The sequence below is a fragment of the Collinsella sp. AM09-41 genome, from assembly GCF_003473245.1.
Taxonomy (GTDB): Bacteria; Actinomycetota; Coriobacteriia; order Coriobacteriales; family Coriobacteriaceae; genus Collinsella.
The window spans coordinates 193,952-309,294 of the sequence record NZ_QRMJ01000002.1; the positions used below are offsets into that span (position 1 = coordinate 193,952).

Sequence of the window (115,343 nt, forward strand, 5' to 3'; positions counted from 1 at the left end):
GCGCATGGCGGCGCCATCGAAGTTCGCGACAACCACCCCCATGGGGCCGTCTTCCGTTTTACCCTGCCCGCCGAGGAGATCGAGATTCATGAATAATGCCGCTAAGCCACGCATCCTCCTGGTCGAAGATGACCTGACCGTTCAAAACCTCGTTTCGACCGCGCTTGACCTCCACGGCTATGTCGTGAGCAAGGTTTGCAACGGCCAGGCCGCCATCATGGATGCGGTGTCGCACGGCCCTAGCCTCATCATGCTCGACCTCGGCCTTCCCGACATTGACGGTATCGAGGTCATCACGAAGATCCGAAGCTGGTCGGCAGTCCCCATTATCGTCATTTCGGCGCGCTCCGAAGATTCCGACAAGATTGCAGCACTTGACGCAGGGGCAGACGACTACCTCACCAAGCCCTTTTCTGTGGATGAGTTGCTCGCGCGCGTCCGTGCGAATTTGAGGCGCTCATCGATGGCGTCGAGCGAGTCGACAGAAGCGAGCACGTTCGACAACGGTCCGCTGCATATCGACTACGCCGCGGGATACGCGACGAAAGACGGACGCGAGCTCTCGCTCACCCCAACCGAGTACAAATTGCTCGTCCTTCTGGCGAAAAACGTCGACAAGGTGCTCACCCACACCTTCATCACCCGCGAGATATGGGGCACGAGCTGGGACAGCGATCTGGCGAGCCTGCGCGTGTTCATGCGCACCCTGCGCAAGAAGATCGAGGCAGACCCCTCTCACCCCAAGATGATTCAGACGCACATGGGCGTCGGGTACCGCATGCAGCGTCTCTAGCCCACCCCACAAAAAGTTGCGGTGGAATACGGAGTAGATAAGGCCTTTGACAGCCAAAACAGTCCGCATTTCACCGCAACTGATGGGCGGGGTGGAAGAGGAGCAGGTAGTTAGTCATGCCTTCGACGGCGAGCTTGGCGCCTGCCACGGCATGGACCACGGTGAGCGGGCCGTTGACCACATAGTTAGCGATACCCCAAAATCACTCTTTAACTCACCGCGCTCGCCCCCATATGTGCAAAGCGCCCCGCGAACGGATACTCGCGAGGCGCCTGGATGCCTGGATGTCCGGGCCTTATTTGATCCCGCGGCCCAAGTCTTCGGCAATTTTGTCTACGCCCTTAAGTGCGGCGCAGGTCTTTTTGTTGGAGCAATGTCCCGTGCAAACGCCACCTTGAGCGCAGTCGGCGCAGGTGCCCTTGCGATAAATGCGCACGCACACGGCGACAAACGCAATACCGATAACAGCCAGTACAACAATATCGATAGGTGCCATAGCAAGCCTCCTCTAGTTAACCATCACTTACTTTACCCCATTCTCAACCTACCAAAAAGGGACAGGTTTATTTTAGTCGGTTTTATCTGCGGAAACGTCACATCTCCCCCACCAAAAAGCCCGAGTGTCACTGGGACACCCGGGCTCGTAGAAAGGGGCTAATCCTTATTTGGACTTAAGCGGAAACTGCGGCGGAAGCAGTGTTGGTCTCGTCCTCGTCGGTCCATGCATGCTTGGGCATGGGACGGAAGATCTGGAAGAGCATCGCAGCCAGCAGCACGATGGCCACAACCGTCCAGATACCAAACTGCCCAAGAACAAGCAGGTTATAGAACTGGTTGATGAACAGGCCGATGACCCAAGCAAAGGCACACTCGTAGCCGATGGCAATCGCGGTCCACTTACCGGAGTTCATCTGGTTACGGATGGTGCCGATAGCGGCAAAGCACGGAGCGCACAGCAGGTTGAAGGCACCAAAGGCGACGCAAGCGCCCATGGTCGGGAACATAGCCGCAAACGCGGTCCACAGGCTCGGGTCGGTCTCGCCGGCGTCGGCAACGGACAGCAGCGAGCCGGCGGTGGCGACAACGTTCTCCTTGGCGACGAGGCCAGAGACGGTCAGTGCGGTGGCCTGCCAGGTGCTAAAGCCGAGCGGGGCGAAGATCCAAGCGACCAGGTTGCCGAACATGGCAAGCACGGAGTAATCCATGAACTCCTCGGGGATGCCCTCCATGGAAGGCAGGTAGCCAAAGGCGCCGTTGTAGCTACCAAAGTTGGAGAGGAACCAAACGACGACGGTGGACGCAAAGATGACCGTGCCGGCCTTCTTGATAAAGGCGAAGCAGCGCTCCCACACGTGCAGCGCCCAAGAGCGGATCGCCGGGAAGTGGTAGGCAGGAAGCTCCATAACAAACGGCGTCGGGCGGCCGGCGAAGAGCTTGGTCTTCTTGAGCATGAGGCCCGAGGCAATGACGGCAAAGACGCCCAGGAAGTAGAAGAGCGGGCTGATCCACGCAGCGGTGGTAGAAGAGTCGCCAATGATGGAACCCATAAGCAGGGCGATGATCGGCAGCTTGGCGCCGCAAGGGATGAACGTGGTGGTCATAACCGTCATGCGGCGGTCCTTCTCGTTCTCGATGGTCTTGGTAGCCATGACGCCGGGGACGCCGCAGCCCGAGGACACGAGCATGGGGATAAAGGACTTACCGGACAGGCCAAAGCGGCGGAACACGCGGTCCATGATGAAGGCGACGCGGGCCATGTAACCGCAGTCCTCCAAGAAAGACAGCATCACAAAGAGCAGGAACATCTGCGGGACGAAGCCCATGATGGCGCCGATGCCAGCCACGATGCCGTCGCAGACCAGCGAATCGACGAGGCCACCGTCCTCGGTACCGCCCGCCACGAGAGCGTCATGCACCGCGGTGGTGATACCCGGGACATAGGGGCCGTACTGTGCCGGGTCGACCGAGTCGGCGTTGTCGCCCGCAGCCTCAACAGCTGCGTCATAGGCGTCGCGACCCTGACCGAGCACGTACCAGCCGTCGGTGCCGAAGAGCTGGTCGTTGGTGAAGTCGGTCACCGTGCCGCCCAGGGTGGAAACGGCGATGTAGTACACGCAGAACATGATGACCACGAAGATCGGCAGGCCCAGGATACGGTTGGTAACCACGCGGTCGATCTTCTCGGAGGTGCTCATCTTGGCCGGAGCCTTGGTCAGGCACTCGTCGATGATGTGGGCGATCACGCCATAGCGCTCGCCGGTGATGATGGACTCGGCATCGTCGTCGCAATCCTGCTCGCACTGGGCGACCAGCTGCTCCACGCGAGCGGCCTTCTCCTTGGTAAGGTTGATGAGCTTGCAGGCGTCCGCATCGCGCTCAAACAGCTTGACAGCGTAGTAGCGACGCTTGTTGGCGGGAACGCTCGCCGGCAGGTTATTCTCGATGTGGGTCAGAACGTCCTCGATGGAGGAATCGAACTTGTGCTCCGGCACCTGGCCCTTGGAAGCAGCAGACTTCTTGACCTGCTCGAACAGCTCCTTGATACCCTTGTTTTTAAGGGCCGAGATCATCATGACCGGGCAGCCAAGCTTCTTGGAAAGCTTGTCCGTGTCGATCTTGTCGCCGTTCTTCTCCACGAGGTCGGCCATGTTGAGGGCCACGACCACGGGCAGGCCGGTCTCGATGACCTGAAGTGCCAGGTACAGATTGCGCTCAAGGTTGGTCGCGTCGACAACCTGGACGACCAAATCGGGCTCGCCGCTCATGAGGTAATCGCGTGAGCACTGCTCCTCGGGGCTGTAGGGGGAAAGCGAGTAGATGCCGGGGAGGTCCGTAATCGTGACGTTCTTGTCACTCAGGAGCTTGGCTTCCTTTTTCTCAACCGTGACACCGGGCCAATTGCCAACGTAGCCGTTGGCGCCGGTGATCAGGTTGAAAAGCGTGGTCTTGCCGCAGTTGGGGTTACCCGCCAGCGCGACATGGATCTGAGAATCCGCCATTCAATCCTTCTTCCTTGTGTGCCCGCGCTGCTTTCTCCGCGCAGGCTGGATAATGTGCTTCAACGTTGCATTGCAGAGTTAGAAAAACCTAACTTTACCTGCAAGAATACATGCCGCTGGCCCTTACTGGACCTCGACGACGGCAGCCTCCTCCTTGCGGATGGAAAGCTCGTAGCCGCGCACGTTGATCTCGACCGGATCTCCGAGCGGTGCAACCTTAACGACCTTAAACGACGTGCCCTTGATGAGCCCCAGGTCCATAAGGTGACGGCGCAGTGCACCCTCACCGTGAAGCTTGACGATGGTAGAGCTCTCGCCCACCTTGACGTCACCCAACGTCTTCATGTACTTGTCCCCCTTTCAGCTTTTTGCGAAATGCTGCGAACTAACCGACGGTCATGATGTGCATGGCAACCTTGGAATCGATACCAAAGCGTGCACCCAGCACCGTGACGATGATATTGGCGCCACTCGAGCTCACCACGTGGATCTCGTTGCCCTCGACAAAGCCGAGGTCCTTGAGATGGTGCTTCATATCCTCATTGCCCTTTACGCGAGACACGCGCACGGTTTCGCCCGCTTTTACCATCGAAAGCGGCATAGCCGGCATCTGCGGTCCGCAAGACATGAGTGAGCTCCTAACGTCAGTTCGTCCTCAACATCGACGCAGCAAAAGTTAACCACGTCTATGTTCGCTATAGTAAACTAGCACGTGGTTAACTTTTTGGAAAGGGTCCCCATTTAGATTTCGAAAAAGTTTCCTATACGAAACAAAAAGGCGCGGCAAAGAGCTGTCCTTTGCCGCGCCCTGTCATGCTTAGAGCGAGAGGTTTCTGATCGATGTGACGCAGGAAGCCTCGTCTACGCCCGAAACGCGGAAGATGATGTCCTCGCCGCACTCGCCGTAGAGAGCCATGAGCCCCATTACATCGCGGCCGTCGGTATGGCGATCGCCGATACTGACCGATACGTTGCTACGATGCTTGGCAATGATGTCGTAAAGCAGCGCAACCGGGCGGGCATGCAGTCCCAACGGATCTTTAATCGTCTTTGTAAACTCGACCATGTCCCCTCCCGCGGCATCGCACATTCGGCCGGCAAACCCAACCACGTGGTAGTTATTGTAGCGTTAGATGCTTGTCGAGAGCTCCTCTGAACACCTCGTGGGCAAAAAGTGGCAAATATGAGTACTGTCACCGATTTAGTAGCAGCAAAATCGCGAGCAAAGTGCCTGCTTTGAGCGATTCGAAGAGGTTGAAAGCCGTCAAACGCCCTTTAAAGGGGGTTAGATAAATTGATTTTGAGCCCGTTTTTGCTCAGAACAGGCCGAAAAATATGACACCTCTTTTGCAACAGTACTCATATTTGGCATTTTTTGACCACGGGGTCCAAAACCATGCCCCAAAACACAAAAGGAGGGGCCTCGTAAGGCCCCTCCTTAGGAAAGGGAATCGATTTATTCCACAGCCGTAGATTAATCCTAGCCGCTACTCCATCATGTCGAGGACGGAGGGGCGAAGCTCGTTCTCGGCGGCCTCGGGATCGGTCTCGCGCAGGCGGTTGATGTAGCGGTTGTACCACATCACGGCAAGGCCCAGGAAGACAACTACACCGCCAACGTTGTAGACCAGCGTCAGCCACAGAGGCTGATCGAGCGGAATGGTGCCGCAGATAAGCACGAAGCAGAAGACAACGAGCAGGAAGGCGGCAATGACCAGACCGAAGGTGCGCGAACCCATACGGAAGTCGCGGGGCGCAGCGTCGAAGTTCTTGCGCAGCATAAAGTAGGCAAGCAGAATCAGCAGCGGCGGGAGCAGAGCGGTGGCAGCCGTCATGTTGGTGACGATCATGAGCAGGTCGTCTAGGTTGCCGGAGCCCAGGGCCGGGATGATCAGGATGGGGACGACGATGGCGAACTGCAGCCAGGCAGCGCGGGCAGGAATGCCGTGCTCGTTGAGCTCGACGATCTTGCTACCAAAGACGCCCTTGGGGATCTCGGTGAAGAAGACCTTGATGGGAGCAGAGGTCCACATCATGAGGGAGCCCAGCGTGGCGGCAAGAAGGATCAGGCCAATGACGCGCGTGGGCACTTCCATGGGAATGCCAAAGTGGGCAAAGACAGCGCCGAATACGTCGAAGATACCGGTGGAGATGGCAACGCCGCCCTCGGGAATGAACAGGTTGACCAGCAGCGAAGCGCCTGCATACAGAAGGCCGATGGTCAGGCCGGCGATAACGACGGTGCGCACGAAGGCCTTGACGCCACCCTTAAGGTCGTTAAGGAACACGCCGACAGACTCAGCGCCGCCAACGCCCTGGATGATCCAGGCAAGCGTACCGAAGAAGCCCCACATAGTTGCGAAGTTGCTCGTGTCGGGAGCCATGTTAGCGGGGGTAGGAGCCGTAGCGAACTCGACGCCGCCAAAGGCAGCAGCCAGGGACAGCAAGATGAACACGGCAGTCAGGCCGAGAGCCGCGGTCGAGCCGAAGGAGGAAATGGAGCCGATCCACTTAGCACCCTTGGTCGAAACCCACGTGGCGATAGCAAAGACGACGATCTCGATAATGGTGATCCACAGCTGCGAGAGCTCGGCATTGGCACCAAAGAACACGTAGCTCGCGTAGATGATGACGTTAGGCAGGACGGACGCAAAGTAGAACAGGTTAACGAACCAGTAGCTAAATGCCGTCAGGAATGCCCAGCGACCGCCCATCGAGGTCTTGACCCAGGCGTACACGCCCGACTCGGAGTCCTTGTTAAGGCCGACGAATTCGGCGGTAACCAGGGTATAGGGGACAAAGTACAAAAGCGTAGCGAAAAAGAACGACGGCGCAGCTGCCAAGCCGATGGCCGCGTTGTTGTTGATGATGTTCTTGATACCGAACACGGCGGCGACCGTCATGCCCAGCAGAGCGAACGAACCAATCGTTCCTCGTTTTTCAGAGCTCATAAGCCCTCCCAATCATCCGTTATATCTCATCTAAAACCGTCCGGACTGCAAGCGCAATCGTGGACGGCGCACCTGCTAAGGGGAATGGGGAAAAGGGAGTCAACAAAGCCATCCCCCTTAACGGCGCGAAGCAAACGTCCAAACGGACGAATACTACTTGTTGGGGAAGGAATAACCTTCAACCGTCACGTGCAGTACCACGACGCGGGAATCCGCGGCATCGGCCACGACACGGTAGGCCTCGTCAATTTCGACGACGGCAACGCCGCCGGCGGGAATCGTCACGGTCTCCCCCGCACCCTCAAAGCGCTCGCGATCATCGATATCGCTGTAAGCACGGATGCAGGTGAGGTCTGCCTTGGGGGCAACCTCGACGGTCAGGTCGCCGTCGAGCGGAGCGAGCACGGCATGGTAGCGACGGTGACCGACCAGATCGGCGGTAGCGGCCTCGCGGGCATAGACCCACCAGTACACCAACGAGTCGCCGATGGAGTAAGCCACGTCGTGCTGCAGGTCGGCAACGCCATCGAGCGCCTGACCGGTGCGCATCCACTTCTTGACGGACTTCATCTGAGCGTCGAAATCGGCGCGCGAGTTAAAGACATGCATGACTTATGCCTCCTTAATGGGTGCCAGCGCCTGAGCCAGATCGGCAGACGTCAGCGGTCGCAGGGACACCTCAAAGCTGAAGCTCTCAAAACGGGTGCGGTAGGAATCGAGCACCTCGGAACCCCAAGAGTTCGAACCAAGGCCGAGCAGCTGGTCGTTGATATTGACCGTAACCGTGTCGCCCTTGACAAGGTCGTAGACGTGCTTGGCGTTATCTATAGCCTCGCAGCTATAGGGCCATGCCGAGAACGAGAACGGGTTGGAGGCGGCGTCGCTCGGACGCGTCACGACCAGACCGTCACCGTGGCTAGAGCGCAGGGCGACCCAACGGGTGCCCTCGCGGTTAGCACAATCCTGAGGCATAACGTAGGGCGTGAACATGTCGTCGACCGTAGTGCGGTAATGACCGACCGGGTTGGCGCGCAGCGAGTCCGGATAGTTCTCGCCCGGGCCGTGGCCATACCACTCGACGGCACGATCGCAACCGGGGACCTCGAAGGAGATGCCGATGCGCGGGATGATATCCGAGTAATCGCCGTAGGGCTCGCCGGAAACCTTGAGGTCGACTCGACCGCTCGGAAGCACGGTGTAGACGAGCTCGACGCGCATGCCGAACGCGCGGACGGGAGGAGCGATACGCTGGCTCACGGTAACGACGACCGCATTGCCATCCTGCTTCCAAGAAACCTTGCGGGTAGACGTCTGCATCACATCGATGAAGTTGTCCTTCCACAGTGAGTCATACTCCTGGGCATGGTTATCGACGAGCGGATGCCAAAAACCAACCTGGGGACCAGAGGCCATGACGTCGCGGCCGGATGCCTTCCACTCGCTCACGGTACCGTTGACTTTGCTGAAGGTCAGCTCGCCGTTGAGGGAGTGGATGCGTATCTCCTGCTCGGTCTCCTCAACCGTAAGCTCAGGACGAGCGGGGGCCACGATGGTCGGCGCCGGATGGTTTGCGATGGCAAACTGGCTAGCGCCCAGCTGGAACATCGGCTCGCACCAGACGTGAGCGGCCATGGTGTAGGCGCGCACGGTCAGCAGGGTCTCGCCCACTGCGGCCTCGCGAATCACCAGTGGCAGCTGGACGGACTCGCCGGGGGCAACCGCGCCGGGCATGAGCGTCTTGCGGCAGACCACGTCGCCGTCCACCAGGGTCTCGGCCGACAGGCAGACATCCTCGAGGGTGGTGAACCAACGCTTGTTGGTGACGGTCAGCTCGCCTGCCTCGGCGTCATAAGCCATGCGGACCGGGCAGATAACCTGGCCGTACTCGGTAAGGCCCGGACTCGGCTGCTGCCAGGGGAACACCATGCCATCGATGCAGAAGTTGCTGTTGTTGGGGTAATCGCCGTTGTCGCCACCATACATATCGTAGGCAACGCCGTCCTCGGTCACAGCAGCCAAACCGTGGTCGCACCATTCCCAAATGAACTGGCCCTGGATGCAATCCCAACGATCGAAGACCTCCTGGTACTCGGACAGGCCTCCGGGACCATTGCCCATGGAGTGACCGTACTCACAGTTGATGCGCGGCTTGGGGAATGGGTGCTCGCCAAAGTCGTTCATCTGCGAAACACGGGAGTACATCGTGGAGATAACGTCGACGGTATCGGCGTTGCGGTCCTCCTCATAATGGACCGGACGATCATCGAGCTCGTGAGCCTTGGCGTACATCGCGCGGATGTTGCAGCCATAGCCGCTCTCGTTGCCCATCGACCACATAATGATGCAGGCGTGGTTGCGCTCCTGCATCACCAGGCGCTCAATGCGGTCGACGTAGGCCGGCTCCCATGCCGGATCGTCGGTGACCAGGGCGATGTTGCCGATATTCTCGAAGCCGTGGCTCTCCATATCGGTCTCGGCGACCAGCATGATGCCATACTCATCACACAGCTCGTAGAAGCGCGGGTCATTGGCATAGTGAGAGGTGCGCACCGCGTTGATGTTGTGCCGCTTCATGAGCTCCAGGTCGCGGCGCATGCGATCGAGGCCCACGGCGCGGCCCTTGTGATCGTCGTGATCGTGGCGGTTGACGCCATGCATCTTAAAGTAGGTGCCGTTGAGGTAGATATGATTGCCCTCGACCGTCACCTCGGCAAGACCCTGGCGATGCGGAACGTACTCGCTGGCCTCGTCGCCATCGTAGACCTCAAACGTAAGGTCATAGAGGAAGGGGTCCTCGGGATTCCAGAAGTGGGCATCGGCAACGCTGCACTCGGCATGGCCGTCGACGCACTCACCCGTAGCCACCACGTTTCCGCCATCGCTGAGCGTATACACAACGCGGGTAGCGCCCTCGGCCACCGTATCGAGCGTGATCAGAGCGGCATCGCCCTCGCGGTGCGTGCGGAACCTAAAGTCGACCAGGTGCGCGGCGGGACGCTGCATAAGGTACACATCGCGGAAGATGCCCGAGGCCCACCACATGTCCTGATCCTCGATATAGCTGCCATCACTGTACTGCAGAGCCTTGACCGCAAACAGGTTGTCGCCCTCGACGAGCGCGTCGGTCACGTCAAACTCGGCAGACAGGCGCGAACCCTTGGTCATGCCGATAAACTGACCGTTGACGTACAGCTCACCATAGCTCTCGATGCCGTCAAAGCGAATGATCTCGCGAGCGCCGGCAGGCACGGCGGGAAGGTTGACGATGCGCTGGTAGACGCCCGTGGGGTCGTCGGAGGGAACGAACGGCTGATCCACCGGGAACGGGAAACCCTCGTCGGTGTAGGCAAGGTTGCCATAGCCATCCACCTGCCACAGGTGCGGAACCTCCACGTGATCCCACTCGGGCTCGTACGTGGAGAGCTCCTCGTTGGAAACGGCAGCAGGCCCCTCAAAGAGGCGGAACTGCCACGAGCCGGACAGCTGGACAAACCCGCGCGACAGCTCGCGGCTGTACGTAGCGGCGAGATCGGCGGTCTCGTAACCCATAAAGTACGCATGGGGTGCCAGGCGGTTCCTGTGGGTGAGCGCTTGGTTTTCCCAATCGTTAATGGCGTCCATGGTGATGCTCCTTCGTCATCGTAGTGATTCTTGTGCAACCGGTTGTCCTTATCTTACGGGCGATGCAAAAAATTGTGCAACCGGTTGTCCGCTGAACGGTCGATTTGGTCGGATTAACGGTGCAACCGGTTGTACAGCTGCGACACTTATGTCACCCTGAGTATCGAAACTCAGCGCAAAACATCGTTCTTAAGCTCGTAGGCAACCGCCACGCCCGCTGATATCTCACCCACACGAGACGTATTCGATTGCGGCTTGGTTGCAAAACGACACCTGTCACCGGATATCATGAACGCTGTTCAGGTGCACTATAGTAAGCTGTATCCGCACCAGCCCGTATCAGTGACAACATCGACCGCATTTTCCAGGAGACGCCATGACCCAACCAGTTCGCACCGCACCTACGCTTGCCGAGGTTGCCGCAGCTGCCGGCGTGTCGCGCTCCACGGCATCGCGCGCCCTCAACGATTCGCCCCGCATTAGCGAGGAAACCAAAAAGCGCGTCCGTGCGGCGGCCAAGAAAGTCAATTTTGTCCCCAATGCCCGTGGCCGAGCGCTCGCTGTCGGGCGCACGGAAATCATCGCCGTGCTCGTGACCGAGCCCCTGAGTGAACTCTTCAGCGACCCCACCTATAGCGAGTTTTTGAGCGGTATTACCGAGGAACTGTCGGAGTCGTCCTATCTGCCCGTTATCTTGCAGGCGTCTTCTACGCATGAGCGCAACCGCGCACGCGAGCACTTTGAGCGCCGCTCGTTCGACGCCGTGATCGACGTCTCCCCCTACAAGGGCAGCGAGCTGCTCGAGGTGCTGCGCGAGCTGGGCGTACCCACCGTGTTGTGCGGCCAGCTCGAGGGCCACCCCTATCGCGATGTGTTCTCGACGGTCTACTCTGACGACGAAGAGGGCGGACGCTTTGCGGCACACGCCATGAAGGAGCGCGGGCGCAAAGATATCGTCGCCGTGTTGGGACCGCAAGACAACCCCGCTGTTGTCGACCGCCTGCGCGGCTACCGCGCCGTCTTGGGCGAAGACCTCCCAGACGCAAACGTTATCTATACCGGCTGGAACAGCGGAGACGGCTATCAGGCCATGCGCCAGATCCTCGCGCGCAAGATTGCTTTCGATGGCGTGCTCTGCGGATCGGACCGTATCGCGGCTGGCGTCATCACCGCACTCAACGAGGCAGGCCTATCCGTTCCGGCGGAAGTTTCTGTCGTCGGCTTCGACGATCACGAGATTGCGACGCGCTGCGTCCCCGCACTCACGACCGTCCGCCAGCCCCTGCGCGAAGAAGGCCACATGGCCGCCAACATTGCGCTCGACATGATCAAGGGTGCCGAGCCCACCACCACCGTCATGCACATGCAGCTCGTTCAGAGAGACTCGCTGTAGGAAACTGGGCCGGGCTTTCCGCCAGACAGTTGCTGTGGAAAGCCCGGCCCGTTTTGAGCGCTCATTCTGGGGCACAGTTTCCGTTAGACAGCTCAACCGGAAACTGTGTCCCATTATTTTGCCGAATTCTGGGTCGCGCTTTCCCAGAGGACCCCCTTTGGGAAAGCGCGACCCGTTCTGGACGCAGATTCCGGGACGCACTTTCCGCGACGCCCGGTCATCCCATGCCCTCACAATCTCGGCGCATAAAAAACGAGGGAAGGCACGTGTCCTTCCCTCGTTACGGGCAATATGTAGCCGCTTGCCTACATCAAGCGCAGGCTGACGTCCTTGAGCTGGGCGCCGGAAACGGCACTCGGGGCGCCCGACATGAGGTCGGAGCCGCTGGCCGTCTTGGGGAACGCCATGACGTCGCGGATGGAGTCGGAGCCGGTGAGCAGCATGCACACGCGATCCAGGCCCAGAGCGAAACCGCCCATCGGGGGCGCACCAAACTTGAGCGCCTCCATGAGAAAGCCGAACTGAGACTCGGCACGTTCCTCGGTAAAGCCCAGGAGCTTGAGCATAGACATCTGCATCTCGGCGTTGTGGATACGCATACCGCCGCCGCCGGCCTCAAAGCCGTCCATGACAAAGTCGTAGGTGCAGGAACCGGCTGCCAGCGGGTCGGCCTCGATCTTGGCGATGTCGGTCTCGGTCGGCAGGGTAAAGGGCTGGTGCTCGGCAGCATAGGCCTTGCGATCCTCGTCCCAGTGGAACAGCGGGAAGTTGACGACCCACAGGAAGTCGTGGCCCTCGCGCTTGATCTCGAGCGCGTTAGCCATGTGGGAACGCATGCCGCCCAGGATCTCGTCGGAGAGCAGGCGCGGACCGGCGGCGAACATCACAAGGTCGCCGGGCTCGACGTTCATGCGCTCACGCAGAGCCGCCATCTCCTCGTCCGAGAAGAACTTGACGATGGGGCTGTTGATGGAGCCATCCTCGCGGAAAGCGATCCAGGCCAGGCCCTTGGCGCCAAACGTGGAGGCCACGCCAGCGAGCTTATCGATCCTGGCACGTGCCCAGGCACCGGCGCCCTTGGCGTTGATGGCCTTGACGACAGAGCCCTCCTCGTTTGCAGCAGTCGCAAAGACCTTGAACTTGGAGTTGGCAAAGATGTCGGTCAGGTCAACCAGGTGCATGCCATAGCGGGTATCAGGCTTGTCGGAGCCATAGGTGTCCATGGCCTCCCAGTAGTCCATGCGACGCAGCGGCGTGGGCATCTCGACACCCATGCGGCCGAAGGCATCGGCCAGGACCTCCTCGAGCGCGCTCATAACGTCGTTCTGGTCCACGAAGGACATCTCGATATCGACCTGGGTGAACTCGGGCTGACGGTCGGCACGCAGGTCCTCGTCGCGGAAGCACTTGGCAACCTGGTAGTAGCGCTCGACGCCACCGACCATAAGCAGCTGCTTCAGGAGCTGCGGGGACTGCGGCAGGGCGTAGAAGTTGCCCGGCTGGATGCGGCTGGGGACGATGAAGTCGCGGGCGCCCTCGGGCGTGGACTTGAACAGGGAGGGCGTCTCGACCTCCATGAACTCACGGTTGTGCAGCGCCTCGCGAATGGCAAAGGTAAAGTCGGAGCGCAGCTTGAGGTTGGCCATCATCTCGGGACGACGGAGGTCCAGATAGCGATAGCGCAGGCGGGTGTCCTCGCTGGTCTCGATGCCGTCCTCGATCTGGAACGGCGGGGTGACGGAAGTGTTGAGCACCTCGGCGTGGTCAGTCAGGACCTCGATCTCGCCGGTCGCGAGCTTGGTGTTGGTGGTCTCCTCGCCACGGGCGCGCACGACGCCATGGATCTTGATGGGCCACTCGGGACGCATAGTCTCGGCGATCTTAAAGGCGTCGCCGTCGGAGTGCTCGGGGTCGAAGGTGAGCTGCGTGATGCCCTCGCGGTCGCGAAGGTCGCAGAAGATAAGGCCGCCGTGGTCGCGGCGACGGCTCACCCAACCGGTGAGGGTGACCTCTTCGCCCACGTTCTCGCGGCGAAGCTCGCCGCAGGTACGGGTGTGCATGGAATGCTCGTCGATGGGACGGGTCTGGCTCATACCAGTGATCCTCCTTTATGGATCTGTGCCGCCCCGTGTCGTTCCGGGCGGCGTCGTACAGATTTGCCCGGCCTGCGTAAACCGCGCAGCCAGACATGGCGTTCTATCTTATCGCACCTGTGTCGATGTGCCGCGGAAAAGTAGCTCCTGCCCAAAGACTTGACGGAGACGAAACAATTGACGCACCGCGGCACCCGTCCGCGCTCGTCACGTGCGACAATATGCCCAATAAAACTGCACTCGGAAAGGCCCGCCATGACTGTACGCCTCATCGTTATGGATATCGACTCCACGCTCATCAACCAGGAGGTCATCGACCTGTTGGGCGAGGAGGCCGGCGTAGGCGAGCAAGTGACGCAGATCACTGAGCGCGCCATGCGCGGCGAGCTCGACTTTAAGCAGGCGCTCGAGGAGCGTGTGGGGCTGCTTGCCGGCTTGGACGAGAGCGTGTTCGAGCGCACCTTTGCGCGCGTGACGTTTACCCCCGGCGCGCTGGAGCTTGTACGCTCGGCGCACAGCAAGGGCTGGAAGGTCGGCGTGGTAAGCGGCGGCTTTCACGAGGTCGCCGACAAGATCGTGGCCGCCGCGGGCATCGATTTTTGCCTGGCCAACCGCCTGGAAGTCGTGGACGGCAAGCTCACGGGTAAGCTGGCGGCAGACATCGTGACCAAGGAGTCCAAGCTCATCCAGCTGCTGGACTGGGCAGTTGAGTGCGGCGTCGACATGGCCCATACGGTCGCTATTGGCGACGGGGCAAATGACATCCCCATGATCCAGGCCGCAGGCACGGGCATCGCATTTTGCGCCAAGCCCAAGACGCGCGAGGCGGCCCCGTTTGCCATCGACGAGCGCAACCTGATGCTCGCCATGGACATCATCCTGCGTGACTAGCCGATCCGTCTAACAACAGAATCAATTCCTCTATGTCTAGTTTCCGAACAATTTTGTTCTAATGTTCGGAAACTACCTTTCACGTGCTAGACTTTGCACCGTCGAAGGGAACATATATGGATAAGCGAGATCTTGAGCAATTGCTGAGCGATGTTGCCGGCGGAGCAGTCACCCCTGCCGACGCCCTCACGCGCATCCAGACGGCTCCGACCGCCGATTTGGGCTTTGCGCAGCTTGATCTTTCGCGCGGGGTGCGCCAGGGAGCCGGCGAGGTTGTCTACGGGGCCGGTAAAACCGCCGATCAGATTGCCGCCATTATCGAAGCACTGCGCGATGCCGGCCAGGAGCGCATCCTGGTCACGCGCCTGGATGCCGAAAAGGCAGCCTGCACCTCGGAGCTCCTCGGCAACGGCATCGACCTGGGATATGTCCCGGACGCCCAGCTCGCCCTGGTGGGTGGCAAGCCCTCCCCCAACGGCAACGGACGCATCGTCGTCGCCTGCGCCGGCACGAGCGACCTGCCCGTTGCCGAGGAAGCCGCGTTGACGGCCGAGTTCTACGGCAACGAGGTCGATCGCCTCTACGACGTGGGTGTCGCCGGCCTGCACCGCCTGCTCGCTCATGCTGAGGAACTTGCCCAGGCGCAGGTGGTCATCGCCATCGCCGGCATGGAAGGCGCCCTGGCGAGCGTCATCGGAGGCCTTGTGAGCTGTCCGGTCATCGCCGTCCCCACCAGCGTGGGCTATGGCGCGAACTTTGGCGGCGTAGCCGCGCTGCTCGCCATGCTCAACTCCTGCGCCAGCGGCGTTTCGGTCGTCAATATCGATAACGGCTTTGGTGCCGCCTATCAGGCAAGTCTTATCAATCATCTGAGCGCCGGCACGTCCTGCGCCCGTTAAGGAGCATTTCATGTCCAACCATCAGCACACGCTTATCATCGACGGCACCTCGGGCATCAGCGGCGATATGACCGTCGCGGCCCTGCTCGACCTGGGCGCCAGCGAGGAGCACCTGCGCGAACAGCTCGCCACGCTGCCGGTCGACGGCTTTTCGATCGCCGTGACGCGCGTAAACAAGCATGGCATCGACGCCTGCGATTTCGACGTCCAGCTTGCAGAGGAGCTCGAGAATCACGATCACGATATGGCCTGGCTCTACGGCAACGAAGCAGCTGCCGAGCACACGCACGAGCATGAGCACCACCATCATGATCATGGCGAGCACGAACACGAGCACTGCCACGAGCATGACCACGACCACGAGCATGACCACGACCACGACCACGAGGGTCACCATCACGCCCACCACCATCACCACCGTTCTTTGGCTGACGTCACCGCCATCATCGATGGCTCGCAGTTAAGCGATGGCGCCAAGCGTCGCGCCCTCGCCATTTTTTCCGTACTCGCCGCTGCCGAGGCCAAGGCTCACGGCAAAACGCCCGAGACCGTCATGTTCCACGAGGTGGGCGCCGTCGATTCCATCGTCGACGTCTGCTCTGTCGCCATCTGCCTCGATGACCTTGGTATTGAGGACATCGTGGTCGAGTCGCTCTCCGAGGGTCACGGTACCATCCGCTGTGCCCACGGTCTCATGCCCATTCCCGTCCCCGCTGTCGTCAACCTGTGCCAGGCGGGCAATATCGTCCTCACGCCCGCACCGGTCGCCGGCGAGCTTGTGACGCCCACGGGCGCCGCCATCGTCGCCGCACTGCGCACGTCCGAGCACCTGCCGGCCCGCTACCGCATCGAGGCCGTCGGCTACGGCGCCGGTAAGCGCCCCTACGAGGGCTGCTCCGGCACGCTCCGCTGTCTGCTCGTTCACGCGGACGCATAGCCATGGATGCCCGCAAGGCAAAAAGCCGCGCTGCCATCGTTGCGGCGTTCTCCGAGCTGCTGCGCGAAGAGGACTACGGCAAGATCACCGTCGGCGACATTATCGCTCGCGCCCATGTGGGTCGGGCCACGTTCTACGGCCTCTTCAAAAGCAAAGATGATCTGCTCGCTGAGCTCGTGAGCGACATCTGCACCCACGCCCTCGACGATGACGGTACGCCCCTCGATGACCCACTCGTTCAGGTCGAGCATATCCTCAACAACCTCTGGGAGCGCCGTCAGGGTGTACGGGCACTGGTAGCCGGCGCCGGCTCACGCGTCTTCGCCGACTGCTTACGCAAAACCATCATGTCACGAGCAGCCGAAACCGTCCCCACCGACCCAAACGGCCCCGCCGCCACCATGGACCGAAGCTTCCTACTACACCACATAGCCTCAAGCTTCGTAGGAATGGTCCAATGGTGGGCCTGGCACAACTTCCAAGCCCCAAAAGAGGACGTAGCCAAAGACTACCTATCAGCCATTAAGCCCCTCTTCAACTAAGTAAGAAGCTCATCCCAAAGCATCACCCCAACCCAGGGCGCCACGCATCCCAAAGTGTCAACAACAGCCCAGCGCCCCTATCAGCAACAAGCCCCTCCCATCCAAATTCAGATTTATATGTTGGGTTGCTTGTTCCAACGCGACTAAAATCCCGCAGCTGGCCGCATGGGGTAACTTCCCAGCGCATTCCGCAGGACGCAAAAAGGCTCGCCGCACGAAGTGCGCAGCGAGCCTTTTTGCATGTCCGAGGACGCGCTGGGAAGTTACCCCATGCGGCCAGCGGACAACTATGTAGCCTTGGACTAGAACATGCCCAAGAAACCATGCACAAACAACGCAGCCACGATGGCACCGACAAACGGCGCGATGCCAGGAACAAGCAGGCCGTACTTCCAGTTGTTATCGGCCTTGTTCTTGATCGGCAGCACCTGATAGGCCATGCGAGGACCAAGGTCACGAGCCTGGTTCATGGCGAAGCCGGTGATGCCGCCCATGCCCATGCCAACAGCCCAAACGATCAGGCCGACGCAGATTGCGAGCATCAGAACGTTCTCGCCGGCGCGGCTAGCGGCAGCAAGGATGGCGCTGATGAACACGAAGGTGCAGATAGCCTCGCAGAAGAAGTTACGAGCATAGTTCGTGCCCTCGGTGGTGGGGTTGGTCGAGAAGATGTTGCGCTGGGCAATGGGGTCGACGACGCCCTCGGAAGCCTTGAACTCATCGGCATACATAAACCAGGCGATTACGGCACCCACAAAGCCGCCGAGCATATCGGCAATCATGAAGGGGATGCAGCTGCCCCACGGCACCAAGCCGACGATGCACTGGGCAAGCACCATGGCGGGGTTCATGCACACGGCGCCGCCAAAGACAAACAGGCAGACCGAGATGCCAAAAGACCAGGTGGTGATGGCAAACATATGGCCGGAGCCCTGATACTTGGTGCCCTTGAGCACGGTATCGCAGTGCACGCCCACGCCAAAGACGATCATGAGGGCCGTCGCGCCGAATTCGCAGAGGAGTTTGGTAAGCATAAAACCTTATCTTTCTTGTCGGTTATAAACGATTCGTTTAGGCCGCGCACTAGTGCTGCGCAACAACAACGCCCAGGCCATCGGGAATGACGGCAACCTTGGCATCGGCACCCTTCATCTCAAAGGCGAGCTTGAGCGCCTCCTCGATGGTGTTGACCGGCGTCATGTGCATATCCTTGAGCATCTGGTGATCGCACAGATCGGTGACCATGATCACAGGGTGATGCGCCAGGATGCGGGCAAAGATCTGGCTCGTCCACTGGTCGGGCAGGGTCTCGTCCTTAGGACGGTCGATGCAGGCGCGCTCAAACTCCGCCGGATCGTTGTCGGCGATGTTGTGATAGAAGCCCTCGCCACCGTGGCCGTCGGCACAACCGGCGACGTCGATGATCACGCCGCCCTCAGGAAGCGTGGCCTCGGCAGCGCACATGCCCTTCACAGCCTGATAGATGTTCTGATCGAGGGGGTAGCCACCGTTGGTGGTGATGGCAATCTCGCACTCGACGGGCTCAACGCCGGCAAGGCTCTTCACGAACTCGCAGCCGGCCTCGTGCGCCTTGTGGATATCGCCGGCAAAGGAGCCGATGACCTCGTGCTTGCCGTTAAGCACCACGTTAAGCACAAAGGCAAGGTGAGCCATCTCGGCGGCGGCGAACATGTCCTCGCTCACGTGGTTGTGGCACAGGTTGCCGGCACGCGAGTGGGAATCGTTCACAAACTGACCGTTGTGGTTGTACATGATGGTCTTGTAGCTGGCGATGCCAGGCAGGACGGACTTGCGGCTACCAGAGAAACCGGCAAAGAAGTGCGGCTCAATAAAGCCCTCGGCAAGCAGCAGATCGCAATCGGCGGCAATCTTGTTGATGATGCACTCGCCACCAGAAGGCAGGGTGCCGATCTTTTTCATCATGCTGTCGTCAGTCGCGACGTGCATAACGATTTCTTCGTTAGCGACGATCTCCTCGCCGTACTTGTTAACGAGTTCCTCGTGCGTCGAGGGGCGATGCATGCCGGTCGCGACCAGGATGCGCACACGTGCCTCGGGAGCGGCAGCGTGGATGTGATGCAGCAGAATAGGCATCGTCACACGCGAGGGAACGGGACGCGTATGATCGGAGCTAATGATCACGATATCCTTCTTGCCAGCACAAAGCTCCTCGAGCGAAGGCGAGCCATAAGGGTTGGCAAGCGACTCCTCTACCAGCTCTTCCTGAGATTTTGTAGTCTTAAACTCGTTTTGATGACCTTCCATCACACCCGCGAAGTTCTTATCCTCGAGTTCCAGATGCAACGTCTTGTGGTCAAACGGCAGTTCACATTCAAACAATGACGAGCGCCCTCTTCCTTTCAACTGACACACTAGATAAACCGTTGGAAGGATACGCCGCTCACCGAAAAACACCACCGTCCACCGACTCATTAACACAACGTTCATATTTGACCCACAACAAAACGGCCACGATCCCAAACGGAACCGCGGCCGCTACAGTCGTAAGTCGAGAAGCGCGCCATTATTCCCCCAGCCAGTAATCCACCGAAGACCGGACATCGTAGGGCCCGCCATCAGCTTACTTTTAGGCACACTCCGCAGGACGCAAGAAGCCCTCGCCGCACGAAGTGCGCAGCGAGGGCTTCTTGCATGTCCGAGGACGTGCCTAAAAGTAAGCTGATGGCGGGCCCGGACGACTACAGGGCTATCGATTACCCCGTGTTTTGCAATCCTGCCGAGACGCCGGTCACAGTCGAAAGAATCAGGCTCATGTACTCGGCCTTCTTCTCCTCCGCCATCTCATCCTGGCTCATACGCACCTCGCGAAGGGCGCGGACCTGGGCGATGGACAGGGCGTCGACATAGGGGTTACGCACGCGGACGGCGCAGCCGAGCACGCGACGACGCTGCAGCGGCCACTCGTCACCGACGATGGCAAGGACCCACTTACGCGTGAGCTGCATCTCGGTGAAGACCTTCTTGGACAGATCCTGACGATCGCCTAGGTGCAGATACATCTTAGCGATGCGCTGGTCGGTCTTGGCGATCGACATCTCGATGTTGTCGATAAAGGTGCGGAAGAACGGCCACTCCTGGTAGGCAGCCTTGAGCTGGTCAAGGTCGCCAAACTGCTCGCAGGCGGTGCCCAGGCCGTACCAAGCGGCCAGGTTAATGCGCGCCTGGCTCCAGCTGAAGATCCACGGAATGGTACGCAGGTCGTCGAGCGACTTGGCACCCAGACCGCGCTTGGCCGGGCGCGAGCCAATCGGCAGCAGACCGACCTCGGTCAGCGGCGTCACGGTCGAGAACCACGGTGTAAAGTCCTCAGTGTTCAGCAGGTCCAGATAGCGCTCATGGCTTACTGCGTTGAGCTTCTCGGCCATATCCCAGAACTTCTGCGTGGTCTCGGTGTTGGTCTTCTCGACGCTCGGAGCCGACTGCAAAAGCGTTGCGGCGGCAACGGACTCAACATGGCGCTGAGCCAGCGTGCGGTTGCCGTAGCGGGCAAAGATGACCTCGCCCTGCTCGGTGAGCTTAAAGAAGCAGTTGACCGAACCCTTGGGCTGCGCCAGCACGGCCTTGTTGGCCGGACCGCCGCCACGGCCCACGGCACCGCCGCGACCGTGCATGAGCACCAGATCGATATCGTTTTTCTCGGCCCACTTGGCAATGCGCTCCTGCGCGGAGTGCAGCGCGAGCATGGCCGTGGTAGGACCGGCATCCTTGGAGGAGTCGGAATAGCCCAGCATGACCTCCATGCGGCGGTTGGTCTGGGCAAGGCGCTTTTGCACCACGGGCAGCGTAAGCATCTGGTCGAGCACGTCGACGCAGCCCTCGAGGTCCTCGAGCTGCTCGAACAGCGGGATCACGTCGAGCTCGGGCACGTCCTCCTCGTGCGCAAAGGACAGGTGGGCAAGCTCAAAGACGTCGGCCACATGCTGAGCGCTCTTGGTGAACGAGATGATGTAGCGGTGCGCCATCTTCTTGCCGTAGCGCTTTTGGATGGAGCCGATAGCGCGGAAGGTGTCGATGACCTCGCGCGTCATGGGCTGCAAATCACCATGGATACCGTTCTCGTGAATATCCTTGAGGGCGCGGGCGTGCACCACGGAGTGCTGACGGAACTCCATCTCGACCATATGGAAGCCGAAGGACTCGACCTGCCAGATGATGGTCTGGACCGGGCCGTAGGCAGCACGGACGGCACCGCAGGCGGCCAGGGAGCGCTGAACGACGCGCAGGTCATCCAAGAACTCGTCTGCGCTGTGGTACATGGTGTCGGTGATGCGACGCACGGTGGCGTTCAGACGGTCGGCCATGACGAGCATGACGGCGCGATGCGGCTCGTGCTCGGAGATCAGCTCGGCGCGTGCGGTGTACTGGGTGCTCATCTCGACCTGATGGTTCCACAGGTTGATGAGCTCGGCAGACGGCTTGCTGTAGGTGGCCTCGAGCGTGAGGTTGCGGCCGATGCGGCGGCACTTGTCCTCGAGCTTGAGCACCATGTGGGTGAAGTACTTGGCGGCGACCTCACGGCTCACCTTGGCGGTGACGTTGGGGTTACCGTCGCGGTCGGAACCGATCCAGCTGCCGGGATGGAAGAACGCCGGGCACAGCGGCGGCACGGTACCCGCCTTGTCGCCCAGCACCCAGTCGTCAAAACGACGATAGATAACGGGGATGACGTCGAACAGCGTGTTATCGAAGATGTCGATGATGGTATCGGCTTCCTCGACCGGCGTGGGCTTCTTGAGCGCGATGGGGCTCGTACGCACCAGGGCGTCGATTTCCTGCAGCATATGGCGCTCGTTCTCCACTAGGTCGGAGCCGCCCAGGCGCGGACGCTCCTCCAGCAGGTTGGAAATACGGCGAATCTTGCCCTCGACGGCCTTACGACGGGCCTCGGTGGGATGTGCGGTAAAGACAGGGTGGAACTCCAGCTTGTCGAGCAGCTCGTTGGCGCCCTCGACACCCATCTCGTTTACCAACTGGTGATAGGCGACGGTGAGCTCGTTGGCGGGATCGACCTCGGTATCGGTCGATGCGCCGGCCTCACGCTCGCGCAGCTGCGCCACACGGTAGTTCTCCTCAGACAGGTTTGCCAGGTGGAAGAAGCTCGTAAAGGCGCGGACGATAACCTGCTGCTTATCGAGCGGCAGACTATCGATCAGATCGACGACTTCACGAAATGCCACGGCGGTGGGCTCGTCGGCGGTGGGCACGCCCTGCTCGTCGACGGCCTCGTCAGCGGCACGGCTACCGGGGTTGCCGGCATTGGCCACAATCTCGGCTGTCAAAATCTTGTCGAACAGGTCCGCGATCTCGGGATCATACTCGCTAAGCACACGGCGCTCCAGGCGCAAGAACAGCGCCAGATTGTCGCGCAGCTCCTCGGGGATCTCGATCTCGGCGAGACGCTCCTTGGACTCGGCATTCGAGCCGATTCGGTTAACGAGGCGGTTGACCACGGCAGCGACGCGCGCCGCGGCTTCGGGTACAGACTGGTTGCTTAGGTTCTCAGCCACGTTTCCTCCCATTCCTCCTTCTATGCACGTAACATGCGGTATCCATTATAGGCACTCGGCAAAAACTTTCGGAGCTGATTGCGCTTTACCACACAAAAGTATTTTCTGCATTGCAAGGGTTTTTGCCCCAAATGGTCGTATTTCTCGGTGGACGGCATACGCAAACGGGGGCATTCCGCATAAAAGCGAAACACCCCCGTAACAATCGCTCTCCATGAGCAGGGCACGTTAGCAGCCCCGCAGCTCAAAAAACATGCGCTACAGGCGCTCGCGAACCGCCTCGACCACGTTGGCCAAATCGACGAGAACCTCGTCGTGACTCTGCATGTCGCGCACCTTGACCTTGCCGGCGGCAAGCTCGTCGCCACCCAGGACCAGGATGAGCTTGGCGCCCACCTTGTCGGCCTGCTTAAACTGGGCCTTGAGCGAACGACCCTGGTAGTCGGCCTCGGTCACGATCCCTGCGGCGCGAAGCGCCTGCGTAATGGCAAAGACGTTCTGACGCAGATCCTTGCCGGCGTTGGCAACGTAGACGCACGGGGTCTCATCGGCGCCCAGGTCGCTGCCAAAGGCCTGCAGGGCCAGCAGGGCGCGCTCAAAACCGACGGCGAAGCCGACGCCGGCCGTGGGCTTGCCGCCCTCGAGCTCGACCAAGCCGTCATAGCGACCGCCGCCACCGATGGAGCCGACACCGGCGCCGGGAGCCTCGACCTCAAAGACGGTACGGGTGTAGTAGTCCAGGCCGCGCACCAGGGTGGGATCCTCGACGTACTCGATACCGGCGGCGTCCAGATAGCGCTTGACCTGCTCGTAGTGCTCGCGGCACTCATCGCACAGGTTGTCGCCCATCAGCGGGGCGTCGGCCATGATCTCGCGGCAGTGGTCGTTCTTGCAGTCGAAGGCGCGCAGCGGGTTAAGCTCGGCGCGCTCGCGGCACTCGTCGCACATCTCATCGGCATGGTCGAGAATGAACTGCTTAACCTGCTCGCGATAGGCCGGACGGCATTGGGCATCGCCCATCGAGTTAATGAGCAGACGGAGCTTGGACAGATCGAAGCCCAGGCGCTTGTAAAACTCCATGAGCATAATGATGCACTCGGCGTCTGCCGCCGGATCGGGAGCACCGAGCCACTCGATGCCCACCTGGTGGAACTGGCGCAGGCGACCCTTCTGGGGACGCTCGCCACGGAACATGGCCTCGGCGTAGTAAGCCTTAAACGGCGTGGAGCCCTGGGGCACCAAGTTGTTCTCCACGACGGCGCGCACCACGCCAGCCGTGCCCTCGGGACGAAGCGCCAGGCGCTGCTTGGGCTTGAGCTTGGTATCGGTGCCCTCGGTAAAGACGCGCTCCAGGTTGGCGCCGCTAAACACGCGGAACATCTCCTTGCGCACGACGTCGGTCGACTGGCCGATGCCGTGGACAAACACGTCCACCTGCTCGATGGCGGGCGTCTCGATGGGCTTAAAGCCAAACGGCTCGAACACGCCGGCAGCGATCTGCTGCATCTTTTGCCAAGCGCGCATCTCAGCGCCGATAAGGTCGCGGGTTCCCTCCGCCTTCTGTGCCTGCATGGGCAAACACCTTTCTTTTGTATCGCGTCATAGGTAGTGGTCATTATACGGCACAAACACAAACAGCGGCGGTGCATCTGACCGAACGAGGGTATGGGGACTCGTTCGGCCAGATGCGCCGCCGCGGTGTGCAATCTGCAATCCTTCCGCCTCTTCGGATCACAAAATCCGTTGGACGGAAAGACTTCGGGTCATCTCTTGAGCCCGTGGCTACATGGGAAACCGAATGACGGTACGAGCATCCATTCGGCTTCCAAGGCAGCCACGGACAAAACGGGGCAAAGAGCTACGAGCGACGTCGTCCCTACTCCCCCGCCACGCTCGCGCGCAGCTTAGCCGCGATGGGCTCAGACGCCAGCAGGAACACCAGCATTGCCACCGAGCACGCCAGACACACGATCCATGTGCTCGTAAAGGAGCCCGTGGCATCGAACAGTATTCCCGAGACGATGGCGCCCACCGTGCCGCCAACCATCTCGAGCGAGGTAATGGTGCCCGTGACCTTACCCAGGTCGGCCATGCCAAACTGCTTAGACGCAGCGATCGTAGGCGTTGGAGATGGTGTACTGCGCAAGGGAAATGCCCAGGTCGCTGACGATCAACGGCTGGAACAGGCTCATGCAGTTGACGAAAATGGTGTAGCACGTGGCCATGATCACAAAGCCGGAGGCCACCACGAGCCAGCCGGGGAAGAACTTACGTTGCTGAGACATACTGTTCCTTTTTAAGCAAACGAGTAGCAAGATTGGGTGCTACCGGTGGTCGGCGATGTAGCCCAAAGCGACGGCGGCATAAGCCGCGGCGCCAAGGGGAAGCTCGGCATCGCTAAAACGTGCCTTGGGATGATGCTGAGCAAAATGCTCGTCCGTATCAGTCACAGCAGCGCCCACGGTAAAGTACGCGCTCGGGATCTCGCTCGAGATCAACGCGAAGTCCTCGCTCGCCATGGCGTGGAACAGCGGCAGGAAGGCGGACTTGGGCAGCACCGCGCCCACGTAGCCAAGCGACGCCTGCGTCATGCCGTCGTCGAGTACGAGCGGGGGAACATCCGAGAGTGTCTCGATAGTCGCCGGCGTACGATAGGTCGTGGCAACGCCTTTGACGACCTCCGCGATGCGGGTCTTGAGGCGCTCCATGAGCTCGACGTCGAAGCCACGCAGCGTTCCCTCGAGCACACAAGTGTCGGGGATGACATTTGCGGCCTGACCGCCGGCGAACTTGCCAACGGTAAGCGCGACCTCCTTGGCCGCCGGCACCTCGCGGGAGATGAGCTCCTGAAGCGCCAGATGCACATGGACGCCGGCCGTGATGGGGTCGATGCAGATCTCGGGGCTCGAGCCATGGCCGCCCTTGCCCTGAAGCGTGATGCGAAAACCGTACACGCCCGAGAGCGCCGGGCTGCCGTAGAGCACCAGGCCAAGCGGCGACTGGCTATTGACATGCATGGCAAAGGCGACCTGGGGGCGCGGGTTCTGCAGCAGACCGTCGGCGATGGCGGCGCGGGCACCCTCAAAGGTTTCCTCGCCCGGCTGGAACAGCAGCTTAACCGTGGCGTTGGCATCAACAAGCGCGGACTCGCGGGCCTTGAGCAGGCGCGCCGCTCCAAGCAACGCCGTTGCGTGCATATCGTGTCCGCATGCGTGCATGCAGCCGTTCGTAGAGGCGAAAGGCTCACCTGACTCTTCGGCAACGGGCAGGGCATCCATGTCGCCACGGAGCATGATGACCGTACCGGCCTGCTCATCCGTGCAGACGCCATTGCCTTGGGCCGCGGCGGCACCGGCGCCGACAAGGCCCACAACGCAGGAACCATCAACGAGCGTGGCAAATGGGATGTCCATCTCAGTCAGGCGCGCTTGGATATACGCAGAGGTCTGTGGGAGGCTATTACCCAGCTCGGGCATCTGGTGGAGATCGTGTCGCCACGCAGCGAGCTCGTCTGCAAAAGCCTGAGCTTCTGCAACGAGACCGTCACCGATAGCGGCCTGCGCCGCTGCGGTGGCCTTGGGCGCTGATTGCGGTTGAAGATCGGACTGAGCTGGTGCCATAAATGCCCTCCAGTAGCGTTTTTGCAGTAAGCACTTTGATAGCGTAAAGTGCAAGGTACAACTTTAAAGGCGAGGCATAAAAAACGCCGCCCCAGGAGGGCGGCGCAACAAGTTGTTTACAATTGCGGGCGAGATTTTCGGCGCAAGAAATCGAAATGCGTCTCGCTCAAGATAATCGACAAAAAGATGAGCGCAAAGCCGGCAAGCAGGCGCGAGGTGAGCGCCTCCCCCATCAGCAGCACCGAGAACAGCACGCCCGAGGGGGACTCCATCGAAAGGAGCAGTGAGCCCGTCGAGGCGGGGACGTGCGCCAATCCAACGTTTTGGACGAGCAGTGCCACGCACGTACAGCCCACCGAGAGAAAGGCCGCCACGCCGACAAAGCTCGGCGTCCACACGGACAGAGGCGCCTGAGTCTCGAATAGCAGCGACGTGATTAAGCTCAAAACGCCATTGCCCACAAACATCCAAAACGTGATGACGTTGATGTCCATCTTGCGGCCATACTTGGCGGTCACTGCCATCTGGATAGCAAAGAAGACCGCGCCGCCCAGCGTGATGACATCTCCAGCATTGAACTCGACGCTATCGAGTGCCACCAGGCCAATGCCCGCCAGGCACAGCAGTGCCGCACCCAGGTTATAGCGGGTGAGCTTTTCGCCGCTCAGGACATAGCTGGCAAACGGCACAAGGATACAGTACGTGCCCGTCAAAAATGCACTCTTGCCTGCCGTGGTCTGTGCCAGGCCAATCGTTTGCAGTCCGTATGCTCCCCACATGAGCGCACCCATGCCCAGCCCGACGATCAGGTTGCGGGCATTGAAATGAGCGATGATGCGCTTATGGAAAATAGCAAACATAACCAGTGATGCCGGGAGAAAGCGAACGTAGACCAGCTCGAACACCGGAATGGTATCGAGCGCATCTTTCATGGTGGTAAAGGAATAGCCCCAGATGACCGCCACCGAAAGCAGCAAGACCTTCCAGAAGAACGGAGAACGCGCGCCGGCGCCGCGGGAGGTGCCGCCGGCACCCAGGTCTTCGCGCGCTACAGGGCTATCGGGCATGTTTTCGATTTCATCAACGGCATTCTGAGCCATAGGGCATCCTCGCGCTCAGTCTGGGCGTGGTGTCCGCACGTGCATGGCCGCGTGCCGCCTCATGGTCAAATAAAACGGGGCGCACCGGACCCCCGGCACGCCCCGCTACTGTAGCAACAACCAGCGTTGCACCGCAATCCAGCCCACTAAAGCGTCAGCAAAGTGAACCTCGACGTTTTGTCAATGTCACGCTGTTGCACTAAATAAGCTTCGTGCTTTCAAGCTTTTCGATGATCCAGTCGTTGGCTTTGATGACCGGGCGGCGGAAGACGACGCCCAGTGCCAGCGACGGAATCAGATAGCTCGCCAGAATGCCTAGCTCAATCCAGTACTCCATATGGTAGGCGCCAGCCATGGCGGCATGCATGGCGTTGATGCCGTGGGTGAACGGCAGGAACGGATAGATCGCCTGGAACACAGGGCCGGTCATCTCGATGGGGAACGTACCGCCCGAACCGCCGACCTGCATAACCAACAGCACGACGGCGAGCGCCTTGCCGATATCGCCAAACGAAACCGTAAGCGTGTAGACGATATTGGAGAACACGAGACTCGCGACCCAACCCGCCAGCACAAATTGCAGCGGGTTGTCGCACTGAATGCCAAAGAACAGGATGTCGCCCGCGCACACGAGTGTCGCCTGCAGCAGGGCCAGACCTCCAAAGAACAGGTAGCGGCCCAGGTAGATCTCGTGCAGGCGCACGGGGATCAGCTCGTTGATGAGCTCATCGTCAACCGAGACCTTCATCATGGCCGCCAGTACAATCGAGCCCACCCACAGCGACAGAATCGTGTAGAACGGTGCCATGGCCGAACCGTAGTTGCGGATCGGATAGACCGGTTTGCGGTCGAGCGCGACGGGGCCGGAAAGCGACACGGCGAGGCCCTCGGGGTCGTTGCCAATCATTGTCTTAATCATGGCCAGGTCACCCGACATCAGAGCGCTATCAAGCTCGTCCTTAAAAGCGCTGATCTTGTCCGACGCCTCGCCCAACTGATCAGAAGCCTTGTTGACCAGCGTCGCAGCCTTGGAGAGGCCCTTTGCGAGCGAGCCAGAGGCGTCGGTCAGACCGCTCACGGCGCTATCCAAGTCACCCGAGATACCGTTCAGGGAATCCAGAACGCCCGAGATGGTCTTCTTAAGCTCCTTGGCCTTAACCGAGAACGTGGAATCGTAGTCGGACTTGGCTCCCGAGATACCCGCCTTGGCATCGGCGATGGCCTGGTCGACCTCGGCACGCGAGTTGTTGACCTCCGCCATGCCGTCCGAAAGGGACTTTGCGGTCGCCGTCAGGTCCTTCGCATTGTTGCGGTACTCCACGGCAATTCTGCCCAGCGACGTAGCAACGGACTTGAGACCGTCTTTGAACTTGTCGTCACTCACCTGGTCGGCAAGGTTGCGGAGCTGATCGGCCATCGCATCGATATCGTCAGCACGCGTATTGAGCGCCGCTGCGGCTTCGTTGAGCTGAGACACCGTAAGGTAAACATGCGGATTCGCGGCATCGAATGCCTTCGCAAGCTCGGCGGACACGTTGTCGAACGAGCCCGCGCTTCCGTCAATCGCCGCGTCAACGGCATCGTTGGCGGCCTTGAGCGCTTCCTTGGAATCATTGATGCCGCTCTTGGCGTGCTCCATCAGCTGCTTCGTCGACTCATCAACGGTGCCCGTCTGCTTGAGCATGCCGCCCGCCGATGTCAGTGAATCGGACGTGGAGCTCAAAATGCCCGCGAGCGACGTCGCACTCGCCTGAACGTCCTGCAGGTCCTCGACCGAATCGCCCAGCGTCGAGGACAGATTGGCGATAAAGTTGCTCACCTGGTCGGTGCTCATATAGTCGAGCAGGCTGGACACGGTCTTAAGGCCGATGGTCGTGATGGTCTTGGTAAAGGTCTCGTTGACCTGACTCTGGACGGCGCTCGAACCCTTTTCAGTCACGATCTGTGCGATGGCGTTGGCCTTCTGGTTCTCATAGAACTCGATATCGGCATGCTTCACCTCGGTCGAGAAAAGCGTCATCATGTCGGCGCTAAACGTTTTAGGGATAACGACGGCAGCGTAGTACGCGCCCGACTTAACGCCCTCAATCGCCTTATCGCGGTCGTTGAGGACGACCCAGTCGAAGTTCTCGTTGCCGCGCAGGGTGGCGGTTACGTTTTCGCCCACGTTGACCTCGACGGGAATCAGGTCGCTCTCGTAGCCCTCATCGGTGTTGACTACTGCAATCTTAAGGTTGCCGGTATTGCCGTACGGATCCCAGCTGCCGGCGATGTTAAACCACGCGTACAGGCACGGCACGATAATGAGGCCCATCACGACGACCATGCCGATCACGGAGCGAGACACGTTTTGGACATCACGCTTAAACAGGTGCAGGATGTTCTTCATTTATGCCTCACCTCCTTTAGAGTGCTTGCCAAGCGAGGTGGTGTCCCCGTCGTTTCCGTTTACGTTGTCAGCGCCGTCGGCATCTTGAGCCTTACGATGCGCACCGATATGCGACAGACGGCTCGTAGGCTGTTCGCCTCCCTTGGCGCCACGCTCGCTGGCGTTGAGACCAAACATGCGACGGGCGGCAGGGATGGCAGCCGTGTGCTCGCGCATCTCGCGGCGAAGGTCCTCGTCCGAAAGCGCCGAGATACGCATCTGGGTATTGAGGCTCGCACGGATGTATTCGATGTTGATGAGCCAGCCGCAGATGGCGATAACCGAAATGATCCAGATAACGAGCAGGATGATCTTGCCGTTATTGTCGATATCGAGCACCGTCGAAAGCACAAAGAGCAGAACCTGCACGCCTACCACGGCGGCAAAACCGCCCTTGATGTAGTACGGGTAGCGATGCTCAAACGCCACGGCATGATCGAGCAGCTCGCGACGGTACGAATCCGAATCGAGCATGACGCGCATGGCCGTGCGCAGCGAATAGCGCTGGCGCGGCAGGTCGTTGGACTCGCAGATCATGAGGCCCGTCGTGGAAAGCTGCTTGTCAAAGAGCAGGTTGAGGTTGAGCAGCAGCGGACGCAGCTGCAAGCCAATAAAGAGTGCGATGGCAAGGAACACGCCCAGGATGCACAGGTTGAACAGGTAGTTGAACGAATACATGCCACCGACGGTCTCGCGCAGCAGGTTGATGCCATAGGTGAAGGGCAGCAGCGGATGCAGCCATTGGAAGAAGCCGGGCATCATCTCGATGGGATACATGCCCGACGAGCCGGGGATCTGCACAATGACGAGGATGACGCCAATGGCTTTACCGATATGCTTAAACGTGGTGGACAGCGCATAGATGATGTTGACGTAGGTGAACGAAATAGCGATGCCGCCCAGTACAAAGAGCAGCGGATTGACGCACTGAACGCCAATGACCAGATCTCCCACCGTAACGATGATGGCCTGCAACGCACCCAGGATCACCAGCAGCAGCCAGCGGCCAAAGTAGCCCTGACGCGCCGTAAAGCTACCGATGCCCTCGCGGTCGACCTCGAGTTTATAGATAGCGATGAGCACATAGCCGCCTACCCACAGCGCCAGATTGGTGTAGAAGGGCGCGATGCCCGAGCCAAAGCTCTTGACCGGATAGATTGACTTGGACGTCAGCTCAACCGGAGATGCCATGAAATCTGCCACGTCATTGACGTCGACGTCCATGAGGTCGGCTAACTCGCCCATAGACTCAGAGGTCTGCAGCGCCGCAATGTCATTGGCGGCGGTCACGAGCTTGTCCTGAACCTTGGCAAGGGAGGCGTCGGTTTGGGACAGCGTGGTCTTTGCCTGCTTGAGCGTGGCGTCGAGCTGCGCCAGCGTGCCGCGCGCGCTCGCTATCGTGGGGGTCATACCCGACACAATGCCGGTCAAATCGCCCGAAACGGCGGCAAAGGAGTCAAGCGCGCTCGAAGCCTTCGGAAGTGCGTTCTGACCCAGATCGGTCTGAGCCTGACCGAGGTTAGCCGTACCGGTCTGAATTGCCGCGTTGAGTGCGTTGCTCGCGTTCGAGATTGCCGTAGCGTCGTTTGCCATGGCGCTCGATTGTGCAGAAAGGCCATCCTTGATGCTCTGCAGCTTCTGGTTTTGCTCGCGAAGCGAATCGATGGTCGATACAATGCGCGCGTCAATTTCCTCGGAACCTGTCGACGTGTCATTAACGAGAATCTCCAAGTGCCCGATAACGGCCTTATTGTGATCGATCGTCGCCTGGAGAGACTCGAGCGAGTTGTCGATGCGGGTGGTCGTAGATGTGACCGTACCCGTTAGCTTGCCAATCGCAGCGTTCGCGGAGGCTGACGTCTTGGTGAGTGCAAGGCTACCTTCCGAGAGTGCCTTGGAGAGCGAGGTGATAGAGTTGCCCGCCGTGGCGCGAGCCTCGCCCAGCAGGTCGTTGCCCTGGGAGATTGCCTGCGTCAGCGACGGTGCCTGACCTTGCAAGCCGGCAAGCGCCGCATCAGCCGAGGCGATAGCGCCACTCGTCTTATCGATGGCGGCATTCATATCGCCAATCGAATCGCGCACCTCACCCAAGGTGTCGGATGCCTCGGACACCGAACTTGTCAGCGAGTCCTGAGTCTGGGTTGCCTTGTCCTTTAAATCGACACCGGCATCCTTGGCGATACTGGCAACAGTCTCGCCCACCGTGGAGACAAACTCCGAGTTGATCTGCTCCTCGATGGTGTTGGCACCGGTATCGGTGACCTTGGGCGCAATGGCGCTCTTCTTCTCATTGACGTAATAGGTGAGCTTCGGCTGATGGTAATTGCCATCGAGCATCGAGACAAGATTGTCGGAGAAGTTCTTGGGGATTACGATCGCCGCGTAGTATTCCCCGCTCTCGACGCCCTCTTTGGCATCGGCAGCCGAGTCGACGAAGGTCCAGCCCAGCTGATCGTTTTCCTTGAGCTGGTCGACCACCTTATCGCCTGCATTGAGCTCGCCCACCAAGTCATTCTGGGTGCCCTGATCGTTGTTGGCGATGGCGATTTTAATGCCCTGGGTATTTCCGTACGGATCCCAGTTTGCCACGATGTTGTACCAGGCATACAGCGAGGGAATAACACACACGCCGAGGGTAACCACCAAGGCGACGGGGTTCACGAGCAATCGCTTGATGTCACGCTTAAAGATCGCAAAGGATACCTTTGCGTTGGATAGTTTGCTGCCGAGACTCACGCTTAGACCATCCATCCTGTCGTTGAATCGAATCGTACTATCGACAACCATTGTACGTAGGCGCTTTAGTGCCTCGCGGCACAATGGTGCTGAGTTTTGCGGGTAGCAATATACTACGAAGATGAGTTAACGTACAGTTGTACAGTATCTTAAATTTCAGCAGGTCACAAAACCACAACCCGCACAAATTAGCAATCCGAATAGTCATCGGGGGCGTTCTTAAACTACCAGTCAAACAAGAACGTCCCCAACGACCACTTTTTCTCCGTCCCCAAGGGATCATTATTGGACCGTCGATGTTTTGGTAATGCCAGCGAGCGGTCACCAGAGCGAACAAATTGGCATGAAAAGAGGACGGCATAGACCTTCTGGTCATGCCGTCCTCTTTGAATGACAAGTTGTCGCTCTGGTGCCCGCGCAGCGTCGGCTGGTCCGCCGTTCGTTAGAACGGCGGAACGAAGGGCAGCGTCGAGTAGTTACGCGGTTCGTAGAACCGCGTAACTACCCAATTACATAAGCTCGCAGACAGCTGCTGCGAAGGCAACGGGGTCCTCAGGGAGGATGCCCTCGACCAGCAGGGCCTGATCGTAGAGCAGGCCGGAGTACTGCTTGATCTTGTCGGCGTCGCCGGCCTTCTGGGCAGCGACGAGCTTGGCGAAGACCGGGTGTTTGGCGTTGAGCTCGAGCACGCGCTGGCTCTTGGGCATACCGTCGGGCGCGCCCTCAGGACCCTTCTGAAGCACCTTCTCCATCTCGAGCGAAAGCGGACCCTCGGTGGTGATGCAAGCGGGGGCATCGGTCAGGCGCGCGGAGACGGCAACTTTCTCGACCTTGTCACCGAGCGCCTCCTTCATAGCGCTAAAGAGGTCCTCGTTCTCCTTGGTGGCGTCCTCGGCCTCCTTCTTCTCGTCCTCGGTCGCCAGATCAAGATCGCCAGTCGCGACGTTCTTGAGCTCCAGGTGACGATCCTCGACCTCGGGCTCGGCACCGTCGGCAACGGCCTTCTCGGCAGCCTCGCGGGCGGCGTCGTCTTCGTAGATCTTAGGCATATCGGCGGCAACGTACTCACGCATAGCCTGGAACGTAAACTCATCCACATCCTGCGTCAGCAACAGCACGTCATAGCCGCGCTCGAGCACGCCCTTTACCACGGGCATCTTGGCCAAGCGCTCACGCGAGTCGCCGGCGGCGTAGTAGATGGCCTTCTGATCCTCGGGCATGCCCTTGGCATACTCGGCCAGGGTAATCATCTTCTGCTCCTTGGCAGACCAGAACAGTAGCAGGTCGGCGAGCTCATCGGCCTTCATGCCATAGCTCGAGTAGATGCCGTACTTAAGGCCGCGGCCAAAGTTCTCAAAGAACTTCTCGTAGGCCTCGCGGTCGTTGTCGCGCATGTCCTCAAGATCGGCAGTGATCTTCTTCTCGACACGCTTGGCAATGGCCTTGAGCTGACGGTTCTGTTGCAGCGTCTCACGCGAAATATTGAGCGTCACGTCGGCAGAGTCCACGACACCGCGCACAAAGTTGTAGTAGTCGGGCAGCAAGTCGTCGCACTTCTCCATAATCAGCACGTTGGAACTGTAGAGCGCCAGGCCCTTCTCGTAGTCCTTGCTGTACAGATCGAACGGGGCGCGACCCGGCACAAACAGCAGCGCATCGTACTCAAGCGTACCCTCGGCATGGAAGCTGATAGTGCGCGCGGGATCGTCAAAGTCGTGGAACGTGGACTTGTAGAACTCGTTGTAATCCTTCTGCTCAACGTCGGAGCTGCGCTTTTTCCAAATCGGCGTCATGGAGTTGATGGTCTCGAGCTCCTGGTAGTCCTCGTACTCGGGCTTGTAGTCGTCGCCGGCGTCCTCGGGCTTGGGTTTCTGGCGGCTCTTGCTCACCATCATCTGAATCGGGTAGCGCACATAGTTGCTGTACTGCTGAATCAGGCTCTTGAGGCCCCACTCGGTCAGGAAGCGATCGTAGGTCTCGGCCTCGCCGTCGGCGTCGAGCTTCTCGTTCTCGCGCAGCGTCAGGATGACATCGGTACCGTGCTCAGCACGCTCGCCATCCTCGATGGTGTAGCCCTCAAGACCGTCGGACTCCCAAACGTGGGCGGTGTCCTCGCCATAGGCGCGGCTGACAACCTTTACGTGGCTGGCAACCATAAAGGCAGAGTAGAAGCCCACGCCAAACTGACCGATGATGTCGACATCGGAACCCTGCTGCTCGGCGTTCTCAGTCTTAAACTCCTCGGAGCCGGAATGGGCGATGGTGCCCAGATTGCGCTCGAGCTCCTCGGCGGTCATGCCGATACCGTTATCCGAAATGGTGATGGTACGGGCATCTTTATCAAAGGAAACACGGATGGCCAGGTCGCCCTGGTCGAGCTTGACACTCGGATCCTGCAGGCTCTTAAAGTTGAGCTTGTCGACGGCATCGCTCGCGTTGGAGATAAGCTCGCGCAGGAAGATTTCCTTATTGGTGTAGATGGAGTTGATCATGAGGTCGAGCAGTTTTTTGCTCTCGGTCTTAAATTGACGCATGTGCAGTCCTTTCGCGCTACCCCCGTCCGCAAAAACGGCCCGGTTGCCCGAGCCGCATTGCAGACCTGCTATGTTCAGACTTAGATTTTATAACCCATTAGCGCGCATATATACATACGGAATCGAAAAACTGTATGTCCAAACGCTCTGATGCACCAATTGCCAAGGAGTGTCCCCGACTGCCGGCAGGAAAGGAACGTCCCTATCTGCCATCTACGCGCTTGGCCATCCAAACATGGGGCTGGCCCTCGTCTTCGTAGTCCACCGGGGCAATCTGCGTGTAACCCGCCTTGGCATAGAGTGGTAGCACGTATTCCTGCGCGTGCAGCTTAATGAGCTTGGAGCCGGCATCACGCGCGCACGTATCACTGGCCTCGACAATCTTGCTCGCCAAACCGCGACGGCGCATGCTCGGCAGCACGGCCACGCGCCCCATAATGTAGGTCTCCCCCGCCGCGACGCCTTCGTCCAAGTCGCACGCCGGCAAAACTGGGGCTTCGGCATCTGCCGCGTACTCCAGTTCCTCGGGAAACACGCGCGAGCAGCCGGCAAGCTCGCCGTCTACATAGAGTGTCACATGAATGCAGTTCGGATCCTCGTCGATAGCGTCGAACTCATTCTCGTAGCCCTGCTCGTCCATAAAAACGACGCGGCGCACCAACGCCGCGTCGTCAAAGCATCCCGTCTTAAGTTGGATATCCATAGCTGCCCTTTCATTCAACGCGAACGTTAGGGACAGATTTTAGCGAAAATGAGCTCCGCGCACGCTAAACTTCGCGCGAGCCTTCGCCAGGCAGTCGTAATGACCCACGTTATGGGCATCGCTCGCGATGAAGCTGTACAGGTTCTGATCGAACAGGCGCTGCGCCGGCTTTTTCTCGCGACCAAAGCGACCGCCGGCAATAAAGTCCGCCGAAGCCTGCAGCTTGCAGCCCATATCGACCAGGCGCTCCGCCACGCTTACATCCTTTTGAACCGCACGATAGCGCTCAGGATGAGCGATGATCACCTGGTAGCCACGGCACTGCAAATCGTAAATCGTGTTCTCGTACTCTCTAAACGCATACGCATCGGCATGCGTCGAAAGCTCGAGCAGAAACTCGTTGGTCCCATCGAAATGCAAGTGATCCGCGGCATCGATACCAAGCTCAACGAGCTTTCGATGGTTGACCTCGAAGCCCATCTGGAGCGGAAAACCGTCAGCGTTATCGCGCAGCAGCTCAAAGGCATCCCACATCTTGTCGTAATCAAAATAGGGATCACGGCAGTGAGGAGTGCAAACGATTCTGGTTACACCGGCCCGCTTGGCAGCCTCGAGCATCGCCAAGCTCTCTTCGAGATCGGCGGCGCCGTCGTCTACACCCGGCAAGATATGGCAATGAATGTCACGCATAGGTCGGCCTTAATCAACTAAACGTTTGCTCGGTTGGTGAAGATGCCCTTTTTGGAAGTGCCCTGATCGTCGGAGCCCTTCTTAACCTTCTTACCGTCCTTGGTGTAGTAAGAATAGTAGTACTCGCTGGTCTCGGTCTCACAGTAATTCATGACGGTACCGATGAGCTTGACCTTCTCGGACTTCTTAAGCTGGGCGATAGCGTTGAGCGCCTCTTCGCGCTTGGTAAAGTCCTCGCGCACCACGAACAGCGCGCCGTCGGTCAAGCTGGCAATCTCGGCAGCATCGATGAAGGTGCCGACCGGAGGAGCATCGAAGATGACGTACTGGAACTTGGCGGACAGTGCCTTTACCAGCTTGGCAAAGCGATGGGAGACGATGATGTCGGCAGGATTGGGAATGTGCGGCTCGGCATCGAGGAAGTAGAAGTTCTTCTGACCCGTCTCGACAATTGCCTGGTCAATGGAGATCTGCTCGGAAAGGACCGCATAGAGTCCGCCGCGCGAACGAACGCCGAGCATATCGGAAAGGGACCTGCGGCGCATATCGGCCTCGACCAGGAGCACGGACTTGCCGCTCGTGGCGATTGCCTGAGCAAGGTTAATGGAAACCGTAGACTTGCCCTCATTGGGAATCGAGGAGGTAACGGTGATGGTGCGAATGGGGTCATCCACGCTCGCAAAGCGGATGTTGGCCAGAAGGGTCTTGGCGGCATTCTGTACAACGAGCTTATCGGTGTTCTTTGCCTTAGCCATGCCTATTTACCACCTTTCATAGCCGGAATTCGGCCAACAACGGGAATACCCAGGAGCTCTTCTGCCTCTTCGGCACCGCGGATGCGGGTATTGAGCATGTCTGCCAAAACGACATAGGCAACTGCGATAAAGATACCGGCGAGGAACGCGACGGCAATATACAGCGTGCGCTTGGGGCCGCTGGGGGCTTCGGGGGTCTTAGCCTCGTCGATAACGTTGATGCTCTGGGCAGCGCCGACGTTCTGAGCGACCGTACTCACCGAGCTGGCAATGGCCTTTGCGACCTCAGCCGTCTCCTTGGCATCGGTGCCGGTAACCGAAAGCGTAATGACACGCGTGGTGGTCTCGGAGGAAACAGACACCTTGTAGTCATCCAAATCGGTGAGGCCCAGTTCTTTGGCGGCGCCGCTCTTAACGCTATCGCTATCCAGCAGCGTGGCGATATCGTTGGAAAGCATCTGGCTCGCCGAGAGATCGTTGTAGCTCATCTGACCGCTATCGTCGGTCTTGGCGAGAATGTACATGCTCGTCGTCGCGGTGTAGGTGTTGTCCATCGCAACGAAGGACACGATGCCCATAGCGATCGCGCAGACCACCGGAAGGGTGATGACCAGCTTGAGGTGCTTCTTCAGCAGCTGGAACAGTTCGAGAAGGGTCATGCAGCTTGCCTTTCATTTCCCCAGTTCGGATTGACAAAACTGTCCGTATGTTATCGCATCTTTTTACCGAGACCAAACTCTATACATAAGAAACAGGCTCTCCTGTAAAAATGTCGGAAGCAATCGTAAAATTGCACAACAACGCCGCACCCGAAAGTCAAATGCGGCGTCTACATCAATATCTATGTTGTATCGCTATGCGAATGGCTCGTCCTGCTGTATGGGAAACGTCACCGTAATGGTGGTTCCCACGCCCAACTCGCTCGACAGATCGAGCGTGGCGTGATGATACAGGGCCGCATGCTTGACAATGGCAAGCCCCAGGCCGGTTCCGCCGCGTGCCTTGGACCTACTCTTGTCCACGCGATAGAACCGCTCAAATACCTTGCCCTGTTCTTCAGGCGCGATACCGATTCCCGTGTCGGCGACAGCGAGGAACGGATGGCCTTCGTCGTTGGTGCCGCACTGCAGCGTAACCGTACCGCCGGGCCGATTGTAGCGGATGGCGTTGCTTGCCAGATTATAGATGAGCTCGTCAATCAAGCGCGACACGCCTTCGATGACCACAGGCTTGGTCTCATGACTTATCGTCACATTCGCCTGACGGGCAACCTGTTCAAGGCGCTGCTCAACCGCGTAGATCGCACGCGAGAGCTCAATAGGCTCCGTGGACCCAATGGGCACTGCCTCGCCTTCAGTTGCACGTTCGGCCTCGTCCAAGTTAGACAGCGTAAGGATGTCGTTGACAAGCGCTGCCAAGCGGCCCGCCTCACGATAGATGCGACCGCCAAAGTTGCGCAGGTCGTCCTCGCCCTCGACCATGCCATTTGCGATGAGCTCGGCATAGCCCGAAATCGCCGTAAGCGGCGTCTTGAGCTCATGGGTGATATTCGCCGTGAACTCGCGGCGCATACGGTCGTTATCCGCTAGCACCGCCATTTGGCGCTTGAGTTCCTGGCGCTGCGACTCGATACGCTCAAGCATGGGGACCATCTCGGCATAGGCGTGCTCATAGCTACGGCGTGGGTGATCCAAATCCACCTCTTGCAACGGCGCGATGATGGCACGGGACTCACGGCGCGCCATAAAAAACGAGAGTACTGCACCCGCTGCTGCGATAAGCAGCATCGGCGCCAGCATCGACAGCAAAATCGCCGCAACGCCAGGCTGGGCCTGCGCCAAGCGAACGACCTGGCCGTTATCAAGGGTGACAGCGCGATACAGCATAATCTCGTCGAGTGTAGAGCTTGCGCGCTCCGCGGAACCCGAACCACTCTCAAAGGCCTCGATGACCTCGGGGCGATCGCCATGGTTGGGCAGTGTGGAAGGCGACGCCTCGTTGTCGTAGGCAACAGATCCGTCCTTATTGATCAGCGTGATACGAAGATCCTCGCGATCGAGGCTTCGCAAGAACGGAATGGGCTCCTGCTGCTCGTCGAGGGCGGCAGCAATGAGCTCAGTTTCCTGCGCCAGATTGGCACTCGTGGCATCCGCCAAAGTGTTTTGCACAAAGAACGCGCCCAGCACCGTAAACGCCACGATAACCGCCATGGCGCAGACAAAGATCGTCACAAAAACGCGGTGCGACAGCGTATGTTTTCCCTGGGGGGCGAAGACCACGGGTTACTCCTCCGATGCGGTGGCCGCGGTGTCGTCGCCTTCGGCACCATCACCGGCAGAAGGCTCGGCCAAGCGGTAACCCACGCCGCGCACGGTCTCGATGGCGCTGGCATGCTCGCCCAGTTTTTGGCGAAGCGTCTGCACATGCACGTCGACGGTGCGCGAACCGCCGTCGAAGTCCCAGCCCCACACGCTCTGCAGCAACGACTCGCGGGTAAAGACCACGCCAGGCTTGCGCATGAGGTACTCGAGCAGGTCGAACTCGCGCAGGGTGAGCTTAAGCGGCTCGCCGGCAACGGTCACCTCGCGATGGCTGGGCGAGAGCACGATGTCGCCCACGCTGAGCACATCGCTCGCCTGCTTGACCATGCCGCCGCGACGCAGCAGTGCGCGGCAGCGGCTCGCAAGCTCCATGAGCGAAAACGGCTTAGTCAGGTAATCGTCGGCACCGCCATCGAGCGCCATCACCTTGTCGAGTTCGGTGTCCTTGGCGGTAAGCATCATGATGGGCACCGTCGCCGTCAGGCGATCGGCACGCAGGCGACGCATAATCGCCAAGCCATCGGTGTCGGGCAGCATGATATCGAGCAGCACAGCATCGGGCACCCGTCGTGCCACGGCAGCTTTAAACTCGCCATCACACGAAAAGCCCTCGGCCTCGATTCCCTGCTTGCGCAGCGCGTAGACTGTCAAATCCCTGATGTTGTCATCGTCCTCGACGTAATAGATCATGTTGAACCCCTTTGCGGCCGATATGACCGCATCTTAACCCTAAAGGCACCTGTAAAAGACAGCGTCAGCCAAAACGCCCCGTCAAATAATCCGCGGTGCGCGGATCGGACGGATTCTTGAAGAGTTGCGCGGTGGGCGCGTGCTCCACCAGCTCACCCAGCAAAAAGAACGCAACCGAATCGGAAATACGCGCGGCCTGCTGCATGTTGTGCGTCACGACCACCAGCGTGCAGGTCTCCTTGAGCTCGCAGGCCAGCTGCTCCACCACCAACGTCGACACAGGGTCGAGTGCCGAGGTCGGCTCGTCCATCAGCAGAATGTCGGGCTGCACGGCAAGTGCGCGGGCGATGCACAGGCGCTGCTGCTGTCCACCCGAAAGACCCAGGCCTGACTCTTTGAGCTTGTCCTTGACCTCGTCCCACAGGGCAGCGCGACGCAGGGAGTCCTCGACCAGCTCATCGAGCACGACGCGGTCGCGCACACCCATACCGCGAGGACCGTAGGCGACGTTGTCGTAGATGCTCATGGGAAATGGGTTGGGGCGTTGGAACACCATGCCCACGCGCTGGCGCAAACGGCAGATGTCGCAATCGCCCAGGATATCTTGACCATCGAGCGCAATCTTGCCCTCGATGCGGCAATCCTTGATGCCGTCGTTCATGCGGTTAAAGCAGCGCAGCAACGTGGACTTTCCGCAGCCCGAAGGCCCGATGAACGAAGTGATCTGCTTGTCGCGGATCTTGATATTCACGTCCTTGAGCGCATGGTGATCGCCATAGAACAGGTCGAGGCCCTCGACGTCGATGCGCGTCGGCGAGGCGGCAAGATCCTCTGCCGTGGGGCGAGTCGCATCCCCAACCTCGCGCTCATGCGCGGCCTCGGCCTGCGCTTCCATGAGTTCTTCAAGCTCCGTGGGCTCCACAGCCGCAGCAGCCGTCATACCGCACACCTCCATATCGATATCAATTCAGCAGTATCGATAGTAGGAATCGCGGCTCATACGCACGTGAGCACATTGTCAAGTGTTTGTAAGGGCACACTGGCTATGCGGCGGGCAGCTCGATGGTGAATATCGTGTGTTCGGGCGTCGATTCACATGCAACGGTACCGCCGTGTGCCGCGATGATCTCCTTGGCAATAGCAAGGCCCAGGCCGGCACCACCGCGATTGGTCGCACGCGCCGCATCCAGGCGATAGAACTTCTCAAAGATCACCTTGAGCTTAGCCGCAGGGATAGGATCGCCCTGATTGATAAAGCGCACGCGCACGCCGCCATCGTCTTGGCGCCTGGCCTCAATCGTGATAGTCGAGCCCTCATAGCTATAGGCGACGGCGTTTTTCATGATGTTGTTGAACACGCGGGCCATCTTGTCGCCATCCACGAGCACCGTCAGGTCCTCGCGAATATCAACTTGGGCTTCCTTATGCTGCTCGTTGAGGATGGGATAGAACTCGTCAGCCACCTGAGCCAGCAGCAACCCCAGATCAACATAGCCGCGCGTGAGCACGATATCGTGGAAGTCAAAGCGCGTGATATCGAAGAACTCTTCGATGAGCGCATCGAGCCGGTGCGCCTTGTCGAGCGCCACGCCCGTAAAGTGCGCACGTTGCTCAACCGGCAGCTCAGGAGCCTCTTGCAGCAGCGAAAGATAGCCCACCACACTGGCAAGCGGGGTGCGTAGGTCATGTGCCAAGTACGTGACCAGATCGTCCTTGCGATGAGACTCGTCACGCAAGGCCTGTTGCACCTTGCGCTCGCGATCACGCACACGGTTGAGTGCGCCCTCGACCTCCAGGAAGTCGCCGTCGATGTTGTCCCAGGTGTCGGGGTGATCGATCAGGCGATCTTGAATACGAGCGGCCAGCACACAATCGGCATGCTGCTCGCCCTGCTCGTAGCCCTGATAGTACAGGGCGCGGCCGCAAAAGAACAGCACGCACACGGCAAGCGCCAGCACAAAGCCAAGCATGTTGAATACAAAGCCGGCATCGAACAGCACCGGTCCTTCGATGCCGCCGAGTGCCATGGCGCCAATCGCCAACGTCATGGCCCACGCGGCACCGCCAATCACCACGCAGCGGCGCACGACTTCAAATCGATCGATCAGCAAAAAGCCGACAAGCAGCACCGCCAAGATTCCAGCGATGTTATCGATGCCAATCAGCAGCAGGCTCAGCAAAAAGAGCAGCACCGTTGCAAGCGCGCGGTTGTCGACGACCGACCTCACGTATTCAAAGAGTCGATCGGGCACCTCGAATGCCTGCCTATCCTCTTTTGTCATATCCACTTCCCCACCATCAAAGGCGTTATTCGATTATGTAGCCGACGCCCCAGACGTTTTTGATAAAGCGCGGCTTTTGAGCATCATCGCCGATCTTTTCGCGCAGGTGGCGAATATGCACCATCACCGTATTGTTGGAGCCGGGCATAAAATCCTCGTTCCACACCGCGCGGAACAGATCCTCCACGGCCACCACGCTGCCGCGATGCTCGACCAGATACAGCAAGATGGAATACTCGATGGGCGTGAGGCGAACCGGCGCACCGTCCACCGTTACGGAACGAGCATCGCGATTGATCTCCAAGCCGTCGAGCTGAATGGTCGGCGACTCGGCCGCCTGCGCACGGCTACCGTAGCTGGTGTAGCGACGAAGCTGAGCGTGCACGCGCGCGATGAGCTCCAGCGGGCGGAACGGCTTAACCACGTAATCGTCCGCGCCAAGCGAAAGGCCCTCGATCTTGTCTTGCTGGGCATCGCGCGCCGTCAGCATGATCACGGGATAGGTATGGCTGGAACGGATCGTACGCAGCAACTCAAGCCCATCGATATCGGGCAGCATGACATCCAGCAGCGCAAGATCGAACTCCTGCTCCAAGATTGCCTTGGCAGCATCGGCCCCGCTATAGGCGACCTGTACGTCAAAGCCTTCTTTTGTAAGGTAGATACCAACCAAGTCGGCGATGGCCTTTTCGTCATCAACTACCAAAATGCGCTCGTTCATGCGTGCTCCTCTCGCGCTCCATTATGCCCGAGGGGGCGCATGCCACACACAACAAGCGTGGGTGATTAAGTCGGCCTTAAGCACCCTTGTGCCCGTTCGGGCGCGGATGTGGGCCACGCACGCACGCGATGATCGCCGACACCGGCAAACGATATACTCTAGTTCCAGAAGAGACCATCCCGTCGAAAGCGAAATCTGTGAAGTCCCTCACCTCTTTTGCAAAGCGCTCTGCTCAGCTTGCCGCCGGCTTTGTCTGCGCTATCGCCCTTGCCGCTGGCGTGCCCACCGTCGCCGGCGCCCAAGTACTCACGACCGACAATGTTTGCGGCAAAACCGCCGATGCGCGCGGCATCACGGCCGAAAATCTGCCCGATATCGATGCGACCAATGCACTCGTCATGGGCAAAGACGGCACCGTCTACTATGGGCGCGGCGCCGATGAGCAGGTTAAAATCGCCTCGATCACCAAGGTCATGACCGCAATCCTAACCGTCGAGAATTGCAAGATGGACGAGAAGGTCACGGTGAGCAACGCCGCAGCCACCGTGGGTAATTCGACCGCCGGCTTGCTCGAAGGTGACGAGCTTACCGTGGAGCAGGCACTGCGCGGCCTGATGATTCCCTCGGGCAACGACGCCGCCGTCGTGCTCGCCGAATATGTGGGCAAGAAGATCGACCCTAAGACCAAAGACGCCGAGGCAACCTTTGTGAAGGCCATGAACGAGCGCGCCAAAAAGCTCGGCTGCACCGGCACGGTCTTTGAGAACCCACACGGTCTGGACTTTGATGAATGGGCCGGCGACATGTACTCAACCGCACATGACGTAGCGCTGATGATGCAGGAGGCCATGAAAAACGACACGATCCGCGAGGTCGTAGCGAGCGAGGATTCCTGGATTGAGGTCACGGGCGCCGATGGCTCAGACCATTCGCATTCCATGGACACGCACAACGTTTTGCTCGGTCAGGACGGAAACATTGGCGGCAAGACCGGCACCACCGACGACGCGGGCTATTGCTTTACGAGCGCCTACAACCGCGACGGCGACGAGATCTACACCGTAATTTTGAACTCCACCACCACCGACCAGCGCTTTACCGATACCGCCACCCTTGCCAACTGGTACTACGGCCACAAGGTCACGGTCGCAATCGCCAACACGCAGGAGAAGACCGCCAACGGTAACCCGCTCATGGCACGCATTAGCCAGACAGATTGGACGGACAAGACGATCGACGCCACGCTCGCCGACCCTGCCGCACAGGCAACGGTGTTCTCACTCGCCGGCGAAGTGACCGAAAAGGTTAGCTACGATGACCTTTCGGGCACGGTGCATGTTGGCGATAAGGTGGGCAGCGTTACGCTTAAGCAGGACGGCACCAAGATTGCCGTTATGGACCTGGTCGCCGACGAGGAAGGCGCAGGGCCGAATCCCATTGAATGGCTCCTTGTGAAGCTTGATCGCTTGGGCCGTCGCATCGACAACCGCCCGCTCACGGCAGAAAGCGAGACCGTCGCCAAGGCGCCCGAGGTGTAGGGCGCAAGAATAATAAGCCCACTGAAAGGAGGCGTCCGAAAGGATGCCTCCTTTTTTTGAGGGTTCGAATCCCCAGCCGCCATTCTTGATAATAAAAAGGGCCCCAAATGGGACCCTTCTTCAAATTCGTACTGGCGGAGAGCTGGGGATTCGAACCCCAGATGCCCTTTTGGGGCATACTCGCTTAGCAGGCGAGCACCTTCGGCCTCTCGGTCAGCTCTCCGTAACAGCCGTTCTATAGTAACCAAACAGCCAAGGATGAGCAAGAGGAAATTTTCTAATTGCCTAGCAGCCTTTCCTTCTTGAAAGCTTCGCCTACCCCAGCGAGCGGTTGAGGGAGCCGAGCTCGTCGTTGCCCATGGTGCGCCACATTTGGAAGATACAACCGCGCGCCAGGAAAAAGAAACCGTTGTCGACCAGTTGCACAGCGGCATCTGCCAGCTGATTCGTCACGGCGGACACTGGCGGCAGCTCTAGTCCAGCCTTGTGGATGGTCTCGACCGCTTCCTCGAACGTCGGAGGCTCGCTGACGCCCATCTCGTTCATAAGGCCCTGCATTTCTTCCAGCGCGCTGCTGCCCGACTCCTCGCCGCGCGGCACCAGACGGTAACAAGCCAGCGCCAGGTCGAGCTGATCGCAATTCCAATAGGCAAACGCCAAGCGATAGAACAGGTAGCCGATTGCAGAACGATCGCTGGCAATACGTAGGCCGTGGCGCGCCACCTCGATAATCTCGTCAAAGCGCTCCAGACGCGCAAGCACGTTGATGAGCGCAAAGTGCGACTGCATGGACGAGCGCGCCAGATCGTAAAGATGGCGCACCTCGGGCAGTGCTCGTTCAAAGTCCTCTTGCTCGGCGTAAAAGCTGCAGATCTCGTGCTGGGCAAAGTACAGCGCATCGGGCGCACGAAGGATTCGCACAGAGCGGTCTTCTTCCAACACCGGTAGCACCATGCGCACCAGCTGGTTATCGCAAAACTGCGTTTGAACCGGACCTGTCGCCAAAAGCTCGGCGACGGCGCACTTAGCCTCCAACTCCTCAACAAGACGGGAAAAGCCTTCAAAAGCACCTGTACGGTCGACTTTTGCCTGCTCGCGCAATTCAACAACACGGGCCACGTATGGGTCGTCGTCCTCTTCCATGACCTCCAGCTCGTCAGCCGTATCGGCAAGCAGCAGGTCGCGCAACGCCGGCGGCAGCGAACGGTGGTCGTCACGCGGGCGAGCGTGAACCTCCGCAGGCTCAATCGCATCCGGCGCGTCCGACTCATATGCCTCAAGCATGCGTTTGCACGGCATATCGTCCATATCCATGCTCTCAAGATCCTTGGCGACAGGCACGCAATTGGCCAGATAGGCCGCACGCCCAAAGGAATATGTTGCGATAACGCGCTCGCCCTGCTCGCCGTCGGGAGCCACAATCTGAACATAGCAGCGCGCAATGCAGGCACCTGCGGCAAAGCACGCCGCCGCAAGCGTAAGCGCCACACGCGCGTCGTGCTCCGCAGCCCAAATCGCACGCGCGTTCTCGTCCAACTCGCGCCAGACATCATCCTGGGCGTCGTATTCACGTTGCGGCATGGCATCCACGACAGAGTGCCCAAACCGAACGAGCATAATCCCCTCGGCAACGTTTGCCCGATAGGTATAGTCGAGCCGTGTGACCACGTTGAGCGCCTCGACCATACGCGCGAAGCGGGTGCGCACGTCCCACTCACCGCCCGGCTGGCAAGCCACCGTTCCCGGTTTGCCCCACGGGTTGTCGCTCGAGGCCGTATCGAGCAGTCGGGGAACATCGTTGGTCGTCTTGGCGATATGCCACGCGTCAAAGAGCGCGCAGCCCTCAAGGCTCGGCGAGGATGCCGCGGGGACCAATCCGGCCCCGATGCGCTCAAGGATGCCGGAGAGGCGGTTGAGACGGCACTCGATGGCAAGCAGCATGTCAATCTCGTCCTGGTCCAGCAGGCTACGATCAAAATTGAGATAGAACAGCTTTGACCGGTCGATGCGCGCTAGGCTCATTTCGGACTTGGCGGTAATGGTGCGCAGGCGGGGCAAGTCGACCTCGCTCATAAGGGCGGCGGCATAACGCTCGATACCGCTCGGATTCTCGGCATGGTCAACACGGTAAAGCAGCGTCTCGATAGCATCGGGGAGCGGCGCCGTGTCAAAGCCCAAAAACACCTCGACCGGCTCGGGCAACTTTACGAGCTTGATCTTGTCGACAACGTTTTGCATGTCTGCATCGAGACCGTCGACGCCCGCCGTGTTCGCAATAGCGCTTTCGGAGCTGGCGAATATCACGTAGCGCAAGAACATCGAGGCCATGAACTCGCCGTAAGGAAGGGCGCGGGTCGAATTCCATGTCTCGTGGTCGGACTGCTCGCGCATGGGGCCTTTGGGAGAGCCAGCAGTTTGCGCACACGCGCGCATTGCACCGTTGGCTTCCCTCACCATAATCTCGCCAATACTGGAATCGGAGTCGTGAAGGAACAGCTCCATGTCGGGACCTTCGGGCAATGGCACTTCCCGAACAGGGCGGTCAACCTTATAGACCTTGCCCGACACACTTACATAACCCAAGAGCGATATGTGGCTTTTGCCGACGAATTCAACGACATAGCAGGATTCTTTAGGATCCTCGCCAAAAACTTTCCAGACAACACCGTACGAGCGCCCCGCGGGCTGCTCGGGCATCGATGGAAACCGCTTTTTGGGGTCGAGAAACCTGAGCTTGTATGTCGGACGCTCTGCCACGAAATATCACCCTGATCGGTCGTTGAGAGAAGGAGCGGTCGCGGATGGGCCGCGACACCTACTCGGAATCTTACACGAGTCGATAAGAAATAGTCCGCTTCACGCTCGCGCCTCGACCGAGGTTCGAATCCATGGGATGCCGGCGTAAAAGAAAAGCCCCCGTTGCCCGAGGCTTCAATCTCAAATGGTGCGGCGTATAGGATTCCGCGCATCCGCTGCGCGGATCCGCACCGGCTTCGCCCGCCTGCCGGCGTGCTCGCCCGCGGGCTAAAAACGCTCCGCGTTTTCTTTACGCCCGCGCCTCGACCGAGGTTCGAATCAATGCGGTGTTTACGTAAAAGAAAAGCCCCCGTTGCCGGGAGCTTTAATCTCAAATGGTGCGGCGTATAGGATTCGAACCTATGACGTTCTGATTCGTAGTCAGACCCTCTATCCAGCTGAGGTAACGCCGCGACTTGTTGATTATTATGCACATGGACTGAATATTGGTCAAGCGTTTTTTCAAAAAAAGTTATTGAATTTGATTTTTACTCATTTGGAGCACTTGGCGCGATCTTCAACGCACCGCGATATAAAAGAGCAGTCGTTGTTGGGAGCTTTAAAGTCTATTGATGCGACGTATAGGATTCCGCGCATCCGCTCCGGCTTCGACCGAGGTTCGAATCTCCGCAATGCTCCCATATAAGAAAAGCCCCCGTTGCCGGGAGCTTTAAGATCAATTGGTGCGGCGTATAGGATTCGAACCTATGACGTTCTGATTCGTAGTCAGACCCTCTATCCAGCTGAGGTAACGCCGCAACGCACGGATTATTATGCACGCGAGCCCCCGATGGGTCAAGCGACAATTTGAAAAAATTTTACGATGAGGTGGTCAGGCTGTTCATGCCTCGACCGAGGTTCGAATCCATGCGGCGTGGCCATAAAAGAAAAGCCCCCGTTGCCGGAGCTTCAAGTTCGATTGGTGCAGCGTATAGGATTCCGCGCATCCGCTACGCGGATCCGCGCCGGCTTCGCCCGCCTGCCGGCGCGCTCGCCCGCTCGCTACGGACGCTCTGCGTCCGCTTCACGCTCGCGCCTCGACCGAGGTTCGAATCCATGGGATGCCGGCGTAAAAGAAAAGCCCCCGTTGCCGGAGGCTTCAAGTTCGATTGGTGCGGCGTATAGGATTCGAACCTATGACGTTCTGATTCGTAGTCAGACCCTCTATCCAGCTGAGGTAACGCCGCAGTGCAATACATATAAAACCACTTTAGTTAGTTGGAGTCAAGCACAATTTCAAACTTTTTTGCAAATATGTTCCTCACGCAACTCCGCATGCGCCAGCGTCCCCCATGCGGTCAATCGGTTTTTCAACCACATCGAACCCAGCACCGAGCTCCCTCAAAAGCGAGCGCACCCGCTGGGCACAGTCATAATCGGCAAACGAGATGCTCAACATGCGCGCGACCTGGTTAGAAGTTCCAACTCCATAGAACTGCTCAAGCGCCACAAGCCCCTCGTGCGTCACAAAGGTCTCGACCACATGCGGCGACTCCTCAAAGCACCATTGGGTCAACGGACCTTCACTCGTCTGCCGCACCACCAAACCGCCCATACCCGATGGCTCACACGTTACCGTCAGCCGCTCCCCGTCTTCATCGCTCTCAAACAAAACTACCCGCTCATCAAACAGCTCCATCGCATCCCCTTCCTCTCGCTTCTATCTAAGAAAAGCATAGCAGGTGGATGGCTGAATACAGAACATTTGTTCGTGTGTTTTCTATTGAGCTGTCCGCACGATATGGTAAGGCCCTGCGCACAAAAAAGGCGCCCCGGAAAGGAGCGCCCTTGCAAATCGCCTATGCAGCAAACCTACGCGACCGGCTCGATCTTCTCGAGGCCGCCCATGTAGGGACGAAGAACCTCGGGGATCGTGATGGTGCCGTCGGCGTTCTGGTAGTTCTCCAGGATGGCGGCCATGGTGCGGCCAGCCGGCAGACCGGAACCGTTGAGGGTGTGCAGGTAGCGCGAGCCCTTGAAGTTCTCGGGGTCGCGATACTTGATGTTGGCACGACGAGCCTGGAAGTCACCGCAGTTGGAGCAGGAGCTGATCTCCTTGTAGGCGTTGTAGCTCGGCAGCCAAACCTCGACGTCGTAGGTCTGACGGGCAGAGAAGCCCAGGTCACCGGTGCACAGGCTAATCACGCGATACGGAAGGCCCAGCTGCTGCAGCAGGTACTCGGCCTCAGCGGTCATGCTCTCGAGCTCCTCGTCGGACTCCTCCGGCTTGGCAAACTTGACCATCTCGACCTTGTCGAACTCGTGTTGGCGAATGATGCCGCGGGTGTCGCGACCAGCGGAGCCGGCCTCCTCGCGGAAGCAGGGGGTGAAGGCGGTATAGCGGCGCGGCAGGGTGTCGGCGTCGAGGACCTCGCCGGCGTGCAGGTTGGTGAGCACGACCTCGGCGGTGGGGATCAGGAAGTTGTCGCCCGAGACGTGATAGGCGTCGTCCTCGAACTTGGGCAGCTGGCCCGTGCCAAACATGGTCTGACGCTTGACGACGATGGGCGGCCACCACTCCTTAAAGCCGCGGCTGGTATGCGTGTCCAGGAAGAAGTTAATGAGGGCACGCTCCAGGCGGGCGCCAGCGCCACCGAGAACGGTGAAGCGGCTGCCGGAGAGCTTGTTGCCGCGCTCGAAGTCAAGGATGTCGAGGTCGGTGCCCAGATCCCAGTGCGGCTTAAAGTCGAAGTCGAACTCGCGCGGGGTGCCCCAACGACGGCGCTCGATGTTCTCGTCCTCGTCCTTGCCGTACGGCGTGGCCCCGCAGGGAATGTTGGGCAGGTGAGCCATGAAGTCGTACTGCTCCTGCTCGAGGGCGGTGCGGCGCTCGGCCAGACCGTCAATCTTCTCGTTGACGGCGCGCACGGCCTCCTTGGCGGCCTCGGCCTCGTCCTTCTTGCCCTCCTTCATCAGGGCGCCGATCTTCTTGGACTCGGCATTGCGCGTGGCTTGAAGTTCCTCAACCTCGGTGATGACGGCACGACGCTCGTCGTCGAGCTCAAAGAACTTCTCGCGATCCCAAGACGTCTGGCGGTTAGCCATGGCGACATCGATGGCATCGGGGTTCTCGCGAACAAACTTGATATCAAGCATTAGATCCTCCGGCGATATACATTCCATTTAGGTTGCAACCTTGTACATGTATGGGCAAGTATATACTTATGAGCGTTTACGACCCAACTCAACTACGCAAGAAGGCACCCAATGGACGCAGTTTTTTCCTTTTTGTTTGGCACCCGCACCGGTTTTGCCATCCTTTTCGCCGGCGGCATCCTGCTGTTTGCGATTATTGCCTTTGTAATGGAGAAGCGCACCCATAAGATGTATGTCGACCGCGGCCCCAAGTCCGAGGACGAAGAAGACAGCTTCTGGGACTAACCTGCCAAAAAGGGACAGGTTTATTTTGGTCGGTTTTATCTGGGCAAACGCAAGTGCCCCGCAACTGGAATTGAGCCAGTTGCGGGGCACTTTTCGCTAAAAGGACAAAACCGCAGGAAAAACCTGCCAAAATAAACTGTCCCTTTTTTGGTCGGTTTTACTGGAGGGTTGCGTCGATTGCCTTGACCAGGGCGCTGCGCATGCCGGCGTCCTCGAGTGCAACGACGCCCTTGATGGTGGCACCGCCGGGCGAGCATACGGCATCCTTCATCGCCGCAGGATGCTGGCCAGTTGCAAGCTGCAGCTTTGCCGTACCCAGCACCATCTGGCTCACAATGCGATAAGCATCCGCACGCGGGATACCGTGCTTGACCGCCGCATCGCCCAGGGCCTCGATTGCCATGGCGACAAACGCCGGAGCGCAACCACCCACCGTGCCGCCCACAAACAGCAGGCTTGTGTCGAGCTCGACGACAGCGCCAAGCTTACCGAGCAGGTCGAGCACCACAGCACGCTGCTCGTCGTTAAGCGTCGAAGCCTTCTCGCAGGCGATGACGCCCTCGCCCACCGAAACCGGCGTGTTGGGCACCGTCGAGATATGCGCGACGCCCGGCAGGACCTGCTCCCACTTGGCACTGTCCCAGGTCCAGGCAACCGACAGAACGACCTTTTTGGCAAGAGCATCCTTGAGCGGGGCGAATACCTTCTCGATCATGTACGGTTTGACCGCAGCGACCACGATATCGGATGCGGCGACAACCTCGGCGGCATCGTGGCAGGCGACCATGCCGCGCACCTCGCAACGCTCGACCAAAGCATCGTAGCGGCCTGCGCAGGCGCACATGTCGCCCGCGGCCACGCCGGCGGCAATCCAGCCATCGGCCATAGCACTCGCCATATTGCCAAAACCGACAAATCCGATCTTCATATCACACAGTCCTCTCAGATGCGTTCCTCAAAAACGAAAGTCATTGTCCCACGCTATTGTTTCGTATTGCCGACCTACTTGTGATACGGCTCGCCACGGCTAATCTTGCAGGCGCGGTAGATCTGCTCCAGCAGCACCACGCGCGCCAGGTTGTGCGGCAAGGTAATGCGCCCAAAGCTGAGCATCTCGTCGGCGCGGGCGCGCACCTCATCACTCACGCCGTCCGAACCGCCGATTACAAAGGCAATGTCGCTGCTACCTCGCAGCATAAGATCGTCGAGCCTCGCCGAGAGCTCCTCACTCGAACGCTCCTTGCCCTCAATGGCCAGCAAGATCACATGCGCTCGAGACGGCAAGGCAGCAAGAATCGCCGCCCCCTCCTTGTCACGCGCAGCATCCACACCGCCCGCCTTAGCCGGGTCGATATCGGCCACCTCGCGGATATCCACCTTGGCATAGGCACCCAGACGCTTGGTGTACTCAGCGCACGCGTCCTTCCAAAAGCGCTCCTTGAGCTTACCAACACAAACGACGGTGTATTTCACGCGCGCCTACTCCTTCGAATCGTTTTGAACTTTGCCGGCAGCCAGCATCTGCTCGAACATAGAGGCCGACTGCGAGAAGTCGCTCGGCAACACGACCGTCGAGTTTTTGCCCGTACGTGCGAACTCCGTCATCATCTCGGTCCACTGCGTAAACATGAACAGCTGGTTGGCCTCATCGTTGCCAACGCCTGTCTCCTGGATAATCTCGAGCGAATCCTTGATGCCCAACGCGATAGCTTTGCGCTGGTTGGCGATGCCTTCGCCTGCCTTTTCCATCGCCTCAGCCTCGGCGGTCGCCTCGGTGACGCGCTTGATGCGGTCTGCCTCGGCGAGCTCCTGTGCCGCAGCGCGCTTGCGCTGGGCGGCGTTGATGTCGTTCATGGAGTTCTCAACCTCGGTCGGCAGTGCGATTTTGGTGATGAGCGTCGACACGAGGGTGAAGCCGTAGGCGGCCATCTGCTCGGAAACGGTAGCGTTGACATCCTTGGCGATGTCATCCTTCTTGGCAAAGACCTCATCGAGTGTGTAGACAGGAATCGAAGAGCGCAGGGCGTCGGTGATGAAGTCGCGCATCTGGTCGACGGGCTCCTGCAGCATATAGTAGCTCTTGTAGATGCCCGAATCTGCCGGGCCGGCGCCCATGTCATAGCTCACGTGGTACTGAGCGGAGACCTCAAGGCCAATGGTCACGTTGTCCTGGGTCTTAACGTCGATGCCAAAACCATTTTTCATGGTGCGCAGACTCACCGTGGCGGCCTTGCGGTCAATCACGGGCACCTTCACGTGGAAGCCCGCGTTGACGATACGATTGAACTTACCCAAGCGCTCGATGATCACAGCGTGCTGCTGCTCAACGACGTAGCAGGCGTTGGGGAGCAGCAACAACAGGATGATGATGGGAATCAAAAGGCTGGTAAGGGCGGCGATGATACCGGAAAACAGCATGGTCTCTCCTCTGATAGGCACACGTTGGCATTAGGATACCCGTCCAAGGAGATCGTGCATAACAAAAAAGCTCCCATTGCTGGGAGCTCTTTCAATCCATGGTGCGGGCGAAAGGACGTCCGCGTATCCGCTTCGCGGATCCGCACCGGCTTCGCCCGCCTGCCGGCGGACTCGCCAGCTCGCTAAAAACGCTCCGCGTTTTCTTAACGCTCGCTCCTTCACAGGTTCAAGTCCCTGCGATGGGCCCATAACAAAAAAGCTCCCATTGCTGGGAGCTCTTTCAATCAATGGTGCGGGCGAAAGGACTTGAACCTTCATGGGGTTGCCCCCATACGGACCTGAACCGTACGCGTCTGCCAATTCCGCCACGCCCGCGTGCAGGAATTAGAATAACGGAGCTCCACCGCGAACGCAAGAACTATTTTTGAAAAAGTTTGCAGGCATTTTCCCAAGCGGCATGCGCGATTGTTTCGGCGTCCTCACCAGTGCGATCGACACGGTCGTTAACCAGCGCGTTTGCCGTAATGGAGATCATTGCTGGCTCGCATTCAAGACCGCGAATGGGCTCCGGCGCCATATACGGGCAATCCGTCTCGAACAAAATGCGGTCGAGCGGGGTCGCCGCAAATGCCTCGCGCACGTCGTCGTTGCGCTTAAAGGTGGCCGCACCACCATAGGCGATATAGCAGCCCAGCTCCACAAAGCGCTCCATCGTGGCGCGGTCCTCGCCAAAGCAGTGCAGCACGCAACCGGCCTGAGGCACACCCACCTCGCGCAGCACGTTGTACGCATCCATATGCGAGGTGCGCTCCCCATCCGAGTCCTCGTGCCGCAGGTGCAGCTCCACCGGCACATTGCGGCGCACGGCAACTTCGAGCTGACGCGCCATGCAATCAATCTGCACACTGTGGGGCGCCGGCGCGATGTCGTCGTCGTAATCCATGTGGTAGTCCAGACCGATCTCGCCGATACCGGCGCACAAAGGGTCATCGAGCGCAGCAACAACCTGCGCGTGAATGTCATCGGTATAATCCGGCGCGCCATAGGGGTGAACGCCAGCGAGATACTTGATCTGCGGAATATCCCGCATCGGCAGAATTTCGCGCACGAGCCAGTCGCTATAGTCCGTCACGCTGCGCTTGTCGGCGATGGGGTCGAGCATCGTCACCAACAGGTCGACGCCCGCGGCTTTGGCGCGCACGAGCGTCTCGGGCACTTCTTTCCCCCAAAACGAAAGCAGATGCGCATGCGTGTCAGCAAGCGGTGCCAAGGGCACAGGACAAGCAACCGTCTTCTTTTTCTTGGTAAACGTCACGCGTTCGGCATTAGGCATCATGGATGAGCTCCTGAGCCAGGCGGATAAAGTCGGCAACATCAAGCGTTTCTGCGCGCGAGGTGGGTGCGATACCGCAAGCCTCAAAGGCGGCGTCGAGCACGTCCTTGGCAAAGCCGTTGGCGCTCATGGAATTGCGGATGGTCTTGCGGCGCTGAGCAAATGCAGCATCAATCACGCGGGCCACAAACTCGCGATCGAGTCCTTCGGGCGCCACGCCGTCAACACGGTCGATACGCACGACGGCCGAGTCCACGTGCGGTGCCGGCATAAAGCAACGTGGCGGCACCTCAAAGCGACCCGTAACCTGCGCATACAGGCCGAGCTTTGCCGTGTAGCCGCCATAGGTCTTGTTACCCGGCACCGCGGCAATGCGATCGGCAACCTCCTTTTGAACCATGACCACGGCACGCTTGAGCGCGGGCATCGTCTGGAAGAACTGCAGGATGATCGTCGCCGCCACGTTATAGGGCAGGTTCGCGACAAATACCGTCGGCTCACCGCCTGCAGCCTGCTCAATCTGCCCCGTCGTCACCTTGAGCGCGTCGCCCATGATAAAGCGGAAGTTGGCATAGTCGGCGGCATGGGCATCGAGCACCGGTTCGAGTTCGGGATCGGCCTCGATCGACGTGACGCACGCCGCCTCCTGCAGCAGCGCGAGCGTGAGCGTACCAACGCCCGGGCCAACCTCGAGCACGCGCTCATCGCCCGTGAGCTCGGAAAGCTCGCAAATGCGCTCAATTACATGGCTGTCGATCAGGAAGTTCTGGCCCAGGCGATGCTTGGTCGCAAGGCCAAACTCCTCCAGCAGCTCCCTTGTTGCCGTGGGGTTTGCCAAAGGCGAAGTTGTCATAGTTGCCTCCTTAGCATGATGGCGGCGTCTTGAAACAAAAGGGCATGGACCGTTGCGGCCATGCCCTTACATCTAAACAGCAAATTGCCGATATGGCGCGCGGCGTCTTAGCCCAGACGCGGGAACAGCGGCTCACCCTTCTCGACGGGCTGACCACCGGCAAGCAGGCCCCAAGCGCAAATGCCCTTGAGGTCGTCGCTCGCGGCCTCGTCCTCGCAGGACAGGCGGCGCAGGGCTTCGGCAGAGGTCTGAGGCATGAGCGGCATCAGCAGGTGAGCGGCAATGCGGATGGCCTCGAGCAGGTTGTAGATCACAAATGCCAGCTCGTCAGCCTTAGCCTCATCCTTGGCAAGCGCCCAAGGCTCGGAGTCCTCGATGTAGTGGTTGGCGGCGTGGATGAGCTCCATAACCTCGTCCTTGGCTCCGCCGTAATCGAGCACGTCCATCTTGGCCATGTAGCGGTCGACCAGGCCATCGGCGATCTTTGCCAGCGGGTTGTCGAACGCATCGAACGATGCGGGCTTGGCGGGCGCGCAACCGTCAAAGTACTTGCCGCTCATGTTGAGCGAACGCGAGATAAGGTTGCCCCAGCTGTTGGCCAGGTCGGCGTTGTAGACCTGCTCCATGCGATCGAAGCTGATAGCGCCGTCGGTACCGGGAACGACGTCGGTCATAAAGTAGTAGCGATAGCCCTCGACGCCCAGCATGTCGATAACGTCCTGCGGAGCGATGGCGTTACCGCGGCTCTTGGACATCTTCTCGGCCTTGCCGGTCTCGGCATTGCGCACGGTCAGGAAGCCGTGGGCAAAGACGTGCTCGGGCAGGGCCTCGCCGATGGCCATGAGCATGGCGGGCCAAATGACGCAGTGGAAGCGGATGATGTCCTTACCCACGATGTGGAACTGCGCGGGCCAGCGATAGGCCAGCTCGGCACGCGCCTCGTCGGTGTCGACACCGTAGCCGACGGCCGTCATATAGTTGAGCAGCGCGTCAAACCATACATAGGTCACATGGCCCTCGTCAAACGGAACCTGGATGCCCCAGTCAAAGCTCGTGCGACTCACGGAAAGGTCGTTGAGGCCGCCCTCGACAAAGCTGCGAACCTCGTTCATGCGGAACGCAGGCTCGACAAAGTCGGGGTGCTCGTCATAGAGCTTGAGAAGCTTGTCCTGGAAGGCGGAAAGCTTAAAGAAGTAGGACTCCTCCTGGACGCGCTCAAGCGGACGGTGGCAGTCGGGGCATAGATGCTGGCCGACGCTGCCGTACTCCTCGTCGCCCTTCTGGACCTGCGTATCAGTGAAGTAGGTCTCGTCAGGCACGCAATACCAACCGTCGTAGCTGCCCTTATACAGGTAACCGGACTCCTTCATGCGCTCCCACAGGTACTGCACGGCATGATGCTGGCGCGGCTCGGTGGTGCGGATGAAGTCGTCGTTGGAAATCTCGAGCTTGCTCCAAAGCTCCTTGAAGTGCGGGGCCTGGCTATCGGTCCACTCCTGCGGCGTCATGCCATGCTTGGCTGCGGCCTCGGCGACCTTCTCGCCGTGCTCGTCCATGCCGGTCAGGAACTTGACGTTATAGCCGGCGGAACGGCGATAGCGAGCCTGAACGTCGGCGATGATGGTGGAATAAGCCGTGCCCAGGTGCGGATCGGCGTTGACGTAGTAGATGGGCGTCGTGATAAAGAACGAAGGCTTGCTTTGATCCATGGGGTTTGTCCTCCAGAAAAACGTTGCATACAGAGGATGATTCTAGCGCAAGGGCTGGATATCCTCCATCTATTGCATATCGAGCACCATGGCATAGACATCGCGCTTGCGGCGCGAATACTTCTGAGACAGGCGCTTGGCCACCGCAGACGCGGGCTCCCCCTCCTCGAGCGCGGCGCGGATATCCTCGCGCAGGGCCTCGTCGGGATCCGCTGCCGTGGCGCCGACCGGCACGATACCGGCCTCCTCATCCTCGCTCGGTGGCGCGATGACCAGCGCAATCTCGCCCTTTACCTCGCCGCGAGCACGCAGCTCCTCGGCAAGCTGGTCAGCGGGCCCGCGCAAGACCTCCTCGTGCAGCTTGGTGAGTTCGCGGCAGACGGCAACCTCACGCTGGGGAAAGACCTCCGCCACGGCCTCGAGCGTCGCCACGATGCGATGTGGAGACTCGTAGAAGATGAGTGCGCCGGGCACCACGGCAAGGCGCTGCAAACGGCGCACACGGTCGCCGTGCTTTCGGCCCAAAAAGCCCTCGAAGAAAAAATGCTCGCAGGGAATGCCGGACGAAACAAGCGCCGTGACGCAAGCAGAGGGCCCGGGAATAACTTCGACGGGCACATCGGCCTCACGCGCCGCCTCGACCAGCGCCTGGCCGGGATCGGACACACTCGGCATGCCGGCGTCCGAGGCAAAAGCGAGGGTCTCCCCCGCCAGCAGACGGTCGACCAGGCCGGCGGCGCGGCTGGCGATCACATTCTCGTCGCAACGGACAAGCGGCTTGGAAATGCCCAGGTGCATCAGTAGCTTTGACGTCACACGCGTGTCTTCGCAGCAGATGGCATCAGCAGCGGCAAAGGCCTCACCAACGCGCGGGGACAGGTCGCCCAGGTTGCCGATGGGCGTGCCGACCACATAGAGTTTGCCCGTATGGGCGCTGTTTTGCGTCATATCAACCTATTCAATCATGCCGCGCTCGAGCGTACCGAGCGCCGCGCGGGCGTCCCATGCTGCAATGCGCTTCTCGGTCTTCCACGTTTGGAAGAACCAACCGGCAGCCGGCGCAAACGAAGCCAGCTGGTTGGCGATAAACACGCGCTCGTAGGCATTGCGGCCCTCGGGCGTAACCGACGAGTTGGCAAAGATCGCCGCGCCCGACCATTCGCCCACCAGCACGGGGAACCCAGTCGAAATCGCTTCTTTAAGCTCGCGCTTGTTACGCGAAATCGCCGTCGTCAGCCCGCGAGGGCTCGTGATGTCGAGCGCATACTCGTCGCGGTAATGGTACAGGTGAAGGTCCATGTAGACGTTCTTGTACTTGGCGCCGCGCATAAAATGCTTCCACTCGCTGGGATGCCCCGACGACGAGAAGACGACGATCTTATCCTCGGGCATATACGAACGGACGAGCTCGTAGGCATCGCGATAGAAATTGCGCAGGTAGTGAGCAGGAATGCCATCCGTCATGGTGAAGAGGCTCTTGCGAACGCTCATCTGCGGCGTGTCCAGCAGCTCAATGCCCAGCAGGCTCTCGGCCTCGCCATAGCGATCGGCCAAGCGCTCGAGCACGTCGAGTGCGACATGACGGCCGTTGGTGGACGAATGCCACTCGGCAACAGCCTCCGGCGTGGTGGGCGAATCGTTGGAATCGCCCTGGCCACCGGGCACGGTTGCCAGATCGAGCAGCACGCGGATGTCGTACTTGGCAGCCCACTCAATTGCGCGGTCGATGTAATCGACAACCGATATGTAGGAGGCATCGGACTCCTGTGAGCCAAAGGCATACCAGGGCACCGGCAGACGCACGGCATTGAGACCGATCTGCGCCATGCGGCGAAAATCGTCCTCGCTCACAAACGTCTCGTAATGGCGGCGCATGCGCTCGTTATAGGCGGCGGTACCCATGGCCTCCTGTAGCTCAGCCGCGTTGGATGCACCGGTCGCCGCGTACAGCGACGGGGTCACCCAAGGCTCGGGAATAAACCAGCCAGAGAGATTAACGCCGAGTATCCTCTCCATCACTGCCCCCTTCGGATCATGCAGGTCGAACCCGCATCGTATTGCGTAGGATAAGTATCGTTTTGAGTATACCCGCGTGTGCGGACAGGCGACCGAACGGTCTGCAAAGTGACGCGAAAGTGGGAGGAATGTCTGGGAGCAGACGGACTCGGAATGGTGCGACGAGGTGTGTACGCGCGCCGGAGGCAGGCACCGGAAAGTGTGTCCCGTTCTGAGCCCTTATTCTGGGACGCAGTTTCCGCAGAACCCTACATAAAAGAAAAGGACCCCTTTGCAGAGGTCCTAGTCAATTCAAGGTGGCGGGGAAGGGAATCGCGTCCGCGCGCTGCGCGGACGGACCGCTGCGGCGCTTACGCGCCTTGCGAGCTGCGCTGGCAAACGCTTACGCGTTTACTCAGCTCCGCGCCCTCACGGGGTTCGATTCCGTGCGAGGGCTACATAAAAGAAAAGGACCCCTTTGCAGAGGTCCTAGTCAATTCAAGGTGGCGGGGAAGGGAATCGAACCCCTGACACGAGGATTTTCAGTCCTCTGCTCTACCAACTGAGCTACCCAGCCATTTGAGGTGTGCCTTGTTTCAAGGCTTGATTAGTATAACCAAGGACGCGTTCCGGTCAACCGAGAATTTCAAAAAAGTTTTTGAGCACAGCCTCGGTTCTTTAAATCGGCACGTCAGAGGCATCAGCCGGCAGCAAGAAGTTTTTCGCTCAGAGCCGCACGGGCAAACTCACTTGGCGTCATCCCCTCGGCAGCCGCCCGTCGACGAATGGCCTCCTTCATTCCCAGAGGAATCTTGACCGACAGCGTTGCCGTCCCCTCACCTGAGAGCGGGGGCCGTCCAAGCACGATCCCACCAACGGTGTGTTCGCCATCCGGAAACTCTCCGCGCTCGTACGACTCACACCACGCGTCAATCATTTCATCCGTTACAACCTGACCATTAGCGGCCGTATACGTCTTGCCCATCATCGACCCCTTTGCCGAGCCTGTTCAATCTCCTGCCAAACTTACCCAATTTCGTATGACGAAAGTCCGCTGTCGCCAATTCTTAAGCCGGCACGCGTTGGAGAGCAGGGGTCGAAACAATGATTGAAGGACGCTCTAGTACGGCCCAGGCGCCGGGGCAGGAGCACATACGCCAGGGACGTACGTTTTCGTAGCATACGAGGACATAGCCACGTGCATCGATAAAGGCGATATCGATGGGATAGGCCATAAAACACGTATGGACCGAAGAGCAGCGTGGAAATGCCATGACGAGCGGCAGACCGTTGGCGGCAACCGGACACCGTCCCAGCATGCCGCGCAGGCGCACGGCAAACGACTCCGCCACCGCAAACTCGGCCGGCGTCCAGCCCAGCCTATTGAGTGCCCGCGCGTAGGCGATGTAGGACGAGACCGCGGTCACATGACCACCCCCGGACGCCATGGATCGACCGTCACCGCGCGCTCGTGCGACAACGTTGTCGGCGCCCCCAGCGGAACGCCAGCGATGCTGAGAGAAGTCGGCCACGGCTCATAGTGCATGGTGCAGGTGTAGGTCCTAAACGTACCGGATAGGGAGAGCAGGCCACCATCCGATGCCTCCGCGCCTTGCTCGCTCGACACTTCGATCTGCAAGTCATAGCCTTCCATGGCATTCAGAATTTGAGTCCGGACCGTCGCCGAGGCATCGACAGAGCTTTCGTCGCCCTCCCCGCTCGGCGCCACGGCGTGCGCCAACACGATGTCGGGCACCACGCGGTCGAAGCGCGCGACAGCGCTGGCATAGATCATGACGTTGTATACGATGAGTGCCAGCACCAGCAAAACGGGCGTAACCACTGCTATCTCCACCGTCGCTTGGGCGCGCTCCTCGCGCAGACGCATGCGGATACTCATTACGACCCACCGCCCAGAGCGCCAACCAGCGTGGCGACATCGACGGTGAGCGGGATGGAGCCGCCGCCGGGCAGAGGAATCTCCGCAAGCGTGAACACCGTACCGCTGATGGTGCGTTCGACTTGATATTCCAACGCCTCGCAAAGCGCCTTGGGATCGGTCACGCCCAACGGAATACTTCGCAGTTTGTCTTGCGCTTGAGAGAGACCAGCAATGTCAGACCCCGGGCTCTTAATGACGTTGGCGGAATCAGTCAGCACCGGCTTTCGCAGGCGCAAGTCGCACGGTTCCAAACCCAGCGCCGCCACGGACGCCGAAACGGTATCGCCGAGCCACGATGCGATGGAGCCCAACGCGCCGCTGCCCCCTCCTAGGCCTTTAATCATCTCGTCCATAAGTTCGTCGGCCGAACCTTGGATGTCTCCGTATCCCACAAGCAGCCGTCCCCAGACATCCATGACGCCATCGAGTACGCCGGCAACGCCACCCGAGCGTTCCTTCAATGTCGAGAAAAATCGCGAAAGCACGTTGTTTTGCGCCGTCGCCTCATCGGGCGCCAGCACCGCGGCAGAGATGGCACCGCGATCGCCAAGCCTTACTGTCGTGTTAAACGAAGAGTTGAGCTCATCGGGGCTCGGGATGGCACCCGAAACCGCAAAGGCAACCACGCCGTTGCGACCAGGCGGAGCGATACGCGGGCGCTCGCCCGAAAGCGCTTGAATGGCCTGATCGAATGCGCTTCCCGCGCGATCGGCCTCGTCTTCGGTCTGTCGCTCGAGCTCGAGCTCCTTGTTGCGACATTTGACGTAGTTTTCCATGGCGTCTTTGAACTTGTCGAAGTGGTATTCGAAACCGTTTTCGATAGAGGTTGAAGGCGCCGCAACAGCACCAAGCGACAAAACGCCAAAATGGCATTTGCTGCATTTATCCTGTCCATCGTAATCGGCAACCGAAGCAAATCCGCTCGGCGTCCCTTTCTTATAGTTAGGGCAGGTCGTCCCGTAATGCAGATACGCCTTGTCATCGTTCACGCTAGTCGGCCACACCGCATCGGTATAGAGTTCCGTCGCCCGAACCTCATCAGAGTTGCGCGGCAGCAGCGGAATATAGGAGGAAACCCTGTCTCCGTTCTCGGTTATATGCGCCCGATCGACCTCCGCGCTCGCATAGGTATAAAACGCCTTACGCGCCGCAGACTCTGCCTTCATCTCGACACTCGAGCCGTGGGGCTTCTCATTTGTCAGACGCCAATGGTAGTAGTCCTTCGCGCGATCAAGGGCAACTTGGGGCTCCCACGTAACGCTCGATGAGTAATGCGGATTTTGAACACCGGAGAGATCCGTTAGGCTTTTCGCACGCTCCCACATGCAAGAACAGCTGCCGACCGAGCCCTTGTCAGACCCACCACAATCCGCCAGCCAAGCACGCTCTTTAGCCTTCGCCGTGTCCTCAGAAGCCTTCCGCAGCTCCTCGGCCGCACACTCTAAATCATCTGATGTGTCTTTAATGGCATCGGTCGAGATCTCGGACCCCTCGAGCGCAGCGAAGTCAGACTCGGATGTCCTGGGCACGGCAAGCGCCGTACCGGTATAGGTCACACTATCGGTATCCTGCGCCGACACCGCCTGCGTGGCACGCGCGACGATCAGATACGGCAGAGCCGTCTCGATTTTCTGTAAGCCTTCCGATGCGCTTTTGGCAAACTTGTTGCGCGTTTTAATGATCTCAATCCCGGTGTCGACCATATTGCCGGCAACCGGCTCGGCACCCGGGATGAGGATGGCGACCAGGCCCGTCCCGATCGTGGCAAACCCCGCCAGCCCCAGACTCAAGATGCTCGCATCAACCATCGTGGCAGCCGTGTGATAGGACGACACTACGTTGGCACCCGCCAGCGCGCCACTATCAGCCGCCACCTGAGTATCCCCGGCACGCGACATGCTCCATATCGCCGCGGTCGACGAAAACAACAATGTGAGCACCACTAGGATGACCACGGCAGAAGAAAGCGTGGTATAGGCGCCGTCTTCGATAAACAGATCGACACCGGCTCGACCCATAAAGCCGCCTCGTTTGCGGAGAGCGCCTGGTCGACGGCGGGCCGCAAACCCTTGCGTCACCCGCAACAGGCAGCGCCTAATCCCATGCAGCAATCCACGAATCATAATCTCCCTCCAGCCATTCGGGACGCGATTGATACGAGACATCGACCTTGAGCTCAACGTAGCCGCCCTCGGCGGTACCACCCATAGCCTGCGCAAACGCACCGATCACAGGCAACGGCTTGACCTCGCCGGAAACGGACACGGACGAGACGCCACCCGCACCGGCCCGGCCAAGCTCGATATCCCACGACAACGGCCCGCCGGCATGAAAGATCGAAACGTTGGGCACTGCGGCAAGTCGGCGGCGGGTGAACTCCTTAAGATCGTCGTCCTCCGCCGTCGTCGTGGTCATGAGCCGCGCGGTCTCGGCGGCGGCAGACTCCATGACCGCGCGCGTATAGAGCAGGCACACCGGTTGCAGCGCGAGAAGGATGAGTGTCAGAAACGTCGGCAGCAAAAAAGCGGCCTCGACCGTAGACTGCGCCCGGTCCTCGCGCGCGGCATCAATACAACGCGATGTCCTTAGCGGCCGCAGCGGCGTCGATAACCGACGTCGAGGCAACGCCATGGGATGCCGCCCGCTCAACCAGCGCCGCCAAGCGCCCATCGGTGCCGGCACGCCAAAGTCCCGCGATCGCCAGCACGATCGATAACAGCGCCACCGTGACGATGGCGTATTCGACCGTCGCCTGGGCAGATTCCTCACGCAGGACATCATGCATTTCACGATCCCTCCTTTGAGTCCGTTGCCTGCGGGCTCAGGCGCACGGCGCGCAGACGACACGAAGCATCGCCAGCATCCGCGGCAATTGTCACCATATCGACCCAGCCACGTCCATCGCGCACGATGGCGCCCCATACGTTGCCCTTAATATCGAGATAGCCGCTCAGGGCGAGCTGGGCCGTTGGCACCTCGCGGTAGGCGCGTAACATATCCGCCGCTGCCTCGGTCATCGGTCGGTCCTCGGACCATGCAAGCCGGACCGCAATCGCGTTGCCCTCAGGCGAATCCGTCGCAGTGGCAGACCGCTTGTCGAGCGTCCACAGAAAGGTTTGCGCCGTGACAGCGACATCCGAATCGTCCGCATCTCGCGTCTCATCTTTTTGAGACGCCACCGCCGAATCTGAGCCCGAATCGGAGGCGGCCCCAGGACGCTGCTGCCGCGCGGCGTTAAGCCCCCAAAGCACCGCCGCTATCGCCACGACCAGGCAAGCAAACACCAGCAGTACCCCGATGGGGCGCTCGCCCTCTACAGGCTGTTGATGCCCTCGCTGATAGCGTTCCATAGATCTTGGACCTTGCCCTTAAATGCGACGATGGCGATAATCGCGATCACCACGAGCACGCCGACCAAGATGGCATACTCGGTGGTACCCTGTGCGCTCTCCTCCTGCAATAGTTCCTTGGCGCGCTGACGAACATGTGCCGCCCGGCAAAACGCCCAGCCCTGGACCTTGCCAGCAGCGTCAGTCATCGTGTTCATGTATTCCTCCCTACATCATCCCGCCTGCTCCCAGCAGCGGGCCCAATATGGACAGAAGCAACGCCGGCAAGATGAGCGTGCCGGTAGGAATCAGCAGCTTGACGGGCGCACGCTCGATCTCGCGCTCGACCGCGGCGCGATGAGCCGCACGGATCTCGCGACTTTGAGCGGCCAGCGTCTCGGCAAGTGGGGCACCCAGGGCGAGCGCCTGCCCCACCGTGATGGCAAAGGTCTCGAGCGCTCGCACGTCCAGGTCGCGCGCGGCGGCCAACAACTCGTCCTCACGCGTGCCCACGCCCACCTGCCACGCCATGCAGGCTCGCTCAAGGCGAAGAGCCAGCACTGACCGGCGGTTGGCGCAGAAAATCTCAAGCGCCGCATCAAACGAAAGACCTGCCGAAAGACCCAAGCGAACAACATCGATCATCTCGGACACTTCGCCAAGCGACACTCGCGCCGGGCCGCCCGCCCCAACCGCGCCCTTCACTCGCGCGGTCAGGGCATCGACCACCGAGCGACCCGCGGCAGCGACCAGCACCGCCTCGCGCTTGCAGGCCCCCGCGATCTTGCGTGCATCCGCCCGATCCAAACCCGTCGCGACAAATACACTCAGGGCGCACAGGCAAGCCGCAACTGCAACCGGGGCGCTCATAGCTCCACCCGCATAATGCGCCGGATAACCACCAGGGCAACGGCGTTGAGGGCAAGACCCAGCACCACAGCGCCCGCGCCGGCAGGCGTCGCAAGACCGCGACGAAAATCTGCCGAAAGCAGCGCCAACACCGCGCACATGCCCGCCGGCATCGCCGCGACCATATGCGCAGACATGCGAGCCTGCGACGTCTTAACATCCAGGCGGCGCTTGAGCTCAATGCGCTCCCCCACCATGCTCGACGCCTCGGACAGTAAGTCGGCAAGCGGAGCGCCGGTGCGCTGAGACACCTTAAGCGCCAAGGTCACAAGCGAAAGACCGGGGGCGTCGATACGCACGAGCAAGTCATCGAGCGCGTCGGTCGCCGAGATGCCGCAATCGATCGCCGCCGCCACCCGCAAAAACTCGGTATGCACTGGCTCTTGCGCATGAGCGCCCACAAAGCGCATGCCTTGGGCCAGCGAATGTCCCGAGGCAAGCGACATGGAAAGTGCGGTAAACGCCTCGGGCATTGCCTCTTCTGCATCGTGTTGCTCGCGCCGGCTCTCAAAGCCATCCCGAGCGGCACCAACGGCAAACGGAGCAACAAGTCCCAAGGCAAATCCGAGGGGCGATAACGACACCATCGTTAGTAAAACGCAGCAGACACCGCTCGATAGCAGCAGAAACGCCAAACGTCCCGAAGCATCTTCGATCACGAGGCCAAGGCGATGCGCCGGAGCCAGCGATGCCCACGAACGGGCGATCTTTTTCAGCAGATCGTTTTCCACCAGCTCACGCGGCAGCTTCTCTGCCACCGTCTCGAGCGCCTGACGTGCCAGCTCCGCCGGCGGTACCTGCGGCACACGAGGTTCCGCCCCGCACGCCGTCGCGACAGAAAGCCCTGCCAAGCCCCCTACGACGAGGGGCACAGTGATCTCCATTCGTCCACCTCCTCTTGTGTGAGCGTCCCCGACCGCAGGCCTTCTGCGATAAACGGCGGCTCGCGGTCAAGCGTCCAGGTGCGCTCGGCGGCATCGAACGTCACATAGCGCTCGAGCTCTACGCCGCCCGATGCGGCGCGTCGCACCCCCGAATACGAGGAGACGAAGCGCCTGCCATCGGCGTGGCGCTCGGACATCACGATACCGTCGAGTGCCATGGCAATCTGCTCCTCGATGAGCTCGCTCGGCAGATCGATGCCATAACGTGCAAGCAACGTCAGACGCACCACGGTCTCCTGTTCTGAACCCGCATGAAGCGTGGTGAGCGACCCGTCGTGGCCCGTGTTCATGGCCTGCAACATGTCGCAGCACTCGGCACCGCGCACCTCGCCCACCACGATGCGGTCGGGGCGCATGCGCAGGGCATTAGTCACCAGGTCGCGGATCGTCACCGCGCCCTCGCCTTCAATTGAAGCCTCGCGCGCCTCTAGGCGCACCACGTGCGGATGATGCGCAAACTTGAGCTCGGCAGAGTCCTCGATCGTCACGATGCGCTCGCCGGTGGAAATCTCACATGACAACGCGTTGAGCAGGGTGGTCTTACCAGATCCCGTGCCTCCCGCAACCGCCAGGTCCTGTCGCAGCGACACCGCACACGACAGCAGCTGCGCATACCAAAGCGGCAGCGATCCCAACCCCACGAGCTCGTCCAGCGAGCAGATACGGTCCGAGAACTTTCGGATGGTGAGAATCGGTCCGTCAATCGCCACAGGCGGAATCACCGCGTTGACGCGATAGCCCGTTTTGAGGCGGGCGTTGACGATGGGGCTGCGCTCGTCGATACGGCGGCCAAGTGGCGAGATAATGCGGTCGATAAGCACACGGATCTGCTCATCATCCTCAAACGCATGCTCGATGGGGTACAAGACGCCGCCGCGTTCAAAGAAAGCCGAGCGGCAGCCGTTGATCATGATCTCGGTAACGGTGTCGTCCTCGATGAGCGGCTGCAACGGCCCCAAGCCCACCACGTCATCCAAAATCTCGTCGATGATGGTCTCGCGCTCGGGCGTCGCGAGATCGGTCGGCTCCTCAACATTGAGCGCCGCCTCCACCGCAGGACGCAATTCCGAGCGGGCAAGTGCCGGGTCGATATAGGCGCTGATACGCGCCACTTCGTCGTAACCCATGCGGTCCATCACGGCGCGCTTGGTGCGTCGTTTCACGGCGCGGCGACGCCCCACATCTACAGGCGCTGCCGCCGCCGCAGCGCCGGCAGCCTTAATCCTCGTTTGCAGGCTCATCGCTGATCACCCTCGCGCGACCAGGGAAGGCGGATACGCGGGCGTTCGGTGCGCGTTGCACGGTCGGCGACCATATCGCTCCAAGGGCCGACGGCGCACCCCAGTTCCACGAGCATCTCGCGCGTGGCCTCGCGCACGCTAGTCGCAAAAGCGCTGGTCTGCCCCACTGCCTCGTCAGCGCGCCCAAACGCCATGAGCGCGGCGAGATCCTGCCCGCCATCGGCGATACGAATCTTGGAGCTTAACGCACAGGCAATCTCAAAGCGCATGGCGACGTCCTCGTCTGCCCCGCGCGCACCGAACCGGTTGAACACGGCGCTCATGCGCGTGCGCGGCACACCTACTCGACTTGCCAGTTCGATGACGCGCGACGCCGATGTCGCGGACGACACCGCCGCATCGCCAACGACCAGGCAACGGTCGCTCGCCGCCACCGCAGCCGCCACGGCGTCGCCCCAAAAGACCGAGGTATCGATAAAGACCACGTCGGATTCACGACGCAGAACATCAAGCAGTAGCTCCACCGGACGCGCCATGAGCTCAGCTTGCTCGGGCGCCGCGACGGGACCCCAGAGCGTAACGCCCGGCGCCACGCGCATCGATGTGGCTACGATATCCGGCTCGGTGAGCGTGCCCGCCGCCGACGGCTCGATAAGTGCCGCCATATCGCGCGGAGCATCGACGCCTAACAAGTCGTAAAGGTTTCCAAACATCAGGTCCAGGTCGAGCACGGCGGCACGCAAGCCCAACAGCGACGATGTGTGTGCCATGGTGGCAACGATCGTCGACTTGCCGCAACCGCCCGAACCCGAAATAGCGCAGATGACCGGAGCTCGATGCGGCGGAGCGGCAGCGTCTGCCGGCGGCATCGGAGGCGGCGGGGCGGGCGTCGGTGGCAGCGCCCCTGTCTCCCCCGCCGCAACCACACGCTGCGTCCAAGCCGGCATGGCAGCTTGTTCGGTCTGCGAGGCAGGCTCGTTCTGCGCAATCTGCTCATGCTGCATTAGCGACAACTCGCCGCACCCGGCAAAGCCCTCAACTTCGTCGAGTTCATCCACCAGATTCACGCCGTGCACGTATCCCATATCTACAGCCGGGGAGTCGCCAGCATGCTGCGCCGGCCCTCCAGCGTCATCGTCTACAAGGGGGTTCCGGGGGCGCCGACCATGCTCGGCTTCCGCTTTTCCATAATCATCAACACGCGGGCCTCTTGTAGCGCGAGGCGCCCCGGGTTCCCTATCAACAAAAGCATCGGGCTCAATCGTCATGCGCCGATCGGAATCAACCGCTCCCTCGCCCGCACGCCCGTTGCCGCATATACTGTGTGCAGCGATGACCTCGGTCGCCCCCGCGCGAAACAGCCCCTCGATATCCGACGGATCGAGCGCTTCTATCAACACGACCACGCGACTCACGCGGCCTTCGGCCGTCAGGCGCGCAACAGTCTTGCGCACATCTTCAGTATCAAACAGAGACGCCGCGATGATGGCAGCCCCGCGGCGCGACGGAAACGCCCGTGCCATGGAAACCAGCCCGTCCAGGTCACCCACGCGAAGCACCTGTGCACCCACATCACGGCCCTCGACTTCCCGCTGCAACAGCCCGTAATCGCCGCACGCGCAGCACGCAAGCCAGATCGCCTTCATCACTCGTCGCCTCCGCTCTTTTTGCCGCGCGCCGTGGCGGGAATCGTCAAGCTGACCGTTCCCTTGCCCGAGGCTCCCAGCAGTTCCTTGACGTCTTCGGGGTCAGCCGCCAGCGTCACCCATTCGATCTTGCCCTCGCGCGTGGAACCGGAATCCTCACTGGTATCGATCACGTACGCACCGCACAGCCGATCGGTTACGCCGTCTTTTTGCACGTACACGTCCACGTAGCTGCCCACGCCCGCAGCACCGCCGACCGAGTGCTCGGCATCGACCGCCACCGAAACGGCGACCTTGCCCTTAGGCACCTCGAGCATGTGGCTCTCGGCCTTGGTGTAGACATTGCAGATCACGGCGTTTTTGGGAATACGCGAAGTCGTCACGTCGCCGCGCACCCGGCGTAGCTCGGTCGCCGCGTCACGCGGCAGCAGACTCGTCAACCACTCCTGGGTTATGACATTGGTCTCATCGAGGGTCTCGCCCACATCGATATCGCGCGCCGCGACGCATACCTCGACGCGATCGCCACCGTACTTGGCCAAGGTCTCAGCCTGGACCTGTTCGGCTTGCGAGCGGATCGACGAGCCGTAAACCATGCAGAGCAGAGCAGCGAGCACGCCCGCGACCAGACTGATGGCGATGCGCTTGCTCTTGTTCACGGCCGCTCCTCTCATGGCAGTGCCGGGCGAATGCCCGTACCACCATTGTCTGGGCGGCCAGAGTGCAAAGCGGCGCAATCGCAATCTTGGTTTTCGATGTCAAACCAATCGCTGACCAAAAGCTGAACAGCCCGTCAAGCTCGTGACAAGGTTTTGGTCAGCACGTCAGCAAACTGCATGTTTCGAGGCTTTTCCGCAGCAAAAAAGCCGTCTCCCGAACAGTTGGGAGACGGCTGTCATAGATAAATTCAATTACAGATGGACATCGGGATCGAGCATTTGAGCGCTCACGCGCATGGATGACGCCAGATTTTGGAACGTTTCCAGACGCAGGCCGTCGATCTGCCCGGCGTCCTCGGCCTCGCGAACGGCGCAACCCGGTTCGTGGGTATGCGTGCAGTCGCCAAACCGGCACGCACGCGATGCCTCGACAATCTCGGGGAAGGCGCGTGCCAGACCCCGCTCGTGACCCACGAGCGGCAAACTGCGCAGACCCGGGGCATCGGCGATCACGCCGGCGTCGCCCGGCAGCGCCACCATCACGCGCGCGACGGTAGTGTGACGGCCCTGGTCGTCGCGTTCGCGCACACCGCCGGTCGCCAACGTATCGTGGCCCAGCAGTGCATTGAGCAGCGTCGACTTGCCGGCACCCGACTCGCCCAGAATCATGGCGCAGCTCCCGGCGGGCACGCAGGCACGGACCTCGTCCAGACCGCGGCCCTCGGCAGAAGACGTCACGATCACGCGCACGTCCGGACCCACCAGACGACGCACGCGGTCCAGATCGCGCTCGAGCTCATCGGCCTCGCAGCGGTCGGCCTTGGTGAGCACCACCACCGGCTCGGCATCGCAATCGAGCGCCAATACCAGTGAGCGCGCCACGCGATCGAGCAGCACCTCGCCGGCGCCGAGCGCCTGCACGATCAGCACGCTGTCAACGTTGGAGCAGAGCACCTGGCGCTCACCGCGGGCACGGCCACGCCAACGCTCAAAGCTCGTACGGCGCGGCAGCACGCACTCAATCACGCCCATATCGTGCCCGGGAGCGCGGCGCACCGCCACACGGTCGCCCACGGCAGGCAGCAGGACCTCGTCCTCGCCGCGCGACTTGGCAAACCCCACGGCATGCTCGGCACGAAACGTGTCATCGGCAGTCGCCACCAGCGGAAACCCGCGGTCCAGGCGCACCACGGCGCCAAGCTGCATCTGCTCGGGCTCCTCGGCATGTGCGCAGAAATCATCAAAGGCAGTCTGCTGAGCTTCATCGACCGGCAGGTCATCAAACGCCGGAACATCCTGCAGCGCGTCAAGCCCCGGTACACTCGCCAGCAATTCCTCAGCAGATGCAGGGGCTTCGGTCGCGAGCTTCCGACGACGATCGCGCTTAGCCCGCGCCCCCGTCGTCTTTTTCTTCGCCTTAGCCTTAGCCTTGCCCACAAGCGCCTCCCAGCACCATAAATCACAACTGAGCAGGTATTTTCCCACAAAAAAGAGTCGGTCGAGCAAATGCTCGACCGACTCACACACTTTCCCTCAGCCCTTTATCATCCGCGCGGGAGAAAAGCCAGCAAGGATACCGCAGGGCCCGCCCCGGAAGCCCTTTCTCCCGAACGATCCCGCAGCGCGAAGCGCGAGGACCAGTGAGGGAGAAAGGGCGTGGGGTGGGCCCGGACGAGTACGTTACTCTTTCTCCACGGCGCGCATGATCGCCTTGTAGATCTCCATCAGCGGGATGATCAGGAAGGCCAGGCCCAGGGCAGCGACAACGCCCTTGAGCTCAAGCGTCACGGGGCCAAAGAACATCTCGGCAAGCGTCGGCTGCACGGTCACGATCACCGTCAGCACCAGTGCCAGCGCGGCGGAAGCCCACAGCCACTTGTTCTGCTTCTTCATGGTGAACAGCGACGCACGACGGCTGCGCATATTGAAGCAGTGGAAAATCTCGACCATGTTGAGCGTGATGAACGCCATCATCACGCCTTCCTCGTCGGCATTGCCGGCGATCATATCGGCGATGTGGATGTAGCCCATGTCAAAGTACACGCCCACAAAGAAGCTCGCCAGCACCAGCGCGGTGATGATTAGGCCCTGGACCACGCAGTCCAGACCCATATGTCCGGCAAAGACACCGTCCTTGGCGTTGCGCGGCTTGCGCTTCATGATGTCGCCCTCGGCATCCTCCATGCCCAGCGCAAGCGCGGGGAAGCAGTCGGTGACCAGGTTCACCCACAGCAGCTGCACCGGCTGGAAGATGGTAAAGCCGATGAGCGTGGCGATAAACACCGAGAACACCTCGGCAAGGTTGGCCGAAAGCAGGAACTGGATGACCTTGCGGATGTTGTCGTAGATGCGACGACCCTCTTCGCAGGCGCCGATGATGGTAGCGAAGTTGTCATCGGCAAGTACCATGTCGGCGACGTTCTTGGTGACGTCGGTACCGGTGATGCCCATACCAACGCCAATGTCGGCGCGCTTGATGGACGGGGCGTCGTTGACGCCATCGCCCGTCATGGCCACGATCTGGTCGCGCGACTTCCAAGCCTCGACGATGCGTGTCTTGTGCTCGGGCTGGACGCGGGCGTACACGCCGTAGTCCTCGATGTGCGCGTCGAGTTCCTCGTCGCTCATGCGATCGAGGTCGGCACCGGTGATGGCCTGGCTGCGATCGGCGACGATGCCCAGCTGCTTGGCGATGGCCACGGCGGTGTCGATGTGGTCGCCCGTGATCATGACGGTGCGGATACCGGCGTCGTGCGCCTCGTGGATAGCGTCGGCCACCTCGGGACGGACCGGGTCGATCATGCCGGACAGGCCACAGAAGACCAGGTCATGCTCGAGCGCAGCGGGGCTGCAGTCGTCGGGAACCTCGGTGTAGGTGCGGCTTGCCAGCGCCAGTACGCGCAGGGCCTCGTCGGCCATGGCCTTGTTGGCCGCCACGAGCTCGGCGCGGCGCTCCTCGGTCAGGGGGACGACCTTATCGCCCTCGTAGATATGGGTGCACAGGCCGATCACCACGTCAGGCGCGCCCTTGGTGTACTGCTCGTACTCGCCATCCAGGGTCTCGACGACCACGGACATCATCTTGCGGCCCGAGTCAAACGGGGCCTCGCCCACGCGCGGATGCTCGGCAGTCAGGCCAGTGAGGCCCGCCTTGCCGGCGTCGTTGACGAGCGCACACTCAGTCGGCTCACCCACGGCCTCGCCCAGCTCCTCGTCCCACTGAGCATCGGAGCACAGCGCCATGCCGGCCAGGAACTTCTCCTTGGGCGCAGCGAGCTCGTGCTTGACGACGGTCATCTTGTTCTGGGTAAGGGTACCGGTCTTGTCGGAGCAGATGGTCTGTGTGCAGCCAAGGGTCTCGACAGCAGAGAGCTTGCGGATAATCGCCTGGCGCTTGGCCATCTTGGTCACGCCAAGCGAGAGGACGATGGTCACGACGGCAACCAGGCCCTCGGGGATGGCGGCGACGGCGAGCGAGACGGCAACCATAAAGGTGTCGAGCAGGGCAGTCGGGTCGGTAAGAACGTTGCCCACGCCGTGGCGGATGATATCAACGCCAAAGATGACGACGCAGATGACGATAACCATGATGGTGAGGATGCGGCTGAGCTCGGCGAGCTTCACCTGCAGCGGCGTGAGCTCTTCCTTGGCCTCGGCCAGGGCGCCGGCGATCTTGCCCATCTCGGTGTTCATGCCGGTGCCGACCACGACGGCGCGACCGCGGCCGTACACGACGGTGGAGCCCATATAGCACATGTTCTTGCGGTCGCCGAGCGGCACGTCATCGGTGCCCGCGGCGAGCTCGATCACGTTGGCGTGCTTCTCTACGGGCACGGACTCGCCGGTAAGGGCGGCCTCCTCGATCTTCATTGTGGCGCTCTCGAGCACGCGGCAGTCGGCCGGGACGGAGTCGCCCGCCTCGAGCATGATCACGTCACCGGGCACGAGCTCGGCGCTCGGCAGGTGCACGAGCTTGCCGTCGCGCAGCACCTTGGACTGCGCCGCGCTCATCTCCTGCAGGGCCTCGAGAGCCTCCTCGCTTTTAGCCTCCTGGACCACGCCCAGCACCGAGTTGACGATAACGACGAACATGATGATGGCAACATCGGCAAAGTCCGCCTCGCCCTTGACCATGCCCGTGAGCGCACTGATGACGGCGGCAACGATCAGCATGATGACCATGGGGTCGGCCATCTGCTCAAAGAAGCGCTTCCACAACGGTGTCTTCTCGGCTTCCTCGAGCTTGTTAGGGCCTGTCTTGGCGAGGCGCGACGACGCCTCGTCGTTGCTTAGGCCGAGGTTCTCATCGACGCCCTGGTCGCTGAGTACCTCCGCCGCGGCGGACAGGTATTCCTTTTGCATATAGAGTCCCCTCCTGGGATTCGGGCCACTCAGCAGATTGATGCCCGATCATAATTCCCAGGAGAAGGGCAAGGGCTCATCAAGGCTGCCGTGCTGAGCGGCAGTTGATAGTGGAGCTATGGTACCCCAAAGCGACGCGTCTAGCCAAAACAATCGGTTTGGAAATATGGTCCGCACGCAACGGTGCAGACCGTGTGATGCTCAACATTGGTAAAACGTTTTTTCTTCGGCACATCGCCAAACTGACATATCGCCCAGATAGCAGCGGTTGGAGTGGTTGGTAAAGATTTTCCATATACCGTTTTTCCCGCAAAAAATGAACTTCCATTTCGGCATACGGTCGTTTTTTTGGGGTATTCGGTCGGCATTTCGTTATAATCATCTCGGTTTTATTTCTTATGGTTTATCTATCAGCGCAAGACGATGTCAGATGGAGGTCTGAATGTACAAGCGCACTAAGATTGTATGCACCATGGGTCCCGCCTGCGATAGCGACGAGACCATCCGCGAGATGATCAAGGCGGGCATGAACGTCGCCCGTTTTAACTTCTCGCACGGCTCCTACGACGAGCACCACGGTCGCATCGAGCGCGTCCGCCGTATTTCCAAGGAGCTCGGTCTGCCTGTCGGCATCCTGCTCGACACCAAGGGCCCCGAGGTCCGCACCGGCCTTCTGGTCGACGGCAAGAAGGTTGCCGTCAAGACCGGCGATAAGATCGTCGTCACCGCTCAGCCCACGTCCGAGGATTTCCACGGCACCGCTGAGCACATCTCCCTCGACTACCTGGCTCTGCCCTCCGAGGTCGAGAAGGGCTCCCTCATCCTGATCGATGACGGCCTGGTTGCCCTCGAGGTCGAGTCCGTCAGTGGCCAGGACATGACCTGCGTCGTTAAGAACGACGGCCTGATCGGCGAGCGCAAGGGCGTCAACATGCCCAACGTCAACATCTCGCTGCCCGCCATCACCGAGCGCGATCGTCAGGACATCCTCTTTGGCCTGACCGAGAACATCGACTACATCGCCGCTTCCTTCATCCGTGACGGCGAGTCCGTCCGCGGCATCCGCGAGCTTTGCCGCGAGAACGGCGGCGAGCACGTGACGATCTTCCCGAAGATCGAGTGCGCCTTGGGCGTCGAGAACTTCGACGAGATTCTCGAGGCTTCTGACGGCATCATGGTCGCCCGTGGCGACCTGGGCATCGAGATCAAGCCCGAGCTCGTTCCGCACATCCAGAAGGAGATCATCGCCAAGTGCAACGCGGCCTACAAGCCCGTCATCACCGCTACGCAGATGCTCGACTCCATGCAGCAGAACCCGCGCCCGACGCGCGCCGAGGTTGCCGACGTTGCTAACGCCATTTATGACGGCACCGACGCCGTCATGCTGTCCGGCGAGTCCGCTGCCGGTAAGTACCCGGTCGAGGCCGTCAAGATGCAGGCCAGCATTGCTCTCGAGACCGAGAAGTACCTCCCGGCCCACGCTCCGCTCGAGGTTCCGGCCGATGCTCACGGCACCCGCGTCGTCAACAACGTTGTGGGTATGTCCGCTGTGAACATGGCCACCACCGTTGGCGCCAAGTGCATCACCGTGCCGACGACCACCGGTCGTACCGCTCGCCTGATCTCGCACTTCCGCCCCAACATGCCGATCTGCGCGTTCTCCCGCCACGAGTGGGCCGTCCAGCAGATGATCATGTACTGGGGCGTTATCCCGCACCAGGCCGAGATTACCCAGGGCACCGTCAACGGCACGATCGTCAAGGCGATCGAGACCGCTAAGGAGCTCGGCTACGTCGAGGCTGGCGATTTGACCGTCGCTACCGCCGGCGATCCCCGCATGAGCGTCCAGCTCGAGGACAAGGTCTCCTCGACCAACGTCGCTTACGTCGCTCAGGTGCGTTAAGTCGTACTTGCAAGCATGTTTGCATTGCAAAGGGCCCGGAAGGCTTTGCCTTCCGGGCCCTTTTTAGACCTTCTTCGTATGCCGCATCATCGATTTGTGTTCAGTCGCAAGCCTCTCCGATGCCGAGCGCACCACCGAAGACGCCCTGCGACGGGAGCCGTTGGTCAATTGGAATGAACTGTTCACCGTTAAGCCGGCCGGCTAGCAGCTAGCGATCAGGGGGACTGCGGGAACGTCAGAAGCAGCAACGCGAGCCGCAAATCCCGCCTCGGTCAGCTCGATGACCTCGGTAAACGTTGCATCGAAAAACTCCTCGGTTAGCAGGCGATACGGCGGATGATCGGGCTCGCCGGGGTTTTCGCGTACAATCTCGTGCATGACGCCGATAGTCTTGAGCACATATTCTTTATGGATGGGATACTGCCCAAAACGCGTCGCAGCGGTATAGAGGCGATCGGTCGCACGCGGAATGGAAACGATGCCCAGCGTCTTGCCAAACCAGTCAAAATCGCCCTGCTTTTTAATGCGGAATTCCTCGCACGGCTTGCCGCCGTGTGCTTCCAGATACTGGTTCACACGCGTGTTCCATACCGTGTCGGCCACCAGATGCGACCAGACGCCCAGCGTTAAATCGAGCAGCGACTGCGCCACATCTTCGGACGCAAGCGAGAACTCACAGGCGCCGGGACCGACAACCGGCTCGGCATCCCTGTAGCGCTGAGGATAGTGCACGCGGTTCAGTCGCTCGCGCTCCTCGACAATCGAGGTAGCCTCAGCAGGTTCGCCCGCGGGTGCGCCTTTAAGCAGCGGCGTCACATAGGTATCCCAGAACTCGTGCTCGCGTGGTTTGGGGATAGGCTCGGGCTTAGCAAAGTGCGTGATGCGGTACGGGATGGGATCGGCAATGCCGGGAACCATGTAGCCCACAAAGATGTCCGGAACCACGCAGCCAAACAAAAAGGCATTGCGGTCGCGCACGCTATCGGCAAGCACGCTAGCACGTGTCAGCAAGCGCTCCGTTTGAGCGATATGAATGTTCCAGCTTGGCATAGCAACCCCCATAAAAAACCTGGATAACTATACCATCACGGCAAAGCCGCGCGGGCGGCTACGCATCCTCTACGCAGCAACTATTCCGCAGCACCGCTCTCGGTTCCATACGACGGCGAAGGCGCCTCGACCACATGGTGATATCGATCGATATAGATGGCACGGGCCCCCAAGTGGCGCACCAAATCTTGATGGTGCGTACTCATCAAAACCGTCTTACCGGCAGCAACGTAGGCCAGCAAAAAGTTGACTACGATGTCGCACGAGTCCTCATCGAGCCCGTTGGTGGGCTCATCGAGCACTAGGATATCGGGGTTCATCGATACGACTGCCGCCAGCGCAACGCGCTTCTTTTGCCCGCCCGAAAGCTGATAGGGCGAGGCATCGACCAGATCGGCAACCTGGAACAGCTCCATGGCATCGCGGACGCGGCGCTCGAGCTCGTCTGTCGGCAGCCCCATCTGCGCGGGGCCAAAAGCAACTTCCTCGCCCACCGTAGCGCAGAACAGCTGGGCGTCGGCATTCTGGAACACAAAGCCCACGCGCTGATGGAACCGCTGAGCGGCTGCGGAATCCTTGAGATATGCCGCATCGATCACGTGCCCGTCAAACAGGCACGCACCCGCGTCCGCTAGTTCAAGACCGTTGATAAGGCGCATAATCGTCGTCTTACCGCAGCCGTTGGGACCGAGTAGGGCAACGAGTTCACCACGATCGACCTGCAGCGACACACCATCGACAACCGTATGCCCCGCATAGGAGAACACCACGTCGCGAAACTCGATGAGCGGCACGCTCTTGGCGCCAGTAGCACCGCTCGCGCCCATCACGCCATTCGTATCGTTTGCCAAAACGTCGCCCTTCCCTATCCACATCGACGGCTCGGCCGCCCGCGCTACAGCACCACGCACAACACGGCGAGCAGCACCACGACGGCCGCATAAACCGCATCGCGCCAGCCAAAGCCGCTCCGCCCGGGCGCCGGGTACGCACCGGCAAAGCCGCGGCAGAGCATAGCCTCGTCCATCGTGTGGCTGCACTCCATCGCCTTGATAAAGGTCATGCCCATGATACCCGCCAGCGAGTCGGTGCGCGAAAATCCCTCAGGCGCACGGCCAACGCTGCGCAGCATGACCGATTCGCACAGATCGTGCGCCGTGCGTCCCAGCACCTCGATATGCTTGAGTGCCATATCAAAGGTAAAGATGACCTCGTCGGGCAGGCGCAGCATCTTAAGCGCCGCCGACATGCGACTCCAGGTGAGCGTCCACGAAACGCCCAGCACCAGCGACACGTTAATGAACGTCTTGAGTGCAATCTTGAGCATGGCGCCCGCGGCAGACGCGCCCAGCAGCAGGGCAGGCAGTGCCAGAACCACCGCAAGCCCCGTGGCGCCGAGCGCCGGTACAAAGGTCGCACGCAGCCCGCGAGCGGGGCGCACCGCGACCAACACCAGCGCGATAGCCGCCATCAGCATCAGGTACAGCGGGCTCTGCGTCAGACACACGCACAGGACGCAGACGAACATCCCCACCAGGCGCACCGGAGCCGAAACGCAAGAAAGGGCGCGGTCGACCATCGACCCGCCCTCGTGCGCGCCCCCACCCAGGCGAACCCGCTCAAGCAGGCTCGCCAGGTGCAGGACGTTCTTTTGCATCACACGATGCCGAGCCCCCGCGGGCTCGTAACGCTGCTCGACCGCAAGCCAGCTAGGCAGCTCGGCTATTGCCATGAGCACCGCTTTCCTTGACCGTCAGCGAGATCAGACGGAATGCGATGGTGAGCACCGCCACGCCAATCACGCCCGAAAGGATATACATGGTAGCCTGGCCGGCAAAGCCAAGGCCTTGCTCCTCGGAATAGGCCTGCAGATAATCGCCCGTGGGCAGGGCATCGGCAAAGGTCGGGGTATCGAGACCGACCGAAGCCTGCAGGCTGTCATCGCCAGCCTCTTGAACGGCGGTCGCGGCGCCCTCGGCGTCCCACTCACCCCAGGCGTCACCCGTGGCCAGCAGGCCCAGCGGTGTTGCTACGACAAGCACGGCAACCAGGATGAGCGTGGGGACCAGCGAGGTCTTCTTGGCGGCAACGCCCTCGGCAGCAAGTTGGCCATCGACGGCCTCGGGCCCGACAATGATGCTCGGCGCCGTCTTCTTAATGAAACCGTAGATCGCGGCCGTCGCCACGCCCTCGATCACGCCGGCAACCAGCATATGCGGGATCAACATGGCCGGAATAGCCACGGACAGCGGGAAGGGGCAGTACAGCGGCGCGCCCGAAGCATTGGTAAAGAGCATCGGCTGAATACCAAACTCGATTGCCGCGCACAGGGCCGCCAGGCACAGGCCGACCCAGCCGCTTACGATGGCAGAAACTGAGGTGCCCCAGCTCTTGTCGTGCAGACGGCTGTTGAGCGCACGGAACACGATAGCAGCGACAAACGGCAGCACAAAGGCCATGTTAAAGCAGTTGGCGCCAAACGACAGAACGCCGCCGTCTCCAAACAGCAGCGCCTGCAGCGCCAGCGCGACCGAGACAGCGATAGCCGCAGCCTCGGGGCCCAGCAGCAACGCGATGAGCGCGCCGCCAACAGCGTGACCAGTGGTGCCACCGGGCAGCGGCACGTTGAACATCATGAGCAAGAAGGAGAACGCGGCGCAAATGCCCAAGAACGCCATATGCTCGCGATCGAGCGTGGCGCGCACCTTTTTGATGCAGTGGACCCATACGGGCACCATCGCCACCGCCATAACGGCATCGGTCTGCGGGGACAGATAATTATCGGGAATATGCATGAGCCCTCTCAATCAGAACGTTGTGTGTTACGTTTCCAACAATCCGTAACACCGACTCTGCATACTAACAAAAAGGCGCACCGCCCACAACGCAGCACGCCCTTGCAATACGTACGTTATTAGCCCAGGTCCACGCACCGCCCAATAAAGGGCCCATGCACTCCCAACTTTCCGGTCACCCGGAAGAAGGTGCGATCCGCTCGCAACAAGGTTAACGCAGGAACCCGCCCCCGAGAGGGGTTTTCTAAGGCAACATCCCGCAGCCGCGAAGTGGCGAGGACGTTGCCGTGAAAACCCCGCAGGGGGCGGGTTCCGAACAGCAAAGATTACGAGCGGACTTCGCCGTTTACGCCCTTGCACACCTTGGTGACGATCTTCTGGTGCGCCTTCTCGACCTCTTCGCTGGTGAGCGTGTGGTCGTCGGAGCGATACGTAAGCGCGAAGGCCATGGACTTCTTGCCCGCACCGATGCGGATGGGATCGCGGTAGACGTCGAACAGGCGCACGCCCTCGAGCAGCTTGCCTCCGGCACTCGTAATACGACGCTCAAGATCCTCGCAGGTCACAGTGTTGTCGACCACGATAGCGAGGTCGTGCTCAACGGCCGGGTACTGCGAGAACTCACGGTAGTTCTCCTGGTTGCGGGCGCCCTTGATCAGCTTGTCCAGATCGAGCTCAAAGGCAACGACGACCTCGTCAATGCCCATAGCCTCGCGTGCCTCGGGGTGGATCTCGCCAACCCAGCCCAGCACGGTACCGCCCGAGAGCACCTCGGCAGCACGACCCGGCTGCAGGAAGGCATAGCTCTCGCCCTCGACGGGACGGAAGCGATCCTTCTCGATGCGCAGCTGGGCGAGCAGCTCCTCGACAATACCCTTGCCAAAGAAGAAGCGCAGCTTGCGGTACTTCATGTTCCAGGACTGCTCGCTCCACTGGCCCGAGAGCACACCCGCCACGGACTTGGTCTCCTTGGGCAGGCTGGCGTTCTCGCGACCGTGGAACAGGCTGCCGACCTCGTACAGGTGCACGTTGGGCGTGCCGTGGGCCTCGTTATAGGCCACGGATTGCAACAGGCCCGGCAGCAGCGAACGACGCATCTCGGTCTGCTCGGCTACCAGCGGGTTCATGAGCACCACGGGGCAGCCGCGGCCCTCGGTGGACATGCCGATCTTCTCCAGGTCGCCCGGGGCGGCAAAGCCAAAAGTCGTGGTCTCGTTGAGGCCGCAGGCGCGCAGGATTTCGCCGACCTTGCGGGTGAGCTTCTGCTCGCGGGTCAGGCCGCCGATGTGGTTCTTGGCAGCCGGGATGGTCGCCGTCACACGGCCCATGCCCCATAGGCGCAGGACCTCCTCGATCAGGTCAATCTCGCGCGGCAGGTCGGGGCGGAAGCTCGGCGGAGTGACCATAAAGTCGTCGCCGTCGCGCTCGACGGTGCAGCCCAGGCGGGTGAGCGAGCGCTCGATAAAGTCGGGCTCGATGTCGGCGCCGCAGATGGCGTGCACGCGGGCCAAGCGCAGCTTGATGCTATCGATGGTCTTGGGCGCGGGGAACACGTCGACATAGCCGGGAGCAACCTCGCCGCCGGCGATCTCTTCGATGAGCGCGCAGGCCACGTTGGCCACATCCACGCAGCCGGTCTCGTCGACCTGACGCTCAAAGCGGATGGAGGCGTCGGAGATCAGCGACAGGTCGCGGCTGGTGTGCGAGGTGCGACCGGCATTGAAGCAGGCACTCTCGACCATCACGTCGACGGTGTCGTCCTCAATCTCGGAATCCATGCCGCCCATAACGCCGGCCAGCGCCACGGGACGCTCGCCGTCGGTGATGAGACCCATGCCGGCGTCGAGCGTGCGCTCCTCGCCGTCGAGGGTCGTGAACTTCTCGTCCTGCTGGGCGGCGCGAACCACCACGCGGCGATGGCCCTCGCGCTCGGCAAAGGTGTCCAGGTCAAAGGCGTGCAGCGGCTGACCGGTGAGCATCATCACGTAGTTGGTGATGTCGACGATGTTGTTGTGCGGACGCACGCCCAGGGCGTTGAGGCGCTTGACCATCCAGTCGGGCGACGGGCCGACCTTCACGTTGCGCACGATGCGGGCGACATAGCGGTCGCACAGCCCCTCGTCGGCAATCTCGACCGAAAGCTCGTCGTCCGTCGCGCGGCCGGTCTCGGCCTTGATGGCGGGCAGCTCAACGTGGAAATCGCGGTCGAAGATGGCGCCGGTCTCGCGAGCCATGCCGATCATGGACAGGCAGTCGGGGCGGTTGGGCGTGATCTCGCAGTCGAGCACGGTGTCGCTCGAGCCCACGTACTCGGCAAACGGCATGCCGCAGGGCGTATCCTCGGGCAGGATCATGATGCCGGAGTGGTCGCCGCCCAGGCCGAGCTCGCGTGCGGAGCAGTTCATGCCCATGGACACGACGCCGCGAAGCTTGCTCTTCTTGATCTTGACGTCGCCGGGCAGAACTGCGCCGATCATGGCCGTGACGATGTGGTCGCCGGCCTCGAAGTTCTGCGCGCCGCAGACGATCTGCAGCGGAGCGGGATTGCCGTCAGCGTCGAGGTTCTTGTCACCCACGTCGACCGAGCACACATACATATGGTCGCTATCGGGGTGCGGGGTCTTGGTGAGCACCTTGGAGGTCACCACGTGGTCGAAGGATTCTCCCACGGTGTCAATCGCCTCGACCTCGGTGCCGGTACGGATATATTCGTCCGAAAGAGTCTTGGGATCCTCCGGAATATCGATCATGGTCTTGAGCCAGTCGTAAGAAACGCGCATCTAACTGGTCTCCTTTCATAAATGCGGCTTTGAGCCAAAAACTGCAACGGAGACGGGTTTTCCAAGTGCCGCAGATTGCCTTGAAAGAGGAGGGCCGCGTACTTAGGTACGCAACCGACGATTGAAAGGCAAGGTGCGGTGCTTGGGAAAGCCGCCGGGCCTAGAACTGATTTAAGAAGCGCATATCGCCCGTCATGAGCGTTCTGAGGTCGGGCAGGTCGTAGCGCAGGGCCGCGACGCGCTCGGCGCCAATGCCAAAGGCGAAGCCGGTATACTTCTCGGGGTCGATGCCACAGTTGATAAGAACGTTGGGGTCGACCATGCCGCAGCCCAGGATCTCGATCCAGCCGCTGTGCTTGCAGAAGTTGCAGCCCTTGCCGCCGCAGACGTGGCAGCTCACGTCCACCTCGCAGCTGGGCTCGGTGAAGGGGAAGAAGTGCGGGCGGTAACGCGTCTTGCGATCCTCGCCAAACATGCACTTAACAAAGTAGTCGAGCGTGCCCTTAAGATCGCCAAAGGTGATGCCCTCGTCGACGACCAGGCCCTCGATCTGGTTGAACTGCGGCAGGTGGCAAGCGTCGGCTGTATCGGGACGGTAAACGGTGCCCGGGCAGATCATGTAGATGGGCGGCTTTTGCGACTCCATGGTGTGGATCTGCACGCCCGAGGTCTGGGTGCGCAGCAGCACGTCGGACTCGCCGTGGGCGTGGGCCTCGGGGTGCGCGACGCTGCCGGGGTTATTGTCGACCACGTAGAAGGTATCGCGGGCCGAGCGGCTCGGGTGATCCATGGGGGCGTTGAGCGCGGTGAAGTTGTAGTAGGAGGTGTCGACCATGGGACCGGACTCGACGGTGTAGCCGATGCCGCAGAAGATGTCCTCGGCCTCCTCGATGATCTGCTTGATCAGGTGCTGGTGGCCGATCTGCGGACGGATGCCCGGCAGCGTGATGTCGACGGCGTCGTGCTCGAGTGCGCGCTTGAGGGCGGCGGCCTTCATCTCGGTGTTGCGCTCGTCGAGCATGCCCTCGATCAGCTGGCGCATCTCGTTGGCGCGCTTGCCCATCACGGGACGATCCTCGGGGGCGAGCTTGCCCATCATGCGCATCAGGCCGGTGATGCGGCCCTTGCGGCCGAGCAGCTCAACGCGCGCAGCCTCGAGCTTGGCTGCGTCGTCGGCGCCTGCGACGAGCTCCTTGGCCTCTTCCTCGAGTTTGACCAGATCATCAATCAGACTCATGTCTTCCCTTTCGTCTCTCGCGCTCTCCGTTTGCCGAGGCAGCTGCCGCCGTCTGACGTTGCGAAAACGCGGCCCGGTTCGGTAATAAAAAAACCGTCCTCGGGCATGTGCATTGCCCAAGGACGGTTGAATTCCGCGGTACCACCTTGTTTGACCCGGCGGATGTCTGGCCCGCCGTGCCCACTCTGCGCCCCTTATCGCGAGGCTCACGGCTTCCCTACTGGGGCTTCGCCGCCGCTGGCCGCGCGCCCGTTGAGGTCGCTGCTCGGGAGTGAACGCTTGGCCCTTGCCACCGCAGGAAGGCTTGCAGCCCATGACCTTCCCTCTCTTGCCGGCGACGCGGCGGGCAAAACCCTCTCCGTCAACGCATTGGGCTACAGGATAACACATTCTGCGTGTGCATCGCCGCGTTCCGTTTTGTTCGCACTGGGTACAAGGCAGGTAGCTGTGCAAACTGGCCGCGCGCCCACCCGAAGCGCTCGGCTCACGAGATCAAGGATATGGTATGGGAAAGAAACTCGATAAGAAGGCCGAGCCTGCAGCGGGCAAGACATCCAAAGGCATGAAGGTCGATAAGGCCGTCAAAAAATTCCGCAAGCTCGAAGGCAAGCTGTGGACTCGTGAGTACCTGCTCAAGATTGCCGAGTTTGACGGCGCGACCATTGCCCCCGCCAACGGCGCAGCAGCGCGTGCCGACGCCATGGGCACGCTTGCCGGCGAGCATCACAAGCTGCTGACCAGCGAGAAGTCCGTTGAGCTCGTACGCTCGTTAGCGCGCGAGACCGTCGCCGGCGGCAAAATCGACGACCCTCAGCTGCTCGACGAGATCCGTGTGCTCGGCCGCGATCAACGTGAGGCCAGTGCCATCCCCACCGAAGAAGCCGAGGCCTGGACCAGGCTCACCTGCGAGGCGGACGCCGTGTGGCGCAAGGCCAAGGCAGCCAACGACTGGGCGAGCTTTGAGACCTATGTGGATAGAATCGTCGCCCAACTTAAGCATCAGGCCGAGCTCATGGACCCCAAGCGCGATCCATACGACGTTTGGCTCGACCAGTACGAGCGCGGCCTTTCCGCCAAGAGCTTCGACGCGTTTTGCGACGAGGTCAAGGCCACGGTCGTGCCGCTCGTGCACGCCATCGGCGAGCGCGGCCAGCAGCCGGCTGCCGACTTTTTGCACGCCCACGTGCCCGAGGCTGCCCAGCGCGCCATGAGCTTCGACCTTATGAAGCTTGTCGGCCTGGACCTGGACGACACCACGCTTGCCTTTACCGAGCATCCGTTTAGCGAGGGCTTTGCCGTGGGTGATGCGCGCATCGCGACGCACATCTACGAGGACGACTGCATCTCCAACGTCTACAGCATCATCCACGAGGCGGGGCACACCATGTACGAGCTGGGCGTCAATCCCGCCTACGCGCGCACCTGCCTGGAGGGCGGCACCTCCATGGGCATCCACGAGAGCCAGAGCCGCTTTTTCGAGAACACCGTGGGTCGCAGCCGCGCCTTTATGGGCCCGCTGCTCGAGGTGCTGCGTCGTCACGCGCCCGAGGTCTACGGCGACGTCGACGAAGACACGCTCTACCGCGCCGTGAACATCGCGCAGCCGTCGTTGATCCGCACCGAGGCCGACGAGCTCACCTATCCGCTGCATATTATGGTGCGCTACCAGATTGAGCGTATGCTGTTTGCCGGCGAGGCTGCGGCCAAGGACATCCCCGCGCTTTGGAACCGCTTTATGGACGAGTACCTGGGCATTCCCGTTCCCGACGACACGCACGGCTGCCTGCAGGATACGCATTGGAGCGGCGGTTCGTTTGGCTACTTCCCCACGTATGCGCTGGGTAGCGCCTACGATGCCATGTTTGTGCCGGCCATGTGCCGCGACGGCGTCGACCTTACCGGTGCCTGCGCGAGCGGCGATCTGGCGCCCGTCCGCGCCTGGCTGGGCGAGCACATTTGGCAGTGGGGCCGCGCCAAAGACGCGCCGGAACTCATCAAGGGCGCCTGCGGCATGGCCTTTGACGCCCGCTACTACTGCAGCTACCTGCAGGACAAGTTCACCACACTGTACGAGCTGTAAGGATTGACCAGCACGCCATCGCCAACGCCAACTATGTTGACGCCAATGTCTTGGCAACGTCAGCGAAAACGACCCTAAGCGAGCAAGGTGACGTGAAATGAAAGGGCGCTGACCTTCTGGTCGCGCCCTTGAAATTGAACGTCAGATTGCCGCTTAGGGGCGTTTGCAGCGTCGAGCAGTTACGCGGTTTGGTAAAACCGCGTAACTACAGAGCCTCGAGCGCGTTGGCAATGCGCTTCATGGCGGCATCGGCGGATGCTTGGTCGGGTGCCTCGGCCAGCACGCGGATAACCGACTCGGTTCCACTCTTGCGTACGAGCACGCGGCCCTCGCCTGCCAGCGCAGCCTCGGCCTCGGCGATGGCGTTCTGCACGCCCATGTTCTCGAGCGCGGCGTCCTTGTCCGCCACGCGCACGGCCACCTGCGCCTGCGGCAGCAGCTTGCACGGAGCCGTGAGCTGCGAGAGCGTCTCGCGCTCGGCACGAATCACTTCCATCACGCGCAGCGAGGTCATAATGCCGTCGCCCGTGCGCTCGATATCGCCAAAGATCGTATGGCCCGTCTGCTCGCCGCCTAGGCTGTAACCGCCCTCGCGCATCTTGGCATACACGTGACGGTCGCCCACACCGCTGGTCACGGCACTTAGGCCGGCAAGCTCCAACGACTTGATCAGGCCAAAGTTGCTGGCAATCGTCGGAACCACGGTACCGCCCGAAAGGCGACCGTGCTTGTTCAGGTACACGCCGCACACGTACAGGATCTGGTCGCCATCGACCACGCGCCCGCGCTCGTCCACGGCCAGGCAGCGGTCGGCATCGCCGTCATAGGCAAAGCCCACGTCCAGGCCCTGCTCCACCACGTGGCGCTGCAGACGCTCCATATGCGTGGAGCCGCAGTCGACGTTGATGTTAAAACCATCGGGCGCGGCATTGATCACGCGCACGTCGGCGCCCAGCGCGTCGAACACCGGCTTGGCCACCGAGGACGCCGAGCCGTTGGCGCAGTCGATGCCGATCTTGACGCCCTGCAGCGAAAAGTTCGCGCTGGCGATGAGCGAGGCAATGTAGCGGTTGCGCCCCTGCATGTAGTCCACCGTGGCGCCGATGTGGTTGCCCGTGGCCAGCGGCACCTCGCTCTTGCCATCGATGTAGTCCTCGATGAGCTCCAGTACGTCCTCGTCCATCTTAAAACCGTCGCTGTTGACGAGCTTAATGCCGTTATCGCAAAACGGGTTGTGGCTCGCACTGATCATGATGCCGCAATCGAAGCAGCCTTCCACGGTCTGATGTGCTACGCCCGGCGTGGGGATCACGTGCAGCATATAGGCGTCCGCACCGCTCGCGACCAGGCCGCTCACTAGCGCCGCCTCGAACATATAACTCGAGCGACGTGTGTCCTTGCCCACGATGACGCGCGCCTTGCGCTCGCGGTTGGCGCCGTAATACCAGCCCACAAAACGGCCAATCTTATAAGCGTGCTCTACCGTCAGCCCAACGTTGGCCTCACCGCGAAAGCCGTCGGTGCCAAAGTACTTCATGCGCTCTCCTTACAAAATAGGGGCGAACAGATTGCCTGTCCGCCCCAAAATGGTACTCGATTATCTGCGCTACCAGAAAAATCCTACGCCGACGCGCTGTCGCGAGCCGCCTGGCATGTAGGAGTCTGACGCAGCGTAAGCGGCTTGTCCCCCGCCTCGGCCGACGTGGTCAGCGTATATGTGATCGTCGTCGTCTCGCCAGCATGCAGGTCAACGGTGCCCGAATAGAAGGGGATTCCATGCCACGTAGCGGCGCCAAGACCAAACTGGGTGCCCTCGACGGTCAGATCAGTAATGTTGCCGCCCGTCGGTGCAAACAACGAGACATTCAGACGCTCGTCGTCGCGCGCTGCATCGGGTGCGCTCGCCGCGACGTAGTCGGGCAGCTTGCCTGCCTCCTCCTGCGTCATGATGTTCGTCAGGGTAACGGTGATGCGATACGAGCACGTGCCGTCACCGTTCTTGACGCCCTGGCCAATCTGCGTATCGGCATTCAGGTACCAGTCGAGCTTGGAGAAGCTCAGGTTGTTAAAGTAGACACCAGCAACGGGATCTTCACTCGGGTCATCCGGATCGGGCAGCGAGGCGTCGATGTTCATCTGCTTGATAGCGTTCTGCTCGTCATCGTTTTTCATCCACGCGATCAGGCGGCCCTCTTCGGCACCGCGCTCAACGGCGCTGACAAGCTTCGTAACATCAACATCGCCGATACCGCCAAGGATCTTGTCGAAGGCAGCGCTGGCGACGGATGCAAAGATGCCGTCAGACTCCTCGACCGGATAGTTCCAGTACACATCGTGCATGAGGACCTTTGCGGCGTTGGTGCCGTCGACAACCGTTCCGTCGGGCAGCGACACATTACCGACCAGGCCCAGCAGATACTGCAGGAACACCGGGTCAATGCCCACGACGCCGTCAACGTCCTGGCCATATTGAGATTTCCACAGGGCTGCGACACGCTGCGAGTTGCGGGGCCAATCGGGCGAATAGGTATTGCCCGAGTTGTACAGGTTACTGTGGTTGCCGAACAACGCCTCATCCTCTTCGTCGACGCTCTCGACCGCCTCGTCCTCGCTGAGTCCAATGCGGGGAACAAACTCGCCGATCGACATCTGGCCGTCGGTGACCGAAATCAGGCCCTGCGAACCGCCAAAGCCGCCGCAGGCACGAATCTCGACGTTGTTCATGGCGTACATAAGGTAGTTGCGCGTCTGGCCGTTGGCACCGAGCATCTGGGGAAGGACGGGGGCGACCTTCTCCGCCGCGTCAACCGCGCCGTTGAGGGTGGCAAAGCCGTCCTTGGCCTTATCGACCAGCTCGGTCACTTGGGAAATATGAGTATCGCCAATACCCTGGATCTTCTCGTTGGCGCTCTTGAACACCTTGGAGCTATCGGAAAGCGAATCGGCAACGGCCTGCAGCGCGGACACGTTAATCATGCCGTCCTGGAACAGCTTGCCTGGCGTGGCCTGCGAAAGGTTGTCGGCCATGGGAACCAGCGCGTTGCTCGAGACATCGGACAGGGCATCAATCATGGTGCGGGCCGCATTGATGTCGCTGCCATACACCGGGATAAACGAAGCCACCGTCCACAGCGGGCTCGAGGTCTCCGCCTTCATGCTATCGCAGAGCTCATCGATCTTCTTCGCGTCGTCAGGCAGCGTCGAAAAATCGCCCGACGTGACCTTGTCCTTAAGGCCACCGACGATCTCGACAGCCTCCTTCGCTTCGCTCTTTACGGTCTTTGCCGAGTTAAGCAGCATAAAGCCGCTTGCGCCAAGCGCAACGAGAAGCACCGCGACTACAGCGGCAATAATGGCGCCAGTGTGACGCTTTTTGCGCTCGCCCTTGCGATGGCGATGACGGACCAGACCGTCAGAGGTCGAACTCGACGAAGCGTCGCTACCGTAGTTCAAGCCAAAATCGTAATAATCTTCCTTGGAACCCGAGCCCGCAAACTCGGCACCGCTATCATCCAGGCGGGCGAACGTGCCAGTCTCGGAGGCGCCGGTGTAAATCGTGCCAAGGTTACCCGTAAGCCCCGCGCCACCGGCAGAGGGAGTATTGTTGGCGGCCTTGCCGGCATTAACGTTGCCGGCGGTATTCGCGGCGTTGGCAGCACCTGCGTTGTTCGCAGGTATCGAAGGGGCCCCGCTCGGCTGCGACGTGGAGGTTGCACCGCCCGCAAAGACATTCCCTCTTGCACGGCCGGTCTTTTTTGCCTTTTGAGACTGCTCGTACAGAGCGGTAAACATCGCCGTCTCGCCCGGGGACACGCGCTTACCGGAACCGCCCTGCCCAGCGCCGCCCGGCGTGCCGGCCTTACCAGCCCCGTTCGGACGCGGCGGAACTGCAGGACGGCCGCTATCGCTGCCCTTAAAGTGATTACCAGCCATAAAGAAATCCTCGCAATTGAGTCGCAATGAAAAAGTCCATAACGTTATTAGTTTATGGCATTTTGAGCATCGACAGCTAAACTCCAGACACGGACATCAATTGGCGAAAATGTGGCACAACGCCTTTTCCGTCTTGGCGCCAGCTACACCGTCAAAAACACCATCGCGATAATCATGGCAAAGCCCGCCAGGTCGGTGGGCAAAAACACCGTTCCCAGCATAAGGGCGCTGGTGATGGTGGCCGAAACCGGCTCCATGGTTCCAAGGAGGCTCGCGCGCACCGAGCCAATCTCCTTAACGCCCTGCATGTAGAACATATAGGCGAAGAACGACCCCACCACAATAAATATCGCGAGCGCGCCGACACCCGAGGGGCCGAGCGCCGGCATATGCGCCCACGGCTGGGTAAAGATACTCATCACGATTCCCGCCGAAAGCATGGCCGAGCCCGTGACGACCGGGCTACCGTATTTGTTGAGGATTCCGGCAGGGATGATTGCTATGCAGGCACCGCCCACTGCGCACAAAAGGCCCGAGAGCAGGCCCATCGGCGAGATGTTGAGCGTACTGGGGTCGCCGCCCGTGGCGATCAAAAACGTTCCGACCAAGGCGAGCAAAATACCCAGCGCCTCGCGCGTGCGCGGCAGTCGATGCGCGGTGACGCAGGCATACCCCATGACGACCACCAGCTGCAGGCACTGGAAGACGGTCGCGGTGCCCGCGTTGGTCAGGCGCACGGCTGACAGATAGCAAAGCTGGTTGAACAGCAGACCAAAGATCGTAAACAGAATGAGCTGCTTGCGATCGGCAGGGGTGGTCCACAATTTGACCAGGCGGTCGCGATCTTTTCTGAGCACGACGAACATAAAGAGCAGGCCAGCGATAACTTGGCGCACGCTCATCAGCCAAAACGTCTCGATATGGCACACGTCAAAGAGGTAGCTGGCGCTGGTGCCAGAAAAACCCCAAAACGTACCGCCGGCAAACGCGGCGAGCGTACCCAGGGCCATCTTGCGCGCCTGGGCGTCGTTGAGGCGGTCGCGCCATGCGCGGCGGGTGCTGCGGCTCAGCTCGTCAGTCCCCTCGGGCACGATAAAATCAGACGCCGCCGTCATCGGTACCGAAGCCCTTTCACGTGCACACTGCGCCGAGCGCTTCTGTTCCATCCCACTCCCCCGAAATCAATTGGCAATAAAGCGTCCAAACTGTAGCACGAATATTGGTATGAAATAGCAGATGATGCGGAGCATCTGCGAGCGTCCAAATTGCAGGGACGAAAGGCACCGATGAGCTATGCCGAGCGGTTGGAATCGCCTGGGGCGCCGGGATCGGCTTCCGCACTTTCATCGGTATGGCCACCGTCGGCATCGCCCTCGTCACCGGCGTCGCCCTGCTCCTCCTGCTCTCGACGGCGCTTTTCGCGAATCTGCTCCACGGCTGCGCGCAGGGCGGCCTCGTCCTCGGCGCGTGCCACCTCATGCGTTGTCTTGACCATATGGCGAATCTCGAGCACCAGCAGCACGATCAGCGGCACCACGATAAGCGGAAAGAACAGCAGCGGATTGGTGAGCAACGAGACCACCACGCCCAGCCCCGCCGAGACAAAGACCACGCGCCCCACCACGTCGGCGGCGGGCACGGGCGCAGCATCCTCGACCGGATTGGCATCGCCCATGGTGCGGTAGACCGGCGTGCCGTCGGCCGCATCCTCCACGGCAACGATGCGATGCGTGTTGAGCGAACCCTCCAGCGCGTCATCGGACGAATGGAAGGTGATGATGTCGCCGACCTGGTAGGCCTGGCTGTTGTCGGTATCGACGACGATAAACGAATGCACGGGAATCGCCGGCTCCATCGAGCCGGTCAGCGTGCGCATAAAGCCGTAGCCCATGATGGTGGGAATCTCGCCGGCGGGCGTGAACACCGTGCGCAGCAGCACCACAAAGGCGACCAGGATCACCACGGTCGCCAACACGTTGATCACGCGGAGCACGTGCTTCATCACTTGTCGGCGTCCTTTGCGGAAGGCTCGACGTCAGTGGCGTCAGATGCCGAAACGTCGGTCTCATCTCCCTCAACGGTCGTGGCGACATCGCCCTCGGCGTCCTCGCCGCGCAGGCGGGCCAGCAGATAGCGCGACAGGCTGTTGCCCTCGGCACGGCGCTCGGCGCGGGCGCGATCGCGCTGGGCCAGCTCCAGCTCGTGCGCCAACGAGTCCAAGCGTTGCTGCATCTCCGCGCGGGCGGCCTGGAGCTCGCGCTCGTGCGCGGCCTTGACGGCGGCGACCTCCTGCTCAATGCGCTTCCCTGCCTCGAGCTCGGCCGCGGCGATACGCGCGTCGGCGTCGGCACGGGCCTTCTCGGCGGCGCGTGTGGCGGCATCGCGCTCGGCAGCGGCTGCGGCGACCTTCTCGCCGGCGTCCACCGTAGCCTGCTCGACGGCAGAATCGGCGGCCGCACGGGCGGCATCAATCGCGGCATCGGCTGCCTGCTGAGCAGCGGAAACCTTCTCCTCGGCCGCGGCGACGGTGTCGGCGAGTTTCTGCTCCGCCACAGCAGCAGCGGCGTCGGCCGCCTCGGCCGCGGCACGGGCATCGCGCTCGGCCGTCAGCTGCACTTCCTCGATCTGCAGCTGGGCGGCGTCCAGCTTGGCATGCAGCTCGGCCGCCTCCTTGGCAGAGGTCTCACGCATGCCGGCGAGCTCGGCCGCGGCGGCGTCCTTGGCTGCCTGCAGCTCGGCGGCATCGGCCGCCGTCTTGGCAGCCAAGGCCGCGGCGGACTCGCTCTTGACCTGCGCGACCTGAGCGGCAGCGGCCTGCTCGGCGGCAGCAACCTTGGCGTCCGCGTCGGCACGGGCGGCAACCACCTCGGCATCGGCCTCGGCACGCATCTGCTCAAGCTGGGCCGCCGCGGTCGAGCGCGCCTCAACGGCAGCGTCCTCGGCGGCCTTCTTGCCCGCTTCGACATCCTCCAGTGAACCCTGCAGCTCCTCGACATCGGCCTCGGCCATCTGCGCGCGCTGCGTCAGCGCCAGCTCGCGCGTCTTTGCCTCGTCCAGCTCGTCGGCCAGGTCGTCGCGCTCGTCGGTCAGCGCATGGGCCTGAACCTTCCAAGACTTGACCTGCCCCCGCAGTTCCTCGATCTGCTCGCGCGCCTCGGCCAGCGCCTGCTCGGCATCTAGCTGAGCCTGCGTGACCTCCTCCACAAACACGCGACGGACCTCGACGTCGGGCAGGTCGGGGCTATCGACCTGCACCTCCTTGATCTCCTTAATAAACTTAGGCGCCACCGGCGCGTGTTGCACGCTCTCGAGCTCCTGCAGGTTGCGTTCGTCATCGGTCAGGCTCTTAAAGACGGCGTAGTTGTTGATGAGGTTGGTGTACATCTGCACCATGTACTCGTCATCGAACGCCAGCGCCTGCTGCTGCACGTCGATGTTGTAGCCCACCTTGTCGTAGCGCTCCATAAACTGCCACAGCTGGTAGCACTTGCGGTAGTTGGGGTCCTTCATGATGAGGTTAGTGCGCTGAATGGGGCTGCGGACCGCGCTGCACCCGTTCATGATCTGGCAGAACGACGCACCGCGCAGTGCCATGACCAGGCGGCGCACGCGGTCGATGCGCATAAAGACGTCCATGTTGTCGGCGTCGTTCTCGGCAAAGCTCTGGCGGTTCTTGACCGTCATCTCGACGTTGTACTCGATCTCTTCGTACGCGTCGTCGATCTTGCTGTGCATCTTAAAGCGGTTGCGGATCTCGTTGCCCGTCGACCAAAAGATCACGTCGGTACGCTTGTCCACAAACGTCAGCAGGCGCTGAATCAGGTGGTAGATAAAGCGGTTCTCGTACAGATCGTAGGTCTCGACGGTATTGACGTTGAGGATGCGCGTAGGGTGGACGCCGCCGTCATCACTCGGCGCCAAGAACTGCGTGTTCTGGCTCAGGTGACGGACGCTGTCGGCGCTGATCTTTTTGGCGAGCGAGACCGGCACCACCTCTTCCTCGGTGGTGATAAAGCGCCGCGGCTTTTCGATAATGGTGTTGATGGCGTCGAGCGAGTCCTCGATCATGCTGATCCATTCCTCGTCCACCACCTTGACGAGCTCCTCGCGCTGCTGCTCGATCGTGGTGCCCGAGGCCTGCGCCATCTCAAACAGATAGCGGAAGTAGCGGCTGTCCTCCTGGATGGGCTCCATCTGCTCGGAGAAGCTGGTATAGAGGTCCTGAATGGTCTCGGACATGGGTTACTCCATAGGTTGGATCGATCGGAAAGGGACGGGGCGACATCACGCCGCCCCGCACTTACGCCATTAGTAGAAGTTCTGGATCCGCTGCAGGTACATGACGGAATCGGGCAGGCCGCCCTCGCCAAAGGTCTTCTCGATGTACTCGATCAGGCCCTTCATCTCGTCGCGCACAAAGCTCACGTTCATGGACTCAAACTTCTTGAGCACCTTGCGGGCGATGATGTAGTCCATGCCGCCCAGCTCGGTGCCGCCGCACGCCACGTACACGGGGATAAAGTCGTACATCTGCTTGATGATACGGTTGCCAAAGGCCAGCTTAAAGCGGGTCTGCAGGTACTGGTCCAGCTTGTGCATCTTCTGGAGCAGTTCCTCGTCGATTACGTACTCGACCTTGGCCTTTTGGAACAGATACTGCAGGTGGTCGGCCGTCACGTGCACGCGCTCGTGCGGCTCGCATTCAAACGCGTCGGCGCGCTCGTTGAGCTCGATGGGGATCGCACGGTCGTACACCTTGTCCGTGATGGTAAAGGTGGAGTCGTCGTTGTTGGCGGTGCCGATAAACCACAAGCTGTCGGGAATGGTGAGCTTGCCGTCGTGCAGGGCCTTGGGGTCGGCGGCCCACTGGGTGGGCACCAAGTCGAGCACCCACTCGTCGTGGCTGGGCATCTCGAGCACCGACAGGATCTCGGCAAAGTAGTACTCCACGCGGGCGAGGTTCATCTCGTCGAGCACGATCATGGACGGGTCCTGGCGAAGGCCTGCCTCGTACACGGCGCGCAGGAACTCGGTCTCGTTAAAGCGCTTGGAAAACTCGTTAAAGTAGCCCAGTACCTCGGTGCGATCGCGGAAGCTCGGCTGCACCGATACGATGGTCGCGGGGTTGTCCAGGTAACGGCTAAAGCTGTAGGGCAGCGACGTCTTACCGGTACCCGAGATGCCCTCCAGGATCAGCAGCTTGGAGGCGGCCATGCCGGCCACAAAGCGGCGGATGATCTCGGGCGTGTAGTAGAGCTTCATCTGGCTGCATGCAAACGCGCGGAAGCTGTCGACAAAGTCCTCCAGCGAGATGGCATCGTCGTAGACCGGCGATTCCCAGTCGCGGTACTTAAGGTCCACGAGGGACAGCTTGGGAAAGCGGTTGGCCTGGGCGATCTCTTTTTCCTCGGCAAGGGTCTTGGCCTCGACGGTGGCCTTGGCCATGGCGGCTGCGGCATCCTTGACACCCTCGCCATCGAGCGCGAGCGACGCGTTGCCCGACATGACGGCCGTCGCCGCGGCGCCCTCGCCCGCAGGCGCACCGGCGCCCGCCGCGGCGCCCACCACGTTGCCCACCGTCGGCAGGTGGTCGTCGGCCAGGGCCGAGGCGCCCACGTACGGAATCTGCTTGGTACCGCCCATGGCATTGACCTTGAGCGCCAGCAGCTTGTTCTTCTCGTCCATCAGGTCGAGCACCTGCTTGTTCAGGCGGCCGATCTCGCGATAGAGCGCTTTGTTGGACGTGTCGTCGCGATGCAGGCGGCGGTTGATGCGGTAGCGGTGGACCAGGATGGCCACGATCAGCACGGGGACCGCGATGAGCATGGCAAACAGGATGACCGCGCCGATCTTGCCCACCAGGTCAAACGTGGTGAAGTAGGTCATAAAGATGTTGAAGTACTCAACCCAGCCAAACACCAGCAGGTTAAGGATGGAGCTCACAACGGCAACGACGTTGTAGACAACCTTTGCCAGCAGCTCCCAGGCAAATCCCAGAAACTCACTCACCGTCGGTATCCTCCTGCTTGGTCGCGCTCATCGCCGCCTCGGCCTCGGCCTTTAAACGACGGGCTTCCTCGAGCTTGGCCTCGGCCTGGGCGAGCTGCTCGGCGGCGTTATCGGCGGTGACGGCGGCGGTGTCACCCTTGCCCTCGGCGTCCACGATGGCGGCCGCGGCGGCCAGGCGGTCTTCCTCGGCCATGGCGCGCTTAAGGTTCATGCCCACCACGATAAGGTGATACACCTGGTAGATAAAGAACAGCAGCATGGGCAGCACGATTACGATGAGGAAGCCCATGGAGCTGGACAGGAAGTCCATGACCTTGCCCATCTGCGGCAGCGCGAACACGTACTTGCCCACGATGTCGCCGTCGCTGATGATGTGCGAATCGGCCACGTCGTTGTTATCGCCCTTGGTGGTAAAGCTGCGCATGCCGTTGATCTCGTCGATGGCGGCGATGCGGTGCGTGTTGAGCGCGTACTCGTTGTCGATAATGGTGTGGAACGTCACGATGTCGCCCACCTCGAGCTTGGAGGTGTCGCACTTTTTGATGACGATGAGGTCGCCCTTGTTAAACGTGGGCGCCATGGAGTCGGACTGTACGGCGAGCGGGGTGAAGCCGGCGATGTCCGAGACGCTGCCGTCCTCGCGCGTGGCGAGCGTGGTAAACGCGTACAGGGCCGCCACCAGGATGATGATCCACATGACGACGCTCAGTGCGATGGATGCGGCCTTTTTAACAGATTGCATGATGTCCCTTACTACCGTGTCTGACTAGGTCGTGCGCGGCCCGATGGCCGCCGTGCATATCTACTGTTCCTCGATGCCCTCAAAGCGCATCGAAACCGAATAGTTAGCTCCCTTTAGCATATTAGTGCAATTTGGGTCCGTTCCCTCGAGCCATATGCGAACGGCTACCGGCTTGTCCGTATCTTTTATTAGGTCGAACATGTCGCTGGCCGCGTTCGCTACTCCCGAGTCGAGCCCAAAGACGGTGGCCGAACCGGACGAGCCTCCGCCTCCGTTGGGGTTGTAGACCCAGGTGTGACCGTCGGCGGTAAAGCTCATGCGCATGGCGCTGGCCATGCCCTGCGTGTCGGAGCTAAACCGCGTGCCGGACGCGCCACCGTCGCCGTCCTGCCCGGTCAGGCGAACGCGCAGGTCCGTACTGCTCATAAAGTGCAGCGTGAACTCCAAGTAGGCGCCGGTCGCGGGATCGGCGGTGGAGCCGTCCTCGAAGGTAAAAGTCTGGTAGTCGCTCGTGGTGACGGGCTTGAGCCTGGATGCATCGATGTCCACGCCCTTTCCGCTGGCGATGCGTGCCGAGATCTGGTCGAAGCCCAGGCTGTGGACGTATTCGTCAAACGTGGAGTGCTCGTCCAGGTCAAAGCGCAGCGAGCCGTCGGCGTTGGCATCAATCATGAGCATGCGGGTCTTGGCGCTATCGGCGATGGAGAACCAGGCAAAGGTTGCCATGACTATCGCCACCAGGGCAAACAGCACCAGCACCACGGTGGTGGTGAGCTTGCGGCGCAAGTCGGTGTCGGCAGGTGCGGCGGCGCCGGCGGGCTTGCCGGTGGCGGGCGTGCAGCTGGCGGCGGGTTGCTTACGCGTCATGGCTACTCACCGTCCAGGGTCGCAAAGAGCGCCAGGTGCAGGGTGCCCGGGTCTTGATGCAGGTAGTCGGCGCTATCGGGGTCGGTTCCCTCGATGTAGTAATAGATGTCCAGGCGATAGGTCTGGCCCAGCGCCAGCGTGGCGAGCGAGTTTTGCGGGCGCTCGGCCGTCTCGCTCGTGTCCAGCGTATAAGCGGCCGGGTCCTGCGTCACGTTGGCACCGCAAGCGAGCTGGCCGTTTTGCCAGCCCAGGAGCATGCCATCGGCGTAGCCAGCAAGGCCAGCCGGGGCGGTCGTGGGATGCTCGCCGCGATGGCCGCTGTCGGAACTGTCGAGCTCAAAGATGTTGGTGGCAAGCACCTGGCTGCCGCTCGAGATCTTAATGCCCACGCGAGCCGCGCGCAGCAGCTCGGCGTTGGCGCCCTGCGGGACCAGCGATTCGGCCAGATACAGGCTCACCTTGCCCTTAACCTTGCTGGCGCCCGTGCCCGTAATGGTGGGACGCAGGTCAATCCAGCCGTGATAGTAGGTGGAGCCGTTGTCTTTTGCCTGCTCAAACACCGCGGCATCGCCGGCCGAGTTGTTTTGCGCGCAGGCCGCAAAGCCGTTGAGGTCAAAGGTCGAGACCGGGTAGAGCGTCACGGCCCCGCTCGCGGTGGAGGCCAGAGATGCATCGCCCTGCTGCGACCAGCTGCCGCGATCGGCGTCGCCCAGCTCTAGCACCAGCTTGGACGTGTCGCTGTGCACGCTCACCGAGTTGGTGTTGACCTTCATGTTGTTGGTAAACCAGGCGTAGGTCGCGACGCCCAAAGTGGCGGCGAGCGCCACCATAACGAGCGCGATGTAGGCACGCGCGCGACGGGCGTGACGGCGGACGGCGGCGCCCTCGAGGACCTGGCGATCGACGGACGCACTGGAGGGGGCCGCGGAGCTAGCGCTCTGGGTTTTGGCCTTGCGGTTATCTGCTGGCATGCGCTTCTTGTCTTCCATGTCGCTTCGCCCCCCTTATGCCTTGGCCGCGGCAAAGGCAAGCTGCAGCACCACATCGCGGGCCTGAGCCTCGTCGATGCAATTGGCGTCGCAGCCTTCCATGTACACAACGTAGCGAACGCTTGCCACCTCATTGGCGGCCAGCGTGCAGATGGGTGTGGCGCCTGCACGCGCCGTGGGCGTGTCGCCGGTGCCGTCCATGCTGTAGGCGCTTATGGCACGCGCGGGGTCGGCGGTGTAGGTCCAGCCCGAGGCACCGGGCGCCACGACCACGCCGTCTTGCGCGGTGGTACGCCTACTGGTGGCGCCCGAGGTGTCGCCCAGATCGTCGCAGGTAAAGATATGCGTTTGCGTGCCCGACTGAGTTGTAATGACCAGGCCCAGACGCAGCGCGGCCAGCAGCTTGGGGTCGTTCGTCACGCTCATCTGGCCCTGATACAGGTACACGTTGAGAGCACTATCGCTGCCCTTAAGGTACAGCGTGCCCGAAAGGGCGTAGTCGTCCAGCCGCGCGGTGCAGTCGGCGTAGTCGGTCGTGATGCCGGAGGCGTTTTGGAACGTGCCGCGCCAAAAGCGGGAAAGGTCTGCCGTCGAGATGGGATAGAGCGTCTTGTCGGCGGCGGCAAGCGTTGCCGTTGTGTCCCAGGGCCCGTTGGCCGAAAGGCCAATCTGCAGGTCGGAGCCCTCGTCGCTTACCGTGTGCGCCACGGGCGTCACGTTGGTGTAGCGCGAATTGCTAAACCACGCGTAGGTGGCAGCGCTCAGGGCGGCTACCAACACCAACATCCATGCAGCCGCGGCAACCATGCGACGACGCGAGTTTAGGATGTCTTTGATGTTCGAAGCACTCATGTCCAGCCCCCTTACGAACGCTTGCCGGCAAAGCGCAGCGCCAGCGATTGCAGGCTGGTGGCGGCCAGATTGTTGGTACAGTCGGGGTCGCAGCCTTCCAGCCACACGTACACGTCCACGCGCACGGGCGTGCTTCGGTCGGCGCCCTTGGCAGCGGCGGGCAGGCTGCAGATCTTGGTCGTGGCCTCCTTGAGGCCCACAATGCCGGTGTCTTCATTGTAGTCGCAGAAGTTTGCGCTGGTCAGCTGGTCAAAATGAACCGTTGTTCCATCGGAGCGGGTGCTGTCGAGCACCAGGTGATTCTGCTCGTTCTCGCCGGCATCCTTGCCGTCGAGCGTGTTGTAGCGCGCCTGGGGATTGCGCTCGCCCGAGACCTCAAAGACGTACTGGCCCGTAACGGTATCGCCCTGCCCCGGCGCATAGGTAACCAGGCCCACCCGCAGAGCGGTAGAGATGGGGTTTGCCGGGTCCTGCTCGGTAAAGTCAATGCCCGACAGGTACACGTCGGTCGCGGCAAAGTTGGTGGCCAGGTACAGGGAGGTCTTGTAGTAGTAGGAATGCTCTGCCGCGCCAAACATGCTGGCAAACAGCGAGTCCTGGGTGGTTCCACCAGTAAAACCCGTTACCTTTTGGAAGCCGTTGAGCACGTTGTCGGTCGAGACGGGATCGAGCAGGCCTGTAAAGCTCAGGCCGGCGTTGGTTTTGTATTCGCCGTCGTACTCGTTGGAGATAAGGAAGGTCACGCCCGTGCCCGCGGCCATCTTAACGTCGGTGATGTGGCGGTTTGCGTTGTAGATGTACCAGGCATACGTTACGGCTCCGGCAGCAGCAAGCGCCACCAGCAACGTGGCGAGCATGCGATTGAACTGTTTTCGCAACGAGCGCGCGTCCGACATGCCCCTCCCCCAAATGCCGTGTTGTAAACTACCTGGACACCATTTGCCCATAATGGGCATTATTTTACGCGAACGTGCAGTTCATCGGGGGTACAAACGCGACTTTTCGCGCGCCGCTCGCACCCCATCGGGGGCCGATAGGATCGCAAGTTGCCACTTTTTAAAAAATAGTTCTTGCCACCGGGTGGGAGCTCCGTTATATTATTCCCTGCGCACTCGCGCACCCTTGATCGGGCGTTTAGCTCAGGGGGAGAGCGCTTCCCTGACACGGAAGAGGTCAGAAGTTCAAATCTTCTAACGCCCACCAAATGTTCGCAGCTCAGAGGCTTCGCCTCTGAGCTGTTTTGTTTTACGCCGCCAAGACAAAAGGACGCCGCTGCAGCCAAACCGCCCAAACAGCCCCGGTGATTGCCCCGATCAGGCGCGGTTGGGTCTCGCAGCCATATATAAATAACCCCCTATAAAGTGAGGTTTAATACTTTTCCCAGAAGTGAACGAGCTTATTTGGACCCCCGGAGCATCCACACTTTTTGACGTTAAAACCGCAGGATTCCAGCAGCAAAACCGCAGGAAACAAGCCCCTAAAAGTGTCGATGTTTCGGGGGTCCATTCTGACTCGTTCACTTCTCGGGAAAAGTATTAAACCTGGATATATGGCCGCTAATTCTAACCCCCTGTTACCGCCCCTACCAATACTGATGCGCATCGATAACGGCTTGCCAGAGCCAAAATCGCTTCGTTTCGGCACGCGCATGGGCAAAATATCGCTGCTCTGCACTCATCGCCTTGTTAAAGATGGGGCGCTTATTCCGATGCAGCTTCCGTCGGATGCGTTCGCACAGCCGAACGAGCTTGTCGTAGTCAATTGCTTGGTCGGTTGTCACCGTAAAATACGCTACTCCCTCAAGCAGTTCCAACTCGTTGCGGCGCTCGACATCCTTGTGGATCTTCTCGCGGCCGTCATGAATGGCATCGCTGTCGTAGTCGACCATCGCGGTCAGCACCTCTGGCAGCAGCCCGGCCTTTACTTTATCCCTGCCCACCTCGACTTTAGCCGTAAGCGTAATGTCGGGCGTGCGCTCCAACACGCGCAGTTTGCGCTCGCGCCCATCGTTGAGTCCATCGCGAATGAAAGCCTTCTTGTTGAGCTCGGCCTTGCCCAATGCATACCCGCCGTAGCGCGCAGGCAGCGACATAAACATGCACAGCCCCGACTCCCTCGGAGAGCGCGATCCCTCGATCACATACGCAAGCAGCGCCTTTGCCTTCGCGAGACCCCTTACCTTTGGGGACGCCTCGATATACGCCGCAATGAGCTCCTTCGTCGTGAGCCTGCCATCGCGCATGCCCCCATCCCTGCTTGTCACCCCGCCGGGAGCAAGGTTGTCCAGCCGATAGTCCGATGTCATGGCATAGCCGGCATAGATGGCCTCGGCTGCAGAGCCGTCGTGCGCAGCCTGCACAAACGCCAGCTCGGGAGCGCACACGTACGCATCCAGGCCGCCCATCCAGTGGCCCAGCGAGATAAACGAACCCGCCGGGAGCTCGTTGGTGCAGAGATGCGTCTTAACATGTTTGCTCCGCCGACGGTCGGCGCGCGACGGCACCAGCAAATCCAGCGTTTCGACCCCTAAATCATAGCGATCGATAAACTCCTGCGCCTCTTGGTCCAACAGCGCGCAGGTGCCTGCAATCGACACGACCTCTGGTTCCGAATCCCCAAATCGAGGGTTCGGGATGTGCGCCAAAAGCGCCAACGCAGCGTTATGTGAAACGATAAAGTAGCTCATGGCGCGAAGATAGCACGCGCGTCGGCAGCCGCTGGCGGTCCCGCTAAGTTTTCGGCAAACGACCGGCGGTTTTTAGCCGCAGCGCGTCCAAAATGTTCATTCGTCGACGTCTAGCTGCAAATCCGTCAAGCTTTTGGCAAGGTTGCCGCTCAACTGACCAAAAGCTGACCATTTGCTTGCCCATTTGCTTGACGGCACCCCCTCGCCAAAATGCTCCGCGACTTCTCGGACGGTCGAAATGCTCGTTTAGCGACCACACACCCAGCGCTGGGGTATCCTTGGAGCACATGCACCGCAAGCCGCACAAAGGAGCCGCCATGCGCACCGAGCTCGATGTTCCCTTTTCGCACAAAGACCAGGCCAAGGCCCTGGGCGCCAAGTGGGACCGGGTCAAGAAGATCTGGTACGTGCCCGACGGCGTCAACCCCGAGCCCTTTGCCGCGTGGCTGCCCGGCGTGGATCGCTCCGACCCCAGCGCGCCCTACATCTACCTGGTGCTGGGCAAGCGCGAATGCTGGAAGTGCCACGAGCAGACGACGGTCGCGGCCTTTGGCATTCCGTATCGGGTGGCCGAGGACTCGGGCAGCAAGGCTGCGCCCGGCGGCGCGCCCGCCATGGACGACGCGGGCCACATCGTGATCGACACCGCCTGCGCCAACGCCGTGGCCATCGTCCCCACGCTGGGCTGCGTGCCGGCCGAGATCCGCGACTACCTGCGCGAGCGCTGCGGCTACAAGCCCGTAACGTCGCGCACCACCAAGACCGTATCGCTCGCCAGCACCTGCACCGGCTGCGGCGCGCTGCAAGGCAGCCATTACCTGTTCGAGGAGCCCACGTCGCCGTTTGCACTCACGGCCATCAACAAGCTGCCCGCGCTGGAGTTCGTGCGCGTGGAAGTCGCCGGCGTCTACGGCATCCCCGCCAGCCAGGACAACTTTGACCAGGCGCTCTTCACCTGGGCACGCGACCACCACACCCAGTTCCACAAGACCTTGTACGAGGGGATTTACCTGTAGGGCATCTTATAAGGCAGAAACGGCTGAGCGTGGAAAATCTCCCGTTTTTGACAGCCCTTCAGCCCAAAAACGGGAGATTATCCACGCTCGGTTTTCGATCGTCCAAAAATCCTCGCTCGCCATCAGGCAATTAGGTGTCCGCATCGTCATAGGTAATGGCGCATCCACAGGTCGGGCATTGCTGAGGATAGACCGGGAGGCGCAGGCCCGTTCGAACCCGCGGGTCGGTGGCGTGCTTATCGCGGGCATCGATGAAGGTGATGTCTAGGCACGGAAGGTCTGTACCGCAGCAAGGACAGGGCAGACAGATTTGGCTGCAGCTGGCCTCGATGAGCGGAAATAAGCTCCGATCCATCAAAACGCGCGGTAAGTTACCGTATGCGCCGCGCGCGATATCGCTTCGCCATCCCATGGTCTCCCCTTTCCTGTTTTACCTGTTGAGAAGAGGATGGCAGGATCGTGCGGCTCTCGTTGCGGCGCGACGCGATCCGATCAATCGACATGATTGGGTTGCGACGGGCCACGCCCAGCTAATACGGAGCAACGGCTTCCGCCCGGCGCCGCGATTCCGAGAAATCAAACTCGGCACGATGAGCCTCGAGGAATCGAGCGTTGGGACGCAGGCGATGTTCGTCCGGCTCACGCAACACCGACCCTGCAAACGCCGCATAGTCCGTATGCCGCAGAAGATACGACCCGCAAAGTTGATAGTCGCCACGCACCAGCTCAAACGAAATCAAATGAGCATCGAACAGCGAGTGCAAGTCACGGCGCAGCAGAATACCGTTGCTGACAACTTGCGACTTGGGACCCGAGTAGTTCTCGATATGCGCGGCCTCGAGAGCTTCATCCACATTGCAGCCCGAGACGGCACATCGACCGGTATAAGCCTCAAAAAGCTGATTGCGAAAACGCTGCTGGCCGATTCGCTCGCGACGCAACGCATAACGGACCTTTTCATCGTCGCTCGCTGGAGTGCCGGAAAACTCCGCCGCGACCGGAGCGTCCTTCATGTAGCTCATATCAGGGAAGAAACGCGCATCGGGTCCGCCCTTGTGGACGGGACCGTGCAGCACAAACCAGCTGTTCTCGGGCTCGTAACGCTCAACGAACGCTAGGCCCAGCACTTTGTAGCCGGCGCTCGTTGCAAAGAACACGCCAACGGGAACGCCGCACTCCATGCAGTTGATCATCTTTTGGTTGTAGTCCTGGTCGCGCCAGTTTTCGACCGAAGCACTTTGCGACGAGTACTTGAGCACCCACGTGCCGTCCTCAAGATAGAGCGGCGGAACATCGGGGTAGGCGCCGCGCTTGGAATTGTGCACCGAAAGGGCGAAGGTCTTTTCGCGCGGCTGATTAACGCGCCCGCGACCAGGCCAAAAGATGCCCGAATCGCGCGACACCGGAAAGAGCTCAGAATCAATCGTCAGGCGAAAGGGATATTGAGGGCTATCGGCATTGGTGCGATGCGGGAGTTTGTCCCATAGGCCGCCACGCTGCTCCTCGCGCAAGAACCATTCCCAAGCCTGAACATATTCGGACGGCACAACGCTGCAAGCGCGGTCGAAACTCGGCCGAGCAATCAGCGGAACACTAGAAGCAATGCCGTCCATAAGGAACCTCCAGGAAGAACAGTTCTTCACATTATCGCCGACCCCGAGCGATATGCGACAAAGTGCTTCCAGCGGACAGCCACAAAAAAAGGGGCCGCTTCAATCGAAGCGGCCCCTTTAGGCAGTTTAATTGTTGTCTTGCCTCTACTTAGAGTCAGGCACGATGCCGACCAGGCTAACCGTTACATCGAAGGTCGGACTTCCTTCACCAACATCGAGGCCGGACATGTTCTGACAATCGCTGTCAGTGCCTTCCATCCAAATGACAACCTTGAAGTTTGTCCCGCTGTAACCAACATGAGCGAGCATCTGAGCGTCGCCCGTCGGCTTTACGTAGGAGTCACCGCTTCCAGTTGCTCCCCAGTTTTTACTGTTCTGGTCAATCATATTGCCACCGCACACATGGGCATAGGACGGCGCCATGGTCACCGAGAGGCTGTCGGGATTCACGCAACTCCAGCCTTCGGTAGCAGAAACATCGTTTCCCTTGCCTGTCGGAAGGACCGGAGCATAAACAACCTTGAGCTCGTCATTAATCAGCAGACCAACACGAAGGCTGCCTTTGATTTTGTCAAACCAATCTTTCGAAGCGCCTTCCGACGCAGTCACAACAACGGGACCGTTCGAGCTGCTGTTGTCGAGATAGACGTCAGCCTCGCCAGTCTGGTTAATCGTGTAGAGCGTATATTCCGCCATCGTATAGGCGTAATAAGTCTCGGTATCTCCCTTGAGCGTATAGGAACCCTCAAGCTGCTTAGAAATCGTTGCCTTCTGGTAACCACTCACATCTGTACCATTCCATGATTTTGGTACAAACCAGCTATGGGCATCGTCCGTGGAAGACGGACTGATCTCATGGCCAGTGCTTGCGGCGGTCGTCTGATGATCGCTACCGTCATGAATGGCATTTGGGCCGGACGCAATTTGGAGGACCATGCCGTTTGCCTGAGCGCTGATTGTAGAGGTTGTCGCGTTTACCGTGTTGTTGGAAACGTACCACGCATAGGTGGCCGCACCCAACGCGACAAACGAAACGATGACGGTAAGTGCCGCGCCCAGAATATCGGCTTTAAGTCGCCTAACAGTTTTGGCCATAGCCGTCACCTCCTTTTAAAATAGAAAGGGCGGAACCGTTGGGGTTCCGCCCTCAAACCCACTCACATGTATGCGCGAGAATTAAGCGTTGTTCTGAGGCTCAGCATTGAACGTAAGCGTAATCTTGGCAGATGCATCTTTGAGACTACCGAGGTTATTCGTGTAAACGTTGTCTACATTGCCATCGTAGTAAACGTACGTATAAACGGCAGTGTCCTGACCAGCCGTCACGGTATCAGCAAGCAGACCGTCGGTAGCACCAGACGATTGAACAACACCGCTCTTATTGCAAACAGCCCAGTTGGTTCCACAGACAACAAGAACACGAAGGGCGTCATCAAGGGCAGCATTGCCCTTGTCGTTCGTTTTAATAGACGCACCGGTCACCTTAAGGTTGGTAAGGTTGGAACCCTTGGAGCTAATATTGAAGAGATTCGCGACGGCATATTTATTGCCTTTTTCATTAGCCGTCGAAGCCTTCGTGGGATCGCCCACAAGCTTCAGGGAAGTTGCGTCCATGGCCGCCGCGTCAACTTTCTGGGCAAATGCAGTTTCAAACTGATATTCGCCAGCACCTACAGCTTTATTGCCATCAGCGCTGAAGTTATTAGCCCACTGCGCCGGGTAGAGCGGAGTGTTGCCCAAAGTGGATACATCAGCCTGCTTATCTGAAGTGACTGCCGATTCGTTGTACTTAATGTTCATGAACGCCGCGTTCGACTGAGCGGAAATCGTGCTCGTGGTGGCCTCGACCTTGTTGTTCGTCACAAACCATGCGAAGGTGGCGGAGCCGAGGGCTACGGCTGCCACGAGGACCATAGCGATGGCAGCGCCCATCTGCTTCTTTAATGCCTTGGTATCCATACGGACCCCTTTCTTTCCCCATTCATCCCAGATGACCCTCGAGAAGCCCGGAAGGGGAGCCCGCGCTTTCGTGTTGGATGTTGCTTGCCCATCCTTTAGACATGGAATTGAGAATACCATAATTCTTACGATTTCCTTATGAGTTTTCGGCAGCCTACATTCCGGCAGATTCATAGGTCTACCTCTGGTTATATGCGGTGCTACATGAACATCGTTTACCTTATTTGATCTCTCTCCCGCGCAGTCATAAGCCCCTCTTAAGCCTTGCGACCGCAGCGCCATGCCAACGCACACATTCGCCCTCCGCCGAGCTTCGCCCTAGCCCTTCCCCACCCGCTATACTGATGTAGCACGTGTAATTTCTGCCTGCTTATGCGGGCTATTTGCCGGGAGGACTCTATGGCTGCCGCCAATCAACCCAAGGGAAGCGTTTCTACCGGATCGATCAAGCCGGTGACGCGCAAAGCCGTTCGTTGTCAGCGCGAAGTTGCCTGGCTGGTCACGCAAGCGGCCGGTAAGCTCGTCGCCACCACCGACGACGTCAACGCGCCCACACCCAGCTTTGTGCTGGCGGCGGCGTTGTCATATGCCCGCGAGCAGGAGCAGACCGCCCGGGACCGTGGCGCCGCGATCGACTACAAGGCCGTCATGGGCTCCGACCTCGCGAGCTTTTGTGCGGCCGCGGGGCTGCCCGCAGCGCCCAACGCGCTTTCGGACGCGGGCTACATGTTCACGCTCTCGGGCGCGGATCTGATCCGCGACATCTATGCCTACTGCGGCGACCTGGGCGAGCGCATGAGAGATCCGGTGCAGGTCAAACCGGGCTACGCGATCAAGCTCGCGTTGCGGTTGTTCTTGCTGGACGACGCCGCTGGCAACGGCGCTACCTCCGCCGACAACGCCTCCGCATAACAAAAGCGCCGGGTCGGGAAATCACTCCCGGCCCGGCGCTTCTTCGTTCTACTTGTCCCCGTCCCCCGCGGGCGAGTTCTTTTGGTTGCGACGGTTACTCCAGGTCACGTTGTGTTCCTTGTAGTAATCGGGCGCCTCGTTGCCGCTCGCGCTAATGGGGTCGTTGCCGGTCAGGGTGTCGGCAATATCCTGCACGAATTTAATGAACAGGCTCGAGTCGTCGGTCTCGGACGAATCAAAGTCAAAGCCAAACTCCACCGCACCGCCGATGATCTTGTCCACGCACTCCGGGTCGTCGCCGTCCAGCCAAATGACCACGGTGTACTTGTCCACATCGCCCACGCGAAAGTTCTTGTGGCTAATGGTCGTCACCACGTCCTTGGACGCAAACGGCTCGGTGTTGGGCTCGGGGCTGCCGTCGGCCGTTGCCGCCGCATAGGTGGTGGGCTCGCCGTTGCGGTACACCCGCACGCGCGCCGCCTTCTCCACGCCCTTGCTGGCGCTGACCACCTTGAGCTTGGCGCTGTAGCCCAGATCGGTCTTGCCGGCGTTGCGGATATAGAAGGTGTACGCCACATAGTTCTTGCCGTTGTGGCTGCCGTCGATGTTATCCAGGTTGTCGGGCAGGTCGTCGGCAGCGATATTGGTGCCGTTGTCCACGGCGTCGGCCGCCAGGCGCGCGGTGGCGTTGTTAAAGTCGCCATTGTCGGCAATGGCCACGCCGCGGCGGAACAGCTCCAGGCGGTTGAGGTTGATGGTGAAGTTACCCATGTTTTCCTGCATAAACGACAGGGCAAACAGCACGCCAAAGGCAAGCGCCAGCACCACGAGGGCTTTTTGTAGCTTGTCCATGCGCAGCAGCGCCGTGCCGATGCGCTCCATGCGGCGCTTGGGCATGTACATGGACACGACCGCGTCGGGGTCGATGTCGTCGAGGTCCTGGTCGGCCAGCGCCTGCTCCAGCTCCTCGATGCGCACCACGCCGCGCAAGTCGCGCTTGGGCTTGCGCTTGGGTTTGGGTTTGGGCTTGGACTTGGGCTTGCCGAAGCGCTTGCGGGAGGCGGGGGGCTGGTCGGGCGCGGAGTCCTCGCCGGGCGCGTCCTCGGCGTTGGCGCCGGGAGCGTCCTGTAGCGCGTCCTCGGCTTGGTCCTCGGTCAAACCCTCGGCCAAATCCTCGGCAGCTTGATCTTTGTTGTCGTTACGCTTGAACAGAGCCATGGCGATCAGATCTTATATTTGGTGCGAATGTAGCCGACATATTCTTTGACGAGCTCGCGCTCCATGTCGTCGGCGTAGCGGAACTGCAGGCCGCAGACGTTGCGGTACAGGCTGCCCTTGGGCGCGCGGCGCACCCAGCACACGATGCCCAGCTGCTCGGGCAGCTCGTGACGCTCGCCCTGCAGGCGGATCGTGGGCATTTGCACGGACAGGGCCTCGCCCACGTCGGGATAATCGTTGAGGTAGACGGCCAGACCGCCGGCCGAGACGTCGATGGTCATGGCGTCCTCGGGCTCGGGGGTCGGCTCGTTGTCGCGCTGGTAGGTCAGGCGCATGGCGACCTTAAAACGCTCGTCGCGGCGCTTGACAAAGGTGCGCTGCTCGGCGACTTTGCGCATTTTCCAGTAGGTGCGGATGCCCTTTTTCTCGACTGACTCGGGGTAGCCGGCGAGCACGAACGTTTCCTCGCCCACTTTGTATTGCAGCAGCAGCTTTTGGTTTTCGTCCATGAGCAGCGGCTTGCCGGCGAGCATGGGCGCGCTCATAAGAAAGTACGCGTCGTCCAGGTTCTCTTTGTACGTGGCGAGCATGTTGAAGTCGGTTTTTTGGCCCATGGGCACGTCGAATGCCACCTGCAGCTTGGTCCCCGGCGTTATCTGTTGCTCTGCCATGTTGTCTCCCCCAGTCGCGGGCGCCGATATCATCGTCGTGCGCGATGCACATTGGGCTATTGTAACTGCTTTGCTGGAGGTTTCGATGTGCAGCGCGTGAAATGGCGGGATGCAGGGCGCGGGTGAACGTGCAGCTGCTCCGCGCGCGGCATTAATCTGACAGCGATGCATGCCCCCGACAGTCCGTCTGTCTGTCTATCTCTCAGTTATCTCTCATTTATCTCTCAGCTTAGAGATGAGTGAGAGATGAGAGACAAAAATGCCGTTATCGGTTCAACCAAATCACGTTCGCGCAGGTAAACTCATGTATACGGGAACTTTGACTCGATCCCCTAGCCACCTTGCAGCATTGTTATCTCTCATATTTATCTCTCGTCTTTCTGTTATCTCTCGCATTAGTGACGAATGAGAGATGAGAGATGCGTGAGTGATGGACGAGTGTGATTTTTTGGACGGTCGGAAAATCCCTCAAATAAAAAACGGGGCCGGCCTTACGCCGAGCCCCGTTTTCAAACGGTCAGTTAGTTATCCAACGCGCGAGCATAGCAGTCAACATTACGCCGCCGCGAACACTCCCAAGCCCGTTCCGATGATGCAGATTGCGAAGATGCCCAAGATGATCCAAATGGTCTTGACGCCCTTTTTATAGAGGGCAACGCAAGCGAACGTTGCCAGCAAGGGCAGCAGACCGGGGAAGATCGAATCGAACAGATCCTGCAGGACAATCTCCGAACCACCCACGTCAAAGGTCAAAGCCGTGGACAGCGAGACCTGTGCCGCAATCATGGCGCCGATAACGGTCATTCCGAGAACACCGGCAGCATGCGTCATGCGAGACATAAGGTTGCTCTCTTCGGACTGCTGCAAAAACTTGGTTCCCAAGTCGTAACCCAGATGGGCGGCGACGATACGCGTTGCAAAGTTAATCACGGAGTAGATGAGCGCGTACACGATGGGGCCGAGCGGGTTGCCCGTCGAAGCGATGCCAATACCAATGCCGGCGGCAACCACGCGGAACGTACCCCAGTAGAACGAATCGCCGATGCCGGAAAGCGGTCCCATAAGGCCGACCTTCATGGCGTTAATCGAGGACGTGTCGAAGTTCTTATCGGCAGCCGCCTGCTCTTCCATCGAAACCGTTAGGCCGGCTACAAACGGAAGCACATGAGGCGTGATGTTAAAGAACTCGGTATGGCGATCGAGCGCCGCATAGTAATCGTCGTCGTTGGGATAGATCTTTCGCAGGGGCTTCTGAATGGTGTACATGAAGCCCATTGCCATCATCTTGTCGTACGACTGCGAGCACTGGCTCGTAAACTGGCGAAGGAACATGCTCCGATACATATCGGGAGTCATAATCGCGTCCTTCTTGGCCTCTTTGAGGTCGGCGTTCTGGATAGCCATTAGAAGTCCTCCTCTTCATCTGCAGCAACCGTCTGCGGACCGGACGAGCCCTCGCGGAAGGCCAGGAGCAGCGCGACGCAAATGGCAGCTGCGGCGACGCCGACCACGTCCATCTTGAGGTAGATGACCATAATGAAGCCCAGGAACAGCCAGGGAAGGAGCTTGTTATCGCCCATGGTCCTGATAAGAAGAGCGAAGCCGATGCAGACCATGACGCCGGACGCAACGTTGAGGCCGTCCATCACAAACTGCGGAATCGCGTTGAGCGCATTGTTGATAAGGTCGGCACCAAAGAACAGCGAGCCAAACACCAGCAGTGCAGACGGAATGCCAATCGACAGCGGCACGATGGTCAGATGGTACAGATTCGCCTTGGCAAGATCGCGATTTGCCAGAGCGGTCTCAATCTTCTTGCAGGCAAAGGCACCCGGAACGGCGTAGCAGAAGTTGCGCCACACCTGAAGGAAGACGGAGACGGGAAGGGCGAGCGCGACGGCAGTTGCCGTGCCCGTACCCGTAATGACGGCAAACGCGCAGCCAAGCACGCCGGAGGCATAGACCTCGGGAGGAACCGCCGCGCCGACCATGATGGCGCCCATGAACATGGACTCCAAAGCAGCGCCGACGATAACGCCCTGCTGGACATCGCCAAGGATCAAGCCGACAAACAGGCTCGTAAACAGCGGACGACCAAGCATCGTAATGCCAAATAATTGCTCGTCCATGGACGCAATAAATGCGACCAGTGCAACTAGAAGATACTGGACAACCATTTCGATCAACCCCAGAAACAGGTCTGCAGGCGAGGCATTCTGCGCAGCTCGCCTGCAGACAACCGCAGCAATTTGAGAGGATTAGTAGTTCATCTGGTGATAGTAACGACGCGTGGTGAGCGGGTGGTTACGGACGTGCTCGAGATGGCAGCTCAGACGCTCGGTGATGGTGTAGGTGACCATCGGGGAGACGATCTTGCGGAACTCGGGGTCGCTGAACGGCAGCTCGACCTCGGCGGTGTCGAACTTGTTCACGCGGACATGGACGCCCTTCTCGTCGGCGAGCATGTGAGTGAAGTTGTCCACGCGGTCCATGAGCTTACGGGTGTCGTCCTCGCCGTAGAGCATGATGAGGCTCGTGCCCTCCTCGCACAGCTCGATGGTGCCGTGGAAGAACTCGGCGGCGTGGATGGACTTGGTCTTGATCCACTGCATCTCCTCGAGGATGCACATGGCGTAGTCGTAGGCCTCGCCCCAGAGCATGCCGGAGCCGATCACCATGTGGTAGTCGGTATCCTTGAAGTCCTCGGCCATGGCGGCGCAGCGCTCGTCCTGGGCGTCCTTGGCCTTGATGAGGTACGGGGCGATGTTGCCGAACTCCTCCATGAAGGTGTCGTACTTGGGGAAGGCGCCGGCGTTCTTGAGGAAGCGGGCGACCAGCGTGATCTGGTAGGTGTAGATGGCCTCGCACAGAACGTCGTCCTCGGCGAAGCTGAAGAACTTGTAATCGGCGTACTCGGTGGCCGGGGTGTTGTCGTTGGAGACATACATCAGCGTGCGGGCGCCCTGCTCCTGGCAGAACTTGGCAGCCTCAATGATCTCGGGGGTGGTGCCGGTACGGGTGGAGAAGACGCAGACAGAATCCTTGTTGAAGGTCTTGGGCGGGCAGGCGAGGAACTCTGCGGCGATCTCGCAGTGGACATCGACGTCGGCCGTGGTGGTCTCGACCCAATACTTCATCGGGAGCGTGTGGGCCCAGGTGCCGCCGCAGCCGATGAAGAAGATGTTGGAATAACCCTGCTCGCAGACCTCGTCCACGGCAGCCTCAATCTGAGGACGGAGAGCGAGGGCATCGCTCACAACCTTCTCGTAACGAGGCTCATCGAAATTGAACATCCCTTACTCCTAACTCACTTGGATGAACCCTTCATTCATCCCATGACGTTATAATACTTTATATAACTAACTATGCAAGAACTATTTCAGATTTTTTTTGATTTTTCTTTAATAAAAAGCCCGCCGATCAAATGATCGACGGGCATAGGCATAGAGCATTGGTTCAATAAATGCCGAGCATCAACGTGTTTCCGGCTAGAAAACGTCCTTGGCAAACACCTTAGCGTCATTGGGGACCTGACGGATTTCGATGGCCACGCCATCGCCCAGGAGCTCTTGGATATGCTCGGCATCTTTCTCGGTCGCAAAGATCGCAGGGGTCGGATGAAGCGTGGTCTCAGGGGTCTTTCGGGTTCCGCCCAGATTGATCTCTTTGATGTCTTTGCAACCCTTAGCGAGACGATAGACATCTTCAATCGTCTCAGTGATGATAAACAGCGAATACTTGTCGGTAACGCCGCTGTTGAGCGCCTCGATAGCAGCGTCAACATCCTTGATGACGAGTTTAACGCCGTTGGGGCGGGCGAGCCTCAAGGCCGCCTTCCTCATGTCGTCTTTTGCCACAGCATCGCTGGCAAGCAAGATGCAATCTACATCCAAAGCGTGAGTCCAGGACATGGCAACTTGGCCGTGAATCAGTCGGTAATCAACTCTCGTAAGCTTAATCATCGTTATCATCTCCGCACGTGATAAAGGGAATGACAGGTGTGGCCCCTAGCTAGGGCTCGAACCAGAACTAACTAGAACTCTTCTTCCTCGGCGCCGGCAAGCATGTCCGCCGCCTCGCAAAGCTGAATAAACGAACGCGATCCCTCGACCGCGGCTTTGGCCTTGTCCGCATCCAGGGAGTCCATCTGTGTAACCATTTCCACCAGCAGCGGCAAGTTCATTCCAGCGATTAACGTAAACGATCCGTCGGTCTGCCTCTGAATGAATTCGTTGTTTACAGAGCCGCCAAAGATGTCAGTCACGACAAACCAAGAGTCGGCAGGGTCCCTCGTCTCCATCCATGCATCAATCAACGCCGCGACGTCCCTTGAATCGTCATCGACATAGGCGCACAGGCACTCGATTCGGTCGTTGGTGCCCATCAGAATCTCCAGAGAGCTTTTCATGCCTTGGGCGAGATAACCATGACTCGCTAGCAATATCTTATTCATAGTTCTCCAATACCAATAGGACGTACTATATTGTCATAACAAAGTATATTAGCAATCTACCCTACGTGGTGTGTCTATTTTCCAAATCCGCGAACGGTAACAATTGGTCGGTAAATCGACCAATCTATCGCTAATTTACAAATAGAACTTCAGTCGCTCGGTGCAGTACACCTGACGGGAGATGAAAAGCGGCTCGCCACTTGGGGCATAACGTCTATCGACAAACAGAAGCAGCGAAGAGTCCAGCTCCACGTTAAGGTATGCCGCCTCGAGCTCGCTCGCATAGCAGACCTCGAGCGTACGCGTGTTGGGACCCATCTTGATCCCCTGGCGATCGAGTACCGCCATCAGCGAATCATCGAGGGACTCATGCTCCAAAAAAGAAAGCGCAGCGGAATAGCTATTGGTTTCCAGCATCGTGGGCTTGCCATCCACAAGGCGCAGACGACGGCTACGCAATACCTTTTGGGTATCGTCTACGCCCAGGAACTTCGCGTCTCGCAGACTTGGGAAGTCCCAGCCCATTTCGAGAACCCTGGTAGACGCCTGTTTGCCCGCAAGCTGGCACGAATGGGTAAAGCTCTCACGGTCGTCCGCGGCATACATCTGCGTGTCCGACGAAACGAACGTGCCCTTGCCGCGGGCCCTCTCAACAAGCCCAGCATCTTCCATTTCTTTAATTGCGGAGCGAACCGTTATTCGGCTCACGCCAAATTGCTCGATAAGCTCCGCCTCGGTCGGAAGCTTATCTCCCGGGCGGTACGTGCCGTTGGCGATTGAATCAGAAAGCGCACGAACAATCTGTTTGTACAGGGGGATAACGCTATTTGCCTCAACCATATCAACCATACCTTTACAAGGAATCAGCAGCCTATAGATAAATGACTTATATTGTATTAGAACTTTTTAGCACTCCACGCCATTTCCTATAATGTTTTAGCAAACGAGGGGTTATTTTGCGTAAGCGGTGTAGAGTCCATCCATTTCCGCATACAGCTTCAATCTGATGGCGGTATATGCATCCGATAAGCCGATTGATTTTTATCTTATACCTGTCTCACATTCATCCCTCGTCGTAGAGATGAATGTGAGGTGAGAGATACGTACTTGACGCGCGAGCGTGGATATTTGGACGGTTTTTGGGCTTTTGGCGGCCGATTTCGTCCGAAAATCCACGCTCGTGCGGCAGACGTCCGAATTTCCACGCTCGTGTGCCAGAAAATCCACGCTCATCCGGCAGATTGGTCGAAGGCCCCATATGGGTATACTCTCGGA

The 115,343-nt window shown here is 60.2% G+C and carries 98 protein-coding genes and 7 tRNA genes (1 of these 105 cut by a window edge); 14 read left to right on the top strand and 91 right to left on the bottom strand.

Going from position 1 to position 115,343, the window contains the following annotated elements:
* Both DW112_RS03860 and DW112_RS03865 read left to right on the top strand, forming a co-directional pair.
* Positions 1-96: the 3' portion of a sensor histidine kinase KdpD gene (locus DW112_RS03860; RefSeq protein ID WP_118328367.1), read on the top strand. 2,640 nt of this gene lie to the left of the window's left edge; 96 of the gene's 2,736 nt are visible here — the last part of the coding sequence; its start codon lies beyond the left edge, outside the window; the stop codon is at positions 94-96.
* Positions 89-793 (top strand): response regulator, encoded by a 705-nt coding sequence (locus tag DW112_RS03865; protein WP_118328368.1) that lies wholly within the window; start codon positions 89-91, stop codon positions 791-793. Before DW112_RS03860 ends, DW112_RS03865 begins: the two co-directional genes overlap by 8 nt.
* A 295-nt stretch (positions 794-1,088) precedes the next feature.
* On the opposite strand, the gene DW112_RS03870 is transcribed toward DW112_RS03865, so the two are convergent.
* The 8 genes from DW112_RS03870 to DW112_RS03905 all read right to left on the bottom strand — a co-directional run bounded on the left by DW112_RS03870 (position 1,089) and on the right by DW112_RS03905 (position 10,364).
* A complete protein-coding gene (locus DW112_RS03870) occupies positions 1,089-1,289 on the bottom strand; it encodes a hypothetical protein (protein ID WP_035136858.1) in 201 nt (66 codons plus the stop codon).
* A gap of 175 nt (positions 1,290-1,464) precedes the next feature.
* Positions 1,465-3,792 carry a ferrous iron transporter B gene (locus DW112_RS03875; RefSeq protein WP_118328369.1) on the bottom strand — a complete coding sequence of 776 codons (2,328 nt, stop codon included), beginning with the start codon at positions 3,790-3,792 and terminating at the stop codon, positions 1,465-1,467.
* 123 nt (positions 3,793-3,915) lie between these two features.
* Positions 3,916-4,137, bottom strand: coding sequence for a FeoA family protein (locus DW112_RS03880; protein WP_006234774.1), 222 nt, complete (start codon positions 4,135-4,137; stop codon positions 3,916-3,918).
* Between the two features lie 40 nt (positions 4,138-4,177).
* A complete protein-coding gene (locus tag DW112_RS03885; protein ID WP_022094360.1) occupies positions 4,178-4,420 on the bottom strand; it encodes a FeoA family protein in 243 nt (80 codons plus the stop codon).
* 189 nt (positions 4,421-4,609) lie between these two features.
* The gene (locus tag DW112_RS03890; protein ID WP_158559602.1) at positions 4,610-4,858 is read right to left on the bottom strand and encodes an HPr family phosphocarrier protein; all 249 of its coding nucleotides are present in this window, start codon (positions 4,856-4,858) and stop codon (positions 4,610-4,612) included.
* A gap of 421 nt (positions 4,859-5,279) precedes the next feature.
* Positions 5,280-6,743: an amino acid permease gene (locus tag DW112_RS03895; RefSeq protein ID WP_118328370.1), complete on the bottom strand. Its 1,464-nt coding sequence runs from the start codon at positions 6,741-6,743 to the stop codon at positions 5,280-5,282.
* A gap of 153 nt (positions 6,744-6,896) precedes the next feature.
* A complete protein-coding gene (locus DW112_RS03900) occupies positions 6,897-7,352 on the bottom strand; it encodes a hypothetical protein (RefSeq protein WP_117765414.1) in 456 nt (151 codons plus the stop codon).
* Between the two features lie 3 nt (positions 7,353-7,355).
* Positions 7,356-10,364, bottom strand: coding sequence for a glycoside hydrolase family 2 TIM barrel-domain containing protein (locus DW112_RS03905; RefSeq protein ID WP_117797114.1), 3,009 nt, complete (start codon positions 10,362-10,364; stop codon positions 7,356-7,358).
* A 376-nt stretch (positions 10,365-10,740) separates the two neighbouring features.
* Between DW112_RS03905 and DW112_RS03910 the strand changes: the two genes are divergently transcribed.
* Complete coding sequence (locus tag DW112_RS03910) at positions 10,741-11,757, top strand: LacI family DNA-binding transcriptional regulator (protein WP_117817674.1); 1,017 nt, start codon at positions 10,741-10,743, stop codon at positions 11,755-11,757.
* A 305-nt stretch (positions 11,758-12,062) separates the two neighbouring features.
* Here DW112_RS03910 and aspS read toward each other — a convergent pair whose 3' ends face one another.
* The gene (gene aspS / locus DW112_RS03915; RefSeq protein ID WP_118328371.1) at positions 12,063-13,850 is read right to left on the bottom strand and encodes an aspartate--tRNA ligase; all 1,788 of its coding nucleotides are present in this window, start codon (positions 13,848-13,850) and stop codon (positions 12,063-12,065) included.
* 255 nt (positions 13,851-14,105) lie between these two features.
* On the opposite strand from aspS, the gene serB reads away from it, so the two are divergent.
* From serB to DW112_RS03935, 4 genes are all read left to right on the top strand, one after another.
* Entirely contained in the window at positions 14,106-14,741 is a 636-nt protein-coding gene (gene serB, locus DW112_RS03920; RefSeq protein WP_118328372.1) for a phosphoserine phosphatase SerB, read from the top strand.
* Between the two features lie 116 nt (positions 14,742-14,857).
* Positions 14,858-15,640, top strand: a complete 783-nt coding sequence (gene larB, locus DW112_RS03925; protein WP_118328373.1) for a nickel pincer cofactor biosynthesis protein LarB — start codon at positions 14,858-14,860, stop codon at positions 15,638-15,640.
* Between the two features lie 10 nt (positions 15,641-15,650).
* Complete coding sequence (locus DW112_RS03930; RefSeq protein ID WP_118328374.1) at positions 15,651-16,577, top strand: LarC family nickel insertion protein; 927 nt, start codon at positions 15,651-15,653, stop codon at positions 16,575-16,577.
* A 2-nt stretch (positions 16,578-16,579) separates the two neighbouring features.
* Positions 16,580-17,119 (top strand): TetR/AcrR family transcriptional regulator, encoded by a 540-nt coding sequence (locus DW112_RS03935; protein ID WP_118328375.1) that lies wholly within the window; start codon positions 16,580-16,582, stop codon positions 17,117-17,119.
* Between the two features lie 302 nt (positions 17,120-17,421).
* Here the strand turns inward: DW112_RS03935 and larD are convergent, their stop codons facing one another.
* The 20 genes from larD to DW112_RS04035 all read right to left on the bottom strand — a co-directional run bounded on the left by larD (position 17,422) and on the right by DW112_RS04035 (position 43,248).
* Positions 17,422-18,153 carry a D/L-lactic acid transporter LarD gene (gene larD / locus DW112_RS03940; RefSeq protein WP_117799985.1) on the bottom strand — a complete coding sequence of 244 codons (732 nt, stop codon included), beginning with the start codon at positions 18,151-18,153 and terminating at the stop codon, positions 17,422-17,424.
* 49 nt (positions 18,154-18,202) lie between these two features.
* Positions 18,203-19,480, bottom strand: a complete 1,278-nt coding sequence (gene larA / locus DW112_RS03945) for a nickel-dependent lactate racemase (protein ID WP_117778829.1) — start codon at positions 19,478-19,480, stop codon at positions 18,203-18,205.
* A 374-nt stretch (positions 19,481-19,854) separates the two neighbouring features.
* Positions 19,855-22,668 (bottom strand): phosphoenolpyruvate carboxylase, encoded by a 2,814-nt coding sequence (locus DW112_RS03950; RefSeq protein ID WP_369834925.1) that lies wholly within the window; start codon positions 22,666-22,668, stop codon positions 19,855-19,857.
* A gap of 258 nt (positions 22,669-22,926) precedes the next feature.
* The gene (gene hisS / locus DW112_RS03955) at positions 22,927-24,240 is read right to left on the bottom strand and encodes a histidine--tRNA ligase (RefSeq protein WP_118066395.1); all 1,314 of its coding nucleotides are present in this window, start codon (positions 24,238-24,240) and stop codon (positions 22,927-22,929) included.
* A gap of 304 nt (positions 24,241-24,544) precedes the next feature.
* Positions 24,545-24,760: a hypothetical protein gene (locus DW112_RS03960; protein WP_117842800.1), complete on the bottom strand. Its 216-nt coding sequence runs from the start codon at positions 24,758-24,760 to the stop codon at positions 24,545-24,547.
* A 10-nt stretch (positions 24,761-24,770) separates the two neighbouring features.
* Positions 24,771-24,953 carry a hypothetical protein gene (locus tag DW112_RS03965; protein ID WP_118328377.1) on the bottom strand — a complete coding sequence of 61 codons (183 nt, stop codon included), beginning with the start codon at positions 24,951-24,953 and terminating at the stop codon, positions 24,771-24,773.
* A 39-nt stretch (positions 24,954-24,992) separates the two neighbouring features.
* Positions 24,993-26,288 carry a M20 family metallopeptidase gene (locus DW112_RS03970; protein ID WP_118328378.1) on the bottom strand — a complete coding sequence of 432 codons (1,296 nt, stop codon included), beginning with the start codon at positions 26,286-26,288 and terminating at the stop codon, positions 24,993-24,995.
* A 116-nt stretch (positions 26,289-26,404) separates the two neighbouring features.
* Positions 26,405-27,388 (bottom strand): DMT family transporter, encoded by a 984-nt coding sequence (locus DW112_RS03975; protein WP_118328379.1) that lies wholly within the window; start codon positions 27,386-27,388, stop codon positions 26,405-26,407.
* A 199-nt stretch (positions 27,389-27,587) separates the two neighbouring features.
* Positions 27,588-29,777, bottom strand: coding sequence for a YhgE/Pip domain-containing protein (locus DW112_RS03980; RefSeq protein ID WP_118328380.1), 2,190 nt, complete (start codon positions 29,775-29,777; stop codon positions 27,588-27,590).
* On the bottom strand, positions 29,778-32,552 hold the full coding sequence (locus DW112_RS03985) for a YhgE/Pip domain-containing protein (RefSeq protein ID WP_233545857.1): 2,775 nt from the start codon (positions 32,550-32,552) through the stop codon (positions 29,778-29,780). It lies immediately after the preceding gene.
* Between the two features lie 509 nt (positions 32,553-33,061).
* A complete protein-coding gene (htpG, locus tag DW112_RS03990; protein ID WP_118328382.1) occupies positions 33,062-35,086 on the bottom strand; it encodes a molecular chaperone HtpG in 2,025 nt (674 codons plus the stop codon).
* 202 nt (positions 35,087-35,288) lie between these two features.
* Complete coding sequence (locus DW112_RS03995) at positions 35,289-35,789, bottom strand: GNAT family N-acetyltransferase (RefSeq protein ID WP_117790205.1); 501 nt, start codon at positions 35,787-35,789, stop codon at positions 35,289-35,291.
* Between the two features lie 39 nt (positions 35,790-35,828).
* A complete protein-coding gene (locus tag DW112_RS04000; protein WP_055250497.1) occupies positions 35,829-36,479 on the bottom strand; it encodes a tyrosine-protein phosphatase in 651 nt (216 codons plus the stop codon).
* A gap of 17 nt (positions 36,480-36,496) precedes the next feature.
* On the bottom strand, positions 36,497-37,234 hold the full coding sequence (locus tag DW112_RS04005; RefSeq protein ID WP_055250501.1) for a CpsD/CapB family tyrosine-protein kinase: 738 nt from the start codon (positions 37,232-37,234) through the stop codon (positions 36,497-36,499).
* A gap of 2 nt (positions 37,235-37,236) precedes the next feature.
* A complete protein-coding gene (locus DW112_RS04010) occupies positions 37,237-37,893 on the bottom strand; it encodes a YveK family protein (protein ID WP_055250503.1) in 657 nt (218 codons plus the stop codon).
* 195 nt (positions 37,894-38,088) lie between these two features.
* Positions 38,089-39,513, bottom strand: coding sequence for a cell wall metabolism sensor histidine kinase WalK (locus DW112_RS04015; RefSeq protein ID WP_117803628.1), 1,425 nt, complete (start codon positions 39,511-39,513; stop codon positions 38,089-38,091).
* Positions 39,514-39,516: 3 nt separating this feature from the next.
* Complete coding sequence (locus tag DW112_RS04020) at positions 39,517-40,245, bottom strand: response regulator transcription factor (RefSeq protein ID WP_089572665.1); 729 nt, start codon at positions 40,243-40,245, stop codon at positions 39,517-39,519.
* A 64-nt stretch (positions 40,246-40,309) separates the two neighbouring features.
* Positions 40,310-41,185: a phosphate ABC transporter ATP-binding protein PstB gene (gene pstB, locus DW112_RS04025; protein WP_199572150.1), complete on the bottom strand. Its 876-nt coding sequence runs from the start codon at positions 41,183-41,185 to the stop codon at positions 40,310-40,312.
* Between the two features lie 103 nt (positions 41,186-41,288).
* Positions 41,289-42,527, bottom strand: a complete 1,239-nt coding sequence (locus DW112_RS04030) for a sensor histidine kinase KdpD (RefSeq protein WP_118328383.1) — start codon at positions 42,525-42,527, stop codon at positions 41,289-41,291.
* A 25-nt stretch (positions 42,528-42,552) separates the two neighbouring features.
* Positions 42,553-43,248, bottom strand: a complete 696-nt coding sequence (locus DW112_RS04035) for a response regulator transcription factor (protein WP_117736216.1) — start codon at positions 43,246-43,248, stop codon at positions 42,553-42,555.
* 197 nt (positions 43,249-43,445) lie between these two features.
* Between DW112_RS04035 and DW112_RS04040 the strand changes: the two genes are divergently transcribed.
* Positions 43,446-44,786 (top strand): D-alanyl-D-alanine carboxypeptidase family protein, encoded by a 1,341-nt coding sequence (locus DW112_RS04040; protein ID WP_158571728.1) that lies wholly within the window; start codon positions 43,446-43,448, stop codon positions 44,784-44,786.
* Positions 44,787-44,918: 132 nt separating this feature from the next.
* On the opposite strand, the gene DW112_RS04045 is transcribed toward DW112_RS04040, so the two are convergent.
* From DW112_RS04045 to serS, 7 genes are all read right to left on the bottom strand, one after another.
* Positions 44,919-45,009 (bottom strand) — tRNA-Ser (locus DW112_RS04045).
* Positions 45,010-45,101: 92 nt separating this feature from the next.
* Positions 45,102-47,288, bottom strand: a complete 2,187-nt coding sequence (locus DW112_RS04050) for a lipopolysaccharide assembly protein LapB (RefSeq protein ID WP_118328385.1) — start codon at positions 47,286-47,288, stop codon at positions 45,102-45,104.
* A gap of 630 nt (positions 47,289-47,918) precedes the next feature.
* Positions 47,919-47,995 (bottom strand) — tRNA-Arg (locus DW112_RS04055).
* A 268-nt stretch (positions 47,996-48,263) separates the two neighbouring features.
* Positions 48,264-48,340 (bottom strand) — tRNA-Arg (locus DW112_RS04060).
* Between the two features lie 352 nt (positions 48,341-48,692).
* Positions 48,693-48,769: transfer RNA gene (locus tag DW112_RS04065), tRNA-Arg, on the bottom strand.
* A 74-nt stretch (positions 48,770-48,843) separates the two neighbouring features.
* On the bottom strand, positions 48,844-49,221 hold the full coding sequence (locus tag DW112_RS04070) for a hypothetical protein (protein WP_118328386.1): 378 nt from the start codon (positions 49,219-49,221) through the stop codon (positions 48,844-48,846).
* Between the two features lie 173 nt (positions 49,222-49,394).
* A complete protein-coding gene (gene serS / locus DW112_RS04075; protein WP_118328387.1) occupies positions 49,395-50,678 on the bottom strand; it encodes a serine--tRNA ligase in 1,284 nt (427 codons plus the stop codon).
* 111 nt (positions 50,679-50,789) lie between these two features.
* Here serS and DW112_RS09995 point away from each other — a divergent pair, with 111 nt between their 5' ends.
* Positions 50,790-50,963 (top strand): DUF6724 family protein, encoded by a 174-nt coding sequence (locus tag DW112_RS09995; RefSeq protein ID WP_168170424.1) that lies wholly within the window; start codon positions 50,790-50,792, stop codon positions 50,961-50,963.
* A 157-nt stretch (positions 50,964-51,120) separates the two neighbouring features.
* Here DW112_RS09995 and proC read toward each other — a convergent pair whose 3' ends face one another.
* The 25 genes from proC to DW112_RS04200 all read right to left on the bottom strand — a co-directional run bounded on the left by proC (position 51,121) and on the right by DW112_RS04200 (position 74,303).
* Positions 51,121-51,891 carry a pyrroline-5-carboxylate reductase gene (proC, locus tag DW112_RS04080; RefSeq protein ID WP_117655499.1) on the bottom strand — a complete coding sequence of 257 codons (771 nt, stop codon included), beginning with the start codon at positions 51,889-51,891 and terminating at the stop codon, positions 51,121-51,123.
* Between the two features lie 74 nt (positions 51,892-51,965).
* Positions 51,966-52,436, bottom strand: coding sequence for a 23S rRNA (pseudouridine(1915)-N(3))-methyltransferase RlmH (gene rlmH / locus DW112_RS04085; RefSeq protein WP_035136824.1), 471 nt, complete (start codon positions 52,434-52,436; stop codon positions 51,966-51,968).
* 6 nt (positions 52,437-52,442) lie between these two features.
* A complete protein-coding gene (locus DW112_RS04090; RefSeq protein WP_117757556.1) occupies positions 52,443-53,381 on the bottom strand; it encodes an SPFH domain-containing protein in 939 nt (312 codons plus the stop codon).
* A gap of 288 nt (positions 53,382-53,669) precedes the next feature.
* Positions 53,670-53,756 (bottom strand) — tRNA-Leu (locus DW112_RS04095).
* A gap of 43 nt (positions 53,757-53,799) precedes the next feature.
* Positions 53,800-54,714, bottom strand: a complete 915-nt coding sequence (locus DW112_RS04100; protein WP_369834927.1) for a TatD family hydrolase — start codon at positions 54,712-54,714, stop codon at positions 53,800-53,802.
* Entirely contained in the window at positions 54,707-55,567 is an 861-nt protein-coding gene (gene rsmA, locus DW112_RS04105) for a 16S rRNA (adenine(1518)-N(6)/adenine(1519)-N(6))-dimethyltransferase RsmA (protein ID WP_118328389.1), read from the bottom strand. The genes DW112_RS04100 and rsmA overlap by 8 nt, the downstream gene beginning before the upstream one ends.
* A gap of 107 nt (positions 55,568-55,674) precedes the next feature.
* Positions 55,675-57,276, bottom strand: coding sequence for a methionine--tRNA ligase (gene metG / locus DW112_RS04110; protein ID WP_117583811.1), 1,602 nt, complete (start codon positions 57,274-57,276; stop codon positions 55,675-55,677).
* Between the two features lie 69 nt (positions 57,277-57,345).
* Complete coding sequence (gene rsmI / locus DW112_RS04115) at positions 57,346-58,224, bottom strand: 16S rRNA (cytidine(1402)-2'-O)-methyltransferase (protein WP_117583812.1); 879 nt, start codon at positions 58,222-58,224, stop codon at positions 57,346-57,348.
* Positions 58,225-58,230: 6 nt separating this feature from the next.
* Positions 58,231-59,292, bottom strand: a complete 1,062-nt coding sequence (locus DW112_RS04120) for a glycoside hydrolase family 5 protein (protein ID WP_055309641.1) — start codon at positions 59,290-59,292, stop codon at positions 58,231-58,233.
* A 483-nt stretch (positions 59,293-59,775) separates the two neighbouring features.
* Positions 59,776-59,848 (bottom strand) — tRNA-Phe (locus tag DW112_RS04125).
* 123 nt (positions 59,849-59,971) lie between these two features.
* On the bottom strand, positions 59,972-60,256 hold the full coding sequence (locus DW112_RS04130) for a ribbon-helix-helix domain-containing protein (protein ID WP_117563700.1): 285 nt from the start codon (positions 60,254-60,256) through the stop codon (positions 59,972-59,974).
* A gap of 82 nt (positions 60,257-60,338) precedes the next feature.
* Positions 60,339-60,698, bottom strand: a complete 360-nt coding sequence (locus tag DW112_RS04135) for a DUF192 domain-containing protein (RefSeq protein ID WP_226790440.1) — start codon at positions 60,696-60,698, stop codon at positions 60,339-60,341.
* Positions 60,695-61,171 carry a TadE/TadG family type IV pilus assembly protein gene (locus tag DW112_RS04140; RefSeq protein ID WP_117563701.1) on the bottom strand — a complete coding sequence of 159 codons (477 nt, stop codon included), beginning with the start codon at positions 61,169-61,171 and terminating at the stop codon, positions 60,695-60,697. The genes DW112_RS04135 and DW112_RS04140 overlap by 4 nt, the downstream gene beginning before the upstream one ends.
* Positions 61,171-63,231 (bottom strand): hypothetical protein, encoded by a 2,061-nt coding sequence (locus tag DW112_RS04145; protein WP_118328390.1) that lies wholly within the window; start codon positions 63,229-63,231, stop codon positions 61,171-61,173. The genes DW112_RS04140 and DW112_RS04145 overlap by 1 nt, the downstream gene beginning before the upstream one ends.
* A 76-nt stretch (positions 63,232-63,307) precedes the next feature.
* Positions 63,308-63,844, bottom strand: coding sequence for a TadE/TadG family type IV pilus assembly protein (locus DW112_RS04150; RefSeq protein WP_117563703.1), 537 nt, complete (start codon positions 63,842-63,844; stop codon positions 63,308-63,310).
* On the bottom strand, positions 63,780-63,998 hold the full coding sequence (locus tag DW112_RS04155; protein ID WP_117563704.1) for a hypothetical protein: 219 nt from the start codon (positions 63,996-63,998) through the stop codon (positions 63,780-63,782). Before DW112_RS04155 ends, DW112_RS04150 begins: the two co-directional genes overlap by 65 nt.
* Position 63,999: 1 nt before the next feature.
* Positions 64,000-64,563, bottom strand: a complete 564-nt coding sequence (locus DW112_RS09875) for a hypothetical protein (RefSeq protein WP_147351827.1) — start codon at positions 64,561-64,563, stop codon at positions 64,000-64,002.
* On the bottom strand, positions 64,527-64,760 hold the full coding sequence (locus DW112_RS04165; protein WP_089572694.1) for a hypothetical protein: 234 nt from the start codon (positions 64,758-64,760) through the stop codon (positions 64,527-64,529). Before DW112_RS04165 ends, DW112_RS09875 begins: the two co-directional genes overlap by 37 nt.
* 10 nt (positions 64,761-64,770) lie before the next feature.
* On the bottom strand, positions 64,771-65,412 hold the full coding sequence (locus tag DW112_RS04170; protein ID WP_055250542.1) for a type II secretion system F family protein: 642 nt from the start codon (positions 65,410-65,412) through the stop codon (positions 64,771-64,773).
* Entirely contained in the window at positions 65,409-66,335 is a 927-nt protein-coding gene (locus tag DW112_RS04175; RefSeq protein WP_117563706.1) for a type II secretion system F family protein, read from the bottom strand. Before DW112_RS04175 ends, DW112_RS04170 begins: the two co-directional genes overlap by 4 nt.
* Entirely contained in the window at positions 66,308-67,636 is a 1,329-nt protein-coding gene (locus tag DW112_RS04180; protein WP_117634305.1) for a CpaF family protein, read from the bottom strand. The genes DW112_RS04175 and DW112_RS04180 overlap by 28 nt, the downstream gene beginning before the upstream one ends.
* Positions 67,633-69,282: a P-loop NTPase gene (locus tag DW112_RS04185; RefSeq protein ID WP_118328392.1), complete on the bottom strand. Its 1,650-nt coding sequence runs from the start codon at positions 69,280-69,282 to the stop codon at positions 67,633-67,635. The genes DW112_RS04180 and DW112_RS04185 overlap by 4 nt, the downstream gene beginning before the upstream one ends.
* Positions 69,282-69,941: a Flp pilus assembly protein CpaB gene (gene cpaB, locus DW112_RS04190; RefSeq protein ID WP_233545858.1), complete on the bottom strand. Its 660-nt coding sequence runs from the start codon at positions 69,939-69,941 to the stop codon at positions 69,282-69,284. Before cpaB ends, DW112_RS04185 begins: the two co-directional genes overlap by 1 nt.
* Positions 69,942-70,193: 252 nt before the next feature.
* Positions 70,194-71,147 carry a ribosome small subunit-dependent GTPase A gene (rsgA, locus tag DW112_RS04195; protein WP_199408138.1) on the bottom strand — a complete coding sequence of 318 codons (954 nt, stop codon included), beginning with the start codon at positions 71,145-71,147 and terminating at the stop codon, positions 70,194-70,196.
* A gap of 474 nt (positions 71,148-71,621) precedes the next feature.
* Positions 71,622-74,303, bottom strand: a complete 2,682-nt coding sequence (locus DW112_RS04200; RefSeq protein WP_118328394.1) for a cation-translocating P-type ATPase — start codon at positions 74,301-74,303, stop codon at positions 71,622-71,624.
* Positions 74,304-74,745: 442 nt separating this feature from the next.
* Here DW112_RS04200 and pyk point away from each other — a divergent pair, with 442 nt between their 5' ends.
* Positions 74,746-76,206: a pyruvate kinase gene (pyk, locus tag DW112_RS04205; RefSeq protein ID WP_117634311.1), complete on the top strand. Its 1,461-nt coding sequence runs from the start codon at positions 74,746-74,748 to the stop codon at positions 76,204-76,206.
* Positions 76,207-76,407: 201 nt separating this feature from the next.
* On the opposite strand, the gene DW112_RS04210 is transcribed toward pyk, so the two are convergent.
* From DW112_RS04210 to pheS, 6 genes are all read right to left on the bottom strand, one after another.
* Entirely contained in the window at positions 76,408-77,256 is an 849-nt protein-coding gene (locus tag DW112_RS04210; protein WP_055250557.1) for a hypothetical protein, read from the bottom strand.
* 80 nt (positions 77,257-77,336) lie between these two features.
* A complete protein-coding gene (locus DW112_RS04215) occupies positions 77,337-78,107 on the bottom strand; it encodes an energy-coupling factor ABC transporter ATP-binding protein (RefSeq protein WP_233545859.1) in 771 nt (256 codons plus the stop codon).
* A gap of 44 nt (positions 78,108-78,151) precedes the next feature.
* Positions 78,152-78,988 carry an energy-coupling factor transporter transmembrane protein EcfT gene (locus DW112_RS04220; protein ID WP_118328396.1) on the bottom strand — a complete coding sequence of 279 codons (837 nt, stop codon included), beginning with the start codon at positions 78,986-78,988 and terminating at the stop codon, positions 78,152-78,154.
* Positions 78,966-80,051, bottom strand: coding sequence for a cobalt transporter CbiM (cbiM, locus tag DW112_RS04225; protein ID WP_117637397.1), 1,086 nt, complete (start codon positions 80,049-80,051; stop codon positions 78,966-78,968). Before cbiM ends, DW112_RS04220 begins: the two co-directional genes overlap by 23 nt.
* 326 nt (positions 80,052-80,377) lie before the next feature.
* Positions 80,378-82,831: a phenylalanine--tRNA ligase subunit beta gene (gene pheT / locus DW112_RS04230; protein ID WP_118328397.1), complete on the bottom strand. Its 2,454-nt coding sequence runs from the start codon at positions 82,829-82,831 to the stop codon at positions 80,378-80,380.
* 160 nt (positions 82,832-82,991) lie between these two features.
* A complete protein-coding gene (gene pheS, locus DW112_RS04235; RefSeq protein ID WP_055250566.1) occupies positions 82,992-84,068 on the bottom strand; it encodes a phenylalanine--tRNA ligase subunit alpha in 1,077 nt (358 codons plus the stop codon).
* Between the two features lie 505 nt (positions 84,069-84,573).
* On the opposite strand from pheS, the gene DW112_RS04240 reads away from it, so the two are divergent.
* On the top strand, positions 84,574-86,148 hold the full coding sequence (locus DW112_RS04240; protein ID WP_117583829.1) for a carboxypeptidase M32: 1,575 nt from the start codon (positions 84,574-84,576) through the stop codon (positions 86,146-86,148).
* Between the two features lie 205 nt (positions 86,149-86,353).
* On the opposite strand, the gene glmM is transcribed toward DW112_RS04240, so the two are convergent.
* The 11 genes from glmM to DW112_RS04295 all read right to left on the bottom strand — a co-directional run bounded on the left by glmM (position 86,354) and on the right by DW112_RS04295 (position 100,436).
* Positions 86,354-87,685, bottom strand: a complete 1,332-nt coding sequence (gene glmM / locus DW112_RS04245) for a phosphoglucosamine mutase (RefSeq protein WP_118328398.1) — start codon at positions 87,683-87,685, stop codon at positions 86,354-86,356.
* Between the two features lie 83 nt (positions 87,686-87,768).
* Entirely contained in the window at positions 87,769-90,081 is a 2,313-nt protein-coding gene (locus DW112_RS04250) for a DUF4012 domain-containing protein (protein ID WP_118328399.1), read from the bottom strand.
* A 143-nt stretch (positions 90,082-90,224) separates the two neighbouring features.
* Positions 90,225-91,247 (bottom strand): DMT family transporter, encoded by a 1,023-nt coding sequence (locus DW112_RS04255; RefSeq protein ID WP_199585318.1) that lies wholly within the window; start codon positions 91,245-91,247, stop codon positions 90,225-90,227.
* Between the two features lie 125 nt (positions 91,248-91,372).
* Entirely contained in the window at positions 91,373-92,083 is a 711-nt protein-coding gene (locus tag DW112_RS04260; RefSeq protein ID WP_118328401.1) for a signal peptidase I, read from the bottom strand.
* Complete coding sequence (locus DW112_RS04265; RefSeq protein WP_118328402.1) at positions 92,083-94,320, bottom strand: DUF2357 domain-containing protein; 2,238 nt, start codon at positions 94,318-94,320, stop codon at positions 92,083-92,085. Before DW112_RS04265 ends, DW112_RS04260 begins: the two co-directional genes overlap by 1 nt.
* 69 nt (positions 94,321-94,389) lie before the next feature.
* Complete coding sequence (locus DW112_RS04270; RefSeq protein WP_118328403.1) at positions 94,390-96,090, bottom strand: hypothetical protein; 1,701 nt, start codon at positions 96,088-96,090, stop codon at positions 94,390-94,392.
* Positions 96,083-96,832 carry a signal peptidase I gene (locus DW112_RS04275; RefSeq protein WP_118328404.1) on the bottom strand — a complete coding sequence of 250 codons (750 nt, stop codon included), beginning with the start codon at positions 96,830-96,832 and terminating at the stop codon, positions 96,083-96,085. Before DW112_RS04275 ends, DW112_RS04270 begins: the two co-directional genes overlap by 8 nt.
* Positions 96,833-96,892: 60 nt before the next feature.
* Positions 96,893-97,699: a hypothetical protein gene (locus DW112_RS04280; RefSeq protein WP_118328405.1), complete on the bottom strand. Its 807-nt coding sequence runs from the start codon at positions 97,697-97,699 to the stop codon at positions 96,893-96,895.
* Positions 97,700-97,701: 2 nt separating this feature from the next.
* Positions 97,702-98,688 carry a hypothetical protein gene (locus DW112_RS04285; RefSeq protein WP_118328406.1) on the bottom strand — a complete coding sequence of 329 codons (987 nt, stop codon included), beginning with the start codon at positions 98,686-98,688 and terminating at the stop codon, positions 97,702-97,704.
* 15 nt (positions 98,689-98,703) lie between these two features.
* Positions 98,704-99,540 carry a hypothetical protein gene (locus DW112_RS04290; RefSeq protein ID WP_118328407.1) on the bottom strand — a complete coding sequence of 279 codons (837 nt, stop codon included), beginning with the start codon at positions 99,538-99,540 and terminating at the stop codon, positions 98,704-98,706.
* A gap of 11 nt (positions 99,541-99,551) precedes the next feature.
* A complete protein-coding gene (locus tag DW112_RS04295) occupies positions 99,552-100,436 on the bottom strand; it encodes a hypothetical protein (protein WP_118328408.1) in 885 nt (294 codons plus the stop codon).
* Positions 100,437-100,668: 232 nt separating this feature from the next.
* Here DW112_RS04295 and DW112_RS04300 point away from each other — a divergent pair.
* Positions 100,669-100,743 (top strand) — tRNA-Val (locus DW112_RS04300).
* A 379-nt stretch (positions 100,744-101,122) separates the two neighbouring features.
* On the opposite strand, the gene DW112_RS04305 is transcribed toward DW112_RS04300, so the two are convergent.
* Positions 101,123-102,136 (bottom strand): hypothetical protein, encoded by a 1,014-nt coding sequence (locus DW112_RS04305; RefSeq protein WP_118328409.1) that lies wholly within the window; start codon positions 102,134-102,136, stop codon positions 101,123-101,125.
* Positions 102,137-102,543: 407 nt separating this feature from the next.
* Here DW112_RS04305 and DW112_RS04310 point away from each other — a divergent pair, with 407 nt between their 5' ends.
* Positions 102,544-103,242 (top strand): DUF5710 domain-containing protein, encoded by a 699-nt coding sequence (locus tag DW112_RS04310; RefSeq protein WP_118328410.1) that lies wholly within the window; start codon positions 102,544-102,546, stop codon positions 103,240-103,242.
* 130 nt (positions 103,243-103,372) lie between these two features.
* Here DW112_RS04310 and DW112_RS09880 read toward each other — a convergent pair whose 3' ends face one another.
* The 4 genes from DW112_RS09880 to DW112_RS04325 form a co-directional block, all read right to left on the bottom strand.
* A complete protein-coding gene (locus DW112_RS09880; RefSeq protein WP_118256698.1) occupies positions 103,373-103,654 on the bottom strand; it encodes a hypothetical protein in 282 nt (93 codons plus the stop codon).
* Positions 103,655-103,772: 118 nt separating this feature from the next.
* On the bottom strand, positions 103,773-104,855 hold the full coding sequence (locus DW112_RS04315; RefSeq protein ID WP_118256699.1) for an HNH endonuclease: 1,083 nt from the start codon (positions 104,853-104,855) through the stop codon (positions 103,773-103,775).
* 144 nt (positions 104,856-104,999) lie between these two features.
* Positions 105,000-105,950 carry a hypothetical protein gene (locus DW112_RS04320; RefSeq protein ID WP_118328411.1) on the bottom strand — a complete coding sequence of 317 codons (951 nt, stop codon included), beginning with the start codon at positions 105,948-105,950 and terminating at the stop codon, positions 105,000-105,002.
* A gap of 81 nt (positions 105,951-106,031) precedes the next feature.
* The gene (locus DW112_RS04325; protein ID WP_118328412.1) at positions 106,032-106,814 is read right to left on the bottom strand and encodes a hypothetical protein; all 783 of its coding nucleotides are present in this window, start codon (positions 106,812-106,814) and stop codon (positions 106,032-106,034) included.
* A gap of 399 nt (positions 106,815-107,213) precedes the next feature.
* On the opposite strand from DW112_RS04325, the gene DW112_RS04330 reads away from it, so the two are divergent.
* Positions 107,214-107,726 (top strand): hypothetical protein, encoded by a 513-nt coding sequence (locus DW112_RS04330; protein WP_118328413.1) that lies wholly within the window; start codon positions 107,214-107,216, stop codon positions 107,724-107,726.
* 48 nt (positions 107,727-107,774) lie between these two features.
* Here DW112_RS04330 and DW112_RS04335 read toward each other — a convergent pair whose 3' ends face one another.
* The 8 genes from DW112_RS04335 to DW112_RS04370 form a co-directional block, all read right to left on the bottom strand.
* Complete coding sequence (locus tag DW112_RS04335; RefSeq protein WP_117655660.1) at positions 107,775-108,944, bottom strand: hypothetical protein; 1,170 nt, start codon at positions 108,942-108,944, stop codon at positions 107,775-107,777.
* Between the two features lie 5 nt (positions 108,945-108,949).
* A complete protein-coding gene (locus DW112_RS04340) occupies positions 108,950-109,615 on the bottom strand; it encodes a PilZ domain-containing protein (protein WP_158571729.1) in 666 nt (221 codons plus the stop codon).
* Between the two features lie 555 nt (positions 109,616-110,170).
* Positions 110,171-111,019 carry a PTS system mannose/fructose/sorbose family transporter subunit IID gene (locus DW112_RS04345; RefSeq protein WP_118328415.1) on the bottom strand — a complete coding sequence of 283 codons (849 nt, stop codon included), beginning with the start codon at positions 111,017-111,019 and terminating at the stop codon, positions 110,171-110,173.
* Positions 111,019-111,792, bottom strand: coding sequence for a PTS sugar transporter subunit IIC (locus DW112_RS04350; RefSeq protein WP_117563725.1), 774 nt, complete (start codon positions 111,790-111,792; stop codon positions 111,019-111,021). The genes DW112_RS04345 and DW112_RS04350 overlap by 1 nt, the downstream gene beginning before the upstream one ends.
* An 81-nt stretch (positions 111,793-111,873) precedes the next feature.
* On the bottom strand, positions 111,874-112,908 hold the full coding sequence (locus DW112_RS04355; protein ID WP_118328416.1) for an SIS domain-containing protein: 1,035 nt from the start codon (positions 112,906-112,908) through the stop codon (positions 111,874-111,876).
* A 195-nt stretch (positions 112,909-113,103) separates the two neighbouring features.
* Positions 113,104-113,577 carry a PTS sugar transporter subunit IIB gene (locus tag DW112_RS04360; RefSeq protein WP_117634363.1) on the bottom strand — a complete coding sequence of 158 codons (474 nt, stop codon included), beginning with the start codon at positions 113,575-113,577 and terminating at the stop codon, positions 113,104-113,106.
* A 71-nt stretch (positions 113,578-113,648) separates the two neighbouring features.
* Positions 113,649-114,068 (bottom strand): PTS sugar transporter subunit IIA, encoded by a 420-nt coding sequence (locus tag DW112_RS04365; RefSeq protein WP_117634365.1) that lies wholly within the window; start codon positions 114,066-114,068, stop codon positions 113,649-113,651.
* Positions 114,069-114,203: 135 nt separating this feature from the next.
* On the bottom strand, positions 114,204-114,908 hold the full coding sequence (locus DW112_RS04370) for a GntR family transcriptional regulator (protein ID WP_117563729.1): 705 nt from the start codon (positions 114,906-114,908) through the stop codon (positions 114,204-114,206).
* Positions 114,909-115,343 lie beyond the last annotated feature (435 nt).

What these genes read in the sequence shown, in the direction of transcription:
- DW112_RS03865 (WP_118328368.1), top strand. Translation starts at nt 89, where the DNA reads ATGAATAATGCCGCTAAGCCACGCATCCTCCTGGTCGAAGATGACCTG.
- DW112_RS03870 (WP_035136858.1), bottom strand. Translation starts at nt 1,289, where the DNA reads ATGGCACCTATCGATATTGTTGTACTGGCTGTTATCGGTATTGCGTTT.
- DW112_RS03875 (WP_118328369.1), bottom strand. Translation starts at nt 3,792, where the DNA reads ATGGCGGATTCTCAGATCCATGTCGCGCTGGCGGGTAACCCCAACTGC.
- DW112_RS03880 (WP_006234774.1), bottom strand. Translation starts at nt 4,137, where the DNA reads ATGAAGACGTTGGGTGACGTCAAGGTGGGCGAGAGCTCTACCATCGTC.
- DW112_RS03885 (WP_022094360.1), bottom strand. Translation starts at nt 4,420, where the DNA reads ATGTCTTGCGGACCGCAGATGCCGGCTATGCCGCTTTCGATGGTAAAA.
- DW112_RS03890 (WP_158559602.1), bottom strand. Translation starts at nt 4,858, where the DNA reads ATGGTCGAGTTTACAAAGACGATTAAAGATCCGTTGGGACTGCATGCC.
- DW112_RS03895 (WP_118328370.1), bottom strand. Translation starts at nt 6,743, where the DNA reads ATGAGCTCTGAAAAACGAGGAACGATTGGTTCGTTCGCTCTGCTGGGC.
- DW112_RS03900 (WP_117765414.1), bottom strand. Translation starts at nt 7,352, where the DNA reads ATGCATGTCTTTAACTCGCGCGCCGATTTCGACGCTCAGATGAAGTCC.
- DW112_RS03905 (WP_117797114.1), bottom strand. Translation starts at nt 10,364, where the DNA reads ATGGACGCCATTAACGATTGGGAAAACCAAGCGCTCACCCACAGGAAC.
- DW112_RS03910 (WP_117817674.1), top strand. Translation starts at nt 10,741, where the DNA reads ATGACCCAACCAGTTCGCACCGCACCTACGCTTGCCGAGGTTGCCGCA.
- aspS (WP_118328371.1), bottom strand. Translation starts at nt 13,850, where the DNA reads ATGAGCCAGACCCGTCCCATCGACGAGCATTCCATGCACACCCGTACC.
- serB (WP_118328372.1), top strand. Translation starts at nt 14,106, where the DNA reads ATGACTGTACGCCTCATCGTTATGGATATCGACTCCACGCTCATCAAC.
- larB (WP_118328373.1), top strand. Translation starts at nt 14,858, where the DNA reads ATGGATAAGCGAGATCTTGAGCAATTGCTGAGCGATGTTGCCGGCGGA.
- DW112_RS03930 (WP_118328374.1), top strand. Translation starts at nt 15,651, where the DNA reads ATGTCCAACCATCAGCACACGCTTATCATCGACGGCACCTCGGGCATC.
- DW112_RS03935 (WP_118328375.1), top strand. Translation starts at nt 16,580, where the DNA reads ATGGATGCCCGCAAGGCAAAAAGCCGCGCTGCCATCGTTGCGGCGTTC.
- larD (WP_117799985.1), bottom strand. Translation starts at nt 18,153, where the DNA reads ATGCTTACCAAACTCCTCTGCGAATTCGGCGCGACGGCCCTCATGATC.
- hisS (WP_118066395.1), bottom strand. Translation starts at nt 24,240, where the DNA reads ATGCAGGCACAGAAGGCGGAGGGAACCCGCGACCTTATCGGCGCTGAG.
- DW112_RS03960 (WP_117842800.1), bottom strand. Translation starts at nt 24,760, where the DNA reads ATGGCCGACCTGGGTAAGGTCACGGGCACCATTACCTCGCTCGAGATG.
- DW112_RS03965 (WP_118328377.1), bottom strand. Translation starts at nt 24,953, where the DNA reads ATGTCTCAGCAACGTAAGTTCTTCCCCGGCTGGCTCGTGGTGGCCTCC.
- DW112_RS03970 (WP_118328378.1), bottom strand. Translation starts at nt 26,288, where the DNA reads ATGGCACCAGCTCAGTCCGATCTTCAACCGCAATCAGCGCCCAAGGCC.
- DW112_RS03975 (WP_118328379.1), bottom strand. Translation starts at nt 27,388, where the DNA reads ATGGCTCAGAATGCCGTTGATGAAATCGAAAACATGCCCGATAGCCCT.
- DW112_RS03980 (WP_118328380.1), bottom strand. Translation starts at nt 29,777, where the DNA reads ATGAAGAACATCCTGCACCTGTTTAAGCGTGATGTCCAAAACGTGTCT.
- htpG (WP_118328382.1), bottom strand. Translation starts at nt 35,086, where the DNA reads ATGCGTCAATTTAAGACCGAGAGCAAAAAACTGCTCGACCTCATGATC.
- DW112_RS03995 (WP_117790205.1), bottom strand. Translation starts at nt 35,789, where the DNA reads ATGGATATCCAACTTAAGACGGGATGCTTTGACGACGCGGCGTTGGTG.
- DW112_RS04000 (WP_055250497.1), bottom strand. Translation starts at nt 36,479, where the DNA reads ATGCGTGACATTCATTGCCATATCTTGCCGGGTGTAGACGACGGCGCC.
- DW112_RS04005 (WP_055250501.1), bottom strand. Translation starts at nt 37,234, where the DNA reads ATGGCTAAGGCAAAGAACACCGATAAGCTCGTTGTACAGAATGCCGCC.
- DW112_RS04010 (WP_055250503.1), bottom strand. Translation starts at nt 37,893, where the DNA reads ATGACCCTTCTCGAACTGTTCCAGCTGCTGAAGAAGCACCTCAAGCTG.
- DW112_RS04020 (WP_089572665.1), bottom strand. Translation starts at nt 40,245, where the DNA reads ATGATCTATTACGTCGAGGACGATGACAACATCAGGGATTTGACAGTC.
- pstB (WP_199572150.1), bottom strand. Translation starts at nt 41,185, where the DNA reads ATGACGGCTGCTGCGGCTGTGGAGCCCACGGAGCTTGAAGAACTCATG.
- DW112_RS04030 (WP_118328383.1), bottom strand. Translation starts at nt 42,527, where the DNA reads ATGACAAAAGAGGATAGGCAGGCATTCGAGGTGCCCGATCGACTCTTT.
- DW112_RS04035 (WP_117736216.1), bottom strand. Translation starts at nt 43,248, where the DNA reads ATGAACGAGCGCATTTTGGTAGTTGATGACGAAAAGGCCATCGCCGAC.
- DW112_RS04050 (WP_118328385.1), bottom strand. Translation starts at nt 47,288, where the DNA reads ATGGAGCTGTTCCTTCACGACTCCGATTCCAGTATTGGCGAGATTATG.
- DW112_RS04070 (WP_118328386.1), bottom strand. Translation starts at nt 49,221, where the DNA reads ATGGAGCTGTTTGATGAGCGGGTAGTTTTGTTTGAGAGCGATGAAGAC.
- serS (WP_118328387.1), bottom strand. Translation starts at nt 50,678, where the DNA reads ATGCTTGATATCAAGTTTGTTCGCGAGAACCCCGATGCCATCGATGTC.
- DW112_RS09995 (WP_168170424.1), top strand. Translation starts at nt 50,790, where the DNA reads ATGGACGCAGTTTTTTCCTTTTTGTTTGGCACCCGCACCGGTTTTGCC.
- proC (WP_117655499.1), bottom strand. Translation starts at nt 51,891, where the DNA reads ATGAAGATCGGATTTGTCGGTTTTGGCAATATGGCGAGTGCTATGGCC.
- DW112_RS04090 (WP_117757556.1), bottom strand. Translation starts at nt 53,381, where the DNA reads ATGCTGTTTTCCGGTATCATCGCCGCCCTTACCAGCCTTTTGATTCCC.
- DW112_RS04100 (WP_369834927.1), bottom strand. Translation starts at nt 54,714, where the DNA reads ATGCCTAATGCCGAACGCGTGACGTTTACCAAGAAAAAGAAGACGGTT.
- rsmA (WP_118328389.1), bottom strand. Translation starts at nt 55,567, where the DNA reads ATGACAACTTCGCCTTTGGCAAACCCCACGGCAACAAGGGAGCTGCTG.
- metG (WP_117583811.1), bottom strand. Translation starts at nt 57,276, where the DNA reads ATGGATCAAAGCAAGCCTTCGTTCTTTATCACGACGCCCATCTACTAC.
- rsmI (WP_117583812.1), bottom strand. Translation starts at nt 58,224, where the DNA reads ATGACGCAAAACAGCGCCCATACGGGCAAACTCTATGTGGTCGGCACG.
- DW112_RS04120 (WP_055309641.1), bottom strand. Translation starts at nt 59,292, where the DNA reads ATGGAGAGGATACTCGGCGTTAATCTCTCTGGCTGGTTTATTCCCGAG.
- DW112_RS04130 (WP_117563700.1), bottom strand. Translation starts at nt 60,256, where the DNA reads ATGGGCAAGACGTATACGGCCGCTAATGGTCAGGTTGTAACGGATGAA.
- DW112_RS04140 (WP_117563701.1), bottom strand. Translation starts at nt 61,171, where the DNA reads ATGAGTATCCGCATGCGTCTGCGCGAGGAGCGCGCCCAAGCGACGGTG.
- DW112_RS04145 (WP_118328390.1), bottom strand. Translation starts at nt 63,231, where the DNA reads ATGGGTCGAGCCGGTGTCGATCTGTTTATCGAAGACGGCGCCTATACC.
- DW112_RS04150 (WP_117563703.1), bottom strand. Translation starts at nt 63,844, where the DNA reads ATGGCGTTGCCTCGACGTCGGTTATCGACGCCGCTGCGGCCGCTAAGG.
- DW112_RS04155 (WP_117563704.1), bottom strand. Translation starts at nt 63,998, where the DNA reads ATGCATGATGTCCTGCGTGAGGAATCTGCCCAGGCGACGGTCGAATAC.
- DW112_RS09875 (WP_147351827.1), bottom strand. Translation starts at nt 64,563, where the DNA reads ATGGAACGCTATCAGCGAGGGCATCAACAGCCTGTAGAGGGCGAGCGC.
- DW112_RS04165 (WP_089572694.1), bottom strand. Translation starts at nt 64,760, where the DNA reads ATGAACACGATGACTGACGCTGCTGGCAAGGTCCAGGGCTGGGCGTTT.
- DW112_RS04170 (WP_055250542.1), bottom strand. Translation starts at nt 65,412, where the DNA reads ATGAGCGCCCCGGTTGCAGTTGCGGCTTGCCTGTGCGCCCTGAGTGTA.
- DW112_RS04175 (WP_117563706.1), bottom strand. Translation starts at nt 66,335, where the DNA reads ATGGAGATCACTGTGCCCCTCGTCGTAGGGGGCTTGGCAGGGCTTTCT.
- DW112_RS04180 (WP_117634305.1), bottom strand. Translation starts at nt 67,636, where the DNA reads ATGAGCCTGCAAACGAGGATTAAGGCTGCCGGCGCTGCGGCGGCGGCA.
- DW112_RS04185 (WP_118328392.1), bottom strand. Translation starts at nt 69,282, where the DNA reads ATGAAGGCGATCTGGCTTGCGTGCTGCGCGTGCGGCGATTACGGGCTG.
- rsgA (WP_199408138.1), bottom strand. Translation starts at nt 71,147, where the DNA reads ATGCAGCTTGGCGCCGTGGTGCGCCTGGACCGCGGGTTTCCGCTGGTG.
- DW112_RS04200 (WP_118328394.1), bottom strand. Translation starts at nt 74,303, where the DNA reads ATGCAAAAGGAATACCTGTCCGCCGCGGCGGAGGTACTCAGCGACCAG.
- pyk (WP_117634311.1), top strand. Translation starts at nt 74,746, where the DNA reads ATGTACAAGCGCACTAAGATTGTATGCACCATGGGTCCCGCCTGCGAT.
- DW112_RS04210 (WP_055250557.1), bottom strand. Translation starts at nt 77,256, where the DNA reads ATGCCAAGCTGGAACATTCATATCGCTCAAACGGAGCGCTTGCTGACA.
- DW112_RS04220 (WP_118328396.1), bottom strand. Translation starts at nt 78,988, where the DNA reads ATGGCAATAGCCGAGCTGCCTAGCTGGCTTGCGGTCGAGCAGCGTTAC.
- cbiM (WP_117637397.1), bottom strand. Translation starts at nt 80,051, where the DNA reads ATGCATATTCCCGATAATTATCTGTCCCCGCAGACCGATGCCGTTATG.
- pheT (WP_118328397.1), bottom strand. Translation starts at nt 82,831, where the DNA reads ATGCGCGTTTCTTACGACTGGCTCAAGACCATGATCGATATTCCGGAG.
- pheS (WP_055250566.1), bottom strand. Translation starts at nt 84,068, where the DNA reads ATGAGTCTGATTGATGATCTGGTCAAACTCGAGGAAGAGGCCAAGGAG.
- DW112_RS04240 (WP_117583829.1), top strand. Translation starts at nt 84,574, where the DNA reads ATGGGAAAGAAACTCGATAAGAAGGCCGAGCCTGCAGCGGGCAAGACA.
- glmM (WP_118328398.1), bottom strand. Translation starts at nt 87,685, where the DNA reads ATGAAGTACTTTGGCACCGACGGCTTTCGCGGTGAGGCCAACGTTGGG.
- DW112_RS04250 (WP_118328399.1), bottom strand. Translation starts at nt 90,081, where the DNA reads ATGGCTGGTAATCACTTTAAGGGCAGCGATAGCGGCCGTCCTGCAGTT.
- DW112_RS04255 (WP_199585318.1), bottom strand. Translation starts at nt 91,247, where the DNA reads ATGGAACAGAAGCGCTCGGCGCAGTGTGCACGTGAAAGGGCTTCGGTA.
- DW112_RS04260 (WP_118328401.1), bottom strand. Translation starts at nt 92,083, where the DNA reads ATGAAGCACGTGCTCCGCGTGATCAACGTGTTGGCGACCGTGGTGATC.
- DW112_RS04265 (WP_118328402.1), bottom strand. Translation starts at nt 94,320, where the DNA reads ATGTCCGAGACCATTCAGGACCTCTATACCAGCTTCTCCGAGCAGATG.
- DW112_RS04275 (WP_118328404.1), bottom strand. Translation starts at nt 96,832, where the DNA reads ATGCAATCTGTTAAAAAGGCCGCATCCATCGCACTGAGCGTCGTCATG.
- DW112_RS04280 (WP_118328405.1), bottom strand. Translation starts at nt 97,699, where the DNA reads ATGACGCGTAAGCAACCCGCCGCCAGCTGCACGCCCGCCACCGGCAAG.
- DW112_RS04285 (WP_118328406.1), bottom strand. Translation starts at nt 98,688, where the DNA reads ATGGAAGACAAGAAGCGCATGCCAGCAGATAACCGCAAGGCCAAAACC.
- DW112_RS04290 (WP_118328407.1), bottom strand. Translation starts at nt 99,540, where the DNA reads ATGAGTGCTTCGAACATCAAAGACATCCTAAACTCGCGTCGTCGCATG.
- DW112_RS04295 (WP_118328408.1), bottom strand. Translation starts at nt 100,436, where the DNA reads ATGTCGGACGCGCGCTCGTTGCGAAAACAGTTCAATCGCATGCTCGCC.
- DW112_RS04310 (WP_118328410.1), top strand. Translation starts at nt 102,544, where the DNA reads ATGCGCACCGAGCTCGATGTTCCCTTTTCGCACAAAGACCAGGCCAAG.
- DW112_RS09880 (WP_118256698.1), bottom strand. Translation starts at nt 103,654, where the DNA reads ATGGGATGGCGAAGCGATATCGCGCGCGGCGCATACGGTAACTTACCG.
- DW112_RS04315 (WP_118256699.1), bottom strand. Translation starts at nt 104,855, where the DNA reads ATGGACGGCATTGCTTCTAGTGTTCCGCTGATTGCTCGGCCGAGTTTC.
- DW112_RS04320 (WP_118328411.1), bottom strand. Translation starts at nt 105,950, where the DNA reads ATGGCCAAAACTGTTAGGCGACTTAAAGCCGATATTCTGGGCGCGGCA.
- DW112_RS04325 (WP_118328412.1), bottom strand. Translation starts at nt 106,814, where the DNA reads ATGGATACCAAGGCATTAAAGAAGCAGATGGGCGCTGCCATCGCTATG.
- DW112_RS04330 (WP_118328413.1), top strand. Translation starts at nt 107,214, where the DNA reads ATGGCTGCCGCCAATCAACCCAAGGGAAGCGTTTCTACCGGATCGATC.
- DW112_RS04335 (WP_117655660.1), bottom strand. Translation starts at nt 108,944, where the DNA reads ATGGCTCTGTTCAAGCGTAACGACAACAAAGATCAAGCTGCCGAGGAT.
- DW112_RS04340 (WP_158571729.1), bottom strand. Translation starts at nt 109,615, where the DNA reads ATGGCAGAGCAACAGATAACGCCGGGGACCAAGCTGCAGGTGGCATTC.
- DW112_RS04345 (WP_118328415.1), bottom strand. Translation starts at nt 111,019, where the DNA reads ATGGCTATCCAGAACGCCGACCTCAAAGAGGCCAAGAAGGACGCGATT.
- DW112_RS04350 (WP_117563725.1), bottom strand. Translation starts at nt 111,792, where the DNA reads ATGGTTGTCCAGTATCTTCTAGTTGCACTGGTCGCATTTATTGCGTCC.
- DW112_RS04355 (WP_118328416.1), bottom strand. Translation starts at nt 112,908, where the DNA reads ATGTTCAATTTCGATGAGCCTCGTTACGAGAAGGTTGTGAGCGATGCC.
- DW112_RS04360 (WP_117634363.1), bottom strand. Translation starts at nt 113,577, where the DNA reads ATGATTAAGCTTACGAGAGTTGATTACCGACTGATTCACGGCCAAGTT.
- DW112_RS04365 (WP_117634365.1), bottom strand. Translation starts at nt 114,068, where the DNA reads ATGAATAAGATATTGCTAGCGAGTCATGGTTATCTCGCCCAAGGCATG.
- DW112_RS04370 (WP_117563729.1), bottom strand. Translation starts at nt 114,908, where the DNA reads ATGGTTGAGGCAAATAGCGTTATCCCCCTGTACAAACAGATTGTTCGT.